The 115,343-nt window shown below is 44.8% G+C and carries 91 protein-coding genes and 4 tRNA genes (2 of these 95 only partly in view); 14 read left to right on the forward strand and 81 right to left on the reverse strand.

Annotated elements, in window-relative coordinates:
• The 6 genes from A8709_RS28735 to A8709_RS28760 form a co-directional block, all read right to left on the reverse strand.
• Positions 1 to 1,473: the 5' portion of a hypothetical protein gene (locus tag A8709_RS28735; protein WP_084225576.1), read on the reverse strand. 249 nt of this gene lie to the left of the window's left edge; 1,473 of the gene's 1,722 nt are visible here — the first part of the coding sequence; the start codon lies at positions 1,471 to 1,473; the stop codon falls past the left edge of the window.
• Positions 1,474 to 1,494: 21 nt separating this feature from the next.
• Complete coding sequence (locus A8709_RS28740) at positions 1,495 to 2,778, reverse strand: efflux RND transporter periplasmic adaptor subunit (RefSeq protein ID WP_065857751.1); 1,284 nt, start codon at positions 2,776 to 2,778, stop codon at positions 1,495 to 1,497.
• 45 nt (positions 2,779 to 2,823) lie between these two features.
• Entirely contained in the window at positions 2,824 to 3,495 is a 672-nt protein-coding gene (locus tag A8709_RS28745) for a CpsD/CapB family tyrosine-protein kinase (RefSeq protein WP_065857753.1), read from the reverse strand.
• On the reverse strand, positions 3,476 to 4,237 hold the full coding sequence (locus A8709_RS28750; RefSeq protein WP_065857755.1) for a YveK family protein: 762 nt from the start codon (positions 4,235 to 4,237) through the stop codon (positions 3,476 to 3,478). Before A8709_RS28750 ends, A8709_RS28745 begins: the two co-directional genes overlap by 20 nt.
• A gap of 211 nt (positions 4,238 to 4,448) precedes the next feature.
• Positions 4,449 to 4,751, reverse strand: a complete 303-nt coding sequence (locus A8709_RS28755; protein ID WP_065857757.1) for a helix-turn-helix domain-containing protein — start codon at positions 4,749 to 4,751, stop codon at positions 4,449 to 4,451.
• Positions 4,748 to 5,773, reverse strand: a complete 1,026-nt coding sequence (locus tag A8709_RS28760; RefSeq protein WP_065857759.1) for an HD-GYP domain-containing protein — start codon at positions 5,771 to 5,773, stop codon at positions 4,748 to 4,750. Before A8709_RS28760 ends, A8709_RS28755 begins: the two co-directional genes overlap by 4 nt.
• Positions 5,774 to 5,991: 218 nt before the next feature.
• On the opposite strand from A8709_RS28760, the gene A8709_RS28765 reads away from it, so the two are divergent.
• Positions 5,992 to 6,696: a hypothetical protein gene (locus A8709_RS28765; RefSeq protein ID WP_341833445.1), complete on the forward strand. Its 705-nt coding sequence runs from the start codon at positions 5,992 to 5,994 to the stop codon at positions 6,694 to 6,696.
• Between the two features lie 156 nt (positions 6,697 to 6,852).
• Here the strand turns inward: A8709_RS28765 and A8709_RS28770 are convergent, their stop codons facing one another.
• The 24 genes from A8709_RS28770 to A8709_RS28880 all read right to left on the reverse strand — a co-directional run bounded on the left by A8709_RS28770 (position 6,853) and on the right by A8709_RS28880 (position 42,412).
• Positions 6,853 to 7,557, reverse strand: coding sequence for a response regulator (locus A8709_RS28770; protein ID WP_065857761.1), 705 nt, complete (start codon positions 7,555 to 7,557; stop codon positions 6,853 to 6,855).
• Complete coding sequence (locus A8709_RS28775; protein ID WP_065857763.1) at positions 7,517 to 9,088, reverse strand: ATP-binding protein; 1,572 nt, start codon at positions 9,086 to 9,088, stop codon at positions 7,517 to 7,519. The genes A8709_RS28770 and A8709_RS28775 overlap by 41 nt, the downstream gene beginning before the upstream one ends.
• Positions 9,089 to 9,092: 4 nt before the next feature.
• The gene (locus A8709_RS28780) at positions 9,093 to 11,393 is read right to left on the reverse strand and encodes a histidine kinase (RefSeq protein ID WP_065857765.1); all 2,301 of its coding nucleotides are present in this window, start codon (positions 11,391 to 11,393) and stop codon (positions 9,093 to 9,095) included.
• Between the two features lie 93 nt (positions 11,394 to 11,486).
• Entirely contained in the window at positions 11,487 to 11,798 is a 312-nt protein-coding gene (locus A8709_RS28785) for a hypothetical protein (protein WP_065857767.1), read from the reverse strand.
• Positions 11,799 to 12,732: 934 nt separating this feature from the next.
• Positions 12,733 to 13,296 carry a potassium-transporting ATPase subunit KdpC gene (gene kdpC / locus A8709_RS28790; RefSeq protein WP_065857769.1) on the reverse strand — a complete coding sequence of 188 codons (564 nt, stop codon included), beginning with the start codon at positions 13,294 to 13,296 and terminating at the stop codon, positions 12,733 to 12,735.
• Positions 13,297 to 13,535: 239 nt separating this feature from the next.
• The gene (gene kdpB, locus A8709_RS28795; protein WP_065857770.1) at positions 13,536 to 15,578 is read right to left on the reverse strand and encodes a potassium-transporting ATPase subunit KdpB; all 2,043 of its coding nucleotides are present in this window, start codon (positions 15,576 to 15,578) and stop codon (positions 13,536 to 13,538) included.
• A 28-nt stretch (positions 15,579 to 15,606) separates the two neighbouring features.
• On the reverse strand, positions 15,607 to 17,277 hold the full coding sequence (gene kdpA / locus A8709_RS28800) for a potassium-transporting ATPase subunit KdpA (protein ID WP_065858700.1): 1,671 nt from the start codon (positions 17,275 to 17,277) through the stop codon (positions 15,607 to 15,609).
• A gap of 47 nt (positions 17,278 to 17,324) precedes the next feature.
• A complete protein-coding gene (locus A8709_RS35735) occupies positions 17,325 to 17,402 on the reverse strand; it encodes a potassium-transporting ATPase subunit F (RefSeq protein WP_141692715.1) in 78 nt (25 codons plus the stop codon).
• A gap of 161 nt (positions 17,403 to 17,563) precedes the next feature.
• Positions 17,564 to 17,965 (reverse strand): hypothetical protein, encoded by a 402-nt coding sequence (locus tag A8709_RS28805; RefSeq protein WP_065858701.1) that lies wholly within the window; start codon positions 17,963 to 17,965, stop codon positions 17,564 to 17,566.
• 194 nt (positions 17,966 to 18,159) lie between these two features.
• Positions 18,160 to 18,636 (reverse strand): hypothetical protein, encoded by a 477-nt coding sequence (locus A8709_RS28810; RefSeq protein ID WP_065857772.1) that lies wholly within the window; start codon positions 18,634 to 18,636, stop codon positions 18,160 to 18,162.
• Between the two features lie 318 nt (positions 18,637 to 18,954).
• On the reverse strand, positions 18,955 to 20,781 hold the full coding sequence (locus A8709_RS28815; protein WP_065857774.1) for an APC family permease: 1,827 nt from the start codon (positions 20,779 to 20,781) through the stop codon (positions 18,955 to 18,957).
• A gap of 278 nt (positions 20,782 to 21,059) precedes the next feature.
• Positions 21,060 to 22,877, reverse strand: a complete 1,818-nt coding sequence (gene ade, locus A8709_RS28820; protein ID WP_065857776.1) for an adenine deaminase — start codon at positions 22,875 to 22,877, stop codon at positions 21,060 to 21,062.
• Positions 22,878 to 23,658: 781 nt separating this feature from the next.
• On the reverse strand, positions 23,659 to 25,689 hold the full coding sequence (locus tag A8709_RS28825) for a discoidin domain-containing protein (RefSeq protein WP_244163364.1): 2,031 nt from the start codon (positions 25,687 to 25,689) through the stop codon (positions 23,659 to 23,661).
• A 20-nt stretch (positions 25,690 to 25,709) separates the two neighbouring features.
• Positions 25,710 to 27,746 (reverse strand): right-handed parallel beta-helix repeat-containing protein, encoded by a 2,037-nt coding sequence (locus A8709_RS28830; RefSeq protein ID WP_065857780.1) that lies wholly within the window; start codon positions 27,744 to 27,746, stop codon positions 25,710 to 25,712.
• A 59-nt stretch (positions 27,747 to 27,805) separates the two neighbouring features.
• Entirely contained in the window at positions 27,806 to 28,576 is a 771-nt protein-coding gene (locus A8709_RS28835; RefSeq protein ID WP_065857782.1) for a hypothetical protein, read from the reverse strand.
• 277 nt (positions 28,577 to 28,853) lie between these two features.
• Positions 28,854 to 30,665 carry a sensor histidine kinase gene (locus A8709_RS28840; protein ID WP_065857784.1) on the reverse strand — a complete coding sequence of 604 codons (1,812 nt, stop codon included), beginning with the start codon at positions 30,663 to 30,665 and terminating at the stop codon, positions 28,854 to 28,856.
• The gene (locus A8709_RS28845) at positions 30,665 to 32,242 is read right to left on the reverse strand and encodes a response regulator (protein ID WP_065857786.1); all 1,578 of its coding nucleotides are present in this window, start codon (positions 32,240 to 32,242) and stop codon (positions 30,665 to 30,667) included. The genes A8709_RS28840 and A8709_RS28845 overlap by 1 nt, the downstream gene beginning before the upstream one ends.
• Before the next feature lie 219 nt (positions 32,243 to 32,461).
• Positions 32,462 to 34,282 carry a heparinase II/III domain-containing protein gene (locus tag A8709_RS28850; RefSeq protein ID WP_065857788.1) on the reverse strand — a complete coding sequence of 607 codons (1,821 nt, stop codon included), beginning with the start codon at positions 34,280 to 34,282 and terminating at the stop codon, positions 32,462 to 32,464.
• Positions 34,279 to 35,409 (reverse strand): glycoside hydrolase family 88 protein, encoded by a 1,131-nt coding sequence (locus A8709_RS28855; RefSeq protein WP_065857790.1) that lies wholly within the window; start codon positions 35,407 to 35,409, stop codon positions 34,279 to 34,281. Before A8709_RS28855 ends, A8709_RS28850 begins: the two co-directional genes overlap by 4 nt.
• 6 nt (positions 35,410 to 35,415) lie before the next feature.
• On the reverse strand, positions 35,416 to 37,761 hold the full coding sequence (locus A8709_RS28860) for an alpha-L-rhamnosidase (RefSeq protein ID WP_065857792.1): 2,346 nt from the start codon (positions 37,759 to 37,761) through the stop codon (positions 35,416 to 35,418).
• A 24-nt stretch (positions 37,762 to 37,785) separates the two neighbouring features.
• Positions 37,786 to 38,667 (reverse strand): carbohydrate ABC transporter permease, encoded by an 882-nt coding sequence (locus tag A8709_RS28865; RefSeq protein WP_065857793.1) that lies wholly within the window; start codon positions 38,665 to 38,667, stop codon positions 37,786 to 37,788.
• 23 nt (positions 38,668 to 38,690) lie between these two features.
• A complete protein-coding gene (locus tag A8709_RS28870; protein ID WP_084225580.1) occupies positions 38,691 to 39,647 on the reverse strand; it encodes an ABC transporter permease in 957 nt (318 codons plus the stop codon).
• An 88-nt stretch (positions 39,648 to 39,735) separates the two neighbouring features.
• A complete protein-coding gene (locus tag A8709_RS28875) occupies positions 39,736 to 41,316 on the reverse strand; it encodes an ABC transporter substrate-binding protein (protein WP_065857795.1) in 1,581 nt (526 codons plus the stop codon).
• A 313-nt stretch (positions 41,317 to 41,629) separates the two neighbouring features.
• Positions 41,630 to 42,412: a nucleotidyltransferase domain-containing protein gene (locus A8709_RS28880; protein ID WP_065857797.1), complete on the reverse strand. Its 783-nt coding sequence runs from the start codon at positions 42,410 to 42,412 to the stop codon at positions 41,630 to 41,632.
• A gap of 210 nt (positions 42,413 to 42,622) precedes the next feature.
• Between A8709_RS28880 and A8709_RS28885 the strand changes: the two genes are divergently transcribed.
• The 4 genes from A8709_RS28885 to A8709_RS35740 all read left to right on the forward strand — a co-directional run bounded on the left by A8709_RS28885 (position 42,623) and on the right by A8709_RS35740 (position 46,099).
• Positions 42,623 to 43,933, forward strand: coding sequence for a helix-turn-helix transcriptional regulator (locus tag A8709_RS28885; RefSeq protein WP_065857799.1), 1,311 nt, complete (start codon positions 42,623 to 42,625; stop codon positions 43,931 to 43,933).
• Positions 43,920 to 44,753: a WYL domain-containing protein gene (locus A8709_RS28890; RefSeq protein WP_065857801.1), complete on the forward strand. Its 834-nt coding sequence runs from the start codon at positions 43,920 to 43,922 to the stop codon at positions 44,751 to 44,753. Before A8709_RS28885 ends, A8709_RS28890 begins: the two co-directional genes overlap by 14 nt.
• Entirely contained in the window at positions 44,750 to 45,322 is a 573-nt protein-coding gene (locus tag A8709_RS28895; protein WP_208607764.1) for an O-acetyl-ADP-ribose deacetylase, read from the forward strand. The genes A8709_RS28890 and A8709_RS28895 overlap by 4 nt, the downstream gene beginning before the upstream one ends.
• 402 nt (positions 45,323 to 45,724) lie before the next feature.
• Entirely contained in the window at positions 45,725 to 46,099 is a 375-nt protein-coding gene (locus tag A8709_RS35740) for a DUF2569 family protein (RefSeq protein WP_425262362.1), read from the forward strand.
• A 72-nt stretch (positions 46,100 to 46,171) separates the two neighbouring features.
• On the opposite strand, the gene A8709_RS28905 is transcribed toward A8709_RS35740, so the two are convergent.
• The 9 genes from A8709_RS28905 to A8709_RS28945 all read right to left on the reverse strand — a co-directional run bounded on the left by A8709_RS28905 (position 46,172) and on the right by A8709_RS28945 (position 60,128).
• A complete protein-coding gene (locus A8709_RS28905; protein ID WP_279615902.1) occupies positions 46,172 to 46,708 on the reverse strand; it encodes an NADAR family protein in 537 nt (178 codons plus the stop codon).
• Between the two features lie 14 nt (positions 46,709 to 46,722).
• On the reverse strand, positions 46,723 to 47,277 hold the full coding sequence (locus A8709_RS28910; protein ID WP_065857805.1) for an RNA 2'-phosphotransferase: 555 nt from the start codon (positions 47,275 to 47,277) through the stop codon (positions 46,723 to 46,725).
• Between the two features lie 10 nt (positions 47,278 to 47,287).
• A complete protein-coding gene (locus A8709_RS28915) occupies positions 47,288 to 47,935 on the reverse strand; it encodes a hypothetical protein (RefSeq protein WP_141692694.1) in 648 nt (215 codons plus the stop codon).
• Between the two features lie 133 nt (positions 47,936 to 48,068).
• Positions 48,069 to 48,947 (reverse strand): ADP-ribosylglycohydrolase family protein, encoded by an 879-nt coding sequence (locus tag A8709_RS28920; RefSeq protein WP_065858709.1) that lies wholly within the window; start codon positions 48,945 to 48,947, stop codon positions 48,069 to 48,071.
• A gap of 7 nt (positions 48,948 to 48,954) precedes the next feature.
• Entirely contained in the window at positions 48,955 to 49,998 is a 1,044-nt protein-coding gene (locus tag A8709_RS28925; protein WP_065857809.1) for an AAA family ATPase, read from the reverse strand.
• Positions 49,974 to 50,639, reverse strand: a complete 666-nt coding sequence (gene pnuC, locus A8709_RS28930) for a nicotinamide riboside transporter PnuC (protein ID WP_084225582.1) — start codon at positions 50,637 to 50,639, stop codon at positions 49,974 to 49,976. The genes A8709_RS28925 and pnuC overlap by 25 nt, the downstream gene beginning before the upstream one ends.
• Before the next feature lie 83 nt (positions 50,640 to 50,722).
• Positions 50,723 to 51,493, reverse strand: coding sequence for an NUDIX hydrolase (locus tag A8709_RS28935; protein ID WP_065857811.1), 771 nt, complete (start codon positions 51,491 to 51,493; stop codon positions 50,723 to 50,725).
• 409 nt (positions 51,494 to 51,902) lie between these two features.
• Positions 51,903 to 58,562: a glycoside hydrolase family 3 N-terminal domain-containing protein gene (locus tag A8709_RS28940; RefSeq protein ID WP_141692695.1), complete on the reverse strand. Its 6,660-nt coding sequence runs from the start codon at positions 58,560 to 58,562 to the stop codon at positions 51,903 to 51,905.
• A 216-nt stretch (positions 58,563 to 58,778) separates the two neighbouring features.
• On the reverse strand, positions 58,779 to 60,128 hold the full coding sequence (locus A8709_RS28945; protein WP_084225584.1) for an ABC transporter substrate-binding protein: 1,350 nt from the start codon (positions 60,126 to 60,128) through the stop codon (positions 58,779 to 58,781).
• A gap of 219 nt (positions 60,129 to 60,347) precedes the next feature.
• On the opposite strand from A8709_RS28945, the gene A8709_RS28950 reads away from it, so the two are divergent.
• The 3 genes from A8709_RS28950 (at position 60,348) to A8709_RS28960 (ending at position 64,205) form a co-directional block, all read left to right on the forward strand.
• Positions 60,348 to 62,150, forward strand: coding sequence for a cache domain-containing sensor histidine kinase (locus tag A8709_RS28950; RefSeq protein WP_065857814.1), 1,803 nt, complete (start codon positions 60,348 to 60,350; stop codon positions 62,148 to 62,150).
• Between the two features lie 4 nt (positions 62,151 to 62,154).
• Entirely contained in the window at positions 62,155 to 63,792 is a 1,638-nt protein-coding gene (locus A8709_RS28955) for a response regulator (protein ID WP_065857816.1), read from the forward strand.
• Positions 63,793 to 63,869: 77 nt separating this feature from the next.
• On the forward strand, positions 63,870 to 64,205 hold the full coding sequence (locus A8709_RS28960; protein ID WP_065857818.1) for a hypothetical protein: 336 nt from the start codon (positions 63,870 to 63,872) through the stop codon (positions 64,203 to 64,205).
• A 214-nt stretch (positions 64,206 to 64,419) separates the two neighbouring features.
• Here the strand turns inward: A8709_RS28960 and A8709_RS28965 are convergent, their stop codons facing one another.
• The 8 genes from A8709_RS28965 to A8709_RS29000 all read right to left on the reverse strand — a co-directional run bounded on the left by A8709_RS28965 (position 64,420) and on the right by A8709_RS29000 (position 74,695).
• The gene (locus A8709_RS28965; protein WP_208607766.1) at positions 64,420 to 64,644 is read right to left on the reverse strand and encodes a hypothetical protein; all 225 of its coding nucleotides are present in this window, start codon (positions 64,642 to 64,644) and stop codon (positions 64,420 to 64,422) included.
• A gap of 295 nt (positions 64,645 to 64,939) precedes the next feature.
• Positions 64,940 to 66,418, reverse strand: coding sequence for a sulfatase family protein (locus A8709_RS28970; RefSeq protein ID WP_065857820.1), 1,479 nt, complete (start codon positions 66,416 to 66,418; stop codon positions 64,940 to 64,942).
• A gap of 43 nt (positions 66,419 to 66,461) precedes the next feature.
• Positions 66,462 to 68,465, reverse strand: a complete 2,004-nt coding sequence (locus A8709_RS28975) for a carbohydrate binding domain-containing protein (RefSeq protein ID WP_065857822.1) — start codon at positions 68,463 to 68,465, stop codon at positions 66,462 to 66,464.
• Positions 68,466 to 68,492: 27 nt separating this feature from the next.
• Positions 68,493 to 69,356, reverse strand: coding sequence for a carbohydrate ABC transporter permease (locus A8709_RS28980; RefSeq protein ID WP_065857823.1), 864 nt, complete (start codon positions 69,354 to 69,356; stop codon positions 68,493 to 68,495).
• Complete coding sequence (locus tag A8709_RS28985; protein WP_141692696.1) at positions 69,356 to 70,252, reverse strand: ABC transporter permease; 897 nt, start codon at positions 70,250 to 70,252, stop codon at positions 69,356 to 69,358. Before A8709_RS28985 ends, A8709_RS28980 begins: the two co-directional genes overlap by 1 nt.
• On the reverse strand, positions 70,252 to 71,784 hold the full coding sequence (locus tag A8709_RS28990; RefSeq protein WP_167357201.1) for an extracellular solute-binding protein: 1,533 nt from the start codon (positions 71,782 to 71,784) through the stop codon (positions 70,252 to 70,254). Before A8709_RS28990 ends, A8709_RS28985 begins: the two co-directional genes overlap by 1 nt.
• Before the next feature lie 87 nt (positions 71,785 to 71,871).
• Complete coding sequence (locus tag A8709_RS28995; protein WP_065857829.1) at positions 71,872 to 73,659, reverse strand: cache domain-containing sensor histidine kinase; 1,788 nt, start codon at positions 73,657 to 73,659, stop codon at positions 71,872 to 71,874.
• Position 73,660: 1 nt separating this feature from the next.
• The gene (locus A8709_RS29000) at positions 73,661 to 74,695 is read right to left on the reverse strand and encodes a response regulator (protein WP_065857831.1); all 1,035 of its coding nucleotides are present in this window, start codon (positions 74,693 to 74,695) and stop codon (positions 73,661 to 73,663) included.
• A 223-nt stretch (positions 74,696 to 74,918) separates the two neighbouring features.
• Here A8709_RS29000 and A8709_RS29005 point away from each other — a divergent pair, with 223 nt between their 5' ends.
• Positions 74,919 to 75,104 carry a sporulation protein Cse60 gene (locus A8709_RS29005; protein WP_065857833.1) on the forward strand — a complete coding sequence of 62 codons (186 nt, stop codon included), beginning with the start codon at positions 74,919 to 74,921 and terminating at the stop codon, positions 75,102 to 75,104.
• A 359-nt stretch (positions 75,105 to 75,463) separates the two neighbouring features.
• Here A8709_RS29005 and A8709_RS29010 read toward each other — a convergent pair whose 3' ends face one another.
• The 10 genes from A8709_RS29010 to A8709_RS29055 form a co-directional block, all read right to left on the reverse strand.
• Positions 75,464 to 76,195: a glycosyltransferase family 2 protein gene (locus A8709_RS29010; RefSeq protein ID WP_244163341.1), complete on the reverse strand. Its 732-nt coding sequence runs from the start codon at positions 76,193 to 76,195 to the stop codon at positions 75,464 to 75,466.
• Positions 76,164 to 76,436: a hypothetical protein gene (locus tag A8709_RS29015; protein WP_065857837.1), complete on the reverse strand. Its 273-nt coding sequence runs from the start codon at positions 76,434 to 76,436 to the stop codon at positions 76,164 to 76,166. The genes A8709_RS29010 and A8709_RS29015 overlap by 32 nt, the downstream gene beginning before the upstream one ends.
• 37 nt (positions 76,437 to 76,473) lie before the next feature.
• Positions 76,474 to 76,899, reverse strand: coding sequence for a universal stress protein (locus tag A8709_RS29020; RefSeq protein ID WP_065857839.1), 426 nt, complete (start codon positions 76,897 to 76,899; stop codon positions 76,474 to 76,476).
• Between the two features lie 98 nt (positions 76,900 to 76,997).
• Positions 76,998 to 77,423, reverse strand: a complete 426-nt coding sequence (locus tag A8709_RS29025) for a MerR family transcriptional regulator (RefSeq protein ID WP_065857840.1) — start codon at positions 77,421 to 77,423, stop codon at positions 76,998 to 77,000.
• Positions 77,424 to 77,866: 443 nt separating this feature from the next.
• Positions 77,867 to 77,948 (reverse strand) — tRNA-Leu (locus tag A8709_RS29030).
• Positions 77,949 to 77,963: 15 nt separating this feature from the next.
• A tRNA-Glu gene (locus A8709_RS29035) sits at positions 77,964 to 78,035 on the reverse strand.
• 171 nt (positions 78,036 to 78,206) lie between these two features.
• Complete coding sequence (locus tag A8709_RS29040; protein ID WP_065857843.1) at positions 78,207 to 79,949, reverse strand: methyl-accepting chemotaxis protein; 1,743 nt, start codon at positions 79,947 to 79,949, stop codon at positions 78,207 to 78,209.
• 152 nt (positions 79,950 to 80,101) lie between these two features.
• Positions 80,102 to 80,190, reverse strand: a tRNA-Ser gene (locus A8709_RS29045).
• A 3-nt stretch (positions 80,191 to 80,193) separates the two neighbouring features.
• A tRNA-Asn gene (locus A8709_RS29050) sits at positions 80,194 to 80,269 on the reverse strand.
• An 18-nt stretch (positions 80,270 to 80,287) separates the two neighbouring features.
• The gene (locus A8709_RS29055; RefSeq protein ID WP_065857845.1) at positions 80,288 to 80,761 is read right to left on the reverse strand and encodes a SprT family protein; all 474 of its coding nucleotides are present in this window, start codon (positions 80,759 to 80,761) and stop codon (positions 80,288 to 80,290) included.
• A gap of 114 nt (positions 80,762 to 80,875) precedes the next feature.
• On the opposite strand from A8709_RS29055, the gene A8709_RS29060 reads away from it, so the two are divergent.
• The 3 genes from A8709_RS29060 (at position 80,876) to A8709_RS29065 (ending at position 82,305) form a co-directional block, all read left to right on the forward strand.
• Entirely contained in the window at positions 80,876 to 81,229 is a 354-nt protein-coding gene (locus A8709_RS29060; RefSeq protein WP_065857848.1) for a hydrolase/acyltransferase, read from the forward strand.
• Between the two features lie 73 nt (positions 81,230 to 81,302).
• Entirely contained in the window at positions 81,303 to 81,467 is a 165-nt protein-coding gene (gene cmpA, locus A8709_RS34285; RefSeq protein ID WP_141692697.1) for a cortex morphogenetic protein CmpA, read from the forward strand.
• 304 nt (positions 81,468 to 81,771) lie between these two features.
• Entirely contained in the window at positions 81,772 to 82,305 is a 534-nt protein-coding gene (locus A8709_RS29065; protein ID WP_065857850.1) for a hypothetical protein, read from the forward strand.
• A 569-nt stretch (positions 82,306 to 82,874) separates the two neighbouring features.
• On the opposite strand, the gene A8709_RS29070 is transcribed toward A8709_RS29065, so the two are convergent.
• The 21 genes from A8709_RS29070 to A8709_RS29165 all read right to left on the reverse strand — a co-directional run bounded on the left by A8709_RS29070 (position 82,875) and on the right by A8709_RS29165 (position 106,954).
• On the reverse strand, positions 82,875 to 85,127 hold the full coding sequence (locus tag A8709_RS29070; protein ID WP_084225590.1) for a Tex family protein: 2,253 nt from the start codon (positions 85,125 to 85,127) through the stop codon (positions 82,875 to 82,877).
• 85 nt (positions 85,128 to 85,212) lie between these two features.
• Positions 85,213 to 85,563, reverse strand: coding sequence for a type II toxin-antitoxin system PemK/MazF family toxin (locus tag A8709_RS29075; RefSeq protein ID WP_028553893.1), 351 nt, complete (start codon positions 85,561 to 85,563; stop codon positions 85,213 to 85,215).
• Between the two features lie 3 nt (positions 85,564 to 85,566).
• Positions 85,567 to 85,848, reverse strand: coding sequence for a CopG family ribbon-helix-helix protein (locus tag A8709_RS29080; RefSeq protein WP_028553892.1), 282 nt, complete (start codon positions 85,846 to 85,848; stop codon positions 85,567 to 85,569).
• A gap of 214 nt (positions 85,849 to 86,062) precedes the next feature.
• Positions 86,063 to 87,253, reverse strand: coding sequence for an alanine racemase (gene alr, locus A8709_RS29085; RefSeq protein ID WP_065857853.1), 1,191 nt, complete (start codon positions 87,251 to 87,253; stop codon positions 86,063 to 86,065).
• 23 nt (positions 87,254 to 87,276) lie between these two features.
• On the reverse strand, positions 87,277 to 88,611 hold the full coding sequence (locus A8709_RS35315) for a YecA family protein (RefSeq protein ID WP_065857855.1): 1,335 nt from the start codon (positions 88,609 to 88,611) through the stop codon (positions 87,277 to 87,279).
• A 172-nt stretch (positions 88,612 to 88,783) separates the two neighbouring features.
• Positions 88,784 to 90,070, reverse strand: a complete 1,287-nt coding sequence (locus A8709_RS29095) for a LolA family protein (RefSeq protein WP_065857858.1) — start codon at positions 90,068 to 90,070, stop codon at positions 88,784 to 88,786.
• Positions 90,071 to 90,167: 97 nt separating this feature from the next.
• Positions 90,168 to 90,713 (reverse strand): dTDP-4-dehydrorhamnose 3,5-epimerase, encoded by a 546-nt coding sequence (rfbC, locus tag A8709_RS29100; protein ID WP_065857860.1) that lies wholly within the window; start codon positions 90,711 to 90,713, stop codon positions 90,168 to 90,170.
• Between the two features lie 222 nt (positions 90,714 to 90,935).
• Positions 90,936 to 91,061 carry a hypothetical protein gene (locus A8709_RS35535; protein ID WP_279615903.1) on the reverse strand — a complete coding sequence of 42 codons (126 nt, stop codon included), beginning with the start codon at positions 91,059 to 91,061 and terminating at the stop codon, positions 90,936 to 90,938.
• A gap of 110 nt (positions 91,062 to 91,171) precedes the next feature.
• Positions 91,172 to 92,578, reverse strand: a complete 1,407-nt coding sequence (locus A8709_RS29105) for an undecaprenyl-phosphate glucose phosphotransferase (RefSeq protein WP_065857862.1) — start codon at positions 92,576 to 92,578, stop codon at positions 91,172 to 91,174.
• A 61-nt stretch (positions 92,579 to 92,639) separates the two neighbouring features.
• Entirely contained in the window at positions 92,640 to 93,236 is a 597-nt protein-coding gene (gene cysC, locus A8709_RS29110) for an adenylyl-sulfate kinase (protein ID WP_065857864.1), read from the reverse strand.
• Positions 93,237 to 93,297: 61 nt separating this feature from the next.
• The gene (locus tag A8709_RS29115; protein ID WP_065857866.1) at positions 93,298 to 94,695 is read right to left on the reverse strand and encodes a hypothetical protein; all 1,398 of its coding nucleotides are present in this window, start codon (positions 94,693 to 94,695) and stop codon (positions 93,298 to 93,300) included.
• Between the two features lie 578 nt (positions 94,696 to 95,273).
• Positions 95,274 to 98,342 (reverse strand): glycosyltransferase, encoded by a 3,069-nt coding sequence (locus A8709_RS29120; RefSeq protein ID WP_065857867.1) that lies wholly within the window; start codon positions 98,340 to 98,342, stop codon positions 95,274 to 95,276.
• Positions 98,326 to 99,399 carry an acyltransferase gene (locus tag A8709_RS29125; protein WP_065857869.1) on the reverse strand — a complete coding sequence of 358 codons (1,074 nt, stop codon included), beginning with the start codon at positions 99,397 to 99,399 and terminating at the stop codon, positions 98,326 to 98,328. Before A8709_RS29125 ends, A8709_RS29120 begins: the two co-directional genes overlap by 17 nt.
• Positions 99,400 to 99,420: 21 nt before the next feature.
• A complete protein-coding gene (locus tag A8709_RS29130; RefSeq protein ID WP_084225594.1) occupies positions 99,421 to 100,521 on the reverse strand; it encodes a glycosyltransferase in 1,101 nt (366 codons plus the stop codon).
• A complete protein-coding gene (locus A8709_RS29135) occupies positions 100,518 to 101,255 on the reverse strand; it encodes an ABC transporter ATP-binding protein (RefSeq protein WP_065857873.1) in 738 nt (245 codons plus the stop codon). The genes A8709_RS29130 and A8709_RS29135 overlap by 4 nt, the downstream gene beginning before the upstream one ends.
• A 26-nt stretch (positions 101,256 to 101,281) precedes the next feature.
• Positions 101,282 to 102,067: an ABC transporter permease gene (locus A8709_RS29140; protein WP_065857875.1), complete on the reverse strand. Its 786-nt coding sequence runs from the start codon at positions 102,065 to 102,067 to the stop codon at positions 101,282 to 101,284.
• Positions 102,060 to 102,911, reverse strand: a complete 852-nt coding sequence (locus A8709_RS29145) for a dTDP-4-dehydrorhamnose reductase family protein (RefSeq protein ID WP_065857877.1) — start codon at positions 102,909 to 102,911, stop codon at positions 102,060 to 102,062. The genes A8709_RS29140 and A8709_RS29145 overlap by 8 nt, the downstream gene beginning before the upstream one ends.
• Before the next feature lie 16 nt (positions 102,912 to 102,927).
• Complete coding sequence (wecB, locus tag A8709_RS29150; protein ID WP_065857879.1) at positions 102,928 to 104,049, reverse strand: non-hydrolyzing UDP-N-acetylglucosamine 2-epimerase; 1,122 nt, start codon at positions 104,047 to 104,049, stop codon at positions 102,928 to 102,930.
• A gap of 1 nt (position 104,050) precedes the next feature.
• On the reverse strand, positions 104,051 to 105,082 hold the full coding sequence (locus A8709_RS29155; RefSeq protein ID WP_065857881.1) for a polysaccharide biosynthesis protein: 1,032 nt from the start codon (positions 105,080 to 105,082) through the stop codon (positions 104,051 to 104,053).
• A 49-nt stretch (positions 105,083 to 105,131) separates the two neighbouring features.
• Positions 105,132 to 106,142, reverse strand: a complete 1,011-nt coding sequence (locus tag A8709_RS29160; RefSeq protein ID WP_065857883.1) for a glycosyltransferase family 2 protein — start codon at positions 106,140 to 106,142, stop codon at positions 105,132 to 105,134.
• A complete protein-coding gene (locus tag A8709_RS29165; RefSeq protein WP_065858717.1) occupies positions 106,139 to 106,954 on the reverse strand; it encodes a glycosyltransferase family 2 protein in 816 nt (271 codons plus the stop codon). Before A8709_RS29165 ends, A8709_RS29160 begins: the two co-directional genes overlap by 4 nt.
• A 191-nt stretch (positions 106,955 to 107,145) precedes the next feature.
• Here A8709_RS29165 and A8709_RS29170 point away from each other — a divergent pair, with 191 nt between their 5' ends.
• Positions 107,146 to 109,674, forward strand: coding sequence for an O-antigen ligase family protein (locus tag A8709_RS29170; RefSeq protein WP_084225597.1), 2,529 nt, complete (start codon positions 107,146 to 107,148; stop codon positions 109,672 to 109,674).
• 33 nt (positions 109,675 to 109,707) lie between these two features.
• Here A8709_RS29170 and A8709_RS29175 read toward each other — a convergent pair whose 3' ends face one another.
• The 3 genes from A8709_RS29175 to A8709_RS29185 all read right to left on the reverse strand — a co-directional run bounded on the left by A8709_RS29175 (position 109,708) and on the right by A8709_RS29185 (position 114,811).
• Positions 109,708 to 112,842 carry a DEAD/DEAH box helicase gene (locus tag A8709_RS29175; RefSeq protein ID WP_167357203.1) on the reverse strand — a complete coding sequence of 1,045 codons (3,135 nt, stop codon included), beginning with the start codon at positions 112,840 to 112,842 and terminating at the stop codon, positions 109,708 to 109,710.
• A gap of 14 nt (positions 112,843 to 112,856) precedes the next feature.
• Positions 112,857 to 114,446 carry an SWIM zinc finger family protein gene (locus A8709_RS29180; protein WP_065857887.1) on the reverse strand — a complete coding sequence of 530 codons (1,590 nt, stop codon included), beginning with the start codon at positions 114,444 to 114,446 and terminating at the stop codon, positions 112,857 to 112,859.
• A 122-nt stretch (positions 114,447 to 114,568) separates the two neighbouring features.
• Positions 114,569 to 114,811, reverse strand: a complete 243-nt coding sequence (locus tag A8709_RS29185) for a hypothetical protein (protein ID WP_065857889.1) — start codon at positions 114,809 to 114,811, stop codon at positions 114,569 to 114,571.
• Between the two features lie 529 nt (positions 114,812 to 115,340).
• Here A8709_RS29185 and A8709_RS29195 point away from each other — a divergent pair.
• A protein-coding gene (locus A8709_RS29195; RefSeq protein ID WP_065857892.1) for a hypothetical protein crosses the window boundary here: on the forward strand, positions 115,341 to 115,343 show its 5' portion. The gene runs 264 nt beyond the window's last position; 3 of the gene's 267 nt are visible here — the first part of the coding sequence; the start codon lies at positions 115,341 to 115,343; the stop codon falls past the right edge of the window.

The raw sequence follows: 115,343 nt of genomic DNA on the forward strand, positions 1-115,343 counted from the left end.
GATATCCAAATCAACATTTAATTTGTACGAGTAGGAGGATCCACCTTTTCCCATATTATAGTTGGATTCTGTATACCAATTATTTAATGTGACGTGGAAGGGATAAAAGGCCGAGGAGCTATCTCCGCTTGCAGCAGCTGTTTTGGTCTTGAATGCCGCGACAGCGAAGTTATAGGGTTCCACTTTCTTAGCATCCAAGATCTCCATAGCTAACTGTTCGCCTGTTTCCGTATTCGGAACGATATACGAATAATAAATAACATAGCTAATATTCGGGATCAGCGAAGCCACCTTGGTTTCCTGACGGGTACCGGCGTATTTATTGCCGCTGGTACTTGTCAGTACAGTTTGGAAATACGGAACCTGGATCGGTCCGCCGCTTTTATTCAGCATTTTAAACTTAGCCACCACGGCTTTAAAGCCTCCGCCAGCACTTTCGCTCATACTGAGATCTACCATAGATACCTCAACTTGCGGTTGAATCAAATCACTCAATGGATCGAACTTGATTGGTTTGTTCAACTCATAAGGGGCTAACTGACTCATAAACCGCTGCGAACTTGCAGCTCCTTCTAAGTTGATTGTGACTCTGCCAATTAGAAATGAGCTATGCGATTTATCTTCAGCAACGAAGTCTTCTGGCGTCAATACCGTTAAACTTTTCAAATCACTTTTATTCTTTACAGGGATGGCATAGTGAATATAATTCTTTTCACCTGGATCCAACGTAAGCGCGCCCTGCTCTAGCCTTTTTCCAGTGAAGACCTTTGTAGCAGATTTCCCATTCATACGAAAATCTGGAATCGTAGTCGTCTTATCTCCCACATTTGTGGCAAGTAAACTAACGACGGTCATAAGGCCATCCGGTGTATTTTGCTCACTCAGGCTCACGGGCTGATAGGTAATCGAATCTGACAATACAGGGATTGTAAAGGTATCTTCCCACTTTTTGATTTTAGAAGGGTCCGAAAAATTCGCCTTTTCCCCTCTCCATTCTTGATCGCCAATCGGTACGGAGATGATTCTCTTTTCTTCTTTGGGATAAACGAACTCATCTACATCCAACCACGATAGCTCGGCTAATGAGAAAACATCGTAACGATCCACAACATTCATGTAACTTAGCTCAACGGTTTCTTTCGGCTGAATGTTACGTGGATTCGCTTGGCTTGGCCGCATAATATATTCCAATCCCTCTTGCGTCTTCACACGCACTTCATACTCTGGAACGCCAATTAAGCGGTCTCCTCCATTATAGAGACGAACAACAGCGCCGATCCTCGTCCCATCAGGGGTTGGTTCGTTGAGTACACTTTTCACTTCCACCTGAATGGCATCCGTCAATTGGTAGCTCAGTTGCGAGGAGGACTGTGTGTATTTCTCATCTGCTGATACATGGAAAGAAGCAGATGGTATCACTAGCGAGGACGCAAGGATGAACATAATCGTCGTTTTTTTCCAGTTTATTTTCAAGTCGAGTCACTCCATTTTTAATTATTGCTCTTCCACTGCCGACATTTGAACTTTCGCTTTGTCGACTAATGAGCTCGGGTTCGTTTTGACAACCAGTTCCCCTTCTTTAAGACCTGACAGGACTTCTTGATTCTGTTCATTGATTCTTCCTAATTGAATGCTCCGCTTCTCAAGCGTATCGCCTGCTAGTACGAATACAAAGGCATTATCGCCTTCTTTCACAATGCTATACGTTGGCACTGTGACAACAATTTGGTCTTTGTCATCCGATGTTTGCAGCTTCAGCTTCATACCTGGCATCAGGAGATGATCTTTATTCGGTACTTCTAGATTCACTTCATAGGATTTCGTGGCCGGATCGATTACCTTAGCCAGGTAAGAAATGGCACCTTTAAATTTCGTTTTATTATCAGGCAGCGAATAGGTCAATTCCGTTTTGTCGCTGACTAGTTTCGTTTCATCCTCAGATAGCTGTGCTTTGATTTTGATAGGATCGAGTCTTTGAATGACACCGATTTGCGCACCTGACTGGACAGGCATTCCTACTTCTAAAGGCATTTCGGTCAAGAGACCGCTTACGGTTGCCTTTACCTCTAAGTTTGCTATCGCTTGGTCAACCTGCTGCAACGCAACTTGAGCAGCTTTGAGCTGCGTTTCTAATTCTGAAGCCGCATCTATCGGTTCGAAAGCATTGAGCTTTTGCTTAAGTTGGTCCAGATCCATGCGAGCAGTCATCATCTGCGTTTCCATTTGATATAGCTGAGCTTTGGTAGCGAGCCCAATATCATAATCATTTTTCATCTTATTGTAGCTGCGAAGGAGTGTGGTCATGTTTAACTCCATTTTTTGTACCGCATTGCTCATATCTTGCTTTTGGCTGTCCGATTCTTTCTTCGCCTTGGCTTTCGCTTTCCCCATGGCATCTTGAACTGCTTGGACCGCTGCGGCTGCCGATTCTCTTTGAGCTAGGACATCCGTCGACTTTAACTTCAAAATAACATCACCTTCTTGAACCATGTCTCCACGCTTCTTTAGGATCTGTTCAATCTCGCCTGATGCCTTCGCCAATACCGTAAATTGAGCAGAGGATTGCACTTCTGCTACGCGTTCCAACGGGTTGCCGATTTTTTGCTTAATAACCTTGAATGCTTTAACGCTCTGGATGGCTTGATCCTTGTAAACAGGCTTCGCGTCCGTGTTCACAACTGCTGAATCTGAGCAGCCTGCCAAGATGCCAACGCTTAGCGTCAAGATGCAGACGATTCTTACGGTTTGCCGTTGCGGCTTTCGTCTTTTTTGTCTCATTAGCTATAAACTCGCTCCCCTTACTTTCATTTTTTGGAAAATAACCTACAGATACGCGTTAGCTTGATGGTTCTTGACTTCATTCAGAACAACACCAATTAATTTAACATTCGCCAGCATGAGCTCCTCTTTCACTTTCTTAGCGGCTTCACGCTTTACTTTCCCATATTCCACGATGAGGAGGATGCCGTCACATTTGGTTGCCATGATCTTGGCATCTGTGATCGTTAAGAGCGATGGCGTATCGACGATAACGATATCAAAGTTCTCCTTAAGCGTTGCTAGGAGCGTATCCATCTGCTTAGAGGCTAATAAGCCTGAGGGATTCTTCGAACCTGGTCCGGACGTCATCATCGATAGATTCTCTACGATTGTGTCTCGAATGATTTCATTCAAGGATGCTTGGCCTTCCAGATAATTCGTTAAACCACGTCGATTCTCTTCACCAAAAGCAAGATGAATGGATGGATTTCGCAGATCCGCATCGAGCAGCAATACTTTCTTCCCAATTTGCGCATAAGCGATTGCCAACTGGACGGCCGTTGTCGTTTTCCCTTCACCTCGACTTGATGAAGTGATCGTAATTGTCTTCGCTTCACGACCGAAAACGGAACATTCAATATTAAATCGTAGAGATCGATAAGCTTCTGCTGTCGAGGAATTTGCGCTAATTTGCATCATAACGGCTGAACTAGCTTTAGTAGATAGTTTTGGCATATGAAAGTTCCTCTGCTTTTTTTCTAAATTTATTTTTTCGTTTTGCCCGGATTATTCTGTGCTTCGTTTTAGGTATGTAAGCTAGGGTCGATAGCTCAAATATCTCTCGAATATCCTCTTCTGTTTTCAAGGTATCGTCCATCGCATCAAAGAGTAGAATGATACCAATTGTAGCAGCGAGTGACCCAACGAAACTCAGAATGATATATTGATTCGATTTCTGATTCACCGGTGTAGGATTGTCCTGAATCTTGGCTCGATTGAGAATCGTAATGTTATCAACCTTCATTATGTTAGGAATTTCGGATTGGAAAACGTCGGAAACCGCATTGGCAATTCGTACAGCTCTTTCGTGTGAATAATGTCTTACGACAATGGACATGACTTGTGTTTCATTGAGATTCGTGACATTGACGATTGAAATCAATTGATCTGTGGATACGTGTAGATCGGGGTATCGCTGAACGACTTTATCCATAATGGCTGGGGTTCTAATAATTTCCTTATAGGTATTAATGAGCGACATATTGACACCAATGGCTCCGTAATCAATTTGTTCTTTGCCTAGTTGATCCTGTCCTGAGGTTTTATTGACGATCAATTTAGTAGAAGCTTGATAAATCGGAACGTAGTTAGATGTCGAATACATCGCCGTGAGGATCGTACATGCACTTACAATAAGTACAATGACCCACCAGCGTTTGATGACAATCGACACATATTCTTTCAGATTAATCTCCATGATTCCCCTCCGCGAGAAGTCTATTTTCAAATCTGGATGATACTATTTGTATCTTATTTGTTACTCTTACTTTAAGATACTTTTTGTATCATGTCAACTGTTTATTGCTTGTTTTTGGTTCCAAATTGTATCGTAAAATAGTTTCATAGAATGACAAAAAGCAGCCCAATCCCCAAAAGGACAGGCTGCTTTACGATATCAACATATAAACTTATACCATGCCCACAGAAGCAACACGAACTTGATCATTCGCGCCTAACCGAGACACTAACAATGCTTGCTGCAAGAGCAGCGCTAGAAGCTTCCGCATCGAACCTATGCCAATTTTATTCATAATGTTCGCTAAGTGAATTTTCACTGTTTTCTCACTGATACAGCAATTTTCAGCAATTTCCTTGTTGGTGTACCCATACGTAGCTAGTAAAGATAGAATTTCTTTTTCTCGCTGTGTTAGACCATAATTGGAGTAAAATTGATGTAAAACATTAAGTTCATCTGCATGTATTGGCATCATATGACAACTTCCTTTATATGAATATGTCTTTCCCTGCTGAGATCAAGGAAGGAATTATCAATTTTCACAAGTGGATTGGTATCATCCGTTGGATTAATATAGACGACTTCTCCCCAACGTCCATCAGTAAGAAGGACTTGGCGGCCTACTAGATTGTTTATGATATTTTGTAAAAATACGGAAACGATATGCGGATCTAATTCACCGAAAAAGCCTTTCCGCAGCCGGCTGACAACCTCATGAAATGGCATCATCTCATGATAAGGTCGCTTAGATGACATCGCATGGAAAACGTCAGCTACCGCGACGATCCGGCTCATTTTGTCCAGTTGACTATCCTGCAGCTGCAACGGATATCCTGTACCATCCGCGCGTTCATGATGCTGTAGAGCAACGAGTGCTACACGGTAGTTAATTCCTACTGTATCTCGAAGCATATTATAGCCAAGAATCGTGTGCTTCTTAATTTCTTCATATTCTGAAGTGGTTAACTTTCCAGGCTTCATCAGAATTTCTTGGGATATCTTGATTTTACCGACATCATGCATAGTGGCTGCCAAGGATAATAAGCTTACTTCTGCCTCAGCTAAATCCATCCATTTACCAATCAGTGTAGATAGGATGCCTACGCCAATATTATGTTGATGGGTGTATTCATCTTTGGCTTTAACAGCCTGAAACAGCTGGAACAAATCCGGATTCTCAGCGGCTTGCTGAACGATTGGAATTAATTCGTTTTTAATTTCAAGCAGCGGGATTTTTTTATGCGTCTGAATGCGTTCAAATAAATCCTTGGCGTATTGTGTTGCTTTCTGAACAAGTTGTTGGGAACTGTCCTGATGAAGTGCGGTTTCTGGCTGACGATCTGACAGGGCGGTCGTTATGATATCCAGCGCGTCGATGCGATGCTGTCTGAATAAATCTAAATGCTCTTGATTGAGAACGGTATGAATGGGGACTAAGACTAGTCCATAACTTGTTGTCACATCATATCTTAATCTTTTACCCAATAGATCACTCAAGTAATCCGCTCCATTAATTTCAAAATAGTACCAGTTTCAATTATATACGACATATTCCATCAGCAACATGGGAGGATTATCCTATATTTCGACAAATACCTAGGATAATATTCCCATTAATATTTGGGCGCGTATTGTTTGCATTTCGTGACACCCGTCTATTCCTTTGCATATAGTAAGTATCGACTATCCGCTTTTACCTAAGGAGGACTTCACGAATGGCTTCGAATAAGAAACGAGTACAGCGCGATGAAGAGTTGGAAAACGAAATCGTGCACAGCCCAGCAGCAACAGACTCAGATTTCCCAAGAGACCCTTATCCGCAACCAGCACCTTACCCATACGGCTATCCAGTCCCGCAATATGTAACTTGGGTGCCTGTTTATGATACACGTGGTTTAGGTGGATTGGGCATCCCTGGCTTCCCTGGTTCTGGCGGCGGCATGATGCCTGGCCTTCCTGGACAACAAGGCTTCGGCGGACCTGGTGGGCCAGGCGGATTCCCTGGTGGGCCGGGCGGATTTCCTGGTGCACCGGGTGGATTTCCGGGCAGTCCGGGCGGTTTCCCTGGTGGACCTGGTGGTGGTTTCCCAGGCGGTCCGGGTGGTTTCCCCGGTGGACCCGGATTCCCTGGACCAGGTGGGCCGGGTGGGCCAGGCGGCGGACAGCAGCCTCCAACCTCAGCGCCACCGAGCTATACACCGCAAAAGCCGTTTAAGGCACCAGGCAGTTTCGCGGTAGATCCTGGCGGCATTTCCCGCTGCCTATTTAGATTCACCTATATTTGGCTCAGCAATGGCCAACAATTCTGGTTCTATCCGATTTTTGTTGGGCGTAACTCCATGGCTGGATTCCGCTGGACCGGATTCTCGTGGATGTATTTCGGCACAGATCTGCGCTTTGTTGATTCGTTTACGTGCTAATGTAACGGCTAGGAGAAGCAAAAAGGCTGTCCTTTGCATAGATTCGATTGAATCTATACAAGGGAACAGCCTTTTCTCAATTATAATTCTAAAAAGTTGCCGCAGAGAGCGTAGACACACTATTTCGCTGAATACGACTGATTCATCCCCGCTCCCTTAACCCTCCTGCCAAGCAAATCGATATCCGATCCCCGGCTCCGTCAGGATATACTGCGGCCTCGCTGGGTCGATCTCGATCTTCTTCCGCAGGTGGCCCACATACACCCGCAGGTATTGGCTGTCAGACTCATACTGCTGACCGCCCCAGACCTGCTTGAGCAGCTGCTTATGCGTCATCACTCGCCCTGCATTGACCCCTAGCACCTTAAGTAAATCATACTCCGTCGGGGTCAATTTCAGCTTTTCGCCGCCGAGCTCGACGCTGCGCTTGGCTAAATCAATGACGAGCTGACCAAGCTTCAGCACTGGCTCATCGGGTGCTTTAGCAATGTGTCGAAGCGCCACGCGCATGCGGGCCATGAATTCGCCCATGCCGAACGGCTTCGTCACATAGTCGTCTGCTCCGCGGTCTAACGCGGCGACCTTGTCTGGCTCTTGATCCTGCGCCGTTAGGATAATAATGGGCACCTGCGACCATTCCCGGATACCTTCGAGCACATCCATGCCGGTCATATCGGGCAGTCCCAGATCCAGCACAATCAGATCCGGCCGCACCATCGTCGCTTGCAGCAGGCCTTCCTGGCCCGTTGCAGCTTCCGCGGTCTCGAAGCCATGTGCCGTTAAAGTGACGCGGAGTAATTTCCTGATTTGTGACTCATCGTCAATGATTAAAATTTTCGCCCCTGTTAGTGTCAAGCTCATCCCCGTCCCTCTCAGCGAATTGGTCAGGCAAGCAAATTCGTATCGCGGTTCCCCGCTCGCCATGAGGCCGCGATGTTGCAGTAATGCTGCCACCATGCGCTTCCACAATGCTTTTGCATATGGCTAGGCCAAGCCCTGTACCTGGAATTTGTTTCGTGCTCGTGCCTCTATAAAATTTCTCGAAAATACGCTCCCTGTCCCCCGGTGGAATCCCCTGGCCCTCATCCTCAATCGTTAGCTCGATGAAGCCTTCGCTCCCTTTCACGGCCAATATGTGAATGCTGCTGCCCTCCGGGGAGTACTTGATCGCATTGCTAATGACATTGATCAGCACTTGCTCCATCAGTACTTCATCCAGCGGCACGGACGGGAGATCAGGTGCCAATTCAATACTCACTTGTCGATGCTGCAGTGCATCCTTCAATTGACCAACCGCAACACCAACAATGTCCTCGAGGCCGCTCCATTGCTTATTCAAGCGCAGCATCCCGCTCTCGATACGAACCATTCCGAGCAAGTTACCGACGAGTCTGTTCATCCGGGTTGCCCCCTCACGTGTCGTCAGCAATAACTCCCGTCGATCCTCAGGACCAAAGACATCTTCCCCTTCCAGCAACCCGGTCACCGAGCCAATAATTGTCGCTAACGGCGTTCGCAGTTCATGCGAAAGTGAGTCCAACAGCGCGGTCCGCAGCTTCTCGGACTCCGCGGTTAGAACGGCGAGCTTCGCTTCCTGCGCAAGCTTACACCGAGAAATCGCCACCGCTGATAGATCGGCTAACGCCTCCAACATGCGAATAAATTCGTTCATTTCCGCTAGACTTCGTTCACCGACTTGAACAGCTAACACACCATGTACCTCATTGTCGGTATCTAACGGAACGAACAGTGAGGAGGACTCGCGCAATGTCTGGGTACCGCGTCCAGCACGCGTGTTATTCCCATGTACCCAAGCTGCCAGTAAGATATGTGCGTCATCGTGCGCCCATTCGACACTGTCTTTGCCATACGCGACTAACTGCTGTTCCCCCAGCGTATTTGGCATAAAAACCGCAGCTCGAACATCCAATGTTTCGGACACATGAAGCACAATTTGATGCAGTAAAGCATCCAAATCCGACATGGCGGTAATTTTACGACTAAGTGCATAGAGGGCTGCTGTATGGGCTTCTCGCTGCTGAGCTTGATGAAATTGGTTCCTCAGCCTAGATGCTAAACTCGCTGTAAGCGCGGCGACAGATAAGTACACAAAGAATGAAAACACATACCGTAAATCCTCAACGCTGAGACTAAATGTCGGCGGAACGAAAAAGAAATCGAAAGCCAATACGCCTAAGGCCGCTGCGTAAAAAGAAGGCCCCCGTCCCCATCGGACTGCGCTTAGCAGAACTGGGAATAAGTACAACAACGCAATATTGACCAAATCAAACACCGTATGAAAGAGGTGCAAAAAGATCGACAAGCCAACAATCAGCAGCGTTGTGATACCATAAGATTTGAAACGTCCACTATCCCTGTTTAAAGTTTCCATAGCTCTAGTTTACCCGATTTTCTGCAGTTTGCCACGCATCGGAATCAGCAACAATGAGCACATCCATGTGCCTGGTGAGCCCCAGCAGTCTTTTAACCCAAACGCTCTTCCTCAGGATAAGTTGCGTGGCTCCAGCAGCATTCGCCTCATGTGCGAAGACAGTCGGTGCTTCTTTATAACTTTTAACAGCTTGATAGGCAAAATGTCCCCCCAACCGCTCAGTTAACTTCGCAATCAACTCTACTTCTCGTGTCCGCTCCTCTGCGCTCCCTTTACCAAGAAAGCGAACATGCCAAATCGCTTTCAAGCGATGCGCGATACGAAAACCACGACGAATCAAGCGATCAGCGCCAGCAAGCTCGGTTACACAAACATAGATCACTTCTTTTCTTCGCCAAGGACCACGCAGCGAGCTTTTACGCTCCATCGATTCCAGACGTTCATCCACGTCATCTGCAATTTCACGCAGGGCAAGTTCTCGTAGGGCAATCAAATTGCCCGTTTTAAAAAAGTTATTCAAAGCCTGATCGACCTTCACCATCGCATAAATCTTGCCCTCTCTCATTCGAAGCTGCAAGGCTTCAGGGGCTACATCGATCAACTGCACTTCATCAGCGGCAAGCAAAATATGGTCTGGCACCGTTTCGCGAACACGAATCCCCGTGATATGCTCCACAGCATCATTTAAGCTTTCCAGGTGCTGTACGTTTACCGTGGAAATGACGGAAATACCTGCCTCCAAGATGTCCAGTACATCCTCATACCGCTTCTTATTCTTGCTGCCGGGTACATTCGAATGTGCTAATTCATCTACCAGCACGACTTCCGGTCGCTCGCGGATAATTGCTGCTGTATCCATTTCCTCGAGGTGGACACCTTGATACACCGTTTTCGCCCGCGGCAGGATTGAAAGTTCACCGATTTGCTCCACCGTCCCCTTGCGCCCATGCGTTTCAAGTAATCCGATCTTCACATCTATACCCTTCTTGAGCAAATCATTCCCTTCGCGCAGCATGGTATATGTCTTACCTACCCCAGGAGCTGCGCCAATGTACACTTTAAAACGACCGCGTTTAATTTGCTCGATCTTCGCTTCGACCTCTTGCTTACTCAGACGCTTATACGTATTCGCTTCCTTCAGTACATGCATATGAGCTGGAAGAATGCGTTCTCCCTCCTGCGAGGCGCGATCTGCCACCAAAAATACGTCGATGGTCTTTGTCCTTTTTAACAAACCGTGAATGACGGACCCCTGTATGAAACTTTGCCATTTCGTTTGTTTGGAATGTCCTAGTATGATGCGTGTGACGTTATGTTTGGTCGCATAATCGACTAAATCTCGAGGAATGCAACGGCGGTTTCTTAGGGGGAGTTCTTCGAAATGAGCGTTCACTTTATGAGCTAACTTCATGGTAGATCGCCGAAAAGCAACGGCCTCCTTGGAGAGCGGCTTCCCTTTTTTCAGAAAAGTCACCACATGCAAGTCCCCATTTAATCGCTTCGCAATCTGCTGCCCTCGGCGCACATAAATCGAACCATTCCAATGATACTGTGTCGTGACGAGGATCCGCTCGGTCGCTCCAGATGGCCCCAGATAACCCATTTGCTCGCGATGCGCCTCCAATGAATCATTCACATCCTCCGCAACAAGTCGCAGTGCCAGCTCTCTCAGGACACCCAAATTACCTCGCTTGAACAAAGCCGTATCTGTATTTCCCTTCAAGTGCCCTTCTTCCAATCGGTTTAAAATCGTCTCCGGCGTGACATCAATTAACCGAACCTCATCCGCAAGCTCCAAGGTATCGGAGGGCACGCAATATCCAACTTCAATCCCCGTCAGCTTATGCGCAACCTCCATCGCTTCTTCCAACTCATACACATTAACCGTCGTTATCACACTAATATCATGAGAGAGCAAATATTTAATATCCTCCAGCCTCGTTGGAAAAATGGCATCCTTCCGATTGCGGTGCGCTAACCCATCGACAAGAACAACCTCGGGATTTCTTTCGAGTAAGGCTGGCAAATTTAAATCCTTATGTTCCACACCTTCCTTCATCCAGTGGATGCTCGGCACGCGTTCGAGATCCCCCAATTGTTCCACGGTTTCTGGTCGTTGCAGGGTTGAAACCGCGCAGATGACCACATCGATTCCCTGCTCTTTCAGATTATGTCCCTCACGCAACATGTGGTAGGTTTTACCAGTTCCACTGACTGCGCCGATATATATTTTCAAGCTGCCACGGTGTAGTTTGGAGATGGATAGCAGGATTTCTTCTGGTGTTTTCCGTTTAAAATGGTCCATATCGTACCATGCCTCCTTTCTGAAAAGATGTAAGTCAATTTGCAGGACTGGCTTGGTTGCGCGGGGAGTGTGGGGAAGTCGAGTTTTCGACTTCTAGGATCGCGGGGCCGCGCAGGTGAGTGCGGGGAAGTCGAGTTTTTCGACTTGCAGGGCTGCTGGGCCGCGGGCGAGCGCGTCGAAGTCGATTTTTTCGACTTGCAGGACCGCTAGGCCGCTGCCAAGTGCGTCGAAGTCGAGTTTTTCGACTTGCAGGTCCGCGGGGTCGCGCTGGAGTGCGGGGAAGTCGAGTTTTTCGACTTGCAGGTCCGCGGGGCCGGACTGGAGTGACGGGAAGTCGAGTTTTTCGACTTGCAGGGCAGCAAGGCCGCGGACGAGCGCGTCGAAGTCGATTTTTTCGACTTCCACAATCGCGGGGCCGCTGGAGTGTGTGAGAAAGCCGGATTTTCCGGCTATTTCACCCCCGAGAGCATCCGTTTCCTTCCGATTTAATCGGATTTTCCGACTATCTCGACCGCGAGGGCACCCGTTTCCTCCGAGTTAATCGGGTTCTCCGACTATCTCGACCACGAGAGCATCCGTTTCCTCCGATTTAATCGGGTTCTCCGACTATCTCGACCACGAGAGCATCCGTTTCCTCCGATTTAATTGGATTTTCCGACTATCTCGACCGTGGGGACCTCCTTTTCCTCCGATTTAATCGGATTTTCCGCTTTTCTCGATCGCGAGGGCACCCGTTTCCGCCGATTTAATCAGATTTTCCGACTATCTCGACCCCAAGGACCTCCGTTTCCCCCGATTTAATCGGTTTCTCCGGCTATCTCGACCGCAAGAGCATCCGTTTCCTCCGATTTAATCGGGTTCTCCGACTATCTCGACCACGAAAGCATCCGTTTCCTCCGATTTAATCGGGTTCTCCGACTATCTCGACCACGAGAGCATCCGTTTCCCCCGAGTTAATCGGATTTTCCGACTATCTCGGCCCCGTGGACCTCCGTTTCCCCCGAGTTAATCGGTTTCTCCGGCTATCTCGGCCCCAAGGGCCTCCGTTTCCCCCGAGTTAATCGGTTTCTCCGGCTATCTCGGCCCCAAGGGCCTCCGTTTCCTCCGAGTTAATCGGTTTCTCCGACTATCTCGGCCCCAAGGGCCTCCGGTTCCTCCGATTTAATCGGTTTCTCCGGCTATCTCGGCCCCGAGGACCTCCGTTTCCCCCGATTTAATCGGTTTCTCCGGCTATCTCGACCGCAAGAGCATCCGTTTCCTCCGATTTAATCGGATTTTCCGACTATCTCCACAAAAACGGGCAGAACCACCCTCCAACACGGAGAGTGGTTACCTATCCTTAAAGCTTCACTTGTTTCAACAGTTCACTATTCAGTTCGGTCACATTGACTCTCGGCTCGCCTAGGATGCCGAACTGTCTTGTCTTGCTGAGCCGATCAATCAGCCCATTCAGATCTCCAACTGAAACCCCTGTTGCTGCGCTAATTCTCGGTACTTGAGCTTTTGCTCCCTCCAGTGACAAATCTGGATCAAACCCAGAGCCGGAGACGGTTACGAGATCAGCCGGGATGTCGGTAAGGGTCGGGTTTTCTTCTTTCAAGGCAGCAATTTTGTTAGCGAGTTCTGCCGCATAGTCACTTGAAGCAACCGCGCGATTGGAGCCTGATGAGGCTGTCGGGTCATACTTGGCTGCGGATTCTCTTGGATGAAACAGCTTTGGCGACTCGAAGCCTTGCGCCAGCAATTCCGATCCAACGACAACCCCGCCTGATTCGATGAGACTTCCATTGGCTTGCTTGGGAAATAAAACTTGTGCCACACCTGTCGTGGCAAGTGGATATATAAGTCCACAGACAACCATGAACAATAACGACACACGTACAGCGATCACAACTGATTTCATTACGCTATCCCTCGTCTCTCACTCTCACATTTTCTCTTACTCTTACTCTTACTCTTACTCTTACTCTTACTTCTTACTCTTACTTCTTACTTCTTACTCTTACCCTCTATCTTCCTCATACTATTTCATACTCATATATAATATTTTATACTCTTCCATACTCATTGGTACTCTTCCGTACTCTTTCGCACTTTCTCATAACCTTCCATACTTCCCCATACTCTATCTACGCTATCTCTCTACACAATATTCAAACCGTGCAGCACCATATCAATGACTTTAATTCCGATAAAAGGCACAATCACACCGCCGATCCCATAGATCAAAATATTACGTGAAAGCAATCGATCCGCCGACATCGCCCGGTATTTGACACCCCTCATGGCAATGGGAATCAGTAAGGGAATGATAATCGCATTGAAAATCAATGCGGATAATATCGCCGATTCTGGCGACGCCAGATTCATAATATTCAGCGCCTGCAGCTGCGGCATGGCTAGAATGAACATCGCCGGAATGATCGCAAAATATTTGGCGATATCGTTAGCGATCGAGAACGTCGTTAATGCACCGCGTGTGATCAACAATTGCTTACCAATGGAGATCACTGACAGCAGCTTGGTCGGATCAGAATCGAGATCGATCATGTTGGCTGCTTCTTTCGCCGCCATGGTGCCTGAGTTCATCGCGAGCCCGACATCCGCTTGAGCAAGCGCAGGCGCATCGTTCGTACCATCGCCTGTCATGGCGACAAGCTTTCCTTCTTGCTGCTCCTTCTTAATCGCAGCGATTTTATCTTCCGGCTTCGCCTCGGCAATGAATTCGTCCACACCTGCTTCAAGCGCAATGGTCGCAGCCGTCAGTGGATTATCCCCGGTACACATCACGGTTTTGATCCCCATGGCGCGCAGCTCAGCAAAGCGCTCCTTCAAGCCCGGCTTTACCGTATCCTTGAGGTAAATCACGCCGTAGATCCGATCGCCCATCGCAACAGCGAGTGGCGTACCTCCCGCTTTGGCGATACGATTCGATATCGTTTCGAGATCATGTGGAATTTTACCGCCCAAAGCCTCTACATATTTACGAATCGCGTCCACCGCGCCTTTGCGAACCTTCGTCCCACCTTCTAAATCAAGCCCCGACATCCGCGTTTCAGCAGAAAACTCGACCACTTCTGAACCGATATAATTAGCCGCCTGCCAGGACTCACCAAGCTTATTCGCTAGCTCCACGATTGAGCGTCCTTCCGGTGTTTCATCCTTGACGGAGGCCTGCAACGCAACAAATGTCATCTCTTTCGCTTGTGTACCGCTCACAGGGATAAACTCTGAAGCCATCCGATTCCCGAAGGTAATCGTTCCCGTTTTATCCAGAATCATCGTATCAATATCCCCCGCTGCTTCAACCGCTTTCCCTGACATGGCTAACACATTAAACTGTGTGACGCGGTCCATCCCCGCAATCCCAATCGCGGATAAAAGGCCGCCAATCGTCGTCGGGATGAGGCAGACTAGTAAGGCAATCAACGTGGAAATTTCTAATTTCACGTTCAAGTACTGTGCCATCGGCACCATCGTCATAATGACGATGAGGAAGATCAACGTTAACACCGCGAGTAAGGTGGTTAGCGCAATTTCATTCGGCGTTTTCTGCCGTTTGGCACCTTCGACAAGCGCAATCATCCGATCCAAGAACGATTCACCGGGATCTGTCATGATTTTGACCACGATATAGTCAGAAGCGACCCGTGTTCCCCCCGTGACCGATGAGAAATCGCCGCCAGCTTCCTTAATAACAGGGGCAGATTCCCCTGTAATGGCCGATTCATCAATCGAAGCTAAGCCTTCGATGATTTCACCGTCCGACGGGATAATCTCGCCGATTTCAATCCGAACGATATCTCCTTTACGGAGGGAAGTCGAAGAGACTTCCTTATACGTGCCATCCTTTTGCACCAAACGCGCCTTGGTATCCGACTTCGTTTTCCGCAGCGAATCCGCTTGTGCCTTGCCACGCCCTTCCGCCAAAGCTTCCGCGAAGTTAGCGAAAAGCAGCGTGAAGAGCAGAATCAAGAACACCGCGATATTGTAACCACGCCCTACGTTCGTGGAGCCGAATAGCTCCGGCGCGATGGAAAGCAGCAGCGTAATGACGGTACCGATTTCCACCACGAACATCACGGGATTTTTGATCATCACCCAGGGATTTAACTTTTTAAAAGAATCTAGCAGTGCGCCATTCAAAATGTCTTTGGTTATTGTTTTTTTACGTTCCACAGTCATGTTCATTCCTTCCTCTCTACGCCTATCCTTAACGTGCCGCCAAATGTTCCGCAATCGGCCCCAATGCCAGCGCTGGGAAGAACGTTAGAGCACCAATTACTAGAATAATCATGATCAAAATGCCCATAAATAAAGGTGTATTCGTTCGTAATGTACCTGTTGTAACAGGGACCACACGCTTCATAGCCAGTGAACCGGCAATCGCTAGCATCGCAATAACCGAAATATAACGGCCAACCAGCATTACCATACCAATGCCCATGTTATAGAAGTTCGTGTTGGCACTTAACCCGCCAAAGGCAGAGCCATTATTGGCCGCTCCTGAGGTGAAGGCATAAAGCACTTCTCCAAGACCATGCAACCCCTGATTGGATATGGAAGCAACAGATTCTGGACGTATTAGTGCCAGTGCGGTTGGTGCCAGAATAATCAGCGGATGAATGAGAATAGCGATCGCAGCAAGCTTAATCTCCTTGCCCTCAATCTTTTTGCCCAGAAACTCTGGCGTACGGCCTACCATGAGACCACAGATAAACACGGATAGAATCAGATAAAGCAGCCCATTTAACAACCCGACCCCTTTACCCCCGAACACATTGTTCAGCATCATTTCTGCAAAAGGGACAATACTGCCGAGCGGTGTCAGCGATTCATGCATCGTGTTCACGCTGCCGGTTGTAGCTGCCGTGGTTACGGCTGTGAATAAGGCCGATTCGGACATCCCGAAGCGAACTTCCTTGCCCTCCATGTTCCCATCTACACCAAGGGCATGAACGGCTGAGATCCCTTTATACTCGGCATAGAACACCGTTGCCACCATCACCAAGAAGATAAGGCCCATAGCTGCAAAAATCGTCCAACCTTGCTTCTTGTTCTTAATCATGACGCCGAATGCATACACGAGCGAAGTCGGCAGCAGCATCATGCTGACAATGTGAATAAAGTTGGTGAACGGTGTTGGATTTTCAAAAGGATGCGCTGCATTCGTACCGAACCAGCCTCCACCGTTGGTGCCTAAATGTTTGATCGATTCCAGCGAAGCCACTAATCCTCGGGTAATCGTTTGCTGCGCACCTTCTAACGTAGTCGCTTGTACGGCACCTAGTAAGGTTTGTGGGATACCTTGAAACACTAAGACTAAAGCTACGATGATACTAAGCGGAAGAAATACGCGTGTAATCCCACGGGTTAAATCCACGTAGAAATTACCGAGATTGTCCTGGCGCCCGATCAGACCACGCGTAAAGGCGACGGCAATGGCGAACCCGGTTGCTGCCGATGTGAACATCGGGAACGTAATAGCTACCATTTGCGAGAAATACGATAGGGTATTTTCACCGCTGTAAGCTTGCCAGTTCGTATTCGTTATGAAGGAAACCGCTGTATTAAAAGCTAGGGCAGGCGGCATATTACCGATACCATCTGGGTTTAGCGGTAGAAATTTCTGTAATCGAAATACCATATAAATCAGGATCAACATCACGAAATTAACGAGCAGTACGGATCCTAAATACTTTTTCCAGCCCATCGATTCATCTTCTTTAACGCCCATGATCCGATAGGATACGCGCTCAAATGGAGCAAAAATGCGATCAAGACCACTCTTTTCATAACCAAAAACATTTACCAAGTAGGCCCCCATCGGCTTCACCAACAGCATAATAATACCGAGTGTGATGACTACCTGTAACAATCCCATCCCCATAGTAGGTTCTCCCCCTGCTTACATAAGTTCATATCCTGCGTTTAAAATTTCTCCGGCTTCACCAAAACAAAACCGAGATACACCATGATGGCACAACCAATAAGTCCAATAACAAGCAATGTGGTTACCTCCTCAGGTTTACTTCATGACCAAATTCATAAGCTCAAGCTTTCTCGCAATATTTCGCAAATCCCCAAAACCCTAGAAATGTGACGGCCAATACGACAATCATCGTGACATCGTTATACATTGCACACCTCCTCATATAGATAGAACCTCATCATTTTAGAGAGGGTAGTAGGAACTTTACATCACCATTTTTGGAATAAATGACATAATCTGCGCCCAGTCCTTTATAAATTAAGCGTGGATTGACGCTTTGGGTGATCACATAAATGGGTCTTGACGTCCAACTGCGGCATAACTGGATATACCTGCAGCATAATGGCAAGCTGTCCTCGAATAAAATGACGTTGCCGATCGGATAGTCGGGTATGCTGGAACTCCCCATTTTCCACGTGTTCACTTGAATGATTTGCTTGACATCCGCCGCCTCTAATTGAAGTCTATCTGCCTTGCTGTTGGTTAGCGCAATGAAGGGCAGCCCCACCAAACTCACATATTTCATGAACTCTTCGCCTGCCTTCGTCGGCGCCGCGATCAGCAATGCCTCACTGTACATGACGTTCACCGTTCCCTTTCCTGACTCATTGTAACGCCGAACCTTATAAAAATGGGGTAAAGAAACGCAGGCTCCGTATAAAAAAAGTATAAAAATGCAGTCGCGGAATCCGCGGCTTTCCAGCAAAAAGAGCACCTCCATCCACTACAATGACTTCGTGGGTGAAGATGCTCTTTTATATAAAATCAGGCGATTTAGAAGGAAATGTACGCCCCTGAATGTGCGAATAAATAAGTGCGATCCAGCGATAATCCTCGTTCTTTCTCATGTCTCGACATAGGTGCCAGATTATCACACAGTTCTGTTAAGGCGATTTCGATGATCTGCGTTCGAACCTCTCCCCATGTCTTTTCTTTCTGGTGTACGTAATCCAAACCATCTCGCAAAGTAAGACCCTTGAGCCTTTGAAACACAACAGCCCACTGAACGAAATCGCCTCTGAGATTACTGCATGGCACTTCGAATTGCCCCAAACCGCATGTGCCATGACTCGTGGTAATTGTCAGTAAACCGCACTGACAATCGGTACCATGCCCCGGGAGCAATTGATCCGAAAGTTCACCATCCAATTGAAAGCATTCGATGCGGGTAATTGTAGGTTCCGCTAAGTGTACGGGGGGTACGGAATATTCTTCTTCCTCTTGGAACAGAGTCAGAGGTTCTTGATACATGCAGCTTCACTCTCCTCAAATAGTAGACCATAAATGGACTGAGACGAATATTACGCTTATTCACAATCCGTGTAAAACACGATAGACATGCTTATTTCATGTATTTGGATGGATTGCGCAGATGAAGACGTATTCATTTGGTGAGGGCATTCATTTTCCATCGAAATGCTCCGATTTGCTGCCCTTTTATACCATTTTTATACTTTATCTATCGATTATTTACCCCCTCTTTATACGATTCAAACGTATACTAAATAGAAAAAAATCCAAGTCTCTATGGAGCATAGAAACGTTGGATTCGTTAGTTGGCTGCCTAAGTTATTTGGTTAAATGATACGGTACCGTTGTGACAATCACATTTCTCCGATACAAGAGATGTGCGCGAATGAGTAAACTCGATTGATTATGCAGGATATTGTGCCAGCCTTTTTTGGGAATGAATTGCGGAATAATGACCGTCACCTGATAGTTCGATTCACCGGCTTTACGCTGAACGGTATCAATGAATTTGGTCAGTGGGTTAATGATACTCCTGTAAGGGGAATGCAACGTCACCAGCCTCACATCGGGCTGCCATTTCGCCCATTTCTCCTCAAATAAGGCTTCTTCATCACGTTCAAAAGGAATATGCACGGCAATAATTTGGTGGGGCGAGAGCGATTTGGCATAGTTTAAGGAGTTCTCCACCACGTGCGTGAGGCCTGCCACAGGAACAATAATTACATTGCCCTCAATAGGCACGGCCGGTTCACAGCTTGCAAGTCTTAATTGATCACCAACCGCTTCATAATGCTGCTTAATCCGATGAAACAGGAAGATAATGAGCGGTAAGAAAATTAAGATCGGCCATACCTGTGTGAATTTGGTGAAAAAGAACATCAACGAGACGATTAAACTGATCAACGCACCTGTTGTATTAATGATCAGCTTGGGAAACCAGCCAGCTGGTTTTTGACGAATCCATTTGACGACCATCCCTGTCTGCGACAGCGTAAATGGGATAAATACGCCAACTGCGTAGAGCGGGATGAGATGCTCCGTTTTCCCTTCAAAAGCGATGATTAACACAATCGATAACAGGCCCAGAATGATAATACCATTGGAATAGCCCAAACGGTCGCCTCGGATGGTGAACATACGCGGAATGAATTTATCTTTCGCCAAATTCACCGCGAGTAACGGGAAGGCCGAATAGCCTGTATTTGCTGCGAGAATAAGGATCAGTGCCGTGGTGCCCTGAATGAAGAAATACATAAAATGCCGACCGAAGGTCTGTTCCGCAATTTGGGAAACAACCGTCACCTCAGCGGCGGGTACGATGCCATAGTAGAAAGCCAAGAACACAATGCCTGAGAATAACAGCGCCAGTAGCGTGCCCATCGCGGCTAAGGTTTTGGCGGCATTATGTGGAGCAGAATGCTTGAAATTCGGAATCGCATTCGAAATGGCCTCTACACCGGTTAGCGCAGAGCTGCCCGAGGCGAACGCTTTGAGGAGTAGGAATAAACTGATCCCAGCGACAGGTGTGCCAATGGACGCATGTAGATTAGATGCGACAGCGCCCGTTAAGATATGATAAATTCCTACGCCAATCAGAATGAACAGCGCTAGAACAAATAAATAGACCGGATAGGCCAAAATAGAAGCGGACTCCGTTACCCCTCGTAAATTCAAGGTTGTAATACAGAGTACAAAGAATATAGCGATGAGAACGTTATATGGGTGTAAGCTGGGAAATGCGGAAGTGATCGCATCCGTACCTGCCGACACACTTACAGCTACTGTTAATATATAATCGACTAACAGCGAGCCCCCCGCAATGAGACCAGGAAGCATACCCAAGTTTTCCTTGGATACAACATAGGCTCCACCCCCATGAGGGTAAGAGAAGATAATCTGTCTATAGGACAGAATTAGTGCTAGTAACAGTATTAATACACCTACGGCAATAGGGATTGAATACCAGATAGCCGCTGCGCCCACGGTCATTAAGACGATTAAGATTTGCTCTGGACCATAGGCAACGGAAGATAGGGCATCGGAGGATAGGATCGCCAAAGCCTTCGTTTTATTCAGCTTTTGCTCCCCTAATTCCGTAGATTTCAACGGTCGGCCAATTAAAAATCGTTTCAAAGAAGAAAACATGGAATCGTTTCACCGCCATCGTTTGATTTGTAGAGTACCTAGCAACATATAGTATTCGCAGGATCTCCTAGTTTTTAGTCATTTTGGGTTGAATAAGAACACGGGAGCATGATGAGTAGTATTTTACGCTCGCTGGGTTATTTTGTAAAACCATTTCAACTATGGCTTACTCCAAATTACCCAAAAATAACGCCTCTTACCACCCCATGTCCGCATCATGCGCTACAAGATGAAAAAAGCGGCCGATGATATACATCGGTCGCCTCTATGACACGGATTCAGTTAAGCGAAGCACTTTCCTCTGGATGCTCCACTTCGATGAGCTTAAATTGGGTCACATCGACAAGCCCGCGGTTCGAAATCCGAATTTCTGGAATCACGGGGAGCGCGATGAGTGAGAACGTCATGTATGGTGCATTCATGGTGCAGCCGATATGTTTCCAAGCTTGGTCCATCTCGGCAACTTCCTTCACAACTTCAGGCAGCGACTTCTCGGACATGAGTCCGGCGATCGTCATCGGGACTTGTGCCAGTACTTTTCCGTTCTCAACCACAATCATGCCGCCGCCAAGCTTCACTAGCTCGTTCGCCGCGAAGGCCATGTCATCTTCATTGATCCCCATCACGAGGAGATTGTGGCTGTCATGCGCGACGGTTGAGGCAACCGCACCTGATTTGATTTGGAAACCACTTGCGAATGCGAGTGAAATTTGCCCCGTACCTCGGTGCCGCTCAATACAAGCTAGACGAACAATATCTTGCGCCGCATCTGGCTGAATGATACCTTGCTCGATTGGGAGAATGGCTGTCATTTTTTCTGTTCTCGCGCTGTTCTCGATAACATTGATCACGTTGACCTTCGTTTGAGGCAGCTGCGTACCCGTTGCCAGCTTGAAGTCCTGCGCTGTTAAAGCTTGTTTCACATTCATGGAGTTACGAATATGGGCAGGGTAGGTGAAGGTTGGGAATTCCACCACAAGCTTCCCTTGATCGGCAATGATTTGACCATCGGTAATCACGGTAGAAGGTTCCATCTTCTGCAGATCATCGATCAGCAGAATGTCTGCGCATTTCCCTGGCGTGATAGAGCCCAAATCATGCTCCAGCTTGAAATAGCGCGCAACATTGATCGTTACCATTTGGATCGCGGTGACTGGATTAACGCCTTCTTCAATTGCACGGCGTGCTACATGATTAAGATGACCTTGCTCCACAAGTGTTTGAGGGTTCACATCATCGGTGACAAGTGAGATATTGGCCGTGTTGACGCCATCTTCCGTGACAATCTTAATGACTTCTTTGACGTCATGCCACGCAGAACCTTCCCGAATCATCAGGTGCATACCCATGCGAACCTTATGCAGACCTTGCTCCCTTGTCACCGTTTCGTGATCTGACGTTACGCCGGACGCCAGATAGGCTTGAAACATGCGATCATCGTCACTTGGAAAATGGCCCGTAACCGTCTTCCCAGCTTGAAGCGTCGCTTCGATTTCGCCGCACATCTTGGGATCACCGAACACGACGCCGGGGAAGTTCATCACTTCACCTAGGCCAACTACGTTGTCCCACTGTAATCCAGCTTGAATATCCGCTACTTCCAGCGTGGCACCGCCATCTTCCAAATCATTCGTCGCTGGCACGCAGGAGGGGAACGTCGTAAATACCTTGAGCGGCAGCTGCTGCCCTTCGTCATGCATCAAACGCACACCTTCCGAACCGAACACGTTCGCAATCTCATGCGGGTCCATGAAAATCCCCGTCGTACCTTTGACGATCGCCGCTTTGGCGAACTCCGTCACGGAGAGCATGGTGCTTTCCACATGCATGTGGCCGTCCAATAAGCCTGGCGCCATGTATTTCCCAGTGGCATCGATCACAACCGTCTTATCCCCGATCGTGTGATCCGCCTTTCCTATGTAAGCGATTCGACCAGCCGCTATCGCGACATCCATATGTGGAAGGAGCTCACCTGAGTACACATTGACTAATGTGCCATTTTGGATAACAAGGTCGGCAAAAGCTTCTCCCATAGCAACCTTAGCCAATGTGCGGCTTACGTCCGTCAGTTTGTTTCTATTTGTCTTGTAGGTCATAGATTCCTTACTCCTTTATGTGGGTGAGATTCTTAAGATGATATTCCTCCTAGTTTAGCATAAACCCTTCTGTTTCTCATAAATGTTGCTTGTGGGTGATGCTTTGGTTGCGTGCAGCGATGATTCAGTCTAAAGAGAACGTGTGTGGTTAGTCTCCAATGGCGGGAATGGCAGCTTGGAACTCGTAAACCTGAATTTGTTGTAACGAGCGGGGTGGGGGATATGCGTGTTTATTTCGACTTACGGCTGGCCTGGGGCTGATTTTGCCTTGCGGAAGTCTATTCTACTCGAGTTTGCCGGTTTTTCCGGCTATCTTACTGCCGTGGGGATCGATTCTACTTGACTTAGTCGGATTTTCCAGCTATCTTACTGCGGCGGGGTTCAATTCTACTCGAGTTTGCCGGTTTTTCCGGCTATCTTACTGCCGTGGGGCTTGATTCTACTCCAGTTAGCCGGATTTTCCGGCTATCTTACTGCCGTGGGGCTCGATTCTACTTGAGTTAGCCGGTTTTTCCGGCTATCTTACTGCTGTGGGGCTCGATTCTACTTCAGTTAGCCGGTTTTTCCGGCTATCTTACTGCCGCGGGGTTCAATTCTACTCGAGTTTGCCGGATTTTCCGGCTATCTTACTGCCGTGGGGCTCGATTCTACTTGACTTAGTCGGATTTTCCAGCTATCTTACTGCGGCGGGGATCGATTCTACTCCAGCTAGTCGGTTTCTCCGACTAACTCAAAAAACGCCATCTCAAGGGTAATTCCCCCTGAGACAGCCTCTATTAATCTAAGGATTCACTTCAATCTCGGCAAGCTGCAGCACATAATCGCTGCCCAACTTATCCAAACTTGTCGCGTACACGCGAATCTGATCCGTCGTATCCGAGAACCCCCACGTAAACGTCTGCGGTGTGCTACCGGGATTCGGATAGGCAGTTTGGGTGACACGCGTCAGCCAGGTCGAGCCATTCCACACTTGGATTTGGAAATTAACTGGAAACCCCTCCCCCTCATACCCCGCTGTCGAGCGTGGGTACAAAGTAACCGATGAGAACGTCTTCGCTGTCCCCATATCGAATTGAATCCATTCTGTATGATTGGTTGTCACGCCCAGGCTACTCGAATAGCCGGATGTACCGATCACGGACTCTCGCTGACCGTCGAACAGCCTGATGCGCCCCCAACTCCCACTTTCGTAAGAACTTGAAGTTGTCACTGCCGCATTAAAGGCGTAGTTCGTAAGAACGCCGGCTATACCTGCTCCGTTGTAGGCGCCTCTATTCACCGCGCCGCTTGTGACAGCATTGCCCCAATAGTCTGCCGTTCCCATAGCGCTGGCATTCGTGTAGGTGCCGCTGCTCAATGCCGGAGATCCGCTTCGCAGCTTATAACCGTCCACGCTTGACCTTCCAATTGCAGCCGACCCCGGTGCTGCAAGCAGCGGATCACTTGTTAATTTATGCGCATCGGCTGGCTCACTGGCGGGATGCGTACCATAGAACGTATTATAATCAAACGTTGTACCTGAGAAGCCCGAATAAGAAGTTGTTCCCAACACATAGAAGATATTGTTGTACACATACATGGTGCCACTAAGCGTTCCACCGCTGTAAGTAAACATCGGCGTACTCGTACCTTGTGGGATGTAGAACGTATTGTTGTTAATGTCCATCTTATCCGTACCAGGTGACAAACCTGGCGCACAAAATACGAAAATACCACGTTTATCGTCATGCGAGATGTTGTATCGGACTTTGGCATCGTTAATATCCGCATTGCTGCTCGACTCGCAATAGAGCATGAACCCGCCTAGGTTGTGATGGCTGTAATTAAACTGAACCGTCGTATGATTGGTGCCCAAGTCAATGTCGAAGCCCTCGCCATCCAATGTCGTTTTCTCGCCATACACCTCATTGTACTGAATTGTGGTATTGTCGGCGATTGCGCTCCAAATTCCTGCTGAGTATTGATTCGAGTAGCCCGTCGTATTCGTGCTTCCATCTGAGGCTCGGCCCCCGCTATCTGAAACAACGTTATTCTGAATCAGAGCATTCGACGTCTGAAAGTTCAGAATCCCATCGCCGCCGGAATCCCTTATCGTATTATTCTGGATCGTAATATTAGCGCTCTTGGCATGCGTAATCCAGTCATTCGGACCTGCTGCCGTTTGCCAGGCCGGGCCCACCATAATCCCGATCCGATCAACCGTATAGATGGAATTGTTCTCAATAACCACATCATTCCATGTGGAATCGTTGTCCATTTTAGCAAGGATCGTTATGCCGCCATTCGTCCCATAAAATCCAGATGTCACGCCGTTCACATCATGCACAACGGTATTCCCCACATAAATGTGGTTCATTGCACCTCCAGTATCATTCAGCGCTTTGATGCCTACGTATTGGTTTCGGCTGGCGCCTGTATTGGTGACTTCCAGATTGCGAATCTCCCAATACTGCTGATTGTACAAGTACACCGCACCCTGCGTGTTGCCGCCTCCGTTAATAATCGGCATACTGCCTGTGCCGTACTGATCAATTTGAATGGGGCTTCCGCTAACGCCGGAGCCTTTGGGATAAAGCTGTCCGTTCCAGACACCGCCTGCTTTAAATAACAGGCGGTCTCCTTGTTGGAACGTCACACCGTTCACTTTGGCAAGTGTTTTCCACGCAGTAGCCGAACTAGTTCCTGCATTCGTATCACTGCCACCTGATGCATCTACATAGTAGGTGGTATTCGCTGCTTCAACATTGTTCGGATGCACAAGGAACAAGATCACAAAGGTTAGACCTAAACACCAATAGACAACGGATTTCACGGTCAAGGTCATTCCCCTTCCTATGGAGTCACTTCAATCTCGGCAAATTGCAACAGATAATCGGTCCCTACATTATCGAGACTCGTTGCATAAATACGAATGCGATCTGTCGTATCGGATGATCCCCACGTGAAGGTTTGAGGCGTACTGCCGGGATTTGGATAGCTCGTTTTCGTTACCCGTGTTAACCATGTCGAGCCGTTCCATACTTGAATTTGGAAATTAACAGGGAACCCTTCTCCTGCTGTTCCAGTGCCTGTTCTTGGATACAAGATAACTTTGGAGAACGTTTTGGCTGTTGCCCCCAAATCTAACTCAATCCATTCCGTATGATTCGTCGTGAGACCAACTTGGCTCGTGAAGCCAGATGTACCCAGAATCGATAACCGCTGTCCATCCACAACATGGAGCTTCGACCAACTCGACGCTTCATACGCACTAGATGAAGTAACAGTGGAGTTGAGCGCATAATTCACAGGTACACCTGAAATCCCTGCTCCGTTATAAGCCCCTCTATTCACCGCCCCGCTTGATACCGCATTTCCCCAATAATCTGAGGTTCCCATGGATGCCGCACTCGTGTAGGTACCACTAGCTAATGCCGGCGATCCCGCCCGCAGCTTGTAACCATCCACGCTAGTTAATCCAATTGCCCCCGAAGCGGGCCCAACTAGGCCTGGATCTGTTGTCAGTTTATGCGCATCAGCAGGCTCACCGGTCGGATGATTACCATAGAAGATATTATAATCAAACACAGCACTTGGCATGGTTGGATACGACGTCGTACCCGCAACATAGAAAATATTATTATATACGTAGGCCGTATCCGGTATGGTCGTCGTCCCGTAAGGTCTAAACATCGGGACCGTATCTCCTTTGGCAATATAAATCGTATTGTTGTTAATATCCGTCTTATCCGCACCTGGAGGAAAGCCGGGTTGCCCGATATGGAAGATCCCCTTCTGATCATTCTGCGATATGTTGTATCGAACCTTCGCATCATTAATATCCGCCGTCGTGGCTGATTCACAGATGAGAATAAACCCGCCTGCATTATCATGGCTATAGTTATATTGAACAGTCGTATGATTCGTGCCCAAATCCACATCGAACCCTTCACCATCCAGCGTCGCCTTCTCGTTATACACTTCATTAAATTGGAACGTCGTGTAATCCGAAATCGCATTCCAAATACCAACGGACGCCTTGTTACTGTAGCCTGTTGTATTCGGATCACTGCTGTTTGCCCGTGCCCCACTGTCATAAACAACATTGTTCTGGACCATTACATTGGATGTAATGAAATTCAGAATCCCGTCACCGCCGGAATCGCGGATCGTATTGTTCTGTATCGTAATATTCGTCGATTTGGTTTCCAACAACCAATCTGGCGGGCCGCCTTCCTGCCAAGATGGGCCTACAAAAATACCGACACGATCCACCACGTAGATGTTGTTATTTTCGATCACAACGTCGTTCCAATAGGAACCATCCATTTTGGCCGTTACCGTAATGCCGCCATTTGTGCCATAAAAACCAGCTGTAACCCCATTGACATCATGAACGACATTGCTGCCAACATAAATATGCGAGAGCAGTCCCGCCGTCTCGTTCACAACCCGAATGCCTACATACTGATCGCGGGTAGTTCCTGTGTTCGTCACTTCCAGATTGCGAATTTCCCAGTACTGTTGATTGTATAAGTACACTGCCCCCTGCGTATTTCCTCCGCCATTAATAATCGGCTTGCTCCCTGTACCATACTGATCAATTTGAATGGGACTGCCACTTACTCCAGAACCCTTGGGATAGAGTTGACCGTTCCAAACACCGCCAGCTTTGAATAAAATACGATCACCCTGCTGAAAGGTCACACCGTTTACCTTCGCGAGCGTTTTCCATGCCGCACCTGTGCTTGTACCCGCATTCGTATCACTACCGCTGGTGGAATCCACATAATACGTTGTGCTTGCCGCCTTTACTTCCTTCGACAGCCCCAGTCCCATCATACTGAACACCAGCGTCAAAACCATGGCTAATAAGGATAAGCGCTTCATAAATAGTTCCCCTTTCTCTTTCATGCTTTCTCGATTCTCGAATTCCCGGCTTCACGTTTTCACGACTTTACATCCACATCGGCATACACTCGTTCTTGAACCTCAACATTCGCATGACGAATCAAATCGTCTACATAGGCTGCATACTTCTCGTCCACATAGCGCTGCTTAACTTGTGCCTTCTGATCGTCATAAGTGGCATTTCCCTGATCCGATCCCTTAACCGATACTTCATAAAAAGCTTTCAACTTAGCTTCCGTTGCATCCAGCTCCTTCTCCGCCAATACCTGCTTCAACTTGATCACCGCATTGCTCATCAAATAGGCGAAATAATCATGCTCCCCTACCTGAATAGGTCCGTAAATGGGCTCCTTCTTCTGAATGGCTGCCTTTCGTCTGGCGTTCTCGTCTGCCAGATTTCGCAGAAAGGTCGCATAGCTAATATCTGCCACTATACCTTTCTCTTGCATGACGATTTGCTGAACTTTCACCTTCACCTCAGCATCGAGCGCGCGTTGCTTAATCATCTCTAGCGGAACTTCGCCATCATGGGAAGTCACCCAGAAATCAGCCCCATCCTCCACACCATACTTTTTGTGAAAATAATTGAATACCCCGGCTCGCTCCGCAGCAATTTGCTGCTTAAACTCACTAACTTCGACGGGCACACCATTGACGGTTGCTACAATCGCATCTGAGCCTACAGTCTGCCGAATGGGATTCATCGAAGCTGTTGCGGTCAGCAGTACGATACCAGCCACAAGCACTGAAACTGCCACCCAGAAACCTCGTGCTAGAAGGATTTGATATTTCCCCATTCTCCTCGTCATTTTTCACCTCCATGTTCGGTTCATTTCTTACGGATGACTCTGCTTCACACTCCCACCAATTACCTTGCACCCTGTATATCTACAAAGAAAAAGCGAGCTCTCTACATGACGTTACAGATGACGCGGTTATAAAAACCTTTAAATCGCGTTTTCTCAGCATGTAGATGACTCACTTCTCTTTACTTTCATTTTACCTGTTTTGTCATGCTATTTCCGTCCCACAATATTGACTTTCGGGTAGGAAATAAAGCTGTTTTAAGCGGGCGTGGTTCCCAATTTACGTTTTCGTCTCCAAAATTGACAACTCATCGCTCACCTTCGGCAATCGGATCGACACCGTTGTCCCCGATACAGCCCCGTTTCTCACTTGAAGTCCATAGTTATCACCAAAAATAAGTTTAATTCGTTGATTGACGTTGGGTAAACCAATGTGTTTGCCCACGAGGTCGTGCTCTTGCGCGAAGCCTTCATTTAATTGCCGCATCTTCTCTGCGTCCATGCCGACACCATCGTCACTCACTTCAATGACAATATCATCGCCAATGCTCTTGCCTTCAATACGAATCGTTCCTTGATAACGTTTGGGCTTCATCCCATGCAGCACAGCATTCTCAAGCAGCGGTTGCAAAATGAGCTGGACGATTTTGTACGGGAGAATTTCCTCGTCGATCGCCCATTGAACGATGATTTTATTTTTATAGCGATACTCGATAATATCTAAATACTTGCGTGCATGTTCGATTTCACTCTCGATCACAATCAGATGACTATCCGAATCCGTACTTAACCGCATCAGATCGGACAGGGAGGAAAGCATATGCGACACTTCGTTGTTTCCGCCCGTTAAGCGGATAGCCATCCACTTTATTGTATCGAGCGTATTGAACAGGAAATGCGGATTAATCTGCGCCTGCAGCGCCAACGATCGAGCTTTGCTCAACAGCACCATACGCCGTTCGAGTTCTCCTTCAAGCTCATGTTGGGAGTTGATATTCATCGTGATATTAGACAGAATAAATCGCAGTTCGTTACGCTCTCTCATCGTGCTTCCTAGCGCCTTCGAAGAGACGTCAAAGATCGACATGATCTGTTTCACTGGCGAGAACGTACGCTTAGATATCAGAAAGGAAACAACAATAATGACAATCATACCGACAGCGGCAAAAATCGTCATGAAATTACGCAGACCAATCATCTTCTCATTGTAGTGATTAATGGGCAGCAACAGCACATATCGCCAATCGTATTGCTCCGATTTGGCGACGGAGACGACATATTGGATCCCGCCAATCGTCTCTATGCTCGATTTGGACGCCGACTCCCCTAACGGAAGGTTCGTGAGGAACTGATTTTTCTTCGCATCCGTGAACAGCTCGCTTCGCGTATCACTAAATACAATTTGATCCGAATCATCAACAATAAATAGTCTCTCCTCTAAGTTGGAGCGTTTGCGGCCAATTACTTCACCTAGCTTTTCTACGTCAATATTGACGACAACAGCACCGTACTTCTCTTGATAATAGATGTACATCGGACGAATTAGCGAAATATAGTATGGATAACTATTGGCCCGCCTTCTAGCCATTACGCTGGGATTATTGTCCGCTCTTTTCATATAGCTTGAATACCAAGACTTGTCATCAATCGTGTCCAAAGGACCGGTCTGATAATTATTTGAGATCAAATACTTGTTGCGCTCGGAGTAAATATAGATCGAATCAATATAATTGTACGTGCTGCTCAGGCTAATAATATAATTGTTTAGGCGTGTATACAACGTATTCGCAATTTGACCTGGATCAGCAGCGAATACAAACTGAACCGCATCGTCCTGCAGCGTCAGCATGGTCGCCATGCGGTCGGTTTGCTCGAAAACCGTGTCCACCACGTCACGTAATCGGGAGAGGGAATTGAGGTTCACAGAACTAATTTCCTCCCGGACAATACCGTTCATTTGATAATAGACGGCGAGCCCCATACCTGCGAATGGCACGACAGTAAGCAAGAAGATGAGAAGCAGGTTCTTAATAAATAAACTTTGAAATTTATAGTTACGAATATAGTAGAGAAGCCCAGTTTTTTTCACCATTAGCTACCTATAAGGGCATTACGGCAATATTCCTTGGGCGTGCTGCCTGTCATCTTTTTAAACACACGATTGAAATATTTACTGTTCGGATAGCCCACTTTTTGCCCAACCTCGTAGATTTTAAATTTGTTCGTACGCAGAAGCTCAATCGCTTCTTCCACGCGAATCTGCGTCAAATAATCCGTGAAATTCAGCCCCGTATACTGTTTAAATAACCGACAGAAATACACAGGATTCAAGAAGACGAAGTCCGCCACGCTATCCAGAGACAAGTCTTCATGAAAGTGAGTTCGAATATATTGCTGTGCCTTCGCGATGATGCTATTCGATGAGCTAATCTTGTGCGGAGCGGTCGTTTTCATTACTTCTTCCAACGTATTCTTACTAAGGTGCAGGATTTCATTCCGATCACTCGTATTCATATCGTGGCTGGTGATTTTGCCCGTGAGCTCTTTCACATCGATGCCTTCCTGGGCAAATGTTCGGCCGACGACAGCGAATAAGTCTTTAATCAGACGATGGGTAAAACTGCTAGGAAGACCCTCGAACTCCTCCATAAAATGATCAAGCAGACTCTCCGCCTCTACGGCATTGCCTTCCAGAATATTCGACATGAACAGCTTATACTTCTCGACCAGTTGGTCATATTCGTGCTCCGCTAACCGCAGCTTGCCGTTCGCATCTTCGCGCACCAGCTTCAATTGTTGTGTGTACGTAGCAAGCTCCAGCAAATTGCCGTATCTGGATTCGATCCTTGCCTCGAAGGTTAAATGAAAACTAGCCGCGATAGCCGCCTTAATTTTGCCCAATTGGAGATGAATTGCATCGGTTGCCACTTCCTCCTCCATACCTGGCTCCCACACCGCTACAACCTTAAACCCGTGCGAGGCAATGTTCAGCGGAAAATACTGAATCACCTGCTGCTGCTTAAGAAACATCGTCCCAATCGCCTGCTGAATGCGCTCCTTCGCGCTGCTTGACCCAAAGTCCGCTTGTCCCTGAAGTTTGACCTCAATATCAATGAGACAGCAACAATTAGCTATCGCAATAGGCAGGGAGAGCAAATCGATTCTACGCTTAATCTCATCTGGATGACGCAGTGCTCCCATGAGCAGGTCGGTCCAAAATTGATCCCGAAATAGCGGCATTAACGCTTGGGACAATTGTTTATCCATCTGTTGCTCGCGCATAACCGCTTGCTCTTCATCCAGCTTCTCCTTGATGTTCTCGAAGACTTGTTGAATCTGTTCCAATTGTGCTGGTTTCAACAGGTAATGCTGTACATTATATTGAATGGCCTGTTGGGCAAATTCGAACTCTTTGTATCCGCTTACAATTACTACTTTCGTCTTCGGTTTGTTCTCGTAAATATATTGGGCAAGTTGTAGCCCCGTGACCTCGGCCATAATAATATCCGTCAGCACAACATCAACATCATGATGCTTCAAATAGTCAATGGCATCCTGCCCGTCTTCGAAATCAGCCTTCATGTCGAATCCGATCTCTTGCCATGGAATGAAATCTACAAGTCCCTTGCGAATGATTTCTTCATCGTCCAGAATGATTAATTTGTACATCACGCAGGCCCCCTGGCTCTATATCTGATATCTTGTACTTTCAACAGCGAACCGCATATCCCTTCTGTGCCAGATGAGAAAAAGCCATCCCCATTGCTAGCTAGGATAGCTTCTGTTATATAGCAACTATATCATGACTGCTTGGGGGGCCATAGATCACAATCTTTACTTTTAGTTTCGAAAATTAACTTCGTACACCTACTACGGAAATAAGTCTCCTCACCCTTGGGTTTCTATCCAAATATTAACTTTCCCTGCCTTACCCTTTTGCAGCAGTGTCAGATCAATGAGGTAAACCGTCTTGTGTTCTCCAAGATGATTGCTGAATATATCTTGTGAACATTCGGCTGATAGTTGACCAGCATCGTAGGTTAGATCCGCATGGGCGTGAGAGCCCTGAATCCGAACTCGGCCTGGCTCCACCTCAGTCGGCTCTTGAAAGGTAACGAATCGTTCAACGAAACAATTGATTGTTTGGAGGGAAGTAAAGGAGTCGGTGATTCCCAGTGAGATAGGACCCTTCTTCTTAAAAAGAAACCGACGTCGCATACTAGTCAGCTCCGGAATGTCGTAAGCGTTCGCTAGCTCAAGCTCGAACACGTCCTGCTCAGGTGTAGACACCGCTTCTACCACTTGCGCTGAAAACCTTGGCCCCGCCGATTGAAAGGTACCGTTCACGATGGGAACCGAGTGTCCACGCGACGTTGTCCCAATGAATTGATACCGAGATGTTACACCGTATTCCTTCGTATATTCCCCTGCGCCCAGATCCGCAAGCAGCGTTTCGCCATTCACTTGAAACACAAAATGCCCAAGATCATTATGATTATGAAACTCGCCATTATGGCCCCCTTTGGCCGCAAAACCAGCTTTGTGCTCGCCGCTGCCTGATCGGCTGACCACGACCTGCGTCTCTGGGAAATAATGAAAGGCTTCTTCGCGCAGCGTTTCGCCGATTTCGGGATCACTCCAGACGAAGGAGCGCACGATTTGCCCCCACCTGTAACAATGATCATCTTGGAAGCGCATTGCATAGTGCGGAGAAGGAACTTCTACCTCCGCATACGTACGATGAAGTCGGTGCGTCAAGCCAATACTGTATCGGTAGCCCGGGATGCAATCGGCAAAATTGACGACCTGATCGCGACTTAAATAGCTCTTCTGCTGGAAAAGCGCGATCCGGCGGATTTTCTCCACTTGCATCAGGTCCATTCGGCCGCCTGATCTTTCTTTGAGCAGCTCCGCATACATAACGAAATAACCGAAGCCGTAATTCCAATACATGACGCCCTCGCAGCAGGCTCCATCATCCAGATAGCCCCCGATGAAGCAAGCCATTCCTGCTGTCGTCCGCTCCAGTATGGCGGCTAACTTAGCCTCATCTTTGATTAGATACATAGCCGCCATCCCAATGGCGCCCGAGCAGACAGCCGTCCAGTTCGAGCCTTCTGTTTCCCAGTAAAAGGCGCGCTTCGCGTAGGCGGAGAATACTCGGTCCTCCACCTCATGAGCGATCCGATGGACAACTGCCTCGGCCAGCTTATCCTTCAGTAAACTCGCTATTTCAGCGAGGTAAAACGCCGTTTCCGCTGCAAAAAGCTCCACCATATAGCGGTGACTCCCTACATTTTTGCCAACAAGGGATTTCCCATCCAAATGAGCGGGCAAGCTCCAAGTAAACTCATCACAGATCGCCCAGATGATATCTTCGAGCGCCCTGATATGCCGTTCCTCGCCATAAGCAAGGGATAGTATGGCATAGGCGGACAGCTTCTGCCTTCTATGAAAGTACGCTTTCTCGTATGCTAAACGCGTGCCTGTATCATCATATAGCCGATACAGGGAAAAGGATATCGCAGGTGTATAAGGAGGAAATTGCTTTTCCGCTTCCACCACCTCATCCAGCATCGATTTATAGAAGGGAGAGCTTGGCATCTCCCGCCATTTGTCACGGTTACGAGCTTCTGGCAACAACAAGCGTTCTCCACCTTCTTCTGCCCCATAAATCAAGGCTGTATAGAGCTCTTCCTGAGTCATCATTCGTACCAGTACCCCTTACGTCCCTGTTCCAACCAGATCAGTGCTTCCAGGTAAAAATAATCGCCCCAAATCATGCAATCATCCGGTGATGAATTGCCTAGCACGCCATAAGATCCATGCTCGAGGAAACCCTGCACCTCATCGTTCGTTGGGCGATAATTCTCCACCAGCGACTGCATGGAGCGAATCAGGCCATCCTGCAGCATCGCACGCTGAGGGTCATCCGGTGGCAGATGCTCGAGAATTTCAAGGATGCCGCACGCAGCAATCGCCGATGCGGAGCTGTCCCGTTTGGTGCCTGGCTCTACGGGTACATCAAAATCCCAGTAAGCAACGGCGTCTTCTGGCAGCCGTTCGATGAAATGAACCGCGAGTTGCTTCGCTGTCTCGAGATAGGCTTTATTTTGCGTATACGTGTACGAAAGCGCAAATCCGTAAATCCCCCAAGCCTGGCCCCTCGTCCACGTAGAACCATCCCGGTAGCCTTGGTGTGTGCCACCGCCAATCGCGTCACCGGTCTCCTGATTGAAGAAAAAGGTATGGTAGGAGGAGCCGTCACCGCGTACAAGGAACCGTCTGCTCTTATCCGCATGCGTGACGGCAATATCGTAATACTTACGATTGCCTGTCTGCTCATATGCCCAGTACAACAGCGGCAAATTCAACATACAATCGATAATGATACGCCCGCCATTGATCGGATCGTTTTCGAGTCCCCAAGCTTGAATAAGTTCCGTGGCCGGCCGCCATCGTTTCAACAGCACATCAGCCGCTTCGAGTGCTAGCCTGCGGGCTTGCTCATCCTTTTCGATCATCCATTGCGCTTTCGCGGATAACGAATACAAGAAACCAATATCGTGATGATCGAGCTTGATATTTTGATCTAACCGCTCACGAAAAGACGCTACTGTACGTATCGCTTCGGTACGAAACGTCTCATCGCCGCTATATTCGTAGCAATGCCATAGAATCCCGGACCAAAATCCATTGATCCAACAGTTGTTAGGAATCAATTTAAAATGAGGTCCGCCGTCCGTTACTTCCGGGAACAATCCGCCGTACGCGGGAATATTGCGCCTCGTTTTATCAATCGCATCTTCAATGGCTTGTTTCCATATTGTCGTCATATAGGCTTACACCTCTCCTTGCATCGGGAGCTTGATGATAAATGCATACGAACCCGATCCGACTTTGTATACGTGATAACCGGTTTCATCCTGATGTTGAAATGTGATATTAGTCCAATACTCTTCCGTTTGACCCGCTTCTTCGATATCTGCTCGGGTTGCGGCAGGTAGAGCGAGCGTCGCTGTTAGTTGGGGAGGTACGGTCACATCGACGTGCAAATACGACTCCGTATTCCTCCATTGCATAGCCGCACGCCCCTCTGGAAGATCGTGATGTGCTTTCACCCAATCCACACCCTGTACCGGTTGAACTCTGTATGCAAGCAATTCTGTGTCATGCGAGTCGTACGCGATACGAATGCCTGCTAACCCCGCATATAACCACTCTTCCGCATGCCCTAGCATAAAATGATTCTGCGACAGCCCCTCGGTCGGGCCGTTCCAAAGCTCCGTCAATGTCGTCGCGCCGTGTTCAATCTGATACCCATAACTGGGGTGCTCCGTCCTCGTCAGCATATCCATCACAACATCAGACTGATGATAACGCGTCAGCGCCATTAATAGAAAACGGAAGCCAACATCACCCCCGGTCATACTATTGCCGCGTGAGCGGATGTCCTGTAGGAGCTGGCTAAGGGTTTGTTCCTGCAGATGCACTGGAACCAAACCAACGGCAAGCGGCATGGCGAGCGAAGTTTGGCTCCCGGTCGCATAGGTTCCCGTCTTCTCATCATAGAATTCGCGCTGAAAATCTGCGTGGATGACAGCTGCAAGCTCTTGGAAAGCATCTGCATCCGCCTGATATCCCAGCACAGTAGCGATAGCCTGCATGGTGGTGACATCATAATAATAGATGGCCGTCGCAGTCAGGCTGATCGGCGTATTCTGCGGGAAACCATCTCGCGATTTCGGCCCAACATCGCACCAATCACCGAGTCCTTCGTTGAACAAGCCGTTCGCCGCACGATCACGCAAATAGCTGACGTAGCGTTTCATCCCTTCGTAGTGCCGCTCCAACAGCTCTTCGTCTCGGTACCACTTGTAGGTATACCAAGCGGCCAGAATATAGGCGCTCCCCCATTCTGGCGAATCTCGAAAACCGTTCTCGAATACGACGAATTCGGGGGCAATGTCGGGCACTAGCCCATTTTCCAATTGCGCATGGCCCATATCGGCTACGATTTTGCTATATAAAGCGCTAACGTCATAGTTGTACATAATCGAAGGTCCCATCAAATGGACTTCTTCCAGCCAACCTAGCTTCTCTCGGTGCGGACAATCGGTCATGACACTTTTCATATTGCTGAGAATAGCTCGATTAACAATAGCGTGAATCCCATTGAGGAGGGGATTGGAGCACTCAAAGGCACCGGTAACGTTCACATCGGGATAAATCATCTCCGCTTGTATATCCAGCAGCTGCGGCATATTTGCCCAATCAGGGATTGTGTCGGTATGTACATGGCAAGCCCCCTCCACTTGCATATACCGAAATCCTGTATACGTAAAGCGAGGATGCCACTGCTCAACCCCGTCCCCTTTCATCGTATAAGAATAAGATGTCGGTGAACCCGTCCATTGCTGCGAAACAGTACCATCTGAATGCAGCAGCTCGCCAGGTATCAATTTGACTGTAGATCCACGCGGGCCTTGCAGCTGTATGTTTACCCAACCGGAAACATTCTGGCCAAAATCGCAAACGATAACGCCAGTCTTGTGGACTACGATGCTGACAGCAGGTAATCGCTCCATGATTTTATTGGAGGGAAATGATTGTTCGACTAATTGACCTGCTGGTGCCTCGACAAGAATTGCGTGTGGCCAGTCATCCGTCGAGAACCCTGGGCAATCCCAACCCGATAGCTCTTGTGTGGCATCATAATCTTCCCCGCCATAGATACAAGAGAATAGGATCGGCCCATCCGCTGTGTTCCAATGCTCATCACTACAGATCGTCTGCGTCGAACCATTGGCATAGGTAAGCTCTATTTGCAGGATTAGCTTGGGATCGCCAAAGCTTCCTACATACTTTGCATACCTACCGCCCAGGACCCGATAGAATCCGTTACCTAGCATCACGCCAACCGCATTGCTACCTTCTCTTAAATAGGAAGTGATATCGTAAACTTTGTATAAACACGTCTTGTTGTAGTCCGTCCAGCCCGGCTCCAGCACGTAGTCAGTTACAGGGCTTCCGTTCATACGCATCTCAAAATGCCCTAACCCACAGACGTAAGCTGCAGCACTTGTAACAGGCTGATCAACCGTAAATTCCCGTCTAAGTAACGGAAGTGAGCTCTCTAACCTACCTGCTCCGATCCACTTGGCTTTCCATTCATAGGCAGCTGACATGCCACTCCCTGCTTTCGCGATAAATTAACCTTTCAAGCTTCCAATCGTGAGTCCTCGGACAAAATACTTCTGGAAGAACGGGAACACGGCAAGCAACGGCCCTGCAGCAACAACTGCCAAGGCAAAACGCATCGTTTCCGTCGGCACGGTCATGGCACTCGCATCGAATTCGCTTGGGAAATCATGCGCCATTTGCCTAATAAACTCAGCTTGAGCTAATACGCGTTGCAGGAAATATTGCAGGACATATAAATTTTCATTGCGGATATAGTACAAGGCTGTTTGCCAATCGTTCCATTTGACCAGCACATTAATAAGTGCCATCGTGGCAAAAACCGGCGTGGATAGCGGGATAATAATGCGCCAATAGATATGAAATTCGTTAGCACCATCTACCTTAGCTGACTCGATCAACGCACCAGGAAGTTCCTGAAAGAAAGTTCGAAAGATGACAATGTACAGTGGAAAACACAGATTTAGTAAAATATATACCCAGATCGTATCGCCCAAATGCAGGTACTGTGTGTTGATAATGTAGGAAGGAATCAAGCCGCCGCCAAAAATGGTAGTAAACACAATCAGGAAGGTGACCGGCTTGCGGAGCGTGAAATTTGGCCGAGAAATCGCGTAACCGCACATCGACATGATCAACACACTTAACAAGGTACCGACAACCGATTGGGTAAGCGTAACTGCGTAGGCACGAAATACTTGATGCATATTGGCAAAAACAATTTTGTAAGCCGTCAGATCCCATTGCTCGGGAAATAATTTATAGCCATGACTCTGAACCAGACCTTCATTGGAGAACGAGACCGAAATGACCAGAACAATGGGCAAGACGAAAGCCAACGAGATCAATAGGAGAACAAGGTGAACAAGCAGGGGGTCTTTGCTTCGAACCATAACTGAACCTCATCTTTCCCGGGTCAAAATAAAGAGTGATCCGCATTTATTTTCTTTATTGCTTTATTGACGAAGAGGAAGAAAAACAATCCGACAACTGATTGTATGAGGCCAACCGCAGTGCCTATACTGAAATCACCGGAACGCAGCCCACGAAATACGTAGGTGTCAATGACATCTGTCGTTCTATATAGCGTGCCGACATCACGTGGGATTTGATAGAACAGCCCAAATTCCCCTCTGAATATATCGCCGATGGCGAGTAAAACGAGAATGGACAACACAGGCATTAAGGATGGCATCGAAATATGCCAGGATTGCTGCCAACGGCTTGCACCATCAATTTTGGCCGCTTCATAAATTTCAGGATCAATGCTGATCAGGGCTGCATAATAAATCAAACTGTAGAACCCGATATAACGCCAAATGTTCGTGAATGTTAGAATAAAAGGCCAATAAGCAGGATGAGCATACAAATCAATTGAGTGACCGCTTAGAAAATCTGCGATTTGCGTCACAACACCTTTTTCCGGTTGAAACAGCGTGTACGTAATATAACTAATTAGCACCCAAGACAAGAAATAAGGAAACATCATCGTCGTTTGATAATATTTGAGTGCAAGCTTACTGCGTATTTCATAGAGAAGCAGCGCTGCCCCCATATAAAAGATGTTGCCTACAACGATAAAGCCGATTCCATAGCCGAGTGTATTTCGTGTCAACCGCCAAAAATCTTGCGATTTAAAGAAAAACTCAAAGTTTTTAAACCCAACCCAATCGCTTCCCAGAATGCCTTTGACATACGAATAATCCTTAAAAGCGATAACGAGTCCGAACATAGGCCAATATTGAAAAATCAAAAAATAGACGATCGCCGGAAGCGCTAGACTCAGCAGTATCCAGTTATCCTTTAGAAACGCTTTGCTGCGTCTTCGAGGAACACGCACAGCCAGTTCTTTCCGCCTATTGTATGCGAGCATCGCATTCCCTCCCTATCCCTTTCTGCCGTTGATAAACAAATGGCTGGGAAGGAAAATCCCAGCCATTTGTCTGCATCAAGACAGTTTCTTATTTGGCGCCCTTGCCTTTCAAGTACGCATCCACTTGTTTTTGAAGCTCCGCTTTGACCTTCTCCGAGCCTGCTGTCCGCATCTTCGTGATCATATCGTTGTACAACTGCTCCCAATTCTCCATAGCGCCAAGTTCCAACACCGTATATTCTTTGGAAATCGCAGCAATTTGTGCCAACTCGTTCTTAATGTTCGAAATATTCGGTTTAAAGCCTACAATAGGATGAATAATCGCTTTGCCATTTGCTTCTTTCTCTACCCAGTCATTGATGCCAGGTGAATCCGCTGTTGTTTCCCATGCGTTAAATTGGTTACCTACAACGAATTTCCCAAGTCCATATTTCGGTTTATTGTCTGGTCCATTAATAACCTCGATGCGGTTGTCGCCAACTTTCTTGTAATGCTGGCCTTCAATCCCATAGACAAGGAGGTTGTATAAATCTTTGCCTTTTTTCGTATTCATAAGATCGATGAGCTGCATTGCACGTTCTGGATTTTTGGACGTTCTTGCAATCGCTGTGCTTGAGCTGCTGTCGAGTACGCTAATTGTGAAATTTTTGTCCATGTTCACAACATCAACAGGGAAGCCAGCTTTCACTGTCTCTGCTTGCTCTTGACCAATCCAGTTCGTGTGGAACCAGAGGGAATAGCCGTCTTTTTTGGACTCATCCTGCCTGCGGTTCGCGTTACTTGCCACGTCTTTACGGATGTAGCCTTTCTTGAACCAATCTGCCATAACCCCATAGTATTGCTTCATCGCTGGAATCTCAGGCGTTAACTGAACAGTGTACGTCTTGTCGTCAAAAGGAATTGTGAAGTTAGGCGTCAGCTGAATACCTTTATTCTCCGCGGAGAACACAGCGTCGCTGATACCTTTATTCAGCACATTATTCTCTTTCAATTTTGCCATATAGTCTTCGATCAGCTTGTAGTCTTCCGTTCTCAATGCTTTGCCAGGTCTCGAGGTTAAGGTATTCTCGAATTGCGTGCGATCTAAATATTTGTCTGCCAAATCCTTCGGCGTACGCATACCTAGTTTTAAGTCCACCATGTCTTTATAGGAAGGAATGGAGTAAATTTTCCCGTCGACCTTCGCCAGATCAAGTACCCAGGAAGGTATCTCTTTCAAGTAGTCTTGACCGTATTTCTTAAGGAGGTCATCGAGCTGCAGGTACGAGCCTTTCGCAACTTCATCCCCATAAGGAATATAGAAGCCCGTCCAAGCTAGGTCGACCTGTTCACCGGAAGCGGCGATTAAATTCCATTTTTGCTGGTATTCCGTATTCAAAATAACGTTAAACTCAACCGTCGTATTCGGTAAATACTTCTGTAATTGCTTGTTGAATTCGGCGAATACCTTGTCGAACTCCTCCGTCTTATTCACCGCATACAAGACCCACTTCAGGGTAACTGGCTTCTGAGCCTCTGTTGCCACCGGAGTCACCGTTGAAGCAGCTGGACTGCTGCTGGTCTGTGCCTTCGTGTCGTCCTTCGATGCACTACTACAGGCACTCAAAATCATTAGAAACGTCATGCAGAAGACGACCATCACGCTAAGCCACTTTCTATTTTTGACCATTCCGTTGCCCCTCACTTATGTACATATTTGAGATTGGCGTTGTCGCTTACTCTTCGCTATCCCTTGAATTAATTGTAAGGCTTAAGCTTATCACTTTCCGCTCCAAATAATTGACTTTGCTCACTTATTTGTATCACTTCTGGAAGAAGGGAAGTGTCTAGATTTTGTTTTGTTCTCTTATCTTGATATTATACTGTTCTGTCTAAAATGGGATATTCCTAGTCATGTGGGAAGATGTAGGGTGTGACGTAAAACAAAAACAGCGATGCAAGAATGATCTCTTGAACCGCTGTTTATATATTCATGAATCACCCTATCCCCATACTTCTTTCAATGCCTTACGAAATAAATCATCAAGCTCCCGGTCCTGAGCACCATCACCCGTCTCCATACGTGAAGCCATTTGATCGTAATAGGCGATTCTCTCCTCTAAAAACTCATTAATCGGATTAATTCGTGGCTCATAATCCATCTCATCGCCCGCTATTTTACGGACTAGCAAATCTTGAATAGCTGCTTTCAGCTGACTACCCTCTGGCACTAAACGATCAACGAGTGCTTGAAATTCTATAGGCGGCATTGTGTTACTACGCTCAATCCATGCGCAGGCCAAGATCGGGCGCAGCACATAGAAATACTTTTTGATTTTGACATGATCACCCTGCAAATATTCCCGATAGTTCCCTTTCGCCATGTGCAGGTAGTGGTGCATACAAGACTTTGGTGAAAAAGTTAGTGGAGAGATGTGCCGGATTTGCTCAGCCACCGAAAAGTGCTCCATATACGATATGGGAGATTGCAGCCACTCTAGCAACGGCGGGTTCGATTTGCGAAATAAATGTAAAGCTTTTTTCAAATCCCAGCCATTGATATCCAGCATGTCGCTGATCGGCCGTTCGATGACATCGCGTTTCTCATAAATGGATAAGTACCACTCTACTGGCCTAATGTAGATAAATCTTACGTCGTAATCGCTATCTTTGGATGGGAATCCCCACGCACGACTGCCCGATTCACAAGCATATAAGATACGAACATCTTCTTCCTTTTCGATCCGTTTCAATTCTTCTAGAATTTGGTGGTGAACATCGGACATGTGGTTCTTCCTCCTTTACTATTTGTCTGTTAATCTACATCTTCTTCCAATTCTATAGCGGCTACCTGTCGACCTTATATACCTATTCTCGCTCATTTCTAACGTAACGAACATGGCGAAAGTATTACGACGACAGAGAAAGTTTTCCATTTCGCCCAATTCCATCCCCTGTTACAATGGATATAGATGTAGATGAAACGGAGGATTCCCGTGGCTAAGGAAAGCTTTGATAAAGAGATACAGTTTCTACGCATGCTCGTACTGACGAGTGGCGCCTACAATAGACAGCAATTTTCAGAGCGGCTGGGCATCTCCATACATACTTTTGACAAGACAATTCGAAGGTTAAAAGAGATCGTAAGCTCCACCTACCAGCACTTGCCGCAGGAGGAACGTAAAGAATTCGCTGAGACCATTCGCTTCAGCTATTACGAGTCGACCGATCCGATGCTGTTGTTCCTGTTTCGTGCCAAATCTCTGAAAGAATCGGAATCGCAGAGAATTTCCTTGCTTTTAGCCGCAATGAATGAAAATGCACTGACAGCCATGGAGCTGCTGGACTTCATCTGTGCTAGTCAATCTTCCGAGCTTTCCCTCCCAGACGAGAAAACGATTCGTTCCGATCTCAAGTATTTGGAGGAAGTCGGTGTTGTGAAAAGACAGCCCAGCGCACGCCCCTATCGATATCGGATTCAGAACGATCTGATCCATGAGCTGTCAGATGAGGAGCTGTATGACCTCTATGATTTTGTGGACGTCATGGCCAACACGCAAGTGCCATCTGTGCAAGGTTATTTGCTGCGAGATGGTTTGAAAAAACATCTGCTTCGCCAGCAGGCCCAGAAACATGCCATTGAACCTTTTTTATATAAATACCACTATTACTCTCGGATTTTAGATGAAGCGCATCTGTTTACGATCCTCAGTGCCATTCGCAGTCATCGTAAAATTCGGTTTTTATATTTTTCACCGAAGTCTGAGAAAAGCTATGGATCCAAGAACACCAACCCCTTATTCGAGCGAGATACGAACGGAAAAGTTGAAACCACACTTCCCCTGAAAGTGGTCTACGATCACCAGTATGGGCGATGGTATCTGCTTTCCAATGGTAGAGAGGGGATACGAAAATACCGTTTGGAGGGCATTACTCAGATCGAAGAAGATGAACTCGTTGCCGAGGATGTGTTTGAGAACAGGACGAATGAACTGCTTGAGAAAATACGATATAGCTGGCTGATCGATACGGGGCAACCCGTGACGGTGCGTGTGCGATTTTACAATCCAGAGGGATCTGAGCCTAATTTCATCAAGGAGCGCGTACGACTACAAGGCCAATGGGGACAAATCGTGCAGGAGGACGAGCACTCGTTTATCTATGAGATCACCGTTAACGGGACGACTGAAATTAAGCCGTGGGTGCGCAGCTTCGGTTCCTCTTGCGAAATTCTCGAGCCGATCCAGTTCCGCAGGGAAATGATCGCCGAATGGAAGGAGATTCAAGCCTACTATGAATCTGTTTGAAAAGATTTTTAACTACCAGATTATTTCCCGGCTAGAGGATTCAGGTACGTTTATGGTCACCTCGCACGAAAGGGCCTGGCTCAAAACGATGCTGACACACCCCGCGGCGGATGAGGCTTTTACAGTAGATACGCTCGATACTCTTCGTTCAATTCTCGAGCAGGATGCGATGATGGATATTTCGGACCATCTGATTGAAAAAGCCCGCAGCAGAGAGAAACAGGTATACCATCCTCTGTTACGTTCTTTAAGAAGGCTCATTACTGACAAAAGCGCGATTCGTTTAACTTATGAGATTAAAGGTGGGCGCATTCAGTCGGACCGCTCGGGGCTGCCGTACAAATTGGAATATTCCATGATCAAAAGAGAATGGTATTTGCTGTGGTATCAGCTGCGGAATCACACTTTTATGAGTACACGATTGGATAAAATCGCATTTGTTTCTGCAGAACCGCTGCAAACGTTAGATGTGGACAGCATCCTTTTGAAAATAAAAAAGACACTGGACTCCCGCAAAGGCGAAGCCGTTCTTGAAGTCGTCCCTACGTACAACAGAGAGTTGTCACGTATCCTATACGCCCTCTCCAGCTTCGAGAAAGATGTTGCCTACGATGAGGAAAATGATATTTATCGAGTCAAAGTATGTTTACTTGGCGATGAAATGGAGTATTTGCTGAGCAAGATCCGTTTTCTTGGGAAGCGGGTTCGAGTCATTGAAGGAGATTATATGAAAAGACGTATGCTGGAGTCAGCCACGAAGGCTTTGGGGCGGTATGGGGTGAGTGTGGTTGGCGAGGAGAAATTGGAGGGGTCCATTTGAATAATTCCATCATAGTCCATCAAACAACTCTTACCGTTATAAAAGAGGATATTACACAAGTCGAAGTTGACATCATTGTTAATGCCGCCAATACAAGTCTGCTTGGTGGTGGCGGTGTTGATGGAGCTATACATAAAGCCGGGGGCAAAGATTTGTTGGCGGAGTGCGTAAAGATTAGAGAACGACAGGGGGGCTGTAAAGTCGGTGAGGCCGTTATTACAACTGCAGGTAATTTGCCTGCATCTTATGTTATCCATACCGTAGGTCCAGTTTGGAATGAAGGAAACAATCACGTAACCGACAAGCTCAGAGCTTGTTACATAAATTCATTATTACTTGCCAGAGAGTATAACGCTACTAGCCTTGCTTTTCCGAATATTAGCACGGGTATTTATCGTTTCCCTAAGCAACTTGCAGCCGAAATAGCAATTGAGACCGTTATTTCGCATTTGGATTCGCGCATCCTAGAAGAACAAACAATCAATCATGTTTACTTTGTTTGTTTTGACAATGACAATTACAATATCTATCTAAGTATGCTGTCCAAGTATGATACCGAAATAAATTAAATATTATTAAGACAGAGAAAGGTGATCTAAAATCAATAAATTAGATGATTGGAATCGGGAAGATAGAGGTAAAATTGCTACATCAAAAAAACATACATGGATTGCCATTCTGGGAATTATTTTTATTGTTGCAACTGGATTTTTACTCATGTTGTTCGCCATTAAACATTTTTTAGTACAAATTTGTGAGATAACGCATTGTTGATTAAGTAGTAGGAAGGTGTTGTAACAATTTTGCAAATTAATTATACGGAATGCCCTTGGTGTGGATCCAAGTTAGAATTTGAACAGGCGTACTGCTCTGAATGTAATAACGAACTTATGGCGTTTGAAAGTGATACCAACGTGTCCAATAAAACTGAACCAACTTCGCTTGGTATTTGGAATTTTATATATATCATCATGTGTACGATTGCATCTGTTCAAATCTTACAAGGCTTTTATATGTATACTAAGTTAGATGTTGCCTACTACACGCATTATTGGAGTGGCTATCCACATTATTTGACCTACGCTATTACTCAAAGTTCAATACAATTGCTTTGCCTAATTATTTCCGTTATTTGTATATTAAAACGATTCAGATTTGTCCCTAAAATGATCATTATTTTCGAAGTCGTTTATTTGATTTTTTTGCTAATCAGTTACTATGTGGCACAAGTTACTCCTCTACAAAATATCACTTATTTATGGCTAACTGTTGGATTAACCTCAAAAATAATCTGGGTATTGTATTATGGTGTTTCCAAGAGAGTAAAACAAACTTTTATATTTTGAACTTACAGGTGAATTGGAATATGGGACCATCCCTAGTCCCGCTCCAATTCACTCAAATGATTGAAAAACAAGTCATACTCTCGTTTGGCTTCCATACTCAGCCCTAATCTCCATTAAAATTTTCCCTAGCATATTTTGCCCAGTACCGTCTCCATTGTCTCCCCAAAATTCATCGTTCTTTGTATGTTCCACCAATACGCAATTACCGGTTGAAAGAAGGATGTCTCTGACCGTTTCATGTTGTTGAATTTTGGCCTTAACTGCTTCCTTCATGATCGCGAGCTTGATTTCTTCCCAATCACTTCTTAAAGGTCTGAAACGTTCTCGCCCCATCCTTGCTGCTTCCATCGGAGTCCTAGCTAATCTAATCTGTTCTTCATGTTCTGTTCCTTCAAACTTTTGAGCTTGGAAATAATGCTCTGAGGTAGGCCAAATCTTCCCCTGTATTTCAATCGGATACTTCGCAAAGTTTGAAAAACAGCCATATGGCTTATCCGTTTCGTAGAAGTTGATTACTTTATTTTCTGATTTCATTTGAAGTAGCCTTGATTTATGTTCTCTTATCTCTTTTTCCCAAATCTTTTTTAACTCTTCTGATATTGGTTCCACTTCAGGCCCTCCTTTCATTCCATAGTGCTCTTCGATAAATATCGTGCTGGCACTAAGTCCGCAAGCCAAACGCCATGATTAGCAACATAAAACTTCACACCATTCGCAAAAGCAGCTTCACCATCTACTTCGAGAATAACCAACTCTCCTCGTCTTTTCCCTGCTAGAGTCGCAAATTCTAGTGACTCAGATAGATGGACATATTTCCTGCCCATTGGCTTAATCCCAGCAGAAAGTATAGTATCAACCACTTTCGTATTCGTCCCGTGATAAAGTATGCTCGGTGGCTTCGATTCTTGATACGTCAATCGGTCTACACTGTGACCATAATTTGCACGAATGTAATCATTTACGATTTCGTACCTTTGTTTAGAACAGTTTCTAACTACCTGTGTAATATCTTCAACCTGAATATTTGACCATCTGACTTCTGAACGAATTGCAGATAATAGCTCCTGTATATGACAGAATCCCTCATGATCCAGCACTAAGCCGAATTGCTCAGGAGTGTGTCTCAGCATCTTACTCATGAATTTACTCAAGCTTTCTTCTTGCTTACTCAATAACATTGTGTCCTCCTTATCCATTTATTTTCCATGCATGATCTGTGAAATAATAGAAAAAATTCAAACCATTCTCTACCGATGTACCTATATCATCAGCATGAGAATGCGCATCAAAGTTATGTTTTACATCATTCGTTAGGTGGGTGAATCCATCTGCTTGATAAGATAAATATAAGAGAACATCACGATCTGCGTTTATAATTAATGTTTTTGAATAACTCTTCGTGTGAAGCAGATTCTTAAGCTGCCAATGCTCAAATCGTTCTTTATACACGTGTAAATCTGCATACACCGGCTCAATCCCAACTATCGTTTTAGTAAGGTATCGACTAGCCTTTATCGCTTTTTTTATATCCTTAGAACGTATATGCAAGTAATGAAAATTAAACATAACTAAGTCTAGATCGAATTCACCAATCATGTACCAACTCTTAATTTCTTCTCTTGCCATAGCTGGCGTATCTTCATTTAACCGTGGTCTGGGCACATAGTACATGACGTTGTTCTCTTTATATTGGGCAGCAATCAGCATCAAGTCTCTCATAAAAGCAAAGCCTTCCGCATTCGCAAGCACGCTGCGCGATTCAATGACCGGCTCAGCGAACCATAGGTGGTACGGTACGTTAATCGGCTCTAATACCGTAATTGCTTTACCTTTCATTTGTATTTCATATTTTGAAAACTTCATAAGCCACCAAATTCCTATTCAACTTAACCTCATTTATAATCGTACCATATATTGGAATTAAACGAATAAGGACAGATTTAGTAAAATAAACTTTTCCTCATTTAGCTCACCCCATCCTCACCGCCAACAACCTCACCGCAATCTCCTCCAACCTCTCCCTGACCAAAATCACATCTGCATACCTCGCAGGAATCTGCTCATAGCCATAATAAATGCCGGCCAAACCACCGGCAATAGCACCAATTGTGTCGGAATCTCCACCTAAATTGGCTGCTCTTTGGACAACTTCACTAAAATCGGAAGCTTCCAGCAAAATGTAAAGCACCCACCGAAACGTATGCACCACGAATCCACTGGGTTCGCAATTTGGCTCGGACGAAAGTATACTTTCGTACTCTGTTCCTACCAGCTCCTGCTGGATCACCTCTTTCATGTCTTCCCCCTGAAGTAATCGAAACGCGATGCGATTGTAGAGTATACAAGCTTCACTACATCGTTCATCATAATGAGTCATCTTTGATTGCATATGGGAGATACGCGCGATCTCCTCCATTTCCCTGTACGCCAACGCCACTGGCAGGCAGCGCATCAATGAGCCATTACCACCACTCTGACCCCAATCCAGATCCGTTAGGTAAGCAGCCTCGAACCAATTCCCCTCATAATTTTCAAAAGTATGCCTGATCGTATTGCCAATATCTTTGGGTCTGGATTGATACCAATTCATAAAGTGAACGCCGATGGCATCGACTGGTTCCTTTGGATTGTCCAATATCCCCTCCGCTACGCACAACGTCATCATTGTGTCATCTGTCACTTCTCCAGGTTCTAGTCGCCAGACGCCGCCGCCAACAATTTCAATCAAATACCCGTATCTCGCCTTGATTTCAGGGACACTCATAAATTCGGTCGTTCCGCCTAAGGCATCCCCGATCGCAACGCCATACAGCCCGCCTCTGATTCTCCCCAACAAGTTGTTATCCATCATCCGCTTACTCCTTCCTACTATTTGTCAGAGGTGTCATGAAACATTCACTCAAGCTACGATATTTATGAACCTGTTTCAAAATCTGACTTACCCTCTCAGCTCGCGCTTCAAGATCCCCGTTTACCATGAAATAAGGGATTTGCCTCACTTTTAGATCTGCAATAATTTGTTTCTGGAACACCAATCTCTGCACCTCGCCTGAGCGATCCCACGTGTCCGCATAAGGAATATCCGTATCGCATACCAAAACAAGATCATACCGTGACGCGGCATCCACCGCCATTTGAGTCAATCGGGGCGTCGCCGCGCCATGATAATAAAGTGAGAACATATACGTCGTAATCGCATTCGTATCTACAAAGAGAACATCGCGCGCTTCCTGAACAAGCAGCTCTTCTCTTTCCAAATGCCCCTCAGCAATCTCCTCGAGCTGTTCCAATGACAACCTTCGGTCCACTTGGTGCTTCTCCCAATATTCCCGGCCATATTCGGCCATCCAAACTGTGTTTTCACGCTTCGCCATCTGGGCGCATAGGGTTGATTTCCCCGTCGACGGGGCACCAAGAAACACGACTTTCGTAATCATATACCTATACACAACAGGACTCAGGAACCTCCTATTCTCAAAAGGCTGCTGCCTCACTTGCGTACCCGACACTGGAAATGTGTGTCGATCAGGATCGACCTGCCGATTCACGGCTCCCAATGCCGCACTCATATGCTCCCCATAAAACTCGCTGGAATAGAAATGCGTGACCTCCCGTCCCTGTAACTTCTGCAACATATATTGTTCATGCACGTGCTTAATTTCAGGCGTATCCCCGATTTCCACGGGACCGTCCCACGCTTCAATCACCTGCACTTGCGGATAAAGCGTCCGAATCCAGTTCGACCGAACAGTCAACGGAATATCCGTTGTTTCAGGACAATCGTAGATAACCACGATGACTTCGTCCATCTCCTGAATCGCTGTCTCTATCATGAATTGATGACCCGCATGCAGCGGCGCAAATTTCCCAAGTGTCAGGCCTGTTTTGTGTTCGGACATATGAGTTCCCTCCGTTCTACGATACGTAACTCCCGCTTCCATCCGATATATCCAGCGATGGCGATAAATAAGAAAATAAGGTATAAGAACGCTACCGCATACAGATCTTTGTAGGCATACATGGCGATCGACATGACATCAACAGCAATCCAAATGAGCCAATTCTCCATCACTTTGGACGAAAGCAAATACTGAGCAATGATGCTTAGCGTGGCAATTAACGCGTCTGCATAAGGAATAGATGCATCTGTATATGTTTTTAGAACAAATCCCCAAAGGAGTGTTACCGCTATGAAAATGATGCTTAACACAACCGTCTGCCGGGATGTGATTTGGCGAGTGGGACGAACCTGAGCGCCTCCTCTTTTGGTCAACCAGATGATCCACCCGTACACGCTCAGGATGAAGAAGATTACCTGCAGCATCATATCCGCATACAGTTTGGCTTCCCCAAACATCACGAAGAAACAGCCGACATTGACCAATCCTACCGGCCAAGACCACATGTTTTCCTTTGCAGTCAGCCATACGCACAATAAACCTGTCGTCGTCGCAACCATTTCAATCACCGTGGATGACGTGTAGATAGCAATCGCAACCATACACACAAGTAAAACTAGCAATGAGCCTAACTTTTTCATACCTACTCCTCCTTCTGCCAAATGCACTTACTCAACCATTCATATATTCAATATGACATTATCAATAGTTAAAAGAGAAGCGCCTAGCTGTAAATCGACAGCTGAGGCGTCAGCTCGGTAAAACGGTATAACTGCGCAGCCCGTTGCGAGTAACGGTTCGAGAGCTTGGGCTCCCCATTCCGGTCTAGGACTTCTTCAATAATCCCTTGACGACTCTGGGTGGAAGTAATTTTGCGTATAAAATTCTTCTCCTCGAAACTCGGCACCACCGTCTGTATCACTTGATACAACTCGCTGATCGTGAATTCCTCTGGCAAAAATTCCTTCGCAATCGTCGTCGTGAGCATCTGTTCACGCACGCGCTGCAACGCATCGTTCAAAATCTCTCGATGATCAAAGGCCAACTCTAACGCTAGAGCCTCCTCAATCGTAAACAAGCGAACATCCGATGCATCCGTGTCGGCACGTCTTTCAACCAGCAGCCTCTCGTGAACCAGCGCGGTAAAAGCATGTGATATGATCCACCCTCTCGGGTCACGACCTGGAGTGCTGTATACGTTGAGATAGGTCATATGAATATCCGCAACGCCAGTCTCCTCTTGCAGCTCCCTCAATGCACAGTCATACATGCTTTCCGTCTCTCGGCAAAATCCACCAGGCAACGCCCACTGTCCATCATATGGCCATTGTTTCCTTTGAACTAAGAGGACTTGCAGTTCTCGGATGGGCAGAGCCTTCTTGGTTGTATGCTTTTCCGTCGTGGTGATGGTGAAAATAACAATATCACTGGGAGCACCGTCTGGCGTCCGATATTTACGAGATGTATAGGTTGATTCATTTTCGTTGATATCCATTGTGCCACCCGCTCATTTTTATTGTCGTTTTGATATTCTCATTATTACATATTTAAATGTATTGTCAAGTGATTTACTCGCCCATTTTAGCTTCCAAACTGCTGATCGACGCTGCACGAACATCACTAACTGGAAAACCTCCCGTTATTTTTCTGATTTCAGCTGGATTTAGACAAATAACTGGAATTTAGGTAGGTAATTTTTGAGTTTCTACTGATTCTGGAGCAAACATGAGGAAATAACTGTAGGTTTTCCAGGTATTTCTTCAAAATCGGGAATTCGCGCGAATTTACCTGTATGTTTTCCAGTTATTCTGTGAGTTGGATTCAGAAATGAATAAAAAAAGCACCCTCATTCCCCAGAAGGAAGAAGGTGCCCATCTTTATGCTTTTTGACTCATCCCTATGCTTTACGCTTGGTCAAACAGTCTGAAAATGATCGTCGCAGCTTGCGCACGTGTCGCATTGCCTTGCGGCGCGAAGCTTCCATCGGACAAGCCGTCAATGATACCGGCAGTTTGGATGGACTCAACTGCCGCTCTTGCAAATGCAGCGATCTGAGCTTGATCCGTGAAAGACACGTGTTTGCCATTGCTAGCTAACGTCAATTTCAATTGCGTGCTAGCACGGTAGATCATAACCGCCATTTCTTCACGCGTAATACGGTCATTAATACCGAAAGTACCGTCTTCTTTTCCATTGACGATGCCTAGCTTTTGGGCGCTGGCGACAGCGCTCGTGTACCACTCACCTTTTTTCACATCCGTGAACGTAGCGCTTGCAGCTGTTTCATCCGTGAGATCAAAGGTGTTCATTAACATTTTAATAAACTCTGCTCGAGTTACATTGCCAGTTGGGTTGAATACCCCAGGGCCCGAACCATTAATTGCTCCTCTGGCAGCCAGCGCGTTAATGCTATCCTCCGCCCACGCTGTTGCTGATGTATCTGAGAAGGATCCTTTGACATAAGCCGCTGTATATTTGCTAAAATGCTTCGCTTTAAACTCCACTTTGCCAGTTGCTGGATTGTACTTGCCGTTCTTCACAACCTCCAGCTTACCTGTATCATCGATGTAGTAAATAACAATGCTGTTCGGCTTGTCACCTGGTTGCAGCTTATACGGAATGCCTACTGTGACTTCATTTCCTGTAAAGCTGCTAATGGCATGGCCATCCACTGTTAAGCTGAAATTGTACACAGGATTGCCGTTCAACTGCGACTGCACGTCAACTGGCAAGCTGGTTGTGTTTACGGCTTCTACAGACAATTGAATGGTCGACGTATTCGTCCCGCCATGGTTACTGATCAAGGATGGATTCAACGTGACTGTTGCAAAGCTTGTTTCCAACTGAATCGATTTCACCTTACCATCTGCCAAAATCGACTGTGCCGGAATATCGACTTTCACTTGCTTCGTATCACTGGTCGTGTTCACAGCGATGACAAGCGTAGAGTTCTTCATCTGAGCAATGGCAGCTTGGATATCCTCTGTCTTCAAAATTGCTGCTGCCAGTCCATTTGCATCTGTTTTCGGTTCTACGGTAATTGTATCCGAAGCCGTTGCAGGTGGTGTTACCGCACCAGTACCCGTACCTGGATTGTTTCCTTGATCTGGATTGGAACCGCCATTGCCCGGTTGTGTTGCTGCATTCACGGTGAGATTAGCCTCAGCTTCGTAGCCGCTGCCTGTCGTCACTTGAATGAGCGCTTGCCCCGCAGCGACAGCTGTAACTTTCCCTGCTCCATCAACGGTTGCCACGCTAGGATTCGTAGACACCCAAGTTAAATCATCTGTACGGATGCTTTCCGGCCAGAAGTAAACCGTCAGCGTCGCATTCTCACCTGCTGTTAAAGTAAGCTTGCTCTGATTTAGGGAGATCCCTGGCGTGAGCGTAAAGAACGTTACAAAGCTATCTGTCATGCCATCTTTCGTTGCAATCGCACGCACAACCATATCAGAAGTCACTTTAATAGGTGCTGTGTACGTTGCACTGTCTTTGGTTGGTAGCGAACCATCCGTTGTAAAATGAATAGCTGCTCCGTCATTCACTGTCGTTAGGGTAAGCATTTTCGCACCGGAATCCGTTGTGACTGCGATGAACCCAGGGGCACTTGCCTTTTGAACAATCACATCTGGCGTGCCTGGCTCTAATGAGAAGGCGTCGAAGTTAAAGCCGTTGCCATTGTCCACAATGCGTAAGGTTTGAACACCTGCATCGAGTAGAACCACAACTGAAGCTTCCTTGTAAGTGCCCCAATCTCCCGTGGATGGTAACGATGCTGTGCCTTTCGTGACGCCGCCAGTCACAACGGATGCTGAAACACCGCTTTGCGTCGTAGCATATTTGATACGAACCTTGTAATAGCCGGCCTGCGGTACATTAATTGGATAATCGAACGTAGAACCCGCTACTGTGTAGCCTAAATTGTTAACCGTCGTTCCGTATTGGATCACTTGCTGGCCTGCGGCTGCATAGCTCTCGGCTTCCTGACGAACCACACCGTCGCTTCCTGCAACTTGTGTAGTAATCGATTCGAAGCCGATTTCTTTCAGATCGAACGCGCCCAAGCTGCCTTGAACACGCAGGGTCTGTTCGCCTGCTGACAGATTCACAGCAAGACGTGCACCAACTACGCTTGTTGAGTTAGAAAGCGATGGAATCACATACGAACCTAGCGTTTCGCCGTTACCATTCAGCAGCAGGAATCCGCCGCCAGTTGGGGAAACGACTTTTAAGGTCACGGCATATTTACCTGCAGTCGGTACATTGATTTTGAAATCCGCCCAATCATTTGCCCCAAAGCCAGTCAGCTTCGCATTCGCTGTATCTGGGCTCGTGACGTTTACGCCGTTTAATTTATTGTAATCATTCGCCGTAATCGGCCCTGGTACAATACTTGTTGCAGTTGGTTTATGCTCCGTTCCAAGCAGCAATAATTTGCTAGTCAGCGTCTGACTTGGCTTGCCTTCGGAGTATGCTGATGCCGTTACCGTAACTGTTGTATCCGTGTAGTACGGTTTCGTGCTGTCCCACACAAGAGGAGCTGTCACTTGCATCGGGTTGACCCAAGTGAGCGCACCCAATGTCACACCGAGGCTCGCTGCCTCATTGCCAAGCGCGACGTTCGTCAAATACGTTTGGCCCGTCACCGTTACAGCAACCGTCTGTTGATTCACATTATAAAGTAGTGTGGATGGCAACACCGTGATGGCTGCTGGCGCCTGATTAGACACCTGCAGACGGTTCCACTTATACGTAACGACGGACTTCGATGGAATTTGTGCCGCGATTTGCGTCCCATCGCTTACGAGTTTGAATGTTTGCGTTGTATTCGTTTGATTGATTACTACGGATACAATCGTTTGCTTATCTGGACTCATAAAGGAGACGTTCGTAACATTATCCTTCGAACCATAATCACTGTCGATACGAATATAATCTGGTCTTACGAACTTCGAGAAGTTACCTAGCATGTAATATTCAGGTGTCAGCCAATATTGATCACGAGCACCGGAATCCTTGATGACCATCGTAGGATCAGGCGTTCCTGGCCATTGATGTGTCGCGATATCACTGTCGAGCATAATGACCCATGAATTGTAGCTTTTCGCCCAATTACGGAAATACTGTGCGATGCGGTCCGCTCCGGTTGTTCCCCATACGGCGCGTTCCGTTAAATAAATATTCTCATTCGGATAGAGATCATGAATTTGCGACATCATGGAGGGGTCGCCGCCATAATCGTGGAAGGCAGTTCCATCCACATCTTCACGTACAACAGGGTCTGATAGCATCGGTGCAGGGTAGCTCATGCCATCGCTAAAATTGTGATCGAAGATCCAAATTTTCACGTCTAGATTGGCTTCTGCCAACTTCTGATGCATCAGCTTCACAAGTGCTGCTTCTTGCTGCCATGGCATGCGTGTACTTGGGTAAGCACCCTCGAACAACGGCTCATTTTGCAGCGTCATCGCTGAGATGTTAATGCCTTGCGCTTTGTAAGCCTGCAAATATTTTACATAATAATCCGCTAGAATCGGAAGATACTCGTCTTTTACGGAACCTCTGATCAAACTGTCGTTCGTCTTCATCCAAGCTGGAGGACTCCATGGGGAAGCAAAGAACTTCATATCTGGTTTGATCGCGATCATTTTTTTCAGTACAGGAATGATGTTATAATCAATATCCTTTTGAATCGAGAAATGCGTTAAATTAGGATCTGTCTGACCTGCTGGCATGTCGTCGTACGTGTAGAACTCACGGGAAGTAAAGTCCGCTGTACCTATCGTCAAACGGCTCATACTCATGCCGATGCCATCTGTTGTGCTCGCCAGTTTAGTCAGCAGTTCATTCTGCTTCGCATCCGACATTTTCGCCATATTAAAGATCGTCGATTCTTCCATGGAAGAACCCATACCTGTCATCGTTTGGTATTCCTTCGACGGATTGATATTGATCGTTGTTGCGTTAGCATCCGTACCCACACTCGTCAAATCCAAATTCGCCTGCGGTGTCAATTGCTTAGCCTCATCGCCAGGCTGCCATTGCGGTGCATAGTACCACAACTGACTTTGGCTGCTGCGCTCACTGGATAGCCAGCTTTGCACAGCACCTGCTCCGCCTGCTACCGGTGTTTGCGGAGCAATAGGGGCGCCACCGTTCGCTGGTGCAGCGGCAGGCTTGAAGCCCGTGGAACCGAACCAGTTGAAGTTTATCCCTCCACTTGTAAATTGCAGCTTGATCTTCTGGATGCCCGCTGTCAGCGCTACGCCATGTACCGTTGCCGTTTTCCACGTTTGCCAGCCACCCGTATAACCAACTCCAGTGAGCTGCCCTAACACATGCGCATTGGCATCTAGAATTTGCAAGCCCGAATTCGTAATGGTAGCTGAGCCACCTGCATAGCGGAAATCGATATCATACGTTCCCGCAGTCGGCACTTCAACGTAATACTCCAACCAAGCTCCCGTATCGGTATAGCCGATATCCTTGCCTCCACCAATATCCGACGTGTTCTCGGACTGCAGGCCGCTTGATTTCGCTGAATAATTCTCCGCTTCAACCTTGATATACGGATTAGGTAACCCTGGTTTATCAGGCATTACTGGAAGTACAGGCGTTTCCTGCGTCTTCGTTAAGCCATATCCATAGTTAAACAAAACGTATTTCGGATCCAAATTGGATTGCCCAGCAACTGGATTCGTGTACGCCTCCGTGTAGAACGGCCAACGCACAGGAAGTGTGCCTGTGAAGTCTTTATTGCCGAAAAGCACATCTGCTACGCCTTCGCCTTCCGTTCCTGGCAGCCAAGCCTCTACGAGCCCTGCCCAGTCATTCAAACGGTCACCGATCATGAGCGGTCGCCCCGAAACAAGAACGACAATTGTCGGTACGCCAGAAGCTTTGACATTATCTAGTGTGGCTTGATCTTCCGCATCCAGCTTCAGATTGTTTAAAGCATCACCATTTGTTTCGGCGTATGGCGTTTCGCCAACGAAGACAATCGCCACATCATTCCCAGCCGCGCCACGACCATGTTTGTTATAGGTAACGGCCTTCGAGCCGCCAACTTTCTGCTTAATGCCTTGCAGAATGGTTGTGCCCGTTGTGATTTTCCCTGCTCCACCCTGCCAAGTAATGGACCAGCCACCGGATTGCAGACCGATATCATCCGCGCTCTTGCCCGCTACGAATATTTTACCCATACCGGAGAGCTGCGACATGATGGGAGAGCCATTCACTTTGCTGTTTTTTAGCAAAACAAGGGACTCACTTACCGCCTTGCTAGCCAAGGCGCGGTGCTCTGCAGACCCAAACTTGGATGCTAGCGTGCTGTCTGTCATAGGGTGTTCAAATACACCTGACTCGAACTTGACACGCAGAATGCGAGTTACTGCATCATCAATGCGTGCTTGCGAAATACTGTTGTCTGCGACTAGCGCTTTGAGATTCGTAATGGTTGCTTTCCAATCCGTAGGCATCATCATCATATCGACGCCAGCGTTTACGGCAACTTTGATTTGATCCTTCAAGCCGCTTACCGCAACGCCATTCCAGTCCTTCGTAATCTGTTGAACGGCATTATAGTCAGAAATTACGAACCCTGTAAAGCCTAATTGGCCTTGTCCTGTTCCCTTTAACGCGTCCGTCAATAACCGCTGGTTAGCATGCATCTTTAGTCCTTGAATACTGCTATATGAAGCCATTACAGTACGTGCGCCAGCTTCGATGGCTGCCTTATAAATAGGCAGATCCAGCTGTATAACCTCCGCCTCTGTCATTCCTGTGACATTGCCTTGGTTCACGCCGCCTTCAGTCAAACCTTCACCAAAGAAGTGCTTCGCCGTACCTACAACACGATTCGTATTCTTCAGGTCATCAATCGTTTCCCCTTGAAAACCTTTGATGAAAGCCGCACCCATGTCAGCAACGACCTGTTGATTATCGCTAAATCCTTCGTATGTGCGTCCCCATAAAATATTTTGCGGATCCGCCAGCGTTGGCGCGAACGCCCAGTTCGTTCCTGCCGCTTTGGTCTCTTGCGCTGCGGCAGCCCCGATCTGCTCCACTAGCGCGGCGTCGCGCGTTGCGCCTAGACCAATGTTGTGCGGGAATAGCGTCGCACCCAATAAATTGCTGTTTCCGTGGATCGCGTCAACCCCGTACAAAATCGGAATACCGAGCCGCGTAGAAAGCGCACCCGTTTGGTAGGAATCTACAAGCGAAGCCCATTTGTCCCGCGTATCATCCGCTTGATTGCCATTCGGGAATGAACCCCCTCCGCTTAGTACAGAGCCTAGATAATAATTCTGTACATCTAATGGCGTCACATTCGCCCGCTCGGCTTGCACCATCTGGCCTATTTTTTCGTCCAGCGACATCCGCGACAGTAAATCTGCAACGCGGGCTTCTACTTGCTTCGAGCTATCCCAGTACGCAGCAAGGCTTGTTGCAACAGGCGTTGTTTGCGTCGTGTCGGCCAGGACCGACTGTATATTCGCTTGACCCACTAACATGGTGCCGATCATCAGTGTGACAGCGGAACGTGATGTAAATCGTTTCCACATGAGATTATCCTCCTTATGCCTTTTCCTTCCATTTCGGAAGTGATAACGATTTCATTCTAATGAAATTTGACAGGGATTGTTAGATGCTGTTTTTTAGGTCATCTTGTACAAATTTCATCCTCGCACCTGTTTCTCACAGATGAGATTGTCTGTAAAATCGATACATCGGCATGAGAAAACAGCTCTATGTGGCATCGATAACATGGCAATAATCGCTTATTTGGCGGACTCTATCGCTGATTTCTCAGCAGCATCATCGATCGCTTCCGCAAGGTCCTCTGGAGCCAGATGACCTGCCTCCACATTCTGAATAGCGTCATAATACTTTTTTTGTGTATCTGGGGTGAACTTATCTTGTGCCGTTGTTCCGCTATACGACTTGGCATTCATAAAGATCTTCGTCAAGTCCTGCTGAATCGCCGTTTCCTTATCCGTACGGAATTGATCATAGGTTTGGGCTGGGAACGCAATCCCGTTCTGCCAGACTGCTTTCGTCCAGCCTTCTGGCCGGAACATCCACTTCAAGAAAGCAATCGCTTCTTGCTTGTGCTTGGAGGCCTTGGCAACCACATAACCTCCACCGAACCATGCGGTTAGATCGGTTGTCACTCCTTTTCCTCCGTCGATGGCAGGCAGGGGAATGGCCCCGATATTTCTCTTAACCTCGTCGGGAAAGTTGGCATCCGCCGCCATCCCCATTTCCCATTCTCCCATCATGAACATCGCTGCTTTGCCCTGTCCGAACATATTGCGTGCTGTGCCGTAATCGTTATTCAGAAAACCGGTGCCAAATGCGCCGGCTTTGATCCATTTTTGCATAGAAAGTCCCGCTGCAGTTGTGGCTGGTTCCTTAAAAGTCCCGGTTCGCTCCATCGCTTTATGGGAGATATCCCAGGTGCCAGAAGCTCGCTGCAGCATCGTATCAAACCAAATTCCCGCTGGCCAAGGGTCTTGTCCGTCCATGGCGATCGGTACGATCGCTTTTGCTTTCAGCACGTCGATGACATGCATCAGCTCAGCTTCGGTCCGAGGCGGCTGCAGGGCATGATCTGCGAAAATTTTCTTGTTGTAATACAGCACCCAGAAATCCGAGTTTCTAGGTACCCCATATAATTTCCCTGCCGAACTGAAGCCAGCGAGCGCTTCTGGAATAAAGCCTAGATCCTGAAAGTCACTCTGATTCAATTCAGCGATGGCTTGATTTTTGATCAGGGGCTGCATGAAACTCGCGTTTCCCCAAGCGCTGAAAATATCGGGCAAATGATTTGAAGCATTGTACACTTTAATTTTATCCTGAAACTGAGGGTCCGGAGAAAGCGTTTCCACTTTGATGCGAATATCCGGGTTCATCTGCATATACTGATCGATCAGATCCTGCTCCATTTTGCCCTGTCCCGCCGTGCGATCGGAGTTGTTGCTGAAAAAGGTCAGTGTTACTTGCTTCACAGCAGTCGTAGTCGACGTTGAATTGTCAGCCTGCCTATGCCCTTCACAAGCAGACAAGGATGTCGCTCCCAGAAGGATCACCAATCCAAGCGCTGCTTTTTTCGTCATTCGTATGTTCATCCATGCGCCCGCCTTTGTCTTACAGACATGTACTGTTCTCTGTACATATTTATCATGTCAGCCTTCCTTTTGTAAACTAGGATCCTCATCTCTCCTCTTTCACGCCGGTTTAAGCAAAATACCTTAAGTTTCCAAACATGATTCTTAAATCTTCTGTATTGCGCTACGTTGAGCCCAATCTATATAGTTAAGATATCTGAACTAAGAAGGGTATCTGACATGCTCACATTTCACTTCGTCTCAGACTGGTACTCTAACCTTCCGATTCGCAACAAGCTGTTGTTCTGGTTCGTCCCGCTGCTCGTCGCGATGATTTCATCGACAGGATACTACGCCTATACCACGGCCAGTGACGAGATCTTGGCTAAACTAAGCTTTGAACAAGATGGCATTGCCAAACAAGCCGTTGATCACTTGAATTCTATCGTGCAGGATGCTTTGGATATCTCTGACTACGTGTTCCTGACACCTGAAATTCAAGCGTTGCTTGCTAATTCGGATAATAAAGCGTACATCACCAATCGGAATGTCGTCGATTCCATTAACCGTCTGATGGTGACAAGGCCTTATTTTCAATTTTTGACCATCTATTCTTCCCACTTTCCAACAATTCAGCTTAATAATAAAGGGCTTTCCTCGGCCATACCGTTTGAAGAATTCCGTGATAAATTCCAATACGATGATATTTTAGCGAATCCCGTTATTGAGAATTGGCGAGTCGAGGTACCTAATCAAGGTCCGGTTATGTTTCACGGGGATTCGATGAATAAGCTGCTGCTGACTAAAGTTTTGAAAAATTATACGAACATGAATCCCGAAGGCGTCCTCATCCTAGGCATTGACGAGAAGGACATTCGCACCTCTTATTCCCCTGAGTTGGGGTCGACCGAAATCATCGTGTTTCGAGACGATGGCACCGTCTTATCGGACTCTCATGGGCAGTGGGTCGGGCAAAAGATGGATCAGCTCCCTTATTTCACGAGTCCGAACCAAAGACCCGATACGATCGATGCTGCCATGGATTCCTCGCAGTGGCTCTTCGCACATGTGCAATCGCCGCTAACCGGCTGGCATGTTCTCGTGCTGCAACCACGTGACACGATACTGAAGCAGCTCAATCGGATTAAATGGATTACCTCACTGCTTGTCTGCTTAGCACTCTTGCTAGGCCTGATTGTTTCATGGAGCGTAGCTGGCGTCATCACCAGACCTATGATGCGCATTCTCGCTTCCATGAAGAAGTTCCAGAAAGGCGACTTTGATCAGCATGTTCCCTTAACAGGTAAGGATGAGATTGGGCAGCTAAGCAACGGCTACAATACGATGGTTAAGCGAATTAAAGAACTGGTTCATGATGTCTATGCCTTCGAGCTTCGCCAGCACCAAGCTGAATTAAAAATTTTGCAGTCTCAAATTAATCCGCACTTTCTGTATAACACCTTGAATACCATCGCCTGGTCGGCCGAGAAAAATAAGGACACGCAGGTCGCCGAGATGATTTACTCGTTATCTAACATTTTCAAAATCAGCCTGAGTGAAGGAAATGACGTCATTCCTCTTGAGAAGGAGCTGCTGCTCGCCGAGCACTACTTATTTCTGCAGAAAATGCGATTTCCCGATAAGTTGGTTTACGAGTTTGATATTGCCCCAGAGCTTTCCCATTTCAAAATGCCCAAGCTGCTCATTCAACCTCTCGTAGAGAACGCGGTCGTACATGGGATAGAGCCCTTGACCGACGATATCGGTCATATTCATATCGGTGCCTATCTTCGCGTGGAAGGGCAAATAGTCGAGATTGAAATTATGGACAATGGGGTCGGCATTGCCCCAGATGATTATGACCGAATATTGGAGAAGTTCGCTTCTCAGAATCTTAGCGCACATACGGGCGAGAATTTCGCACTCATGAACATCATGAATCGGCTGCGTCTCTTCTATGGCGAGCAGGCCGATCTCGATATTCAAAGCAAACTGGGTTCAGGGACACGAATTAAGCTAACACTGCCCTATAGGAAGGAGTAATTCGATGTTACAACTGCTTATTGTGGAGGACGAACGAACCGTTCGGGAGGGTCTTGTCACGATGATTGATTGGCAATCCCTTGGTATTGAGATATGCGCTCATGTAGAAAACGGATTGAAAGCGATACCATTTCTGGAGTCCGGGAAAATTGATATTCTGTTAACCGACATTCGTATGCCCGCTTTAGATGGGTTCCAACTGATCGAAGAGGTGCAGCAGAGGCAATTGGAGATTGCCTGCGTCATTTTATCCGGCCATGATGATTTCAGCTACGCTCAGCAGGCTATGCGGCTTGGCGTCATTGACTTTCTCATCAAGCCTTGCTCACCTCGCGACATTATCTCCACCTTCCAATCCGTTGTGCAGCGCGTACATGATAAACAGCAATTCGCTGAAAACCTGACAAGGCTGCACGATCAGCTTCGCCTGAATAAAAGCATGGCGAAATCCCACATGTTGGACAAGTGGATGCTCGCTCCCAAATTGCCCAACGAGGACCGCAAAGCCTTAATGGAACAGGCACACGTATCCATACATCATGAGAATATCTTCATCGTTGCCGTCCTCCCTGACGGTAAATCAATTCGTGAGCTGAATTACGATTCGTCCGATATCGAAATGATTACTTTCGCGATTGGCAATATTGTTCAAGAAACACTTGAACAGGTGCTTGGGCAATCGGTTGAGATCATTACCAGGCAGCAAGAGGTGCTCGCTGTATGTAACGGTACCACTGCCGTGAATTGCGGCGAGTTGGCGAAGAGCTTGGCATTGATTCAGCAGAATCTAAGCCTGTATTTAAAGCTTTCCGTTAGCATTGGCGTCAGTGATGTGAAACCGACAATCGACTTGCTGGACGAGGCGTACCGGGAAGCGCAGGAAGCCTTGCAAATGCGCTTCTTTAAAGGCGCAGGCCAAGTCTATTTCTATCAAGAGGTCTCGGGGGTACCTGTTCAGGTACCCGAGACGCCTGCGCAGGATGACTCTGCTCAGCTCGAGCAGCTCATCATCCATCATGTTCGAACAGGACTGTTTGCCGAAGCATTGAACATTGCAGATAAATGGCTCGAATGCTTGCGAGAACCTCATCTGCACTCTCGTACCCAAATCAACATGCAAACCTACTCGCTGCTAACCGGACTATTGCACTTGGCAGATGAAACCTCTCATGAACACCACACCTTCTTGGAGGATGTGAAAAGTTTAACCACTGATATCGAACGGGTAGAGACCTTCGAGGAGCTATCTGCCATCGTGTCCAAGGTTCTCCAGCAAGTCGTTAAAGCCCTGAATCCGAACAAGACACCGAAGCGCAAAATCCAGCAGGCCATCGAGTATATCACCGACCATTACAATTCCCCCGGCCTTTCCTTAGCCAATGTTGCCAAGGAATTATTCGTCTCGGGGACGCATTTGTCTACCCTTTTCAAACAAGAACTCGGCATTAACTTCCTCGACTATGTGCACCAGTATCGCATCGAGAAGGCCAAAGCCATGCTCCAAACGAGCAATACGAAGATTCAGCTGATCGCCAAAGAAGTCGGCTATTTCGACGATCCCCATTTTACCCGTACCTTCAAAAAATGGGTTGGCATGCTGCCCTCGCAATATAAGAAGCAAATGGTGCAGGTGGATTTGTAAGATTTGAAAATCGTTGTTGCAATTCCATTAATTCCGAGTATAATACTAGGTATAACCATCGGAATGAGGTAAACGCCATGCTTACAACCGAGAAACTAGAGATTCGCTGGAAAGATGATTATCTGGATTTGTTAAATTACGCAAGACAAATCGGAGACGTTGAATGGCAGAACGAAATTATTCAGACGCTGACTAAGTCTACCCTATATATTCAACAATCCATGCTTGAACATAAAATAAGCCAGCTCTGGCAACGATTCGATGCCGTTAACAGGAAGATGCTCGAACTCTACAAGCAGCTGAGCGAAACGGACAATGCGTATGTCGCTTCTCAATTGATCGGGGAAGTCTGGGGATTGAAACAACAACGTGTAGAGATTGGTAAGCAATTAAAATCGACTACGTATAAATAGACATACAAAAAAATCCCGTATGCGGATTACCGCTCTACCGGACATCGGTTCATGCCTATTCGTCATTTCCATGCATGCAGCCATCTGCTCTGCAGAATTGCATTTAACAGTACGCATCAATTTGCAGATTGATATGTACAGATCTTAAGAATATTATAGGTTGAATCCAACGATAACCGTGTGTGTTTGATAACTCCTTGAATGAGGACGCTTCTTATACAGCGGTTTGTTTCATTTCACGCATCATGCCCATCATCATGGTCATCATTTCATCGCACGATTGCATTTTGGACATCATCATATCCATATCCATCATGTCCATCATTTCCATGCCTTGCATTTGATCCATCATCATTTTCATGTTGTTCATTTTGCACATCATTTCTTCCATGCACATGGACATCATCATCTTCATCGTCATCATCTTCATCGTCATCATTTCGTTCCACTCCTTTCTCGCTTCTATATTTGATTAGCAACAATTAGAAGATTAACCCATTTAGCAGATTTTATCAAGCATTATTTTGATAATAGGATTGCTTTTCAAATTATGATTGTGTTATGATTTAATATTTGTCAAATGCCGAGATGACCCCTTTGGTTGATGGTTTTAGTCGGGTTTAAGGATTGATATCCTTGCAAGCTCAAATAAAAAGCCGAGACAGCTACAAACTGTCGTCGGCTTAATTGATGAGTCAGCTGCGGTGGTGCAGCCAGGATGAATACAACGTAAACTATTGATTCGTTCTGAACTCTTGTGGATGCCGAAGCATCAGCTCTGGCACGGCATGCGCGCGCCCAGTCGCTTCCAGCCTTTTCACATACGCCGGTAGGTATCCCTTCGCATGGTGAGGGCCGCCCTCTTTCATTACGGTCCAGAGTGGATCCACCGTGAATGGCATGGATGCCATTCGTTCATCATGCCATTGCATCAAGTTATACACTGCTTGCTTACACACTTCTGGGTAGTCCGCTGCGACATCATGAAGCTCGTACGGATCTGTAGCCAGATCATACAGCATTTCTTTATGGAACAGATGGTAACCGTCATGATACGTACGGGTATACAACCAGTTGCCGAATCTTACGGAGCGTTGGCAGACATGCGCCATTTGGGAAATAACAAGGTACGGTCTGCCCTCCGCGCTATCCTCACTAGCCCCTGTCAATGCATGTGCGTAGCTTTCACCGTCCCAGCTTCTTGGTGTTTCTCGATCGAGCAGATTGGCTAGTGTTGGCAGTAGATCCAGGTGGTAATGCAGTCCTTCCTGAACACCCGGTTCAATCTTCTCAGGCCAGCGAATCAACATCGGAATTCGACATGTACCCTGATCGGCCGTACCATGCTCGCCATAGATGCCCAGTTCCCCCATATTCTCGCCATGATCAGCGGTAATGATGACAATGAGATCATCCATGACGCCCTGCCGGCTAAGTTCTTCGAAGATGCTCCCTACATGCTCATCCATGTACCGCACACCGCAATCGTAGCCGTCAATCATCATTCGCATATCTTCCATATTCGTGATTTGTCCCGGATAACGTGGATACTTGGGATAGGTATCACTATTAAACATGTTGATCTCATTTACGCTGTGCGGACCGACCTTCAACTTATTGCTCTCGAGAAGCTCTTCCGTCATCCAAGCGGGAAGCGGCTCTTCCGCAAATGGATTGCCAAAAGAAGCGGGTGCTCGATAGGGCGTATGCGGGTCCCAGTAATTCACATACAAGAACCAATCATCTTGGCCTTCATTTCGCTGGATCCAATCCAAGACGGTAGGCGTCACTTCTTCCGCCGATTCCATACCACTCTCACCCGTATTGTACATTTCATTAAACCCGGCATAGAAATGCCATGCGGAATGCCGCTCGCCAAAAGGACTGATCAGCGCAGTGCGAAGACCGCTTTTCCGTAAAAATGCGGGCAAGCTCTCGTGTGCCAACTTGTCTTTAAAGTCACGATCTTCGCCTTCATGGCGAAGTGCCGCTGCCGTGCCGCCGTGCCCAACAACGCCATTTCGAATACCGAACTGACCGGTCATTAGCGCTGTTCGCGAAGGGAAACAAGGCGCATCCGATGTATAGTAGTTCGTAAACTGAGCACTTTCGGCGGCGATTTTATCAATATTCGGAGATGTGTTGCGATGGTAGCCATAGCAGCCAAGATGACGAGGATTCAATGAATCCAGATCAAGCAATAAAATGCGCATACAAAATCATCCTTTCGGTGTAAATCTTGTTCTCTAGGTGTTGTTATTGTTCATACAGTTCCAAATCATCCGCTACCCCGTACCCCGCAGCAGATGGGTTGTATACAAATACGCGCATCGTAGTCGTCGCAGCTCCTGTCGTGAAGGTAACCTCTGCCTGCGACCAACTCGTACTCGTTATTTGTGCTGCCACCTGCTGGGTACCGTCATACAGCTTCGCCCCAATCGATACCGTCTGCCCTGCAGCAGAGACTTTCGCGTATCCTCGAAGCTTATACGTGGTATTCGGTTTCACCGTAATCCACTGCTCAAAGGCTGAGTTCGGCACGACTTGGGCCGCTTTAGTCCCTGAGCGAACATCTGCTGCACTCGTGGTGATAGCCGCATTTCCCCAATGATACCAAGGGCTTTCCGAGGTACTTTCCCATCCCTGATTGCCAACAAGCTGCTGCAGCGGAGCGCCATTGTATGCCCCTCGATTCGAAGCCAATGAAGCCGAAACTGGATTGCCCCAATAATCCACGCCTCCGTTATTCGTCATAACGGCACCGTTGTTCAGAGCAGATGAACCAGACTTCAATTTATATCCGTTTACCCCATTTATACTTGTCCCACTACCTGGGTTCAGAAACTGCGGATTACTGGTTGTCATCATCGCATCAGGAATCGTTGCGTAGGCAGGCGTATTATTGCCGTAAAACACATTGCTGTCATACGTCCAAGTCGATTTACCAGCATAAGTACCTGTGCCCAGGTTGTAGAAAATATTGTTTTTGAACGCAGCCTGACCGTTGCCAGCCACCGCATTGCCATTGTTATTTATGAGCAGATTGTTCGCAATTCCGCTTCCTACATAAAACACATTATTGTAAAACTGCATATTCTGATAATTGCTACCACTACATACGGTAATCATCTGATAGCGGTCATTCTGACTGATGTTATAACGGAAAATCCCATCCGATACCGAACCGTTCGTTTCGTTTTGACAAATCAGCACAGTGCCGCCCTCGTTATCGTGGCTGTAATTATATTGGAAGATCAAGCCCTTTGTCCCATTGTCAAAATCAAAAGCCATGCCGTCCTTAATCGTTTTCCCGCCGGACACCTCATTGAATTGATAGACCGTGTAGTCGCCATTATACGTCCACATGCCTGCGTTATAGTCGACTTGCGCTTCGTTGAAGCCATTCACCTTGTTATGCTCGACCAATGCGCCTGTTGTAATATGAGGAACAATACCATCTCCACTAACGTGTTGGACTTCATTCCCGCGTATGATCACATTCGTATGCGGTGTCCAAGGGAGCGTAAGGTCTACAGTCCCACCTTGCTGCGCCCGATTGGACCATACGGAGTTGACCATGATACCTGTACGCGTCACATTTGCTATTTTGTTATTTTCAATCAGGATGCCGTCAAACTTGGTTACCCGATTAGGTGAACCATCGAGTTTACGTCGAACGACAACGTTAATGCCTGAACTGCCATTGACGGTTTTCTTATGGAGACCATTGATATCATGGATGTATAAATCATGCAATCGAATATCATGCAGCGTAGCTATATTCGTAATATCTGTCGTACTTCCGACCAGATAATCTTCGCCTATCACTTCAACCCCGCTGCGGACGGCCGTACCTTGTACAGCTGTTTGATTGGAAATCTCCAGATTTCCGATGTCCCAATGCTCCTGATTGTACAGCATGACCACATTCGTAGCGCCTTGCCCATCCAGATAGGGCTTGGGGCCAGTTCCATACTGATCAAGCACGATGGGGGCTGCCGAAGTACCTGAACCGAGTGGATGAAGAGTTCCTGACCATCTCTCACCTGCTTTGAGCAGAATGTGATCGCCAGGCTGAAACGTCATCGCATTAATGGCATTCAGCGTCTTCCAAGGTGACTGTATCGAAAGCCCGTCATTCCCATTATTGCCTGCTGTTGCATCCACATAGTACGTACTGTTATTCGCATGAGCCGAAACAGCGAAACCCATACAGGCCGCAGTAATTGCCAACGCATACAACCACGATTTATTCCCCATAAGAACCCTCCAATGAATGAGTGTGATTTAGCCTTTCACGGATCCTAGCAGCATGCCTTGATTGAAATATTTTTGAAGAAACGGATAGATGAATAAAAAAGGAACGGTCGCAATAACCACAGCAGCCATTTTCGCTGCCGGACTGTATTCGAATCCGCTGGACTCCGCTGCCATACCGATATCCGTTTCAATTAGCATTTGCCTTAAAAAAACTTGAAGCGGCCACTTTGATGAATCATTCAAATACAGAATGGCATTGAAGTAGGTGTTCCAATTTTGAACACTGTAGAAAAGGGTAAAGGTAGCAATGATCGCCATGGACAGCGGTACAATAATCGTGAGAAACAAGCGAAACTCTCCACAGCCGTCGATGCGCGCCGATTCTTCTAATTCCACCGGAATGTTTTGAAAAAAGCTGCGCATAACGATCAAATTGAATGGCGCGATCGCTGCCGTCAAATATAAGGAAAAGTAACTGTCGATGAGATGAAACGTTTTGACAACGAGATACGTGGGAATCATCCCCCCGCCGAACAGCATGGTAAACATGACCAAGAAGTTCAACAGCTTGCGTCCACGCAGCCAGGTTTTGGAGAGACCATACGCCATAAGTGAAGTTAGCACGATGTTAATTAGTGTACCGATCGTTGTAATCTGAATCGCGTTCCAAAATGATTTCATGAAGTTCGCATTCGAAAACAAATAGCCATAAGCATTGACTGTCCAGTCATGTGGTATCAAATAGAAACCACGAGTCAGCATTTCCTGTTTGCTGCTGAAGGACGTTGTCACCACATAGACTAGTGGGAACATGATAACGAGCAATACAACCACCATTACGGCGTTCATGAGTGTCTGATAGGCAAAGTCTTTTCGCTTCCAGATGGACATTAGTAGAGCCCCTCCTCTCCCGCTTTCTTGGAAAGCTTATTGGCCATCATGATCAGAGCGAGTCCTACCAAGCCTTTAAACAAGCCTACGGCGGTAGAGAAGGAGAAGTCCCCCTGCTGGATGCCTTGCCGATATACATAGGTGTCGAAAATATTGGATATTTTCAAATTCAACGTATTTTGCAGCAAGTAGACATGCTCGTATCCAATTTCCATAACTGACCCCAGCCGCAAAATAAACAGGATGATGATGGTGGAGCGCAGGGAAGGCAGCGTCACAGACCACAGCTTCCGCCAGCGGCCCGCCCCGTCCATATCCGCAGCTTCATACAGCATTGGATCCACGGAAGCAAGTGCCGCCAGGAAAATGATCGTATTCCATCCCGCTTCCTTCCATAGATTATGCATCAGGAATAGCGGTCTAAAATAAGCCGGATCAGACAGCAGCTCGATTCGTGCAAACCCATTCGATGCCAGCCAATTGTTGATCCCGCCGTCTTGGGTTGCAAACAGCAGGGATGTTAAACCTACGACAACAACCCAAGACAAGAAATGAGGCAAGTAAATGACCGTTTGCATTAATTTCTTGAAGAACCCTTTACCCAACTCATTAATGATGAGCGCTAGGATGATGGGCGCCGGGAAAAATAAAAATAAATTGATCGCACTGAGTGTAAGGGTATTGGCTAGCAGCCGATAAAAATCAACATCCGTGAACAATCGCTTAAAATTGTCAAAGCCTACCCAATCACTATGAAATATACCCTCGAACGGGTTATACGATTGAAAGGCAATCACTAGCCCCGCCATTGGCAGGTATTTGAATAGCAGAAAGAACAAAAGTCCAGGCAAGATCATGAGATACAGCGGTAAACCTCTTCTCCACTCCGCGCTCATCATTTTAATTTGGCGTACTGCTCGTTCATTTCTTTGATGATCGCGTCGCCACCCCCAGCTTTCCATGCCTCGATTGCTTTATCAATCGCACTTACTGGGCTTTTACCCATAATGATCTTGGCCATTTCTTCGCCAAATTTGGAGTTGATTGTGTTTCCTACTTTGACCTGTGTGTCAGAAATAAGTCCTGAAGCTGGATTCGTCCACTTGGCCTTCTCATTTTCCTTGAAAATCGTATTAATTTTATCGACATAAGCTGCATCGTCCCATTTCCGAATTTGAATCATCGGGTCATACCGACGCAGTAACCAAGTCGAAATCAGCTGTGGACGATCTTTATCAAATGCATCCAACTTCTCATATTTATCGCCGTTTTTCTTGTAGTGAACACCTTCTACACCATTCTTAATCAAGTCCGTACCTTCATCTGACATCATATAATCGAATAGTGCCAATAGACGTTCTTGTTTTTTCTTGTCTATCTTGGAGTTAATCACGATTTTATCGACAGAGGATGATGTTTTGGTCCCTTGAAGTCCTGTTGGCCCTTTTGGCGCAGGTAATTGGACAAGTTCAGCTTTCGGATCAACCTTCTTGATGGTATCCATAGATGTTGTGTAAAATTCGAAGGGATTGACCCACGAAATACCTGTTTTGCCGGCTTCAAGCTTGCTCCAAGGATCGCGCGCTTTGTTCGTCATGAAATCCTTATCCAACACGCCTTCACTATAGGCTTTTTGCAGGAACGTTAAGAAATCTTTCAGCTCTTTGCCTTGCACTTGATAAGGTACAAGCTTACCGTCAATTTCTTTCCAGTTATTTGCCAAACCAAATGCGCCCATGAGATGTTCCAGGTTTAAAATAGAGCCGTCCGTTTGCATCACGAAGGAAATGCCGACCGTATCATTTTGACCGTTGCCGTCGGGATCTTTCGTTGCAAACGCTTTCGCTACCTCGTAATATTCATCAACGGTTGTTGGCATTTTCAGCCCTAACTTGTCCAGCCAGTCTTTACGAATCATCATTGGATCACGAGCTTCAACGGAATAATACGGAAGTCCATACGCTTTTCCTTTGGGATTCAAAATATTAAAGCCATCTTCCCCCAAATATTTGGTCAAGTTGGAATACTTGCTTAACTCCGGTTTAACATCCATGAAAATTCCCGCATCACGCCATTTCTGGAATTCAGGCGGGTTAATAAAGTAAGCGTCGGGGAAACTGTTCGATGCCGCCATCACATTTAATTTTTCTTTGTAGTTATCGTTCGGCACCCATTGGATCTTCAGGTCGATGTTCAATTTTTCATTGAGTTTTTGAATCACCGCATGGTCATCCGGCCAGCCGCCCCCGGCCCAACTGATCGTCATTAGATCCAGTTTCAACTTTTCTTTTGGCGCTGTACTCGCTTCAGAAGGCGAGCTCTTTTCGCTTGGGCTAACTGAAGGTGCCGCTTCCTTCGCTGTGCAACCGCTGAACACCAGCATGGCCGCTGTCAATGCCAACATGCTGATCGTTTTCTTTTGACTCATCATCTGATCGCTCCCCTGTTTATTGGTGTATTAACGATCTCAGTATACGATATGAGAATTAGCGGAATCTTTACACAAATTTACGATTTATGAACCTGTTCGTTGAAAAGGTACTCTTACCCATACAATGGTACCCCGTTCTGGGAAAGAATGGACTTTAATCCCGTACGATTCACCGTAATGCAAGACGAGCCGAGCATGCACATTGGCCAGACCAAGCGATCCATGGGGGATCGTTTCTTGCGCTGCATTTTGGGAAAGATCCATCAATTTGCCGTTAAGCTCCTTCACTTTCGGATCGGACATGCCTGACCCATTATCCGCAATTTCGATCACTAGGTCCTTGTTCTCCACATACGCGCTGACTGCAATCATCCCACGCCCGCCTTTCGGCTCAATCGCATACTTGACCGCATTCTCGACAATCGGCTGCAAGACGAGTCTGATCATTTCACAGTCATAATATTTTTCATGTACGTAGATACGGCTTTGAAAATGTTTAGGAAAACGAACATGAATGATCGCCAAATAATCGGCGAGATTCGCCAACTCTTCTTTGACCGTCGAATTCAGCGTTTCTGCCTTGGTTGTGTATCGATACACATTGGCCAAATGTACGGCCATAGCTTCGACCTGCGGCACACCCTCCAAATACGCAATGCTTTTGATAATATCCAATGAGTTATATAGGAAATGAGGGTTTATTTGATTTTGCAGCGCTTTGATCAGCGCCTCCTTCTGACTTAAGCGCAAATTCATCTCTTGCAGACGAAGTGTATTCAACTGCTCCACCATCGAGTTGAAGCTGTAATTCAACTGACGGAACTCCGGCAATCCGCTTTTAGTCTGTGAGCGTCCCTCCCAGTTTCCAAGCGCGACTTGCTGCATGACATGTTTCAAGTGAAGCACGGGGCGTATAAAAAGCCCGGTTAAGATCGGAACAAGAATACCTATGATGCCTATGAGAGCGATGACGATGACCAAGATTTGCTTCTGAGCAGCTTGAAGTCCACCACTCATTTGATCATAAGGTACGCGGAGAACAACGTCCCAGCCCGTTGATACAGACTGCTTTACAGAAATGAGAGACTTCACCCCTTGGACCTGCGCAACCTCAGCCTGGCCACGCTTGGGCAGTGTCACGCCTGCCAAATCGGTTTGAGACACGTCAACACCCTGAAACTTTTTCACTGGATGGAACACCACATGATCATTGGCAATTAACATCACTTCTCCGGCTTGCCCGACGGCCTGTACATTGAAGAACGGCGCAATCGCTGAGAGCGTTAAATCAATCACAAGTTTGCCTTGGAGCTCCACATTCTCGATACTATAAATAGGTACGATCAAAGAAATTACCGGGATACCGGTTTGCTGAGGATAATTCGTGATATGTGTTGGCAGTATGGTAACCTTCTCTGCCGGGGGTATGAGGAACCAAGGCTCATGACTGTATGGCTCCAGTGTCGGCTGGAAGCCTGCACCCATAGGGACAATCCGCCCATCGTTCGATAAGAGAAACATGCCAATAATTTCCGGATGGTTGAAGGCTACATATCGCTGCATGAGCAAACTAATATTGTCATCCTCCGTCGCCGATGATTGCCCTTTCGCGCTTAACCATGTCTGAAGGTTATCCTGACGAATCAACGAATTCGTGGACTGTAAAATATGGCTAAAATACAAATCCATCTGGCTGTTCACACTGGCTGCAACTTCATTGGATAAACCAAAAAAGTTCTTTTTGATTTCCTCGCCATACGTATGATTCGTCACAACCGTTAACAACAGAATAGAGAGTAACGCTACAGCCAGAAATGTTGCGGTCATCCATGTTTTCATGGAAATCATGTTCATTCGGAGAGCTATCTTCATGCTACAAACCCAGCTCTTTCCGAAATTCAAGAGGCGTCTGCCCCGTAAATGTCTTGAATACACGATTGAAATAATGAATGGATGCAAATCCGGTCTGGTCGGCAACTTGATACACCTTCAGTAGAGGATTGAGCAGCAGTTCTTTGGACTTTTCCACCCGATACCGATTCAAATAGGTAATAAACGGTTCGCCTGTATGCTGCTTAAATAACGTGCTTGCATAAGCCACGCTAATCTCTGCCTGCTCAGCAGCCAACTGTAGCGAAATTTCATCCATATATCGCTCATGAATACATTGCTTCATCAAATGGACTAAATAGGGCATCCTATGCTCCGCAGATTGTTCACGCATTCGAAACCAAGCCTCTACATAGGAGGCAAAATGGCGCTGTATCCCCGTCTCATCCTCAGATTCGAGGATGTGCAACTGAGATTGCGTATCTTTCTTATCTTGGCTCAGCGAACCTGCTTCAACTAAGCGTCGAAGCTGCCCATCAAATAAGCGCAGCAGCCCCCTTCTAACCGCGGGTTTCTTCCCTTTAAATCCAAGCACAGACCTAATCAGTGACTGCAGCTCTCTGAAATGGCGTTGCGGTTCACCTTCGTGCAAACCTTGCAGAAAGGCTTCGAACTCGCCTAATGGCTTGTGAAGCTCTTTCATATTCGCCATCCGGTCCAAGCTTCGCTCAAGTGCTTCCAGCAGCGCCTTTTCCTCAACCGGCTTCAGTAAATACTCGGAAACTTGATACCGAATGGCTTGTTGGGCGTACGCAAATTCATCGTATCCACTCACCACAATAGGAACGATCGGCACATAGGCATCGTGCAGCCTCTTTATAAGCGATAATCCGTCCAGCTTCGGCATCTGAATGTCAGTAATAAGCACCATAGGCCATATTTCACATATCTTCGTATACGCATCCTCGCCATCCTCCGCTTCGCCTGCAACGAAGAAGGGCAGATCGCTTCGTTCAATCATTTCAATTAGTGCATTACGAATCCAAACCTCATCTTCCACAATCATAACCGGATACATCGTTTTCCTCCTTTGGATCTATGATCTATTCGATTTCTTAAACACTAACCCAAGCCCTATTTTTCGTCAATAAGCCCCTCTGGACAACGACATTAAGATTGACAGCGATTTCTTTCGGTGGTATCTTCAGAGGAATACACAAGGCATTCCGCTTTTAGAGTGGAATGTCTTGTTGTATTTTCACACCTTTTTAACCATTACAACAGAAAGGAGTGTTCAGAAAATGATTCAAGTGAAAGAATTTTTGGATACAGACTCCTCCTACGCAGAGTCCAAAGCTAACCAATTTCTAGCTGAGTTAACAGACGATCAGGTTGTTAATGTCTGCTATGGCTCCATCTTGAAGCCAGGTAAGCTCGATACAGGATTACAACGAACTTCCATCCTGATTGTTTATAAAACAAAATAGGATGCGCATCGGTGATTTCCTGCATTAATATCAACTAGTCATGAGGTGCTGAATATGAAATCAAGAGTTGAAACTTTCTTTAAGTTGATCTCTTGGATCTCAACGCTGTGTCTTGCAGGATTACTTGTCTATTTAATCTTACACAATTTATGATTTACCTATTTTCGCAGGCAAAAAAGTGGTTTTCACGGGGAGGTATTATACAATGATCATGCATTGGCATTTTCGTTTAATCATTTCGGGTGGAATCTACGATGAACCATAGTTTACGGAAGATCTTGCATCGGTTTGTAGCAATGCGTTAACGAAAAGAGGATGTCCCAAAACCATGTATATGGCGGGGCATCCTCTTTTTATATTCAAGCCTCCCTCTGCTCAGGAGCTTTCCTATTCAGCATAATTTGGTAACGGATCACCCTTTTCCGCAGCCATCCGACGACAATCGCATCCATGAGTCCGACAAATGCGCGGTTCAGCACGCCGTACTTGGATACGCCAAATTTCCTCTCATTATGCGATACCGCGACCTCAATGACTTGAAAACCATTCATTCTCGCAAGGGTCGGCAGAAAACGATGCATCCCTTCGTACAAGTAATAGCTATCCACTACTTCGCGTTTCAGCAGCTTCATCGGACATCCCGTGTCTTGTATATTATCGCCTGTTAACCAATTTCTGACCGCGTTCCCCACACGTGAAGACATTTTCTTAACGATCGTGTCCTGCCGGTGAACACGTCTGCCATTCACAAAATCCATTTGAGGTATATACGGCATGAGTTTAAAAATATCCCGAGGATCGGTCTGTAAATCCGCATCGATTAACGCAACTAATTCCCCGGATGACTGCTTCATCCCAGCATATATCGCTGCGGTCTGCCCGCAATTTCGCTCAAAATGAATAACTTTAACCCGTGGATCCGCACTCGCTAACTTATTCAAAATACTGGCGCTTCGATCCTTACTCCCGTCATTAACAAGCACTATTTCGTAGCTTTCTATCCTATCTTTCACAGCATGTGTAATCGCCTTATGGAGCGCCTCTATGCTTTCTTCCTCATTATAAATCGGTGCTACAATTGATAGCTTCATCATGTCCTTCACCTCTGTGCCAATTCATAAATTTCTTGATGCCTTCTTCGAATGGGGTTCGCGGCATATAGCCCAACAACCTGTGAGCTTTGGAAACGTCCGCGTACGTCTGCGGCACATCTCCAGGTTGTGAGGGCTGCTTATTTAGGTGGGCTGGCAAGCCGAGCTCTTTCTCTAAAATCTGTACCATTTCGCCCCAACAGACAATCCGATTTTGAATCGTATATAAAAAACCACCCATATCCACAGATACAGGCGATTTTCTAATCGTTCATCTTTTATTTTATGACCATAACAGGGCAGTGCGCATGTTGGATCACTTTGTGGCTTACGCTGCCAAGCAGGGGCTCTGACATCAGCCCAGCGCCTCGGCATCCCATCACGATAAGATCATGTTGATCAAAATCTGCAAGATGACTAATCACATTAGCTGGATCTCCAGACTTCACCTCTGTTTTGAACGGTATTTGCGTAGCTTTCATTCTTTCAATTGCAGGTTGTAAAATGTCGCGTCCTTCTTCTTCCAAACTTTCGTACAGATGGATATCAACAATAGGTGGTTCATTCAAAGTTAGCGTCGGATTAACATGAAGCACAGTTAGTTTAACGTCAGAGGATACACTTTCTGCAAGTGTAATCGCATAATCCAAGGCACGATACGCTTGCTCAGACCCATCAACCGGAACGAGAATATGTGTGAACATAGAAATTCCTCCTTAGTTTCCATATGAATGCGAAGCGGAAATAACATTTACGTTAACGTTATATTTCAGTCAAAATGAACCCTATAATCACAGGTCCATTATTCGGGTAGATTTTTCAATGCTTCTTGTACACGTTGGTACCGAACTTCTGTCATTTGCCGGACCTCGGCTATTTTTGCGAGTTTTTGATCGATGATTTGAAGCTGGTGCGCCACAATGGATTCAAGCTCCAAGAGTTCTTTTCTTTTCTGATCCCTATCCTCTGTTTGCAAGTATCCTTGATGACGTTCAGCAATCTTATTGCTGGCAGACACATAATCCTGCATTTCCTGTAAAGAGAACCCCAATACTTCACGCGCATTCGTAATTTGCTTCAGCTGGTCAATATGAGCCCGCGAATACAACCGTGTTCCGCCATCGCTGCGATCAGGAGCAAACAGCAAGCCAATCTCCTCATAATAACGAATCGTTCGTTTCGTCAATCCGCATTCCTTTGCCACGTCATCAATTTTGTAATTTTCCATTCAAATCTCCTTTCATTTCAAGTAACCATCCGATATGGTTATCTTAACTCGATATATATTTAACGTCAACGTTAATTATATGGATGAGAGTTTTATAAATGACTGCAAGATTATCTCTTTATGGTTCGGGTTAGCCACATATAGCCTAGGAAGTACATCGGCGCCAATATAACCCATTTCCATGAAGAATCATAATTATATCTCGCAAGTAGTTTTTCTGTAATCAGACCCGCAATGCCGACTATAATGACAGAAATGAAAGCACGCAGTATAAATTTTCTGTTTATATCGATGCACCTCTAATCTTTACTATTAAAAGGACTATGTTTCCGTCAACAGTTCGTCAACAAGGGTGTTGCACGAAGCTGATATGCTGGGGTTCTTCATCTGTTAAAAAAGAAAAACCCTTACTACGTAAGGGTTTCAAACTTGTAAAACTGGGATGCGGTCGGCGGGATTTGAACCCGCACGCCTTGTGAGCGCCACCCCCTCAAGATGGTGTGTCTGCCGTTCCACCACGACCGCATATGAGGTATATAATGACCCGTAGGGGACTCGAACCCCTGTTACCTCCGTGAAAGGGAGGTGTCTTAACCACTTGACCAACGGGCCATAACAAAAATCATTGAACATTCCAGCCCGCTAGGACAACAAAATTTATTATAAAGGATTCCGTGTCCATTGACAAGCCTAATTTATGGGAATATGCCCAGTCGATTCTGTCCAAGAAGGAGCCTTCCGACCGTCCAATTCAGACCTGCGGGGGCTCCCTATTCTCACAATCTATTTCGTTTTAAAATACGACACGGATTGATTCAACGTATCCACCACAGATTTCAGCTGTTCGGACGCTGCAGCAATATTCTGCATCATCGCAAGCTGCTCCTCCGTGGCCGCTGCCACGGTCTGCGATCTCATCAGAATGTGCGTCGAGCTCGCCGCCGATTGATCCATCGTCGCTGAAATCTCCTCCGAGCTTGCCGACATTTGCTGCGTAATCGCCGAGGTCTCGTGAATCTGTGTCACGATATTCGTCACTGATTGCATAATCGTCTCGAAGCTTTGATTCACTTCCTGCATCATCTGCGACCCCGTGCTCGCTTCCTGCTTCGTTGCAAGCATAGACTCCGATACACTCGCAATCTCGACTCTCGTCTCGTGAATCAACTGATTGATCCCATCGGCAGATTCGATCGATTGTGCAGCGAGTTTGCGTATTTCATGGGCAACAACATTGAACCCTTTGCCATGCTCACCCGCTCTAGCCGCTTCAATCGAAGCATTCAGCGACAAGAGATTCGTTTGGTTCGCGAAGTTCGTGATGCTAGAGGCAATATATCCGATTTCATCGGACTTACGAGTTAACGACTGAACAGTCTCTGAGAGCTGCTCAACTGCGTTCAGCATATTTACGATTTGATGCTGCAGCTTGAAAAGCAGCTCGTTCCCGAGTGTCGCATGCTGGGAAGTCAACGATGAGTGATCCGCCATCACGCTGGAGTTTTCCGCGACGCGTTGAATCCCGATTGCCATTTCTTCAATGGCACGGCTTGTCTCTTCACTGCTTCTCGCTTGCACTTCCACTTCCTGTGTCATCTCTTGGATATTCGTTGCCACGTGTTCCGCAGCGCTAGCGGACTCTTTGGAGCTATCCGAAAGCTCCACGGAAGCATCGTGCACGAATTGCGTATTAAACGCGATCGTGCCGATCAAGCTCTTCATTTTGGCAACCATATCATCGACCGACTCTGAAATTTGCCCGAGCTCGTCCTGAGCATAGGTACGCAGTGGTTCTTGACGCAGATCACCCCCAGCCACTTGACTCGTAATCATCAGAATTCGACGAACCATCCTCATGATTTTCCGAATCACAATTCCCCCTGCAAGGAAGAGAAGAATGACAATCACGGCCACGCCGATGAAGATGCTAGTTGCTGTCTTCTTATTATCAGCCTTCGTATCGACAATCGTTTGATTCGCATAGGCATCTAGAATTTCACCAATTGCATTCAGACCCTCGCGCCCTTTCTCAAAAGTTGCCATTAACTTCGCTTCATTCAGAACGCCTTTGCCCACGCTCCCTGCCTGTACGACGGCATTGGCCTCTTTGGCCCACTGATCAAAAAAAGTCTGAAAGCCTGCTACGCTTTGCTCAACTGTCACTTTCGTATCCGCATGGGCGGTTTGCAGTAATTGCTTTTCTTTTAAAATAATAAGTGCCTGCCCGACTCTTGTATTCGTTTGATCGATATTTTCTTTCAGAACTTTCAACTGTGTCGCCTTCTCATCCGCACTTAAAGTACCCGAGACCACTAGCTGATAGGCGGTTAGCGCTTGGTACATATCACGATCGGCGTTTAAGATAAGGGATGTGCTCTTCTCTGCCGTTTCATACAAAGATGAGGTCAATTGTTCGGTATCCGACTTATCTTGTTGTAATAAATACATACTCGTGCCTGCGTACAGCAAAGAAGGAATTAATAGCAATAGGATAAGGCGCATGCGTATCGAAAATAATTTAGCCACTGGATATTCCCCCATCGTGAATCTTTTTTTATTCACTATAGAGGACATAAGTTTAACAGTTATTAGAAAATTGTTAGTATTTGTTAAGGAAATTTGTTAAGAAAAACAAAAATAAGCCCAACGGCATTACTGCCATTGAACTTATTTCGTGACGGAGAGAGAGGGATTCGAACCCTCGCACCGCTTACGCAGTCTAATCCCTTAGCAGAGGATCCCCTTATAGCCACTTGGGTATCTCTCCATATGGCTCCCCGAACAGGACTCGAACCTGTGACAACTCGATTAACAGTCGAGTGCTCTACCAACTGAGCTATCAGGGAATAACAAGTTTTATTTTATTATGAAGGAGCTGTTAAGTCAAGTGTATACGATTTCAATTTTCCTCTACAATTCCCACAGGCGAATTTTCGAACGTCCATTTTACGCTTCCGGAAATATTCCGTCTTGCAATTCACACACTCCAGCCTATATTTATAAGCTTGTTGCACCCTCGGCCTTGGCAGGGATTGGCAGTAGCGAGAGCCGCCGACTCGGGCTAGCAAGGTTTTGAAATCCTGATCGCGATGCTTATAGCCCCGCTTCAAGATATGTAAATGATAATGGCACAGCTCATGCTTAATAATTTTCTCAATTTCATCTTGGCCAAAGGTCTCCCACTGACTCCAACTGATCTCAATATCATGTGATTTCATAAAATAACGTCCACCCGTCGACCGCAATCTTCGGTTAAAACGTGCCTGATGTACGAATGGTCTACCGAACGATTCCATCGAAATCTGCTCAATCCATTGCTGCAGCTCCTGATCTTCCATCCACGAACACTCCTAATGACAAGTTCTTACTTGAATTTGTACCGTATGTACGGCTATACTGTCAAGTAGAAAAGAAGATCGAACGCCCTATACAGAAAGGAATTGAACCACCTCATGCCACAAATGCGCTATGCGATTTTGAAGCTTGACCAACAGCTGGAATTCGTTGAAATGCCTTCCTCCTATTCCTATCAATTAACGGCTTTGAACCAACGTTTACACAAAGAATTAGAGAAATTGACGGCTGATCATATCCCGCAGCTTCCGCGCGTGATTGCAGAATGTGACGATTTGGAATTAATCGGTTCCACATACACGTTGATTCAAGGACTGGATTACATCAATGGTCTGGAAAAAACGTTTGCCGGCATCCAGGAAAAATCCTATCCACTGATCTCCTTACTGACCGAAATTCGCGCGCTGCAAGCCCAGCTTGAGCAGTGGTACGAAGAAGAATTTGATCTCTAAACATAAGGGACCTGCACCCAACTTCCCTAACCTTCATATGCTATAAGTACATGGCAAAGAAGGGGATGGGCATATGCCTCAATGGCTTTGTAATCAATTAATGCGTGCCTTCCAGAACAAAAACCGTAGACAAATCCGATTATTGAATGATAGCTGGTACTTTTACCGCACTCGCCGCTCGCAAGAGGAGTGGCCTGACAGCCAATCGACGGACGGACCGAGTAAACGTAAATTTTGATCAAAGAGCTAGTACTTGTGAGACAAGTGCTGGCTTTTTTGCCGTGGATACATAAGGATGTACATGGGGAGATAAGGAGTAATGTAAGTGGAGATAAACGAGTATATACAAGGAGAGTGAAAAGAGTAAACATTTGGTAAAAAGTTGTTGCATATTTGAAATGTGCCCTCTATACTGTAAATAAATGTAATGATAAGTAAACAAAATACGGTTCCGAGTGAAGCACACTCGAACTTGCAGCATCTTCTGCAGTTCGTTTGTGCTTTTTTTGCGTATGGATTAATGAGAAAAAGGGGGCTTATATATGCAGGAAAATAGCAGTCATTGGTTACGTAGAATGCGGGAGAAACACCGCAGGATTTTGGGGATGAACAAGCTTGTCCACCAAGGGGATGTATCGACGCATCAGGAAAAGTCTCAAACGGGAATGACCGGTACAAAAATCATTTCTATTGAACAAAGAAGATCTTCTGGGGGGAGAAGCAGAGCGCGTGAGGATCGAGGAAGAGCTCGTGAGGATCAAGGAAGAGCAAGTCAAGATCGTGTAAAACCATTTGAAGATCAAAGAAGACCATGTGAAGCTCGTAAAAGCATTCCCTCCCTCGCTGAGCTTGAGGCAGATGTGTGGGAGCTGCGCAAGCAGTTTATTCTTCAAATCGCTAACCGACGTAACGGCAAGGTCAAGCTTCAGGAAGTTGCCGCTGAATGCAATGTGAACATTCGCATCGCCGCTGGCTGGCTCATACGTCTCTCGACGGAGGGTATGCTTTCGCTGATTGCTGGTCAGCGGAATACGATGACATATTTGGTGAAGGAGGTGGGTGGGGCGCAGAAGTAGGGGGTTTAAACAGAACGGATATTCATAAGTAACTTAGATGCTTACTGATACAAAAGATTTAACAGATCCGAACAGTTAGACAGATTAGACAGCTTGGACAAAATAGATTGCTTGAACAGATTAGACAGCCTAAACAAATTCAACAGATTCGAACACCTCTTTGCTTTACTGTATAACCTGTAGTTATTTTTGGACAATCCCATGGTTTTCGGCATTTAAATGGAAAACCTCCATCTATATTTGCCCGAATTGGCGATTTAGAGGAAGTCCCTAGAAATTAGCTACTTGAAATACAGGTAATCCAGCAATATGGCGGTGTGTGAATGAATTAGATGTAGGAAATCCAGTTAAACAGCGTACCACTGCCAAAGAGCAAAAAAAGCAGTTGGGAGCTCAAGCTCCCAACTGCTGAAGGCTTACTACTAGTACTACAGTAAATTTACCTACTGGCAGTACAACAGTCCATTCATTCAATTCAATGGCATACTGCCTACACTACAATTTAATGGCAAACGACCATACTACTATTCAATGGCATGAAACACAACTGCTTTACCTAACTAAACCTACTATTGCGGTTTCTTCATCGTTAAGCCTACGCGGCCTTTTTTATGGTCCACGTTGAGTACCCATACTTGGACGATGTCTCCAACGGAAACAACATCCATCGGATGTTTCACGAAGCCGTTCTTAAGCTGGGATATGTGCACCAGCCCATCGTTCTTGATGCCGATATCGACAAAAGCGCCGAAGTCGATAACGTTGCGCACCGTGCCGGTCAATTCCATGCCTGGCACAAGGTCCTCTAGCTGCAGCACGTCCGTGCGGAAGATCGGCGCGGGGACTTCATCCCGCGGATCCCGCCCAGGCCGCTGCAGGCTGTCTAGGATGTCCCGCATCGTCGGGACACCTACGCCAAGCTTAGGAGCCAGTTCCTCTGGCTCCAGCGTCTGCAGCAGCGCTAGCAGCTGCTGTGAGCCCAACTGCGCAAGCTCGATGCGCAGCTCTTTGAACAGCCGATCCACCACGTCGTAAGACTCCGGATGGATCGGGGTGTTGTCGAGCGGGTTCCGGCCGCCCGGAATCCGCATGAACCCGACACACTGCTCGAAGGATTTCGCGCCAAGGCGCGGAACCTTCGACAGCTCCTGTCGGGAGCTGAACTTGCCATTCTCCTCGCGATACTTCACGATGTTTTTCGCCAGTGTCGCATTGACCCCCGACACGTACGAAAGCAAGGACGGGGACGCCGTGTTCAAGTCCACCCCGACATGGTTAACGGCCGATTCTACAACGGCCTTCAAGTTCTCGTCCAGACGTTTCTGCGAAACGTCATGCTGGTACTGCCCGACGCCGATTGCTTTCGGCTCGATCTTCACAAGCTCCGCGAGCGGGTCCTGCAGCCTCCGCGCGATCGAAATCGCGCTCCGCTCCGCCACGTCGAGCTCAGGGAACTCCGTCTGCGCCAGCTTCGACGCCGAGTACACGCTCGCGCCCGCTTCGCTGACGATCAAGTACTTGAGCTTCCGCTCCTTGATCTCACCGATCAGCTCCGCAACAAACTGCTCCGTTTCACGGGAAGCCGTCCCATTCCCGATCACAATCAGCTCCACGCTGTATTGGCTGATCAGCTGCTTGAACTTCGCCTTCGCTTCCGCCACCTTATTATTCGGTGGTGTTGGGTAGGTGACGGCGATTTCAAGCATTTTACCGGTGTCGTCGATGACGGCCAGCTTACAGCCTGTCCGGTACGCTGGATCGACACCCAGCACGACATGGCCCTTGATCGGCGCTTGCAGCAACAGATTCCGCAGATTTTCCGCGAAAATCTTAATCGCCTGCTCCTCGCCCATCTCGGTCATTTCATTGCGCACCTCGCGCTCCACGGATGGTGCAAGCAGCCTTTTATACGCGTCTTCGACAATGTTGCGTAACACATCTCTTACAACCGAATCGCCTCGCACGATTTGGCGCAGCATGTAGTCGTGAATTTTGTCCGGTTGCACATCCAGTCCAACCTTCAAAATCTCTTCCCGCTCCCCGCGATTAATCGCGAGAATACGGTGCGGCGGCAGACGCTTTACGGGCTCTTGATACGCATAGTACATCTCGTACACGGATTCTGCCTTCACATCTTTAGCTTCTGTACGCATAATGCCGTTATCCTGCGTATAGCGACGCACCCAGGCCCGTATTTTCGCATCATCCGCGATATTCTCCGCCAGGATATCCATCGCGCCCTGAATCGCCTCAGCGGCGCTTCCAACCTGTTTGTCCGCGTTCACATAATGCGCTGCTTCTAGCTCCAGCGAGCCTTGACGAGGCTGCTTCCAAATCCACATCGCAAGCGGCTCCAGGCCGCGCTCTTTCGCAACGCTAGCTCTCGTTTTCCGCTTCTGACGGAAAGGTCTGTAGAGATCCTCGATTTCCTGCAGTTTCACCGCGCGTTCAATCGAACTGCGCAGCTCGTCTGTCAACTTGCCTTGCTCATCAATCAACCGAACAACCTCGATCTTCCGATCCTCGAGATTACGCAAATACTGCAAGCGCTCCTCGATATCCCGCAGCTGATTCTCATCGAGCTCGCCGGTCATTTCTTTCCGGTACCGCGCGATAAATGGAATCGTGTTGCCCTCATCTAGCAGTTCCATCGTTGTCTTCACTTTACCGGTAGGCAGCTGCAATTCAGCGGAGATTTGCCTCAGGATCCGCTCCTGAATCTCCGCTTTCTTCTCTGCAGGAATCTGTATCTTCTCCTTCGGCTCCTCAAACTCACTTGCTTTTGGTTTTAGATTTTCCGTCTCTACATTTGCCACAGTCATACCTCACTTCTATTTATCGTATGTATATGTATGTACAAACCAAAAAACGAGGGTACCTATCGCCCTCGTCCGTTCCAGACCATATTCAAAATTCTATCAGTCCCACACTAATTTGCAAAGCGTCGTCAACCTTTCGCATCGTTTCTTCATCCAAATGCGTAATTTTGTCTGTCAGCCTTTGCTTGTCGATTGTTCTGATTTGCTCAAGCAGAATGACCGAATCTCGATCGAAACCGTGCGTTTCCGCATCAATTTCCACGTGCGTGGGAAGCTTCGCCTTTTGGATTTGAGCTGTAATCGCTGCTACAATCACGGTGGGGCTAAAGCGGTTGCCGATATCATTTTGGATCACTAGAACAGGACGGACTCCTCCCTGCTCCGATCCGACGACCGGCGAAAGATCTGCGAAAAATACATCGCCACGTTTCACAATCACGTCTTACACCCCGCTTACTAAGCGATCAAGCGTACCGTCCGCTTCTTCCTCCGCTTGAAAAGCTTCAGATGCCATGCTGAGATTTATTTTCGCCATTTCCATATACCCACGCTGCATGGATTCGCGTAGACTGCGCTTTTTGCGTTCAATTAAATACAGCTTCATTGCCTGGCGAATGAATTCACTCCGATTGGAGTTCTCCTTCTCGACAATCCCGTCCACTTCTTGCAACAGGTTGTCAGGCAAGCTAATCATGATCCTTTTCGTATTATGCGCATTGCTCACACTCTCGCACCCCCAGAAACGATACAAAGACAATATTACCAGTATGTCATTCCAAAAACCAAATTATACAATAGATATATGCCTCCGGTATATCAAATATGTTACACCTTAAGATATAAGATTGTTATTACATAGTATTCTATACCCTATTCTGAAAATCCTCTCCAATACCTGCAAATTTTACATGGTAAATTCAAGAAGTAATTTCCATAGCCTAATAGCGGTGCCGCATGAGCGGATTTAACGCCTCGACTCGTTCTCCATTTCGCACATATACACGCGCAACACGGTGTGAAATCATACAGATGATTTCATAATTGATCGTACCGAGCTGGTCAGCAACATCTTCCGCCGAAATTCGCTCTCCGTCTTGCTCCCCGATGAGGACAACCTCATCTAACGCCTCCACATCCGGCACATCCGACACGTTGATCATACATTGATCCATGCAAATTCTACCGACGATCGGCACTCTTTTGCCGCGAACCAATACCTCTGCTTTACCTGAAAGCATCCGCGAATACCCATCCGCATAGCCGATTGGCAATGTCCCGATTTGCTCATCACCCTTGGTATGATAAATCGTTCCATAGCTTACGCCCGAGCCTGCTGGCAGCGTTTTGAGATGCACAATGCCTGTTTTGAGACTCAGCACCGGCTTCAACTCAATCTTCGTTTGGTCCACATCTGCGGAAGGATACAGCCCATACATCGAGATCCCTAGACGCACCATCGAATAGGTCAAACCAGGTAGATCAATCGCCGCCGCGCTATTGCCCGCATGAATATAAGGAAAGCTCACGCCTTTATCCGTAAAATAGCTCACGATCCGCTCAAACCGGCCGTATTGCTCCAGCGTATAGCTTTTATCCACTTCATCTGCATTGGCATAATGGGTAAAAAGACCCTCCACTTCCACATTGGACAGCGTTAGCGCTTCCTCGATAAAAGGGATCGCATCCGCTTCCGTATGCAGCCCGAGCCTGCCCATACCGGTATCCAGCTTGATATGAATTTTCAGCTTTTTCTGTGCTGCGTTCTCCAGCTTACGTCCTTGCTCACAGAGCGCTTCCAATACATCGCGGCTATAGACGGCAATCGTCACATCCAGCTCTCGCGCACGATTAATCCCTTCTGGCGGCGTGTAGCCGAGAACGAGAATGGGTGCAGTTATCCCTGCATTGCGAAGCTCCAAGGCTTCATCGAAGAAAGCCACGCCCAAATAGTCCACACCCGCGGAGAGCACCTCTTTGGCTACTTCTACAGCCCCGTGTCCGTAAGCATCCGCTTTAACGACTGCCATCTGCTTCATGCCAGCAGGCAGTACCTTCTGAAACTGCTCTATGTTGCTGCGCAGCGCATCTAACGATATTTCCACCCACGTGGGACGATAAAAAGCATCCACAAGCGTTCACCTCTTCTATCTAATTACAAACAGCATTTTTTATATTTCTTGCCACTGCCGCATGGGCACGGCTCATTACGTCCGATTTTAGGCTCGGATACAGCTGGTACAGCCGTCACATTCCCAATTACATACGCCGTCTCGTTCACGAAATAGCGGAAAACGCGATTACCAGACTCTAGTACCGTCATGTTAACCGGCTGTCTTTCAAAAGCATACTTCATTTCAGCATCTGGTAGATACACTGCATGGATTAATCCGAAACGAACCATGACCGTAGCTACGGCGTGTAAAAATACATCATTGCTGGTGTTCAGCAGAATCCCCGAATCTTTATGCGTCTGCCATTCGTGTCTCACATTGTGTTCCTTGCCAACAGGCCAGCTCGCTAGCACACTTGCGGTTGCTCTTCTCCATGCCTGAATATCCTCCGGGCGACCACCTTCGTTAACTTCCTCCAGGATCCCCCAAGCTAACTTGTTCCAAAGTGTATCCAAAAGGAGAACTGCCTGTTCCTGCTCGGATAGCGCCAAATAAGTAGCCAGCCGCTGCTTATTGACCTTAAGCTGTGTACCTTCTTCTGTTATGCCAAGTACTAGCGCAACATAGAAAAAGAATTGATAAACTGGCTCTTGATCTTGATTCAAAGTTGGCTTACGGAAAAGCTGCAAGTTCAGCTGCTCATCAAACGCTTTCCAGAACTTACGAGGCATATGTTTGCGCGCAGCGGATAGTTTGATATCTTTACTATTTTGAACAGCTTCCAAGTAGGCATTAAATTCCGCAACAATCGGTGGAACAGGTGTCCGCCCATCCATCCACAGTTGAAGCAGTTTCGGATCCACCACAAGAGGCTGCAACTTCTGCTTCTTCGAGGATTTCTTTTCGGATGAAAGGAGCTCGCTTATATCATTTGAATTAAACCAACGCTCCAAAGCGTAGTCACTGCTTGCCTTCATATATTGATCAAAGCGCTCTATGAAATACGCTTTATGCTTACATACCTCGTTCAGTTCGGCAAATTGATCCTTCGAAATGCGAGCTGTTTGCAGAAGATATTGCACCCATCTTTTCATTGAAGTCAAATTTGCACTAATATCCGACTCTGTACTATTTAGAATGTGGCTGATCGAGAAACGACCTAAGAAATCAACAAACGTTTCACCTTGCAGATCTTCATAACTAATTTCATAACGAACGAAATACTCCGTTGTTACAAAAGATATGCGATCCACATGCTTTTGAATGGTTTCTGCTTTTAATTTACCTTCCTCCGTCAAATACGCCTGGAAGGCAATCATCTCATTTTCCCAGAACAGCAGCTGCTCTTCCCATGTTAACTTTTCAATTGTTTTCATCTCAAACACTCCAATTATCTATTCGCTCCAAAGTTGCATTATACCAAAAAAACCGCCGTTCGTGGGAGTTGGTTAAATCTTCTTGTCATTTTTTTCTGAAATGAGAGGGATAAAAAGCAAAAAAAGGCACCTGCACCTAAGTGCAGAGCCTCTCTTTACACAGCATATTTGATTATTTACCGGACTGTCCATCCGTTGCCATCGCGACTTGAATCATTTCATTCGTTGGCATATCGCCAGTGAACATACGGAACTCGACGCCATCGTTCGTCCAAGTAAGTGTTCTAGCTCCATCCTTCGATTCATCACCTGTGAGAACCCCAATCGTAAATCCGAGATCTACAATGTCGCCTGGCTGCAGCGCTACGGATTTGGCTTGAGGTCTAACCTCAACCAGATTAAAGCTATATTTCCCTTTGTATCTCAAAAGGACAGCGGCATCCTCGCCGAGCTTCATATCGCTAATATCTTGTTTCACGACATCCTTAGGCAGGTAATACGGTTCAACAATACCAACGCTTTGCGCTTTGGTTGTTGTTGGTGCTGTTTTCGTCGTGTCTGTTTTCGTTGTTCCTGAAGTTGTTCCTGAAGTTGTTCCTGAAGCAGTGGTTCCTGTTGCTGCTGTACCGGTAGTACTTTTAGTCCCTGTGGTGCCTGTAGTGGCTCCAGCAGTAGCTCCCTTAGTGCCAGTGGTTTGGTCGGATTGTCCACCTGTGGCGGACAGATTTTTGTCCGTTACCGTCTTGTCGCCAGTTGCAGCTGGGTGATCCGCATCCGTCACTGCTACATCGGACATCGTAGGCATCGTTTGTGTAGCATTAAAGCTCGTCATGTTACGCTCCATTTGGAAGTAATCCTTATCGAACTTCGCATCGAATTCAAAATGTGTAAAGTTCACCTGCACGAGCACATTCTGATTCGCATCGGATACCTGAACTTGTGTAGGTGCGAGTGATTTCTTATTCAGCCAAATCTTCTGGCGGGACAGCTGTTCATTTTGATAATTCGCAGCCACATCGAACACATAAGCATCCTTGTCCGTCGTGAACTGGCGATCCTTGTCCGCGATAATACTTTTCGCTAAAGATTGGAAGAGATACACTTGACCTTGATTCTCCGGCCAGTCACTTTGGAAACGGAAGCTCTTCTTCAAATGCGGTGTTAACACGAACACGCCTTCTTCATTACGTAAAACAATTTGAGTAACATCCTTCGTTGCATTCGTAAGGGAGATCCGATAGAAATGATCTGGCGAGTACGCCACCTCAACTTGATACTCCTGAGGCTGTTGCCCCGTATTCAGAATCATGCTGCCTGATGCTTGATAGCTGCTCGACTTGCCCATCACATGATCCAAATCCTTTACGATAGATCCTGCATCCTTTTTACCCATCCCGCATCCTGCGAGAACCAATGCTACGCACATTACCACTGCTACCATCCATGTGACCCGGCGCATTCGATCATCCCCTCACTCATGATTAACATCAACATAGTACATGCATATGAGGGGACTTGTTCGATTATGCAGCCAAGCTACCAGCTTGACCGCAAATTTAAAAATTAACCTCTGCATCCTGCAGTAAAGGATGTTTTTCATCTTTCACTGATAAAATAGGACTGCTCGTTGGCCACGTAATGCCGATTGCTGGATCACTCCACAGAATCCCTCGGTCATGCGCAGGGGAATAGTAACTATCCACCTTATATTGTACCTGTGTCCGCGGCTCTAACGTGCAAAAGCCATGGGCAAAGCCCTGCGGAACAAGCAATTGCTGCTTATTTGCGGCGCTAAGCGTAACACCCACCCACTTCCCAAACGTGGGAGAGCTTGGACGAATGTCCACCGCCACATCATAAATCGCTCCTGCTATGACCCTGACAAGTTTCGTTTGTGCATGAGGGTTCAACTGATAATGCAGCCCGCGCAGCACGCCAACCTCTTCGGAGAGCGAATGATTATCCTGTACAAAAGAAATCGATATCCCTAGCGCTGCCAGCTTCGCAGCATGATAACTTTCCATGAAAAAACCCCGATGGTCCGCATGGACATCAGGTTCTATCATAACAAGCCCTTTTAACGCAGTTGTTGTAATCTTCATCCTCCTATCACCTCTAGTGCTAGCGTATGCACGAGGATCATAGATTGCCTTGGCCAATGGCCAGAGGTAGTTGCCCTTCCTTTTTACATTGCGTACACGAATATTGTAAATGGTTGCAACGAGTCCATCGCCAAAAAGGCCGCTACGAGCTTCTCAGCCCTAGCAGCCATCTTTATTAAGATTTCTTTACATGTATCTACCTACTAGCACTTGCCTCAGGTACTACCACATATACACGATACCCGCGATAATGCCCACCCAGATCAGGGAACCGAACAGGACACCGATTATCAAGCCTTTGCCGATCGACAAATGATCATCCTGGTAAGCGTCTTCATGATCGATCATAACCAAAACCTCCCCGCCTACTCAGTATATGCAATAGTATGGGGAAAATGTTGGCGAAACATGCAGGTGATTGTAAAAAAATTTCATGTAAGACATTTCGAAATGCTTTCTCAATAGGCATTCTTGTTTATAAAACCATTCATAACCGTTCTCCAAATGATTTTGATATCAAAAAGAAAAGTCCAATTTTCAATATAGAAAATATCGTGCTTAATCCGTTCCTCGATCGACGTATCGCCACGTAAGCCGTTGCTCTGCGCCCATCCTGTAATTCCAGGCCTAATGTGATGCTTCACCATATATTTCGGCACTTCTTCCTTAAATTGTTCCACGAAAAATGGCCGCTCCGGCCGTGGCCCCACCACACTCATATGCCCGAATAGCACATTGAAGAATTGAGGCAGCTCGTCGAGACTCGTTTTACGCAGGAACGTGCCGACCTTCGTCCGCCGCGGATCATTCTCAATCGTCCACTCCGTGTTAGCGACGGCTTCTCCAAGCACCTTCATGCTACGGAACTTGTACATCATGAAACGTCTGCGGTTCAGCCCCACGCGCTCTTGCTTGAAAATGATGGGACCCTGGGACGTGAATTTGATCGCGATCGCGGCGCCCAGCATGACTGGCATCGTTATTACGATCGCTATCGTGGCAAAAACAATGTCGAAAGCTCGCTTGAACAATCGATTCCTAAACTCATCTAATGGAATATCACGAACGTTAATCAGCGGCATATCCGCAAAATTATCAAAATAAGGCCTGGAAGGGAGGAAATCGTAAAAGTCTGGAATGATAAGTGTTTTAACTCCTATTTTTTCACAAACATTAATGATACTGCCGAATTTTTGATGGGCATCCAGAGGAAGCGCGATAATAACCTCATCCACGATGCGATCATTCAAAATCGTCTCAAGCTCGTCTATTTTTCCAATAATCGGTTTGTAATTCTGATACGGCAATTCATGCTTCTCCTGATAATCATCCAGGAATCCAACCACTTCATAGCCCAGTTCTGGATGCTGTTTAAGCTTCGTATAAAACTTGCGTCCCAGTGAACCGGCTCCAAGAATGAGGATGAACTGCTTATTGTAGCCCTTTTGGCGGGCACGTTTAAGTGAAATCTTGATCATATAGCGATAAAAGCTGATAAGCAGGATGTTATTGACTAAGAATAGTAACAGATAAGACCGTGAAACATCGACTTCTTTTAAAATAAAAAGAACACTGAGCAGCATCAACAGGCTGAACGTATGGACTTGAATGATTTTCAAAACCTCGAACGAGAACTGCTTTCTACGCTTAGGTGTATAGAAATTCACTAAATAGCTGATAAAAATCGCAATAATCGCATAAGCTACGCTCCACATCACGTAGTGTTTAAATGGCAGCGGGGGGCCGTATGGAATCCATCCGCTTTTGAATTTCAACCACCACGACAATAGAAATACGATTTGGATGCATATAAAATCAGCTAATGCGTATAGTTGGGTCAAGAATCCTTGACTCTGACGGATCAAACGGGATCACCTCGCTGGACGTAATTTATTTCTAGCTAGTGACAGTGCGAATTTCACTCATTTACTTAAGTACACTTTGTTGAATCAAGTACGCAATAATGGACTCAGCTGTTTCTTTTAACGTGTACTTTTCAGTATCAATACTAAGTTCTGGCGAGCTTGGTGTCTCATAAGGAGCAGAAATGCCTGTAAAATCTTTGATTTCTCCATTTCGAGCTTTTTTGTAAAGACCTTTCGGATCGCGTTTTTCGCAAACCTCTAATGAGCAGTTCACGTAAATTTCGATAAATTCACCTACTGAAAACAAGTTTCTTGCCATCTGGCGATCTGATTCATAGGGCGAGATGAATGCAGTTAATACAAGGATTCCCGCATCAACGAATAGTTTGGAAACTTCTCCGATCCTGCGAATATTCTCTTTTCGATCTTCAGCACTAAAGCTTAAATTCTTATTAAGACCTAATCGAATATTATCACCGTCTAAAATATAAGTCCGTATGCCTTTTGTATAGAGCAGCTTTTCTACTTCATTAGCCAAAGCGGACTTTCCAGAACCAGATAAACCTGTGAACCACAATACACAACTTTTGTGTTGATTAAGTTCGCGACGATCTTGTTTATTAATCGTTGAGCTTTGGAGAGTTAAGTTGTTGTGCAAAAGCTCTATGGTACTTTCCCCCCAACATTTGTATTGCCTATAGAATATCATTTTTCCATTATTACTTGAAAAAAAGTTTCTTAATTGGTAGTAATATTTTTTTTATTTTTAACGAAATAGATATTCTTCTAAGTTCATTAAGTTGATACTTTGTTTCATTCAACTCATTTATCACACTATTCAAATAACCAGTATTTTGGTTGTTATTTTGTATAACATTGCTTTGTGTTAAGCTCAACTGATTGGTAAGATCATCTAATTGAGCTTGAGTCTTATTTATTTCATTTGTCGCTTCATTAAGTTGAACTTGACTACTATGAAATTGTTCCTGTAAATTCTTAATTTCATTTCTTTGTTTTAAGAACTTATCATTTTGATAGGTCAATATAGTTATTAATAAGCCGTCAATAACTTCATTGATATCTTGCTTTTTTCGTTCAAATTCTTCGTTTAAACTTTCTAACCATTCAAATCCATCCTGATTTTTTATAAATATTTCAACAAATTTTTGGTTGGACTCTGAGTAAAGATTGCGGATATGCTGTTTTGTTTTAAATTCTATTGAGTCTATAAATGATATTTCATTAGGAAATCCTTTGAAAAATTCTCCAGAATATCCATCCATCATAAGTTCTGAAATTTGCTCTTCAGACCAGTTTGGAATTCGGTTTAAAATTCTCTTTGCTCTATGATTTATAGCGCCTAAACCCTCATTGCTCGTTAAGCTATTATTTGCTTGCAATTCAAAATCAGAGAAATCTAAACAAAGAACATCTCTTAGAAAATCTTCTCTTATATCCCAGCCTTTTTTATATCCTTTATAAATTCGTGGATAGAAATTTTCCAGTCCAAAAATGTCAGTGTACATTCTTGAAATCCTAAAATAATCAAACCATGGCTCCCATTTTTCAACATATTCATTAAGCTCGAAATTGTAAGAAGAGTTAATTTCAAGTGGGCCTCTAATTGCTTGATTATAGTAAGATAAAACTGCTTCATCTTGCCCTCTAAAATATGCAATAACCTTTATTTTCACTTGTAGGTCATCACATATTTGTTTTAATTTTATTAAACTTTCAGTCTCTATTTCTATTAGAAAATTATTTTCAAGATATTCGTGTTTTTTTTGCACAACAGCAATGCAGTATCCAAGAATTGACATATCCTCAACAGATACTATAATTCTTTCTAGATTTAACTCATTTGATTTATTAATTAGATCTTCAATGACTTTTTTAGTGTTTGAAAAACCATCACTTTTTCTAGAGTTAGCAAAATTGTTCTCTAAATAATCATTATTTAACGCAGTCACAAGCTGATAGTGAACACATAAAGGCTCTATATAATTCTCATACATGTAGCCATTTTCAATCAATAGCTTCTTATTATGCGCTAAAAAAAACTGCAAAGATGTTGTTCCAGTTTTAGGAAGTCCAATGTGTAGAAAGATCTCTTTCATATATTCACCTCTTGTTGTTATACTTATCTCGCTAGCACGGACTCATATACGGAAAGCATGGAAATTATTTTGCAGAAATATTCTATGACTCTATATCTCTTTTTGAAAATATTGTTTTCTTCTAATCTCTACATGCAACAACTTCCCAACTATAATCAAAATCTTCGGGAAGTCAACTGGATCTATGTGCTTGCTACTCAGCCCTATTCAATCCCCAAGCATCACGACCATCTTCCAATGTGTGATTCTTGAAAAATTCCAATGGAGTGAAAATCACAATTTGTTTTCTTGCAATTTTTTAGGTTACTTTCAGAAGTTTTCACCTGTTTTTTTATATAGATGCTCAATAACATCAAGCAAAAAATATAATCAACCGATTTTTGTTTAAAGTTAAGAAAAACTTGCTCCCAATCATAGTTTAAAATAACAAACACCGAATTTGTGTTATCTTTATCTTTAGTCTGTTAGCTCTTCTACATAACCATTGTAGGGTTCAGCAGATATAAATTGAAGGAGAAAAATAATCGTGAGCTACAATTCCAAACCCCATTACTAAAAGCCCATCTCCATTTCATAAATTAAAATTTAAATCTTTTCAAAAAGTTATAATATTTTTTCGCAGCATTATAAAGTCTTGGTTTATTTGTTAATCTTCTTTTAACGGCTTCTTTTAAACTATATCTATCATACCTAGCATAAAAATAGGCTTTATAAACCTTACTTCTTTTGGCAACTGGATCATTTACTACAGCATCTACATAGTTGCTAATTCCGCTAACATCACTGATACTATTATCACTACTAATTAGTTTATTAGACGAATTATAAGTGAAAAAAGCCTCTTCTTTATACAATTTATAAACTTGATGGTTGAAGTAATTAATAAATTTCATCACTTCGTTATCGGAGTAGTCTATATCTTTGATTAAACTTTTACTATTCGTTGTACCTTCCAAATCCAGATTGAATTTCAGAATATCTAACTCAAACTTCAAAGGAATTTTATTTTTACCAAATAAGGATTTATAATTCTGCTTAATTGTATAAATTAATTTTTGTACATTTACATTACTAATATCAAAATTAAAATCAATATCGGTATTTTTGTCTTCTAATTTATATTTTTGCCTTTCATAAGCCTTCTCATAAATTTCCAAGATTTTTTTATTATATTGATTCATATCATAATGTTCTTCTGCAAGCTTTCTGCCAAGTTCCCCGCGCCTAGTTCTTTCATTTGGATCATCTATTAAGAACTTAATAGCTTCCATTAGTTTTTTTGAATTTTTATTTTCTACTAATACTCCGCAATCTGGTGTAAATGTAATAAAAGGCAGTGTCATGTTATCAAAAACAATAATCGGCCTAGAGCAAGCCATAGCTTCAATAGCCATAACACCAAATGTTTCAGCTTTTGTAGGCATTAAAAATATATCACAAATATTAAAGGCCATTATTATTTGCTCATCAACGATATTACCGAGTTCAATTATGTTATATTTTTTACTAATTGAAGATAAATTTCCAATTTCACTACATGTTACTAAAGTAATATTTTTATTCGGGTTTTCTAACAGTTCTAGAGCCTCTACAATAAACTCAATACCTTTAAAATGAACTTGCGAACGGAAGAATATTACAATATCATCTTCGGGTATTCCTAATTCCTTTCTTGCCGATATTTTTGTTCCGTTATCTTTGAATTTATTTAAGTCTAGCCCAAATGGCAATATATGAACATTTTTAAAATGCTTAGTTATTGGGCTTTGTTTAATAAACTCTTCATTTAAATAACTTGTTGAAACAATTATATCAATATCCCATTCTTTATTAATTTTTTCTTTTTGCTTCCATAAATACCTACAGTTATCTTCCTTAAATGGAAATAAAGTATCCAAATATTCACAACTTTCGCAGCCAGTTTGCCACTTTTTGCATTCATAGGGATGCACACATCTACCAGTGAAATTCCATGGATCGTGAATTGTGATCACCGTTGGTTTTTGGGCAAATAAGTGAGTTAAAAAGGGTAACGGAAGCTTAGTATTATGAATCATATGATAATGAATAAAGTTTGATTGATTAAATACACTGCTGTTTAAAAGAAGCTCACCAATAATAGAAAACTGCGAATGTACAGACAAAACATTATCTTCGAAATTCCTGAAATTAATCTCAAGTTGCTCTATCTTACTGTTTTCATAGAATTTATAAACTTTTTTATTATCAGAGTATTTATAAGTTACGATTTGGTTAATTATATGGTCCGTGTTGTTATTGATCGGTTCTATCATATCAAAACCGTTAAATCTTGCACCGTAGACATCCATATTATTGACTTCCAATATTTTCAATCTGAACTCATTAGGCGTCAAATTAAATGCCTTTAAAAACTTAGAACTAATGATGTCTTTAGTGAAATTCGCTTTAAATGTTTTCTTTGCATTCTCCAAAATTTGAGACGATGGGATGTCGGCTAATATTAGTTCCAATTGAGATTGAATTTCATTGACATTCAAACTATTAATTACATAGCCGCAATTATTATTTTCCAGAAAACTAGCAGGTGAACAATGGTCTGGCCCATGGACAACAGTGTGTATACCCGTATTAAGATAAGTTATTAGTTTACTTGGGAAGGATTCAATAGATATTTTTTTGAAAACTTCATCATTAGAAAAGAAGTACGGACAGTACAATAAATCACATTTAATTAATTCGATATCCAATTCACTTTGAGGTAGATAATTCATAAAAATAATATTTTCAGATGAGTAATTACCAAAAATATTACCATGAATTTCTGAAACAAATTTGCCAAAGTATTTAAAAATAATATTTTTATTTCTAAATTTCCAATTCATATTCTCTAATGCTTGAAGAAAACTTATAATTTCATCAGTACAATATATTTGTCCAGCCATTGCTATAATAATTTGATTCTGATCTCTTAATTTATTATCATAAAGAAAATTATTTTCTTCATTAGAGACAGTTATATAATCACAATTCACTTGATATTTTGCTTTATAAATTTGGTTCATATTCTGAGATGCAGTAAAACAAAAATAAGCATTATTAATAACAGTATCAAATAATTTTAATAAATCTTGTTTTTTTTCATCATTGAAATTTCTTTCTTTCATATACCATTCTATTGGATCCATTATCTGCACGGTATAAGGTATTTTTGTTTTTTTGTAAACCTCGTCTAGTATTCTCAATATATTCTCACATTGAATATAGCACCATATCATCTTAATATCGTTATTTAATATAAATTCCACTGTATTATTTACGATAATTTCTATATTATTTAAATAATATTCCTTCTCGGTCTCATTAATATAATCATCATGTAAATGATTAAGTATCCTATAATTCATTTGATTTATTACATATTGATCAAACTTTATATTAAGTCCTGGTGGGGGCATAAATACGCCATATAAATTTACTTTTTCATTAATTAATATTTCTGAAAGTTGATTTAAAAAAATGCCCCCTGAATAGTTAGTGCATGGTGGCACGTCTGTCAACAACAAAACGTCTTGTGAAAAATTAGTCACTGCATCCATTAGACAAGAGTGAGCATAAGCTGTAGCTTTATCATCAATAGATACCATTGGTTCAAATTGGTTTGTCATTGTTTTTCATTCCGTTTCTATACTTGATATGAGTATTTAATTGCAAATAAAACCTAATAAAAAATTTCCCCAAATGATATCTAACTGACTCTGTAAAGATTGAAAACACAAAAACCATTAATATATACGATATATCATATAAAAAATAGTTCGGTTTTTTTAACATTGCAACAAAAGGTAAATTTTTTTGTAAAACTGTAATATAGTAAACATGAATTATATAAGCGCCAAATGTTAGTTTTCCTATATAATTGATTATCTTATTTTCAATATTTATTTGTATAAAAAATATAAATAACAGTATGCTTAGCAAAATGAAAACAATATTGGAGTAATCCATAATTCTCAAATCGCTTAATTTAAGTTGATTCAGGTATGCAATAAAGGTTATACAAGCAACTATTAAGATATAGAGAGTTACTGCATAATATTTATTAAATTTGAAGCCATACTTATTTAAGTATGCACCGATCATGTATAGACAAGTAAACAAAATTATTCTATTACCTGATAAAATTTGAAATAAACCTAACCCTGTAATACTAATAAAAGATGCTGCAAAAGATGCGTATCCTATCAATATTAATGTTAATATAAGATGCTGTTTTCTATTAATTACATTGATTAGTTTGTTTAAATATGGTACAAGAAATGAAAAAAAACACAACACAATAATATACCATAAATGATAAAAATGTCCTACCCCACTACAAAAATCTTTAATCATAACTATAGGATTATGTTGACCTTGTGACCAGTATAATTGACCATACATCGGAATGTATAAAATGAACGGGGCAAAGATATTAGTTAAATATTTCTTTACACTAACATTTTTCTGTGCAAGTAAATAACCCGTTATCAGCACAAAACAATTAACCGCAATATTACTAAAAATACGCATAAACATTGCATAACTATAGTTAAATCCCCAAAAAGTATAAGTATCTTGTATTGAAAGTCCCACAGATGTAACATGTATACAAATTACCAAATAAAATAATACTATTCTCAACAACTCTATGTTAGATTTTCTGGATTTAGTGGTAAAATTCATGTAACAGTCTCCTAAAAAACGTCATTCTCCTCTATAAATAGAATACAGAGTACTGGAAAATGTAGAGTGAGCTTCCTCTAACTTGTTTCTATTTTCATCCGATATAGTACGGCACAACTCTTCGTCGTTCAACAGCATAAATATATATTCAGTATATTGAACTTTATTCGCTGCCACAAACCCCAAATAATTGCCTTCTATTAAATCACGATGACTTTCAATATCACTAGCCACTACAGGTAGCCCCACCGCAAATGCCTCTAATACTGAATATGGTAGCCCTTCCCACTTTGATGTCTGAAGAAAGACTTTTGATTCTTGTAGACATTCAATTGTCCTAGCATTTGAAAGCCACCCTGTAAAATTTATATTCGTATTTAATGCGCGATTTAGCTCCTCACACTCTTCTCTTAGAGAACCATCGCCAATCCAAACCGCTTTTATTGTTGGATCAATTTGCTTAAGTTGTGTAACAATTTCAATAAATAATTTAGGGTCTTTTTGGTGTTCCAATCGACCGACACCAATGATTTGCTTATTTCGAAAATAACTTTCTTTCTTATTTTGTAATTGAATTACTTTCATACAATTCTCTACTAGAAACAATTTTCGAAAAGGACTTAATTTTTGAGCATACCTATATTCACTTTTAGAACATGCAATAATTTGGCCATTTATTTGAGATAGTATAAATTCCGCTAGCCAATATATAGCTCTTACCATCTTTACCTTGTTAGTCATTAAAAAACTATATCCATGTGGGGTGTAATATACTCTTACTTTCGGGAAAAATAACGTAACTGTTCTCCCAATAAATCCTGCTATTGAAGAATGTAGATGTATTGTATCAGGTTTAATATCACTAATTTTTACATACAAAGATTTGATACTTTGAACAAATTCATGCCTAAAGCTGATATTCACCTCAATTAACGTGACTGATGATGGAAATTGTTTATCCAAATCTATTGGCGTTCCCTCTCTATTTGGAGAATAGATAATATAATGTTCTATACCACCCCAACTGTTGGCACAAACCACTTCTTGAAGATACTTCAAAACTCCAGAAGCCATTGTTTCTGTAATATGCAATACTCTCTTCTTATCACTTCTCATTTTCATTCCACACTAGTCATATACTCATTACAAACTGCTTCAGCTGGACCAACATTAATTAATTGCCCTTTTCTCAACCATGCAGCCTGAGTACAAATCGCTTTCACAGAGTTAATTGAATGCGAGACAAGTATAACAGTTGCACCATTACTCATTATTTCTTCCATTCTTTTCTCACACTTTGCTTGAAACTTATGATCACCAACACCTAGTATTTCATCCGCAATTAAAATATCCGGTTTACTTATAGTAGCAATTGAAAAACCCAATCTAGCTATCATACCTGAGGAAAAATTTTTGATAGGGACATCAATAAAATCCCACAACTCAGCAAAATCCATAATTTCATCAAACTTTTCTTTCATCTCAGCCCTGCTGTAGCCAAGAATAGCACCGTTCAAGAAAATGTTTTCCTTAGCTGTCAATTCGAAATCAAAACCAGCTCCAAGCTCGATCAGTGGAGCCACTGAACCATAAACAGATAGATTCCCTGTAGTCGGCTTTAAAACTCCAGCAATAATTTTAAGAAGAGTGCTTTTGCCACTGCCATTTAAGCCAACAATACCCATTGACTCTCCTCTTTTTATATTAAATGAAATATTTCTCAATGCCCAAAATTCCTCAAAAGTCAACTTTCCTTTTACAAAGCGAACAAAATACTCCTTAATGTTATCTACTTTTTCACGGCTTAAATTAAATAACATGGAGACATCATTGATTTCAACTATATTATCTGACAAAATAATTCCTCCAAAAAACTCAATATTTAAACATGTAATATGAATTTATTCTGACATTTATAAAAAGTAAACAAACCAACAATCATAGATAAAATTCCTATTGAGAAGCATAACAAATTGTCAACAAACCCCGGAAAATTACCATTAATCATGATCTCACGAAAAAAATTAATAAAATAATACATTGGGTTATATTTAAATATCCATTTGTAGTGATCAGAAATAATAGATGCTGGATAGAAGATTGGTGTCATGTATGTCCATAGCAGAGTTAACACGCCATATAAATGGCTTATATCTCTAAAAAAAACTGTTACTGCAGATAAAATTAGACCTAAGCCAGTGGTAAATAAGATCAAGTAAACAATAGGAATAAAGAATAATAAAACAGTAGCATTAATTGGAGCACCATCAAAAACCATTACTAATAATAATGCAACAAATGCAAATCCTAAATTCACTAAACTCGACAGCACTCTAGACAAAGGGAACAAATATTTAGGAATATACACCTTTTTAATTAGGCTAGCATTTGAAATTATTGACATAAGCGCTTGTGATGTAGACTCAGAATGGAAATTAAATAAGATGCTTCCCGTTAGAAAATATACTGGAAAATGTGGAATATTAGATTTGAAAAGTGATGAAAAGACTATTGTCATTACTGTCATCATCATTAATGGATTTAATAATGTCCATAGTAAACCTAATACAGATTTTCTATAGCGAACCTTTATATCTCTAACTACTAGTTCAAACAATAAGTTTTTGTACTTAACAAAACCAATAAACATTACAAATAATTTATTCATAATCATACAACCCCTTATGCTCATTTACCCATAAAGCCATTTCTTTGATCATTTCGGGGTAAGTTGGAATAACATATTTAAAATCTGTACGTGTGTTAATTAGCGTTTTATCAACTACATAACTATCGTAAGGCATGATTCCTACATTATGCTTATTGAATTCCTTTTGAAACAAGCATAATAAATCGAATTTGTTAATCTTACCGTTTGTTGTGAAGTGATAAAGCCCGGACAAGTCCTGCTGAATTGCCGCGTCTATCGCTTTGGAAAGTTCAATTGTCGTAACCCCATTCCAGAGGGCTTTAGTATACCCATTCGTTGCCCCTTGTTGCTTCATAAACCAGTTAAACAAGCCAGTACCATTCAAATCGGTGTCTGGTCCGATGATGGACATACGGAATGTGAGATCTTTTTCATTAACAACTTCACCTAATGCTTTAGAACGGTCATACATGGTCATTCCATCGGGCAATGAATCTTCTTCATAGCCTCCCTTTGTTCCAGAGAAAACACAATCTGTGCTCAAATGTATGACCTTGATTTGGCTATCCTTAAATTGCTGTTCTAATTTGCGAGGAAGATATGCATTTAATTGAATGGCTATATCCGGGCGAGCATCCGCTTCTCTTTGCAAAATACCAATCGAATTTATAACTACATCAGGTTTAATTTCTTCAAGCCAATTAATTAAACTTACGAAATCATTCGCATCAATTCGGGCATTCTTCTCAGAAATAGCAATGCTTCTGGACATTCGATAAACATCATATCCTTGTTCTTCAAGAAATAAAGCAATAACATGTCCGGCCATGCCTGTAGCACCGAGTACAGCAATCTTTTTCATCATAATCTTCCTTTTACTAGTCTTTTTTCCAAACCGTTCGATTAACATAATCTGTATAACTAAGGATAATTCTCACAACTTTTTTGGATACATTATCAGTGTCATAGTCCGAAACAGTTTTAAATGGCTGTTTATTTTCAGTATACTGAGAAACCACAAGATTAATGGCATCCAATACATTACTTTTCTTTAAACCGGACATTACAAGCGTGCCTTCATCCATTCCCTCTGGTCGCTCATGTGCTTGTCTTATAGTAATCGCAGGGAAATGCAGAATTGAAGACTCCTCTGTAATTGTGCCGCTATCTGAAATTACACAAAAAGCATTCTGCTGAAGCTTGATATAATCAGCAAATCCTAAAGGTTTCATTAATTCAACTAAACTATTGAAATTAAAATTTCCTCGTTCAATCAATTTTTGCGTTCTCGGATGAGTTGATACGATAATTCTTTTCGAATAAGTCTCAGCGATGGCATTAAGAGAGTCGACTAAATCCCTAACATTCGTCGGAGAATCAATATTCTCTTCACGGTGAGCGCTAACAACAAAATAATCACTTTTAGCGAGCTTTAATCGTGTCAGTACATCACTGTTGATTATTTTATCGGCTTGTCTTTCCAACACTTCTTTCATACTTGAGCCAGTTTTAATAATTGTTTCAGGTCTAATTCCTTCATCAATTAAATATCGGCGTGCATGTTCTGTTAATGTCATATTAATATCGCTTAACTGATCAACAATTTTTCGATTGATTTCCTCAGGCACTCTTTGATCAAAGCAACGATTACCAGCTTCCATATGAAATATAGGTATTTTGTTTCTTTTAGCTGAAATTACTGATAAGCAAGAATTCGTATCGCCATACAGTAGAACAGCATCTGGATTAATTTTCTTAAATAGTTCATCTGTTTTAATAATAACGTTACCAATCGTCTCAGCTGCAGTGTTACCCACAGCTTCAAGAAAAATATCAGGTTTCCGAATCCCCATGCCTGTAAAAAATATTTCATTTAATTCGTAGTCATAATTTTGTCCAGTGTGGACTAGAATGTGCTCTGTATATTTATCCAGCTCTTCAATTACGCAGCTTAGCTTAATAATTTCTGGACGTGTTCCAACAATAGTCATAACCTTCATATTAATAACCCTCACCATATGATTTGGTTTTTAGTTCATTCTGTATATAATCTAGTTTCTTAAGCATATCGACCATATGATCTTTATTTAACCTTTCAGTATTGTGAGAATTGTAGTCTTCTGCTTCTGTAATTATTTTTTCTCCGTCCACAAAAAACTTGCCGTAATTTAAGTCACGATCATCCATTGGAACCATGTAGTATCGACCTAAATCAGATGCTTTTACATTTTCTTCTCGAGTTAGGAGAGTCTCGTATACTTTTTCACCATGGCGTGTTCCAATACAAGTAATGTCGGCGTTAATATCGAATACTTCACGCATAGCCTCTGCCAATACTTCGATTGTGGCAGCCGGGGCTTTTTGTATAAAAAGCTCCCCTCCTTTAGCATGTTCAAAGGCAAACAAAACCAAATCTATTGCATCATCTAGTGACATCATAAATCTTGTCATGTTAGGATCAGTAATTGTTAAAGACTGCCCCGTTTTCAGTTGCTTGGTGAAAAGTGGAATAACTGATCCGCGAGACGCCATTACATTGCCATATCGCGTGACGGAAATAACCGTGTTATGATTTGTTCCCATTCTGGCCTTAGAAACAGCTAACTTCTCCATCATAGCTTTAGACATTCCCATAGCATTTATTGGATATACTGCTTTATCAGTAGAAAGGCATATAACTTTTTTTACTTGATTAGCGATTGCAGCATTTAGAACATTTTCGGTTCCAAGTACGTTTGTTCGAACAGCTTCCAAGGGAAAGAACTCGCAGGAAGGCACCTGCTTTAGGGCTGCTGCGTGAAAAACGTAATCAACGCCGCCCATAGCTGCTGATATGCTTGAATATTCACGAACATCCCCAACATAGAATTTTATTTTCGGATTCTTATATTCATTTCGAAGATCGTCCTGTTTCTTCTCATCACGAGAAAATATACGAATTTCCTTAATATCACTGTTTAAAAACCGTCGTAGGACGGCATTACCAAAAGAACCTGTACCACCAGTAATAAGTAACGTTTTATCTTTAAACATTTTCTCACTCCTAAATTCTAATCTTAATCAGTGTTGAAATTGACTTGAGTCAGTAAAACTTCTTTAATATTCTTTTGGAAGTCATAAAGAGTCCATTGTTTCTAACATATTGTATAATTCTCAGAACTTTATATAAAATCCCACCGGTAGACATGGAGAAAGGAACTGTGGATCGAATTTTCTCTATTGGTATTTCACCACTATTTCGGACAATCTCCATTTCCGCAAGATTTCTTGAATGTTCTTCGGCTGCTAAGTAAGTAGAATGTTTTCTTAGAAATTCTGCTGTTCTTATATAAAAATGATAGGGTGTGCCTTCCATCTCACACATTTCATCATAGCTCACTGTATCCAACATAGATATCCACAATTTCTCGCATTCATTTGTATGTTCCTTATTTGTTTTACCAGTCTGATTCGAATGAACACGTGATTTGAGGTAGATACCAGGACTAAATTTAACTGTAACCCCACGGAACATTCTAAACCATAACTCGTAATCTTGAGTCGTTCTTAAACCAACATCAAACAAACCAACCCGATCGAAATGGCTTTTAGGAATAAGCATGGTACAACCATTGGCAAGACCTCTAAAAACCGGAAAAAGTGAGGCCGATAGCTGAGAATTTCCATATAGCTTAGAGTAATCTATAACATCAATAGTTTTGGATCTATCGTTAATTAATTCAAAGCCACCATAAATTATGGTGTTTATCTTATCGCTACCTTCTAGGCTTTGTATAAATTCAATTTGCCTCGCTACCTTTTCAGGCTTGTACATATCATCATGACTCAGCCAAGAAAAATAATCGCCTGTCATTTCTTTTATTCCTAAGTTTAAAGCTGTCGACACGCCCCCATTAATCTTTGAGAAATAACGAATCCTATCTCCATATGACCTAGCAATAGTCTCGGTTGCACCATCATCTTTTGAGCCATCATTTACAACAATAACCTCAATGTTTGAATATGTCTGTGCCAATGCGCTGTCAATAGCTTCCTTTAAGAAATTTGATCCATTATAAACAGGGATAACGATAGATACTTTTGGGCTGATCATTTATCCACCAACTTTTTATTCTTATAATACATATCTTTCAGCTGGTTAAGTAGTGACAATGGAATCAAACCTACTACAAGCGGTTTAATGACATATAAAAAGCTTCGCGGCATCAATCCAAGTGCGCGAAAACCTTTATATCTTACTATAGCTTCATTAAATTTGTGATGATATTTTCTTCGTTTATACAAAGCTTGATCCTCTTGGACCAAGTATAACATATCTTCAAGATTCGCTCCTTTATTACCATTCGCATATAAACGCATAAACAAATCGTAATCCTCAGTTCGATTCGTTTCTTTTGCAACACGATATCCGCCGACTTCTTCAAGAGCCTTCTTACGAAACATAACCGAAGCGTGGACAAATGGTAATACAAACAGAAAATCTTTGTTTTCAGGGTATTTATTATATTTGCGGTGGCCCCATATTCCAATCTCATTGTATAAATCGGCACTACTTCCGACAAAGTCAAATTCCTTATTATTCTCTAGAAAATCTAACTGAGTTTGAAGTCTATTTACTACGGAACAATCGTCTGCGTCCATAATCGCTATGTACTTTCCTTTGCTTAGAGATATACAACGATTTCGGGCCATGGCCGCTTTCAAGTTTGTTTCATTTCTAATAAGCTTGATTCTTCTATCGCTTTTACAAATAGTCGCAAGCACTTCGTAAGTACCATCAGTAGAACCATCGTCACAAATAATAAATTCAAAATCAGAAAAAGTTTGGGATATAATTGAATGAATTGAACGTTGAAGCACTTTTACATCACTAGTATTAAAAACACTCATAATAACTGAAACCATAGTCACTCTACTTTTCTCCTATACCAGTAATACCCCAAATTTATAATAAGTTAGTATCCTAAACATCCATAGATTCGATTATAGCAAAAACACAGTTAGTAATACTACAAATTACGATTAATCATTTGGAAACCTTCTTCCAAGTATGCTAAAATGAAGTCGAACTTTAGCGAAGAAGGAGACTGTCCTGAATGAGTGCAAGTAAGAATGCCTACGCGGCATCGCGTGCAAAATCAAATGGAACAATAACGACAGAGAAGAGCTCTGTTATTTTTTGGGTGTTAGTGGTACTTACGGGCTTGTTTATGTTTTGGGCACCATTTCAAAGAGCGTTGTTTAATGGTGGAACAATCGATTTCGAACGATCTATCTATTCAGCTTCAGTATGGTCATCTATTATTTTATTGCTCATTGCTATTCTTGCATTTTTTGTTTTTAAACTACAGGAAAAGAAAGATGTCCTCACAATTCTTGTATTTATGATGCCTTTGACCTATATCATATCTTTGTCAAATGCAGCTTCACACTACTTGGCAACAAATATGGTTTACATCCAAATGTTATATGCAACTTTCTTTATTTTGGGTGTATTTCTTACTAGAAATAAGATAGGCACTGTAATTATTGCACGTTTATTCATGATCTCTGGATATTTTATAGTCGTATTCGGACTTCTATATTGGCTAGGCAACGGATCTTTTGCTGGTCATTTAGTTAAATGGTTTGCTTTTATGGATGGAACCAATTCCAATCTTTACCGCGACGCAGTTTTGACTGATGTTAATGGATCGCGCTTAACTTCGGTATTTCAGTATGCTAATACATACGCAGCTTTGCTAATAACTCTAATATTAAGCTCTTTATTTTTTATAATTAAATCCCGTAAATGGTACGTGGTTCTCCCACATGCATTCTTATTAGTTCCCACAATTGTTTCCTTCTGGTTGACATTGTCGCGCGGTGCGATTGTCGTAATCCCTGTAATTGTCCTCATAATGCTATTCTTCTTTAAAATAAGTCGTCAAATCTTAGCTCTGATTCAACTGGTACTAGCTTTTATTACATCTCTCGTGATTTTGCAAAAAGTATCCGATATTGGCATTGGACTACAGAAACAAACTAGTGCTTCAGAATCTTGGCATGGCTGGTCTATTTTACTACTTGCATCAATAGTTTTCACAGTATTGTCTATCACTATTCAAGTCTTTGTTCAACCTTGGTTGGAGCGTATTTTAAATCGATTCGATTCTAAAAAGTATGCAACATTTATTCTTCCAATTGTTACAATTGTTATTGGACTTATTGGGGCTATTCTTATCTTTAGTGATACTGGTGTTAAGAATCTACTTCCGGACAATGTCAGAACACGGATTGAGAATATTAACTTTCAGCAAAACAGCGTGTTGGAACGTGGAACATTTTATAAAGATGCGATTAAGCTGTGGAAAGACTATCCCATTCTTGGTGCTGGTGGCGGAGCTTGGGCTTCTTTATATGAGAAGTATCAAAATAATCCTTATACAAGTCGTCAAGCTCACAACTTCGCTCTTCAATATTTAGTTGAGGCTGGTGCACTTGGATTCTTAGCTTTTATCGGTTTCGTCATTGCTGTTAGCTTTTTCTATATTCGAAGCTATATCAAAAGTTCGCAAGAAAAGCGTGATTTGCACTTTCTATTTTTCATTATCGTAATCTCACTTTTAGCCCACAGCATGATTGACTTCGATTTGAGCTATGTTTACATGGGAGCGATTCTCTTCCTCGCACTTGGTGGGATGCTGAGCAATAGTTCTTCTAGCCCACTCAAGCTAAAATCACATTCAATTTTGATCCATAAGTCGTTCCCTGCTGCTATTGGGATTGCTTCACTTGTGATGTTTTTTATCTCAGCGCAGCTACTATCGGCAAATGGAGACTATAAGCAGACACTGGAAGTCATTAAAACAAGTAAGGATTACAATCAAATTGTGACACCGCTTGATAAAGCGATTTCGTTACATCCTGGACATCCGGATTATTTGTTAACAGGTCAAGTAAGCCGCATTGGTATTCTCCTTCAGGTTTACAATCAAACCCAGAAGGAAAACCCTAACGACTCTACGAAGAGTGAGCCTTTCTTCACACAAGCACAAGACCTGATGGCGCAATTGTTGAAAAAGGAACCCCATAACCGTGCCGTTGCTATGCAACAGTTGAATATGCTTCTTCTGAAAGGTAAACTTCAGGACGCTTATGAATGGGCCAATGCGCAAATTCCGAACTACCCGTGGTACACAGACATGTATGAGAAGAGTATGTCGCTCAGTATTGACCTCGCTAATCAAGCACAAACCAAAGGTGATACGGCTGGGTTCAATTCGATTCTCGATAAAGCTTTAGTTACTTATAACACGGTTTTGACTAAAATCGATTCTCTAAAAAACCTTCCAAAAGATCAGATACAAGGCCGCGAATTCGCAGTTACTCCGACTATGGCATTGAATGTGGGACAAATCAGCTACATGCGCGGCGATTATACAAATGCCGTTGCCCTGATTAAACCACACATGACAGACAATATGGATGACCAAGTCAATCGCGTGTTAATTAGATGGTATTTGGCAGCCATACAGAAACAAGGCTCCAAGGATCAAGCGCTTATGGATAAGCTTATTGCGAAGGATCCTAATGAGAAGCAAAATATTGATGCCATTATGGCAGCTACATTCCCAACGAAATAGAAAAAAAGGTGCCACAGCGATGTGGCGCCTTTTCTATTTCTCGATCCAGTCGCGCCGCAAGGCGAAAAGCTCGCGCAGCTCGCTTGTCGACATCTCCGTGACCCAGTTCTCGCCGCTGCCGACGATTTGGTCACTGAGGCCCTGCTTACGCCCGATCATCTCGTCGATGCGCTCTTCGAGCGTGCCGAGCGTAACAAACTTGTGCACCTGCACGTTGCGCGTTTGCCCGATGCGAAAAGCGCGATCCGTGGCCTGATTCTCCACGGCGGGATTCCACCAGCGGTCGTAGTGGAAGACATGATTCGCCGCTGTGAGGTTCAACCCCGTTCCTCCTGCTTTCAGCGAGAGGATGAAGATGTGGCAGCGCTCCTCTGCAGGGAGCGTCTCGTTCTGGAAGCGCGCGACCATCGCGTCGCGCTTCGCCTTAGACACACCCCCGTGCAAGAACTGCACGGGCTCACTGAGCGCCTGCCCCAGCGCAGCTTGGAGCAGGTGGCCCATCTCGACGAACTGGGTGAAAATGAGGCAGCTGCCTCCTTCACTCCTAAGTTCGTCGATCATTTCAACCAGCCGCTCCAGCTTCGCTGAGCGTGCTCTCCCACCCGCGGCGACGAGTGCGCCGCGCTGTGCTCTTCCATCCGCTTCAGCACTCACTCCTGCATTTGCTCCCGTACCGGTACCCGCTCTTCCCCCCTTACTCCCTTCCGTTCTCGCTTCCGCTCCCCTACTCGCCCTCGCAACCACACCCACACCATCCTTCAAAAACAACCCCGGATGATCACAGATCTGCTTCAATTTCATCAATGCGGTAAGTATCAATCCCTTCTTCTCAATACCACTCATATTTTCCCGTGTCCCTACTTCATTCAAACTGTTCTTCTTCTGATCCCTCCCCATAACCTCAAGCTTCTCCATCAAGTTCTGCACGACGTTCTCGTACAACGCCCCCTGCTCTGGGGTGAGCCTCACGTAAGCTTTTCCCTCATATTTATCTGGTAAATCCAATTGTATGGCGGGATCTTTCTTAACCCGTCTCAACAGGAAAGGTCGAATCAACCGCTGAACGCGAGAGGTCAGTTCCCTCGCACCATCGCCATTTTTCTCAATCGGACCTACATATTGGCGGTTAAAAGCCGTTAGTGTCCCGAGATATCCCGGGTTCACAAAGTCAAAAATCGACCATAACTCAGTCAATCGATTCTCGATCGGTGTTCCCGTCAAAGCGATCCGATGACCTGCCGTGAACTTGCGGATCGCTTGCGATTGCTTTGTATAAGCGTTTTTGATATTTTGAGCCTCGTCTAAGCAAAGCGTGTCCCACGTTACTGCAGTCAATTCTTCTTCATCCAACTGGGCAAGGTTGTAGGAAGTGATCACCAAATCAACCTCCTCCAGCGATGCCGTAAAAGCTTCTCCTTTTGCCCGCTGCGCCCCATAATGAAGGTGTATCTTCAGCGTAGGTGCGAACCGAGCTATCTCTTTCTGCCAGTTTCCAAGCACAGAAGTCGGACAGATGAGCAAGGAAGGTTTTGAGTTCGTTTTATTCTCCTCCCTCACCCGCAACAAATACGCAATAAACTGGATCGTTTTCCCAAGTCCCATATCATCTGCAAGACAGCCCCCTAGCCCGAAACCGCGCAGGAACAACAGCCATGAAACGCCCTGTACCTGATAAGGTCTAAGCTCCGCTTGTAATTCCTCCATCCGCCCCACAAGTGGAATCGACTTCGTCTGATTCAGCTGCTTCATTAAACCACGCAAGTTGCTGTTCAATTCAACACGAATCTTCAATGAATCTTGCTTAGCGTCGCCAACCTCTTCATCCGAAGCATTTTCTTCATCACTCTCTAACAAATGAAGCTCCAACACATCTCGGAAGGAGAGTCCCTTTTTCTTCTCCACCTGCTTCATGGCATCCTTAATTTGTTCCAAATAAGCCGGATCCAACTGCACCCATTTGCCTCGCATATATATCAACCGCTTTTTATCCAAAGCCATTTGCATAAACTCATCTTCAGATAAATCTACGCCCCCCAATGCCACTCGCCAGTCGAACTGCATGATCTGATCCATGCCAAACATCGCTTTACGCGCCTGACCCACGGAACTCTTCAGCTTCGCTTTCAACTGAGGCCGCATCTTCTGAATCTCTTCCCACCACGATGGTAAAAAGACAGAAATACCCGCCGCAACCAGCTGTAAACTGGACTCCGTCAAAAACGTCCACGCCTGATCATCCGACAGCTGCTCCATGATTTTGCCTGGCTGAAATGTGCTTTCAAGCTCTGGCAGAATCCGCAGGAATCGCTTGGCTTGCTCCATCAGCTTATCCCCAATATCATCTCGCCAAGCAGCAGGCACCGCTCCAACTAAAACATTACCCGTGGTACTAAACTCCACGAACCGATTGACATCCGAACGATCCTGCGCAATAAAACGTAATCGCCAATCCGCAGCATTATCCTTCGCTGTGGTTGTACCGTCCACATAGGTTTCCGCATACGGCTCAACAAGCTGCACACAGATCCGATATGGCGCATCGTCTTGTTCCCAACCTATCGCAAATAGCCAGTCCGCCTCCTGCATCCAAGCTGCTTCCGCTTGTATAGCCTCAAATCCAGGATCGTCCACACGCAGTAATCTATGAGCTTGCAACTTGCCTGGCCACGTCTGAGTAAGCTCGAACTCGGTATCCGTGCCCAACAGTTCCTCTACGATGCTGCTGAACCATCCCTGCCACAAACTCGCCGGGAACTCCCCGGAGATTAACTCCGTCAATCTTTGCTGTTGCCCCGCCGGCAGTCGCATCTCCCAACCAGTTTCCCCTTTGAGCCACAGCTCATAAGAAGGTACATACCAGCCAGCTTCGAGTGCTTCTCCCAGAAGAACGGCTCCTTTTTGCAGCACGGTAAACCCATCTTCCCATGATAAGCGGCTATGCAGAAGCACGCCTGGTTCACGTAAATAATCCAAAGCCATGGCCGGGGACAGCACGATCGCGTCGCCATACGCAATACGAGTCACTTCTAACTGCGTACCATAGAATGAACGCTCATGCCATGCAAAAAGCAGCTTTCGCAACAGATGAGCAGGCAGGGCATTCGCTTCCTCGGTTTCTCCATATAACGCAAAACTCCCCGATGGGAGCCTTTGAATTTTCATATACATGGGTGATAAGGTTATCATGGGATTATGTTTCCTTTCCTTAACTCTTCATTGAAAGCACGATATTTCGCGTATTGCTTCACGATTTGCGCCAAGTACACTTCGAAACGAGATGTCAGCTTCAGCTTTTTATACGCAGCCGCCAGCTTCTTTAACAGCTTAACAGCTTGAATATAATCGGGGCGATTTTTACCCTCCATATAAGCCTCTACCCCTTGGTGATATATGGGCAAAAGGTACCGAACATTCGCCTTCTCAACGAGTTTGAGCTGCGCTGAATCGATGTGCATCGTCGAAAGATCCAGGAGCAGACATAGATCAGCCCATGCCTGATACTCGCCATTCGTCACAAGATACTTCGCATAGTACTCATAGCTCTGAGGCAAAAGCGATACCATCACCTCCCTGTGCTCAGCCTCTACGTCCCGATGCGCCCCAGCTAGCCGCCAGAAATCCAGAAAATCATTGACATGCTCATGATCATTCCAAGACATTTTCGGTTTTAGCCACCGTAACCATGCCAACAAGCGATCCCACTGACTTTCAAACACAAATCTCTTCAAATAATCGAACCAATCATCAGGCTCTATTTCAAACATTTCTGTTTCTGCCCGTTCCCAAGCGTTCTCGTCATCACCTTTACAAATATCCAAGTGAATGCAGCTAAGTGTTCCTGCATGATGTGCTCGATCACTCGTATTTGGATCGGAAAGCAGCTGTCTGAGTCTCGCTGTCTCTACCTCCATCATGTCCTTATCTTGAAATAACTGCGACCAAAGCAGTTTATACAATGTAATCCAGTCATACAGATAGGAGCTTGAGCCATGCTCACAAATGTCCGTCAAATATACGGATAATTCCTTCAGATGCTCCCCATACTGCTTGTACGCTCGGTTAACATCCATCTGCTGAAGTGTTGCTTCCAATTGTTCACGGGCATGATTTAAAACACGTTTCACATAATACTTCGCATTCGAATTGTAATCATTAGTGATTGCCTTGGACTCGACTAGCTTATTGCAAAGCTGGATCACATACAGGGCCACCGAAATATCATATACACTTCGAATCGTTGACTCCCATGTATCTGCCAGCTTATTAAGCTCCCGCCAAGCGCGAATGCACACTTCCTCAAGGCTAAACGCATTATATATCTTTGAATTACCGAATTGTTTATGAAAATAAGTCTGCCACATTGCACAGCTATCTGTAGGTTGTGGGAATTTCTCTTCTTGTTTATACAGTTTCGAAATAGGAACTTCCCGTTCGCCTTCCATTTTCTGTGGCGCCTGCTTGTCCCCATTTCTAAATTCTTCAGGATCATAGCCCCCCTGCTTCGCCACCTCAAAAAGCACAGCAGCCATATGCTTACAATAATAACCATACGGACATGAACAATGGCTTCGCGTAAAATTGGTGAGGTCCAAACTGACCTTATAGCTCCGTGATCCACTTGCTCTTGCTTTTATAATCGAGGTGCCTTCCACTTGAATAGCGCCTACAGCACCATCTTTGAAATATTTCCAACCTCTCGTGAGGATAACCTTATCAAATTTCGGACGTATCCGCCCCAACCACGATGACCAATCGATAACTAACTCTTCCATGTCGCTAAATCCCCCGTAATTCAATCCACTTGCATCTATCCATTATATAATCTTTTCTTCCTACAAAAAAACACCCCCCGCAAAGAATCATGGAAGATTCTCCTCGGGAAGTGCTCTTCGATTTACTTGCGCAGCATACCTTGATGCGGATGCGGGTGAGTGCCACAGTACTCATCGGTTTCTGTGCAGGTATACACATGCTCATATACCGGTACACAGTGATGGCGATTTACAATTTGAATCGGATGAATGACTTGAACCTTTTGCGGATGATAGAAATCTCTGATCACTCTTTCTGGATCTGTCATTATCGGGTCAGCAGGTGGACACTGAAATTGTTTACCTTGATTGGGTTGTAAAGCCATGGATGAGTCAACTCCTCTGTTAGTTTGAGATAGTATACGCCTAACCCTAGTCCAGAGAGTGTACCAATGCCTATCTTTTCCATAAATAGGCTATCGCGTATGGGCCAAGCAGGTGAATGTCCAAGCAGAATGAGGGTAGCCAGGCTATGTGGCAGATACCTATGAGTAAACATAAGTAAATTTAGGTTATCGTTCACAGGCTGGAAATTGCGCTGTATAATTAGGAATAGGTTCTTGTCACTCCCAGCATCAACCATTGAAAGTAATGAGGTGATACATAACAAATGGAGGAATTACTTAACAAAATGATGCTCCAGTTGGAAAGAATGGACGCAAAAATTGATCGTATCCAACATACAATGGAATCACATCATCTCGAAAACATCGATTCAAATAACCGACTTCTCAAAGTAATACATTCGATGAATGACCGTTTAGATTTTCAAAGAAATAAGATCACAAAAATCGAGGAAGACATATACTTACTAAAGCAAAAGCATTAGAAATATCTGCATAAGAAGTTGGGCGAATG

Origin of the sequence: Paenibacillus pectinilyticus, from assembly GCF_001700435.1 — a bacterium.
GTDB classification, from domain to species: Bacteria; Bacillota; Bacilli; order Paenibacillales; family NBRC-103111; genus Paenibacillus_E; species Paenibacillus_E pectinilyticus.

Excerpts from the sequence above, each read along its gene's own strand:
- A8709_RS28940 (WP_141692695.1), bottom strand. The coding sequence starts at position 58,562 with ATGTGGAAACGATTTACATCACGTTCCGCTGTCACACTGATGATCGGC.
- A8709_RS28880 (WP_065857797.1), bottom strand. The coding sequence starts at position 42,412 with ATGTCCGATGTTCACCACCAAATTCTAGAAGAATTGAAACGGATCGAA.
- A8709_RS29145 (WP_065857877.1), bottom strand. The coding sequence starts at position 102,911 with ATGAAAAAGATTGCTGTACTCGGTGCTACAGGCATGGCCGGACATGTT.
- A8709_RS29125 (WP_065857869.1), bottom strand. The coding sequence starts at position 99,399 with ATGAATTTTACCACTAAATCCAGAAAATCTAACATAGAGTTGTTGAGA.
- A8709_RS28965 (WP_208607766.1), bottom strand. The coding sequence starts at position 64,644 with ATGATGACGATGAAGATGATGACGATGAAGATGATGATGTCCATGTGC.
- A8709_RS28985 (WP_141692696.1), bottom strand. The coding sequence starts at position 70,252 with ATGAGCGCGGAGTGGAGAAGAGGTTTACCGCTGTATCTCATGATCTTG.
- A8709_RS28975 (WP_065857822.1), bottom strand. The coding sequence starts at position 68,465 with ATGGGGAATAAATCGTGGTTGTATGCGTTGGCAATTACTGCGGCCTGT.
- cmpA (WP_141692697.1), top strand. The coding sequence starts at position 81,303 with ATGCCTCAATGGCTTTGTAATCAATTAATGCGTGCCTTCCAGAACAAA.
- A8709_RS28890 (WP_065857801.1), top strand. The coding sequence starts at position 43,920 with ATGAATCTGTTTGAAAAGATTTTTAACTACCAGATTATTTCCCGGCTA.
- A8709_RS28995 (WP_065857829.1), bottom strand. The coding sequence starts at position 73,659 with ATGAAGATAGCTCTCCGAATGAACATGATTTCCATGAAAACATGGATG.
- wecB (WP_065857879.1), bottom strand. The coding sequence starts at position 104,049 with ATGAAGGTTATGACTATTGTTGGAACACGTCCAGAAATTATTAAGCTA.
- rfbC (WP_065857860.1), bottom strand. The coding sequence starts at position 90,713 with ATGAAGATTACAACAACTGCGTTAAAAGGGCTTGTTATGATAGAACCT.
- A8709_RS28775 (WP_065857763.1), bottom strand. The coding sequence starts at position 9,088 with ATGGAAACTTTAAACAGGGATAGTGGACGTTTCAAATCTTATGGTATC.
- kdpA (WP_065858700.1), bottom strand. The coding sequence starts at position 17,277 with ATGGGATTGTTACAGGTAGTCATCACACTCGGTATTATTATGCTGTTG.
- A8709_RS35315 (WP_065857855.1), bottom strand. The coding sequence starts at position 88,611 with ATGAAAACAATTGAAAAGTTAACATGGGAAGAGCAGCTGCTGTTCTGG.
- A8709_RS29095 (WP_065857858.1), bottom strand. The coding sequence starts at position 90,070 with ATGCGCCGGGTCACATGGATGGTAGCAGTGGTAATGTGCGTAGCATTG.
- A8709_RS28925 (WP_065857809.1), bottom strand. The coding sequence starts at position 49,998 with ATGTCCGAACACAAAACAGGCCTGACACTTGGGAAATTTGCGCCGCTG.
- A8709_RS28750 (WP_065857755.1), bottom strand. The coding sequence starts at position 4,237 with ATGGAGATTAATCTGAAAGAATATGTGTCGATTGTCATCAAACGCTGG.
- A8709_RS28805 (WP_065858701.1), bottom strand. The coding sequence starts at position 17,965 with ATGTACAGTGAGGCATTGCTGATCGCGGCGCCGACGAAGGCAGGCGAA.
- A8709_RS29140 (WP_065857875.1), bottom strand. The coding sequence starts at position 102,067 with ATGAATAAATTATTTGTAATGTTTATTGGTTTTGTTAAGTACAAAAAC.
- A8709_RS29060 (WP_065857848.1), top strand. The coding sequence starts at position 80,876 with ATGCCACAAATGCGCTATGCGATTTTGAAGCTTGACCAACAGCTGGAA.
- A8709_RS28945 (WP_084225584.1), bottom strand. The coding sequence starts at position 60,128 with ATGAACATACGAATGACGAAAAAAGCAGCGCTTGGATTGGTGATCCTT.
- A8709_RS28745 (WP_065857753.1), bottom strand. The coding sequence starts at position 3,495 with ATGCCAAAACTATCTACTAAAGCTAGTTCAGCCGTTATGATGCAAATT.
- A8709_RS35535 (WP_279615903.1), bottom strand. The coding sequence starts at position 91,061 with ATGATCGATCATGAAGACGCTTACCAGGATGATCATTTGTCGATCGGC.
- A8709_RS28980 (WP_065857823.1), bottom strand. The coding sequence starts at position 69,356 with ATGTCCATCTGGAAGCGAAAAGACTTTGCCTATCAGACACTCATGAAC.
- A8709_RS28845 (WP_065857786.1), bottom strand. The coding sequence starts at position 32,242 with ATGTACAAATTAATCATTCTGGACGATGAAGAAATCATTCGCAAGGGA.
- A8709_RS28850 (WP_065857788.1), bottom strand. The coding sequence starts at position 34,282 with ATGATGACTCAGGAAGAGCTCTATACAGCCTTGATTTATGGGGCAGAA.
- A8709_RS28990 (WP_167357201.1), bottom strand. The coding sequence starts at position 71,784 with ATGAGTCAAAAGAAAACGATCAGCATGTTGGCATTGACAGCGGCCATG.
- A8709_RS28840 (WP_065857784.1), bottom strand. The coding sequence starts at position 30,665 with ATGGTGAAAAAAACTGGGCTTCTCTACTATATTCGTAACTATAAATTT.
- A8709_RS28920 (WP_065858709.1), bottom strand. The coding sequence starts at position 48,947 with ATGGATAACAACTTGTTGGGGAGAATCAGAGGCGGGCTGTATGGCGTT.
- A8709_RS29000 (WP_065857831.1), bottom strand. The coding sequence starts at position 74,695 with ATGTATCCGGTTATGATTGTGGAAGATGAGGTTTGGATTCGTAATGCA.
- A8709_RS29180 (WP_065857887.1), bottom strand. The coding sequence starts at position 114,446 with ATGGAAGAGTTAGTTATCGATTGGTCATCGTGGTTGGGGCGGATACGT.
- A8709_RS29155 (WP_065857881.1), bottom strand. The coding sequence starts at position 105,082 with ATGTTTAAAGATAAAACGTTACTTATTACTGGTGGTACAGGTTCTTTT.
- A8709_RS29065 (WP_065857850.1), top strand. The coding sequence starts at position 81,772 with ATGCAGGAAAATAGCAGTCATTGGTTACGTAGAATGCGGGAGAAACAC.
- A8709_RS29010 (WP_244163341.1), bottom strand. The coding sequence starts at position 76,195 with ATGAAGCTATCAATTGTAGCACCGATTTATAATGAGGAAGAAAGCATA.
- A8709_RS29160 (WP_065857883.1), bottom strand. The coding sequence starts at position 106,142 with ATGATCAGCCCAAAAGTATCTATCGTTATCCCTGTTTATAATGGATCA.
- A8709_RS35740 (WP_425262362.1), top strand. The coding sequence starts at position 45,725 with ATGTGTACGATTGCATCTGTTCAAATCTTACAAGGCTTTTATATGTAT.
- A8709_RS28765 (WP_341833445.1), top strand. The coding sequence starts at position 5,992 with ATGGCTTCGAATAAGAAACGAGTACAGCGCGATGAAGAGTTGGAAAAC.
- A8709_RS29020 (WP_065857839.1), bottom strand. The coding sequence starts at position 76,899 with ATGTTCACACATATTCTCGTTCCGGTTGATGGGTCTGAGCAAGCGTAT.
- A8709_RS28865 (WP_065857793.1), bottom strand. The coding sequence starts at position 38,667 with ATGGTTCGAAGCAAAGACCCCCTGCTTGTTCACCTTGTTCTCCTATTG.
- ade (WP_065857776.1), bottom strand. The coding sequence starts at position 22,877 with ATGACCTACAAGACAAATAGAAACAAACTGACGGACGTAAGCCGCACA.
- A8709_RS29005 (WP_065857833.1), top strand. The coding sequence starts at position 74,919 with ATGATTCAAGTGAAAGAATTTTTGGATACAGACTCCTCCTACGCAGAG.
- A8709_RS28935 (WP_065857811.1), bottom strand. The coding sequence starts at position 51,493 with ATGGATATCAACGAAAATGAATCAACCTATACATCTCGTAAATATCGG.
- A8709_RS28950 (WP_065857814.1), top strand. The coding sequence starts at position 60,348 with ATGCTCACATTTCACTTCGTCTCAGACTGGTACTCTAACCTTCCGATT.
- kdpB (WP_065857770.1), bottom strand. The coding sequence starts at position 15,578 with ATGACTGTGGAACGTAAAAAAACAATAACCAAAGACATTTTGAATGGC.
- A8709_RS28910 (WP_065857805.1), bottom strand. The coding sequence starts at position 47,277 with ATGTTATTGAGTAAGCAAGAAGAAAGCTTGAGTAAATTCATGAGTAAG.
- A8709_RS29130 (WP_084225594.1), bottom strand. The coding sequence starts at position 100,521 with ATGAAAATGAGAAGTGATAAGAAGAGAGTATTGCATATTACAGAAACA.
- A8709_RS28875 (WP_065857795.1), bottom strand. The coding sequence starts at position 41,316 with ATGGTCAAAAATAGAAAGTGGCTTAGCGTGATGGTCGTCTTCTGCATG.
- A8709_RS28855 (WP_065857790.1), bottom strand. The coding sequence starts at position 35,409 with ATGACGACAATATGGAAACAAGCCATTGAAGATGCGATTGATAAAACG.
- A8709_RS28860 (WP_065857792.1), bottom strand. The coding sequence starts at position 37,761 with ATGTCAGCTGCCTATGAATGGAAAGCCAAGTGGATCGGAGCAGGTAGG.
- A8709_RS28915 (WP_141692694.1), bottom strand. The coding sequence starts at position 47,935 with ATGAAAGGTAAAGCAATTACGGTATTAGAGCCGATTAACGTACCGTAC.
- A8709_RS28810 (WP_065857772.1), bottom strand. The coding sequence starts at position 18,636 with ATGTATCAAGAACCTCTGACTCTGTTCCAAGAGGAAGAAGAATATTCC.
- A8709_RS28770 (WP_065857761.1), bottom strand. The coding sequence starts at position 7,557 with ATGAGCTTGACACTAACAGGGGCGAAAATTTTAATCATTGACGATGAG.
- A8709_RS29070 (WP_084225590.1), bottom strand. The coding sequence starts at position 85,127 with ATGACTGTGGCAAATGTAGAGACGGAAAATCTAAAACCAAAAGCAAGT.
- A8709_RS29025 (WP_065857840.1), bottom strand. The coding sequence starts at position 77,423 with ATGGAAAATTACAAAATTGATGACGTGGCAAAGGAATGCGGATTGACG.
- A8709_RS28970 (WP_065857820.1), bottom strand. The coding sequence starts at position 66,418 with ATGCGCATTTTATTGCTTGATCTGGATTCATTGAATCCTCGTCATCTT.
- A8709_RS28830 (WP_065857780.1), bottom strand. The coding sequence starts at position 27,746 with ATGAAGCGCTTATCCTTATTAGCCATGGTTTTGACGCTGGTGTTCAGT.
- A8709_RS28740 (WP_065857751.1), bottom strand. The coding sequence starts at position 2,778 with ATGAGACAAAAAAGACGAAAGCCGCAACGGCAAACCGTAAGAATCGTC.
- A8709_RS29165 (WP_065858717.1), bottom strand. The coding sequence starts at position 106,954 with ATGGTTTCAGTTATTATGAGTGTTTTTAATACTAGTGATGTAAAAGTG.
- A8709_RS28780 (WP_065857765.1), bottom strand. The coding sequence starts at position 11,393 with ATGGACCATTTTAAACGGAAAACACCAGAAGAAATCCTGCTATCCATC.
- pnuC (WP_084225582.1), bottom strand. The coding sequence starts at position 50,639 with ATGAAAAAGTTAGGCTCATTGCTAGTTTTACTTGTGTGTATGGTTGCG.
- A8709_RS29120 (WP_065857867.1), bottom strand. The coding sequence starts at position 98,342 with ATGACAAACCAATTTGAACCAATGGTATCTATTGATGATAAAGCTACA.
- A8709_RS29015 (WP_065857837.1), bottom strand. The coding sequence starts at position 76,436 with ATGGGTGGTTTTTTATATACGATTCAAAATCGGATTGTCTGTTGGGGC.
- A8709_RS28870 (WP_084225580.1), bottom strand. The coding sequence starts at position 39,647 with ATGCTCGCATACAATAGGCGGAAAGAACTGGCTGTGCGTGTTCCTCGA.
- A8709_RS29055 (WP_065857845.1), bottom strand. The coding sequence starts at position 80,761 with ATGGAAGATCAGGAGCTGCAGCAATGGATTGAGCAGATTTCGATGGAA.
- A8709_RS29185 (WP_065857889.1), bottom strand. The coding sequence starts at position 114,811 with ATGGCTTTACAACCCAATCAAGGTAAACAATTTCAGTGTCCACCTGCT.
- A8709_RS28955 (WP_065857816.1), top strand. The coding sequence starts at position 62,155 with ATGTTACAACTGCTTATTGTGGAGGACGAACGAACCGTTCGGGAGGGT.
- A8709_RS28960 (WP_065857818.1), top strand. The coding sequence starts at position 63,870 with ATGCTTACAACCGAGAAACTAGAGATTCGCTGGAAAGATGATTATCTG.
- A8709_RS28755 (WP_065857757.1), bottom strand. The coding sequence starts at position 4,751 with ATGATGCCAATACATGCAGATGAACTTAATGTTTTACATCAATTTTAC.
- A8709_RS29170 (WP_084225597.1), top strand. The coding sequence starts at position 107,146 with ATGAGTGCAAGTAAGAATGCCTACGCGGCATCGCGTGCAAAATCAAAT.
- A8709_RS29115 (WP_065857866.1), bottom strand. The coding sequence starts at position 94,695 with ATGAAAGAGATCTTTCTACACATTGGACTTCCTAAAACTGGAACAACA.
- A8709_RS28835 (WP_065857782.1), bottom strand. The coding sequence starts at position 28,576 with ATGACGAGGAGAATGGGGAAATATCAAATCCTTCTAGCACGAGGTTTC.
- kdpC (WP_065857769.1), bottom strand. The coding sequence starts at position 13,296 with ATGAAATCAGTTGTGATCGCTGTACGTGTGTCGTTATTGTTCATGGTT.
- A8709_RS28815 (WP_065857774.1), bottom strand. The coding sequence starts at position 20,781 with ATGTTTTCTTCTTTGAAACGATTTTTAATTGGCCGACCGTTGAAATCT.
- A8709_RS29175 (WP_167357203.1), bottom strand. The coding sequence starts at position 112,842 with ATGTATATGAAAATTCAAAGGCTCCCATCGGGGAGTTTTGCGTTATAT.